Genomic DNA, 115,343 nt, shown 5'->3' with positions numbered 1-115,343 from the left:
AAAGCGAATTGAGGTCGACATTGATCGTCTGGTGATCGCCGGGTGGACCGGACGCGATCGTGACGCTGTGATGCACCATATCCGGGAACTGGCCGCGCTGGGCGTGCCTCAACCCAGTGCAATTCCGCTGTTCTATCGCGTAGCGGCGAACCAGCTGACGCAGTCCTCTCTCGTTGAAGTCGTCGGCAACGCCAGTTCCGGCGAAGCCGAGCCGCTGATCTTTTCCTACTGTGGGAAACTCTATGTTTCGCTGGCGTCGGATCATACCGATCGTCAGTTGGAAGCGCAGAGCGTAGCACTGTCAAAACAACTGTGCGCTAAGCCGGTGGCGCGGGATGCCTGGCCGCTGCGAGAAGTGATCGCCCATTGGGACTCGCTAATTTTGCGCTCATGGATCGTCGAAAATGGGGAGTATCGGCTCTATCAGGAAGGCGCGTTATCCAGCCTGCAACCGCCGATGGCGCTGTTGGAACGCTATCTGGCGTCTGACGTTCCGACGCGGGTGGATGGACTCGCCATGAGCTGCGGCACGATGACGGCGATTGGCGGCATTCGCCCAGCGGCGGCATTTCGTATGGCGTTGGTCGATGAGCATCTGGGACGCATCATTAGCCACAGCTACTCCAGCGTTGTGCTGCCGGTGGTGGCGTGATGGGCGCGCTGACATTACAGCGGCCGCCGAGGACGACCCGCGCGTATTGTCGCGCATTCGCCGCGGAAGAACATGATGGAGTCTTGCTGGCGCGGCGGCGTGTCCAGTGGCAGCAGCGAGTGACCGCCGAAATCCAAGGTCACGACGCGTTACTGATAGCCACCGTTCTTTTTATCGCGCCGCCTATCGATCAGATGGAGGCCGATGGCGAGACCGATTTTCGCGTTGACGGCATTGCGTTGCGGAATCCTTCCGTCATCAACTTTCTGGACGGCTGCGCGGGTTCCCTGCCGTGCCACCAACCAGGAGATGCGTCGGTCGGCCTGATGCCGGTGCTCTTGCCGATGAAGGACAGCGCGCTATTAGGATGGACGTTGTCGATTGAACGATGCCTTAACGGCGGCCTGACCGCCTCACTTGAATGAGCAGGAGAGAAATCATGAAGGTTTCCCCGAACGGGATGTTGCTTGTCGCCACCGACGTCGCCGAGCAGGATGAGGCGGATTTTAACCAGTGGTACGACTGCGAACACGTGGAGGAGCGGGTGCGGATTCCCGGCTTCCTCACGGGTACGCGCTATCAGGCTTTGCAGGGCGGACGCAAATATTTGGGACTGTACAAAACGGCGTCGTTGGACTGCTTCACCTCGCCGTCTTATCAGGCGGCTTATTCCCACCAGACGGCGTGGTCGCAAACCAATTTGCGGCGCATGCGCGATCCGCTGCGGCGGGTGTCCTCTATCACGGCGGTCACCGGCTGCGGTACGGGCAGTCACTTGAGTTTGCTGTCCCTCGTCCCCGGTGAGAAGCGTACGCTGATCGATCGCATCACTCATCTTGGCAAGTCGCTGACCAAGGCGGCGGGATTCGTCAGCAGCAGCCTGTTGTTGCCGGATGCGGCATTAAGTACGACGCTGCCGAATGCGTCTCCCGCATCCGCGCCGCTTGTCCCGTTACTGGTGCTGGAAAGCAGCTCCGCGTCCGCCGGAGAACAGATGGCGGCGCTGGCGGCACAGGCATTGACGGTGTCTCCTCACGATTTCTTGCATTACGCCTTCAGTTGGCAACTCACCGCACAGGAGCTGAAATGATGAATACCGTGACGACCGAAACGGCGGATCAGGCAACGCCGATTGCCGCCGATACGCCGAATACCGGCAAGCTGGCGGCGGCCAGCTCTATAGGCACCGCGCTGGAGTGGTATGACTTTACCGTCTACAACATCATGGCGGCGCTCGTTTTCAACCATATTTTCTTCCCGTCGTTCGACCCGTTGGTAGGGACGATTCTGGCTTTTTCCACCTATGCCGTCGGGTATATTTCGCGGCCAATCGGCGGGGTCATCTTCGGTCATCTGGGCGATGTGCTGGGGCGGCGTTTCGTGCTCGTTGCCACGCTGGTGATCATGGGAGTGACGACGGCGTTAATGGGCCTGCTGCCCGACTATGCGCACTGGGGGATCTGGAGCCCGCTGCTGTTGGTCACGTTGCGTTTCATTCAAGGGATCGCGCTCGGCGGTGAATGGGCCGGCGCGGTGCTGCTGTCGATGGAGCACGGCAGGCCGCATCAGCGCGGGCGCAACGCCTCGTTTGCTCAGGTGGGGCCTTCTTGCGGCACGCTCATCGGCACGGGGCTTATCACGCTGGTGACGCTCGCCATGTCGCCGGACAGCTTTCAGGCGTGGGGATGGCGTATTCCTTTCCTGCTGAGTCTGGTGCTGGTCGTATTCGGCCTGTGGCTGCGCAGCAGCGTCGGTGAAACGCCCGCTTTTCTCAAGCTGGAGAAAAGTCGACACATCACGCAGGCGCCGGTCCGCGTGGTCTTCAGTCAGCATCTGCGTTCGCTGTTGATCGCCGGTGGCTCGCGCATCGGTTCCGACGTGTTGTATGCGCTGGTGGTGGTGTTTACCCTGACCTATGTGACGACGGTGCTGAATCTGCCGCGGCCGCTGGCGTTAACCGCCACCATGCTGGGCGCGGTCGGCAATGCCATCGCCGTCCCGCTGTTCGGTATGCTGTCCGATCGCTTTGGACGACGACCTGTCAGTATGGGCGGCGCGTTGGCGGCGATCCTTTGGGCATTTGTCTTTTTCGCTTTGCTGGATAGCACGCAGCCGTTGCTGATATGTCTGGCGGTGGTGGTCGGCCTGCTGATCCATGCGTCGATGTATGGGCCGCAGGCGGCGTTTATCACCGAGCAATTTCCTACGCAGGTGCGCTATGCGGGATCGTCGATGGCTTATACGCTGGCGGGGATTGTCGGTGGCGGTTTCGCGCCATTGATTATCACGTACCTGTTTGCGTCTTACGGTACGTCGGTGTCGGTTTCGCTGTATGTGACGCTGGCGCTGTTTTTTACGCTATGGGCCGTGTGGTCGGCGAGAGAAACGGCCCATAAGCCGCTGAAAGACTAAGAAGCGCAACGGTCTGTTGCGCGTTTGATGTCACAAACAACAGACCGGAGAGCAAATGGGCTACTTCAGCCAGCCTTTGCTCTTTGCGACTTCCAGGTGATGACTGAGATAGCCCCACAGTTCTGGATACACTTCGCTGATGAAAGCATTGCGCGACAGCACCTGTTCCAGACGAATGCCGTGCTCCACCCAACTCTGACCGCCGTTGTGGAGGTTCATCAGCACCGGCATCAGGCGGTCAATCAACAGCGCGAAGCGGGCGTCCGGCGTTTTGCTTGCCTCATATTCCAGCCATAGCTGGTGGAAGAGGCTGCGCTGCGGCTCCGGCAGCAGGCCGAACAGCCGTATGGCCGCCGCGACTTCGCGATCGTGTGCATCGGCGCGTCCCTGAAGATCGTAAACCAGCACGTCGCCTGCATCGACCTCGACGATATCGTGGATCAGCGCCATCTGAATGACACGCTGAATATCGACGTCTTCTCCCGCGTATGGCGCAAGGCTCATCGCCGCCAGCGCGAAGTGCCAGCTGTGCTCGGCAGAATCTTCCTGACAGTCAGTGCCAATCACTTTGGAACGGCGTTTCACGCTTTTAAGCTTATCGACTTCCATCAAGAATGCGACGACGTCAGTCAACGGACCAAAGTCCAGTACGGCGAGGGACATCTGAATAATCTCCAGAAGGGAAAGTGCCCAATTGTAGGGCAACACAGGCGACATTGAAATGCGGAATTGGAGGCAGGTGGTTCATACCGTAAGGGCTATAATTATTTCAGCGTACGCGTGTACACTGAAAAAGTTCTCCGTTACTCTGGTTGCGAGGACATCATCCGCTTAGGCTTTTGCATGATAAAAGTCCCCGCTGAGCGGCGAACAGGATATTCAAGAGGTAAATCATGAAGCAGCAGGTATTGGATTCGGGTTATTCGTTGGCGGAGGAAATCGCCAATAGCATCAGCCACGGCGTCGGTTTGGTGTTGGGGATCATCGGGCTGGTTTTACTGCTGACGCAGGCGGAAAAGAACGGCGCAGATGCCACGGCCATCGCCAGTTACAGCCTGTATGGCGGCACGGTGATTCTGCTGTTTCTGGCTTCTACGCTATACCACGCCATTCCCAATCAGGACGCCAAGCGCTGGCTGAAAAAATTCGACCACTGTGCGATTTACCTGCTGATAGCCGGCACTTATACGCCGTTCCTGATGGTGGGGCTGAAGACGCCATTGGCGTATGGACTGATGATTGCCATCTGGAGTCTGGCGCTATTGGGCGTCATCTTCAAAATGGTGTTTGCGCATCGTTTTGAGATCCTCTCCCTGGTGACGTATTTGGTCATGGGCTGGCTATCGCTGATTGTGATTTATGAGCTGGCGGTGACGCTCTCCCTCGGCGGCGTGGTGCTGCTGGCGGTTGGCGGGGCGGTGTATACGCTGGGCGTGATTTTCTATTCCAGCAAGCGGATCCCTTTTAACCATGCCATCTGGCATGGCTTCGTGCTGGGGGGCAGCTTGTGTCATTTTCTGGCGATTTATCTTTATGTCTAACCCCGCAGGGGCGATGCCGCCCGCTTCGGGCGGCAGCTGAGAATGTCTGGTCATCCTTGCTGATATCGGACATCAACGCTTGAAAATAAAGGTTTGAGCGTGCCTTTCGGCGTGAGTCGAGGTCGCGCTCGACGGACATCGCCTTGAATCCGTCACACCCACAACGCAGAAAATATCGATGTCGTGCCGGCTCTGCCTTAGTGCATGGCGGCCAGTCGCAGGCGCGCGGCGATATTCCCTAACTAAGGCTATGCCTTCACCCGATCTCAGCGGCGCGCCGTTTCCCGGCGGCCGCACGTGTGATCGGTTACTCTTCCAGTGAGTAGGGCAGCGGCTGAATTGACAGTGCGCTGGCGCTATCGTCGCGTACGCGCAGCTCGCTGTTGGCTTCCAAATCCTTGTTCAACACCGCCTGCACCCACAGCTGGCCGTCGTGCAAACGCGCGGACGCCAGCACGGTCCCGGTACGACGCCAGTTGTCTCCCAGCTTAAGCTCGAGATCGTCTCCTGGCGCCGGTTCAGTGTTCGACGTGCCGGCCAGCCAATACAGCGCACGCTTATTGGCGCCGCGATACTTGGCGCGCGCCACCATTTCCTGCCCTGCATAGCACCCCTTCAGGAAACTAATACCTTGTAAAGCCTGAAGATTAGTTGCCTGTGGAATGAACTGCGCGCTATTCGCCGTGTCAATCACGGGGTAGCCCGCTTCGATATCGAGCGCCAGCCACTGTTCACCGTCATGACGCGGCGTTTTCGCATCCAGCGCGTTCATTAAGATGGCCGCGCGTTCGGCTGACAGCACCAACAGGAAACGCTCGTCCGGATGCGTGAAATGCAGGAGCGTTGCGCCCGACTCCTGTACCACGGCGTTGTCGGCATCCGGTAATGCCTGAAACAGCGGGGCGAGTTGTTCCCGGATGCCTTGCCCGGCGGCGCCCAGCAGTACGCTATCGTCGTCCGCCGCAATCGTGGTTTTGGAGAAGACCGCGTACTTTTTCAGCTCGGTCAACTGTGCGTCGCGCACGCTGCGGCGTTCGATGTAGGCCAGTCCCTCGCCGTGGTGAAACAGGCGCAGCGCGCTCCACATTTTACCTTTGGCGTCGCAATGGGCGCACAGCACATGCTGGTTAGCCTGCAGCGCCGTCACGTCGGTGGTCACCTGCCCCTGAACATAGCTCACGGTGTCGGGTCCAATCAGGGTGACCAGCCCCCAGTCGTCCAGCGTCATTAGCGTGGCGGGAAGGGCGGATGACGGGAATAACGGGTGTGATGGAATTGTATTAGCCATGGTTACAGTCCTGCTATGAGGGGGATTCAGCAATCGCCTAATGGTAAAAGAGCGGCAAGGGTTTGCAAGCGCTTATTGGGCGGAGATGTCGAATGCGCGAAGCGCTACGCAGAGTGAGCGATGCCGATGCGATTCCTGCGCTAAAATATGTCAAAGTATTACTATTGGTTTAATATCATCGAACAAAATAGGGTTACACTGAAGTCCATGACTGAACAAAGTGAGCGATCATATGGATATCAATGATAAATCACGCATCCACTGGGCTTGTCGGCGCGGCATGCGTGAACTGGATATTTCCATCATGCCGTTTTTCGAGCATGACTACGATGCGTTGAACGATAGCGACAAAAGCGCTTTTGTCCGCCTGCTGCAATGCGACGATCCCGATCTGTTCAACTGGCTGATGAACCACGGCGAGCCATCAGATCAGGCGCTTAAACGCATGGTTTCCCTTATTCAGACGCGAAATAAACACCGTGGCCCAGTGGCAATGTGATCTCAAAGTTTCCTGGCGCATGCAGCTGCTCTCTCTGCTGGCGCACGGCATTATGGTGTTCTTGATTCTGCTGGCCCCGTGGCCGAGCGGATATGCGCCGCTATGGCTGGGGCTGGTGTCGCTGGTGATGTTCGGATTCATTCGCAGTCAGCGCAATATCAAATCCCGACACGGCGCAATATCGCTGTATGGCGAACAGCATCTGCGCTGGCAGCAGCGTGAGTGGCGTATCGTCAAACGTCCGTGGATGCTTAAAAACGGTATTCTGCTGTCGCTGCGCGCGGCGGACGGCGCGGCGCTGGAACAGCGTCTGTGGATCTCATCGGACAGTATGGGGCGGGATGAGTGGCGGCACCTGCGCCAGCTTTTGCTGCAAAAGGACAACTGCGCAGGATAATTACGCATACTGTGACTTTTGTTCCGTAGCGTAATGACCGCCGCCGTACGGAAATTTGCCGCATTGATTCACAGACCACCCAAAAACTCGGCCTTTGAGCGACTCTCCTCCGGCGATCTTGCCGCCCTTCAATCGTTGAGCACTTCTGGCACTTGGTTCGAACAGTCTCGCTCGTCGCTGATGGGCGAAGAAATCGGAGCCATTAGGTCTGGGGGCGAGAAAAATGCCCGCAGCGATTTACGCCATTTGCCGCAGCGGGTATCTTACGCGTCGTTCAACAAGAGAGAAGCTGATGACCACGCCTGCACAAAAACGCGCCGCGCAGAAAAACATGCTGCATCCACGCAACCGCCATCGCGGCCGCTACGATTTCACCGCCCTGAAACTTACGCATCCTGCGTTGACCCCGTTCGTTCATGTGAACGACTATGGCGACGAGTCGATCGATTTTGCCAATCCGGACGCGGTCAAAATGCTGAATCAGGCGCTGTTGCATGAGTTCTATCAGATTGAACACTGGTATTTACCCGAGGGGTTCCTTTGCCCGCCGATCCCCGGACGGGCGGACTATGTTCATCACCTCGCGGATTTGCTGGCCGAGGATAATCAGTCTCAGGTGCCGCGCGACGCCTCCATACTGGATATCGGATGCGGCGCCAACTGCATTTACCCGCTGATCGGCCACCGGGAATACGACTGGCGCTTCACCGGCAGTGAAATCAATGCGCAGGCCATGCAGGCGGCCAACGCGACCATTGCCGCCAACCCCGGCCTAAGCCGGGCTATCCGTCTGCGCCGTCAGAAAGACCATCAGGCCATCCTCAACGGCATCATCCACAAAAATGAGATTTTTGACGCGTCGCTGTGCAATCCGCCTTTCCATGCTTCGGCCAACGAGGCGAAGCAAGGGTCACGCCGGAAGCTGCATAACCTCGGTCTGGACAAACGATCGCCGCTCAATTTCGGCGGGCAGGAAGAGGAACTGTGGTGTGAAGGCGGTGAGAAAGCGTTTATCACGCAAATGATCCGCGAAAGCGCGGTCTTTTCACGTCAATGCCTATGGTTTACGTCGCTGGTTTCGCGCAAAGAGAATCTGCCCGATTTGTATCGGGTGTTGGATGAGGTCGGTGCCGAGAGCGTTAAAACCGTGGATATGGCGCAGGGACAGAAGCAGAGCCGCTTCGTCGCCTGGAGTTTCTTCACGCCAGCCGCTCGCGCCAAGTGGTGGGCGCAGAAGCGTCGTTAACTATCTCAAAAGCGCGGGGCGACGGTTTATCGAGACAACCATCGCCCGACGGCGCACGTTACGCCTGCTCGGATTGGCGTAATGCTTTGAGTTCCTGCAGGATCTGCTCACACCATTGCTGGATGCGGTCTTCACTCATGTCGTACTGATTCACCTCGTCCAGCGCCAGCCCGACGAAGTGCTTGCCGTCGGGCGTCAGAGGCTTGGTGCTGATGAAATCATACTCGTCGGTCGGCCAGTAGCCGATGAAGCGCACGCCCAGCGGTTGTAGCTGCTCATGCAGCATACCCAGCGCATCCAGAAACCACTCGCTGTATCCCAACTGATCGCCCATGCCATAAAGTGCGACGATCTTTCCCTGTAGTTTCAGCGTCGGCAGGTGCTGCCAAATGGCTTCCCAATCCTCCTGAATTTCGCCGAAGTCCCAGGTCGGAATGCCGAGTATCAGCGCTTCATAGTCTTCCATACGTTGGGGATCGACGTCTTTGACGTTGTTCAGTTCGATCATATCCGCACCCAGGATGTCGCGGATTTTCTCTGCCGCCATTTCGGTGTAGCAGGTGCTGGAGCCGTAAAAAAGTCCTATCTTCATAAGCCGTCAGTGTGTTGGGAAAGTGAATGTAAGGCGATGCCGCAGCGCCGCACCGCACAGTCAGGGCGTTAGTCTGGCGAAGTATACTACGCCCGTAAAGCACAAATGACCGTGGGGAAAGCATCGGGGCGAAGACAGGCGCCTTCGCCCGTGATGTTTAATCGAGGGACTGGTGACGTGTTTCTTTGACGAGCAGCAGCGCAATCAGCGTCAACGTGGCCATGGCGGCCAGATAGAGGCCGACGTAGAACAGCCCGTAGTTGCTGGTCAGCCAGGCGGCGATATAAGGCGCGACCGAGGCGCCCAGAATCGAGGACACGTTATAGGAGAAGGAAGCGCCGGTGTAGCGGACTTCCGTCGGGAAGAGTTCCGGCAGCAGCGCACCCATTGGCCCGAACGTAAAGCCCATCATGCTCAGACCCAGTACCAAAAACGCCATCACTAACCCCTGTTCGCCGGAACCCAGCAGGAAGGGGAATACGAAAGCGAACACCAGCATGCTGCAGGTCACGACGATCATGGTGCGACGTCGGCCGTAGATGTCGGCCAGATAGCCGGCGACCGGGATCATCAGACCGAAGCCAATCACCGCTATCATCAGCATCCACAGGAAATTGTTGCGCGGAATACCTAATCCGGCCGGAATCGGCGAGGTACCGTAGGTCATGGAGTAAACGGTCATGATATAAAACAGCGTGTAGGTCGCCAACATGATGAACGTGCCGAGGATCGTCGCTTTCAGATGTTTGCTCAGCAGCGTCCCCATCGGGATCCGCACTTTCTTACCCGCCTGTTCGGCTTTGGCGAAGACCGGCGATTCGTGCAGGGAAACGCGGACATACAGCCCGATCAGCACCAGAATCGCAGAGAAAATAAACGGTACGCGCCAGCCCCACTGCATGAACTGTTCTTCGGTCAGCAGCCAGGACAGCAGCAGGAAAGTGCCGTTGGCGAAGAAGAAGCCAATCGGCGCGCCCAGCTGGGGGAAAGAGCCGTACAGGGCGCGCTTGTGCGCCGGCGCATTTTCCGTCGCAAGCAGCGCCGCGCCGCCCCATTCTCCGCCGAGACCAAGACCCTGACCAAAGCGAGCCAGCGCCAGCAGCATTGGCGCCAGGATACCAATCGTTTGGTAGCTCGGCAGCAGGCCGATGGCGACGGTGGAAATCCCCATCGTCAGCAGCGAAGCCACCAGCGTAGCTTTTCGTCCGACCCGGTCCCCAAAGTGCCCGAATAGGGCGGAACCGATGGGGCGAGCGATAAAAGCAATCGCGAACGTCGCCAGTGACTGGAGTGTTGCGGCAGCGTTATCACCCTGTGGGAAAAAGATGTGCGGGAAAATCAGCACCGCGGCGGTAGCATAGATATAGAAATCAAAGAATTCGATGGCAGTGCCGACCAGAGAAGCAACCACAACCTTATTACGGGAGTTGACGGGGGCGTCTGGTCTCTGATTGTCATCAACGGCGGATGCGACGGAGGATTGCATAGTTTTTTCAGTTTTTTAACAACAAGAATGGGTATTCTATGCATAGAAAATGCTTATTTTCAAACCACCAAGCCGCGTCTGGCGCGGGCTGCGCTGGGAACTGTCCCGCTTTTCCCCCGATTCATAAGATATAATCCCTTGCGCCGCATTTTTTGCCGCAGGATATGACAAAAATAAAAGCAATTACCGAATTGTACCCCGTTCACGCGCTGTCAGGCATAATAGTCCCCGCATGAAACAGAGGAGGCCGCCATGCAGACACCGGATCACCCCCTGATCGAACAGTTTCTGGATGCATTGTGGCTGGAACGAAATCTGGCGGAAAACACGCTGGCTTCCTACCGACAGGATCTGCGCTCTTTGGCGGACTGGCTGGCGCACCATGATAAAAGCCTGTTGCAGGCGGAAGCCGTGGACCTGCAGGCTTTTCTGGCTGAACGACTGGAGGGCGGTTACAAGGCGACCAGCTCTGCGCGTCTGTTAAGCGCCACCCGGCGACTTTTTCAGTATCTTTACCGCGAAAAGCAACGCTCGGACGATCCCAGCGCGGCGCTCTCGTCTCCCAAACTGCCGCAGCGATTGCCGAAGGATTTAACGGAGGCGCAGGTCGACGCGTTGCTCAATGCCCCCTGTGTCGACAAACCTCTTGAACTGCGCGACAAAGCGATGCTGGAAGTTCTGTACGCCACCGGCCTGCGGGTCTCGGAGCTGGTGGGACTGACCATCAGCGATGTCAGCCTGCGTCAGGGCGTGGTGCGCGTGATCGGCAAAGGCAACAAAGAGCGTCTGGTGCCGCTGGGAGAAGAGGCGGTGCACTGGATGGAACAGTATCTGGAATACGGTCGCCCCTGGCTTATCAACGATAAGCCGATCGACGTGATGTTTCCCAGCAGCCGAGGGCAGCAGATGACCCGCCAGACCTTCTGGCATCGCATCAAACATTATGCGGTCATCGCCGCTATTGACAGCGCCAAACTTTCTCCGCATGTTTTGCGTCATGCTTTTGCCACGCATTTACTGAACCATGGCGCGGATTTACGCGTAGTACAAATGCTGTTGGGGCACAGCGACCTGTCCACCACGCAGATCTACACGCACGTCGCCACGGCACGCCTGAAGCAGCTGCACCAGCAGCATCATCCCCGGGCGTGATTGACAGATGAATCATGGGGTGGGGCGGCGTCAGCCATGTCGGCTGCATACGAGGCCTCATCCAATAACAGGATCAATTTATGAAAAAGAGTGCATTACTGCTTTCTCTGCTTGTCGTCGCCATGAGCGCCAGCGCGGACGACGCCGCCATCCAACAGTCACTGACCCGTCTGGGTATGCAAAATGCGGAAATTCAGGCGGCGCCTATCCCAGGAATGAAGACCCTCCTGACCGATAATGGCGTGCTATACATCACCGATGACGGCAAACACCTGTTGCAAGGCCCGTTGTATGACGTGAGCGGTAAAAATCCGGTCAACGTCACCAATTCTATTCTGATGGGTAAGCTGGAAGCGCTGAAGGATCAGATGATTGTGTACAAGGCGGCGCAGGAAAAGCATGTGATCACGGTGTTTACCGATATCACCTGCGGTTACTGCCGCAAACTGCACGAGCAGATGAACGACTACAATGCGCTGGGCATCACCGTCCGCTATCTGGCTTTCCCGCGTCAGGGCGCAGGCTCTCAGACGGAAAAGGATATGCAATCCATCTGGTGCGTAGCCGACCGCAAAAAAGCGTTTGATGCGGCGATGAAAGGCGACGATATCTCGCCCGCGACCTGCAAAACCGATATCTCCGCGCACTATCAGCTCGGCATCTTGTTCGGCGTTCAGGGAACGCCAGCCATCGTGCTGGACGACGGCTCTGTAATCCCGGGTTATCAGGATCCGAAAGAGATGGCCGCCATGCTGCAGGCGCATAAAGCCTCCCAGAAGTCGGGTGGTTAAGCGCCCCGTGACTTTCGTAACTCAGCTCTGCCGCCGTCCGGCGGTAGAGAGTCATCATCTTCCCGACACATTGCCGCCGCTGCTGCGTCGGCTTTACGCCCAGCGCGGCGTTCAGGCTGCGCAGGAGCTGGAACGCAGCCTGCGCGGCCTGCTGGACTATCGACAGCTTTCGGGGATCGACAAGGCGGTAGATTGTCTGCAAGCGGCGCTGGCGGAGCAGCGCCGTATCGTGATCGTCGGCGACTTCGACGCGGACGGCGCGACCAGTACAGCCCTGGCCGTGCTGGCGCTGCGTCGGATGGGCGGTCAGCATATCGACTTCCTAGTGCCTAACCGTTTTGAAGACGGCTACGGCCTCAGCCCCGAGGTGGTCGCCCAGGCGGCGGCCAAAGGCGCGCAGCTGATCGTCACCGTCGACAATGGGATCTCTTCCCATGCAGGCGTAGACGATGCGCATCAGCGCGGGATTGATGTGCTGGTGACGGATCATCATCTGCCGGGCGAAACCCTGCCCGCGGCGGAGGCTATCATCAACCCTAATCTGGCGGATTGCGCCTTCACGTCCAAGGCCCTCGCGGGCGTGGGGGTGGCGTTCTATCTGATGATGGCGCTGCGGGCGCGGCTGCGCGACGGCGGCTGGTTTGAACAGCACGGCTTGTCTGAGCCTAATCTGGCAGAGCTGCTGGATCTGGTCGCGCTGGGTACGGTGGCGGACGTGGTGCCGCTGGATGCCAACAATCGGATCCTGGTGGCCCAGGGCCTGAACCGCATCCGCGCGGGTAAATGCAGACCGGGCATTCGCGCGTTGCTGGAAGTTTCTAACCGAGAGGCGACTCAGCTCGTCGCCAGCGATTTGGGCTTTGCCCTCGGGCCGCGCCTGAACGCCGCCGGACGGCTGGATGATATGTCCGTCGGCGTGGCGCTGTTGCTGTGTGAGGACATCGTAGAGGCGCGGATGCTGGCGAGCGATCTCGATGCGCTTAATCAGACTCGGCGCGAGATCGAGCAGGGGATGCAGGTCGAGGCGCTGCAACTGTGCGAACAATTGGAACGCAGCAGCGAGACGCTGCCCTGCGGGCTGGCGATGTACCATCCGGAGTGGCATCAGGGCGTCGTCGGCATTCTGGCGTCTCGCATCAAAGAGCGTTTCCATCGCCCGGTCATTGCGTTCGCCCCTGCGGGCGACGGCATACTGAAAGGCTCAGGCCGCTCGGTTGCGGGCCTGCACCTGCGCGACGCGCTGGAGCGGTTGGACACCACCTGTCCCGGCCTGATGATGAAGTTCGGCGGGCATGCGATGGCCGCCGGGCTGTCGCTGGAAGAAGCGCGTTTTGAGGAGTTTCGCCAGCGCTTCGGCGAACTGGTCGGCGAGTGGCTGGATGCCTCTCAGCTACAGGGCGTCATCTGGTCCGACGGCGAACTGGCCGCCCCCGAGTTGACGCTGAGTACCGCGCAGCTGCTGCGGGAAGCCGGTCCCTGGGGGCAGACATTCCCCGAGCCGACATTTGACGGCCGCTTCCGCCTGTTGCAACAGCGTCTGGTGGGAGAACGTCATCTCAAAGTGATGGTGGAACCGCTGGCGGGCGGACCTTTGCTGGACGGCATCGCGTTCAACGTGGATACCACGCAGTGGCCGGACAGCAGTGTCCGGCAGGTGGAACTGGCCTATAAGCTGGATGTGAATGAGTATCGCGGCAAGCGTTCGGTGCAGCTGCTAATCGAACATTTGTGGCCGCTGTAATGCAAGCTTTCTGCCGAGCCGGGCGGGCGTCGCGGTATCTTTTCGACACGCCCGCCCGCTGCTAAAAACTGAACGGATTGCTATAAACCCCGACGTGGATCCGTTACAATTCGCCGTTTGAATACACGTCGTCCCTTTGACCAACAAAAGATCTTAAACATCATGTTTGAAATTAATCCGGTAAAAAACCGAATTCAGGACCTGTCTGAGCGGACAGCAGTTCTGAGGGGGTATCTTTGACTACGATGCCAAGAAAGAACGCCTTGAAGAAGTAAACGCCGAACTGGAACAGCCGGACGTTTGGAACGAGCCAGAACGCGCTCAGGCGCTGGGTAAAGAACGCTCCTCTCTGGAAGCGATCGTCGACACCATCGACCAAATGACGCAGGGGCTGGAAGATGTCTCCGGTCTGCTGGAATTGGCGGTGGAAGAAGACGACGAAGACACCTTCAACGAAACCTGCGCCGAACTCGACGGTCTGGAAAATAAACTCAGCCAGTTGGAATTTCGCCGCATGTTCTCCGGCGAGTACGACAGCGCCGACTGCTATCTCGACATCCAGGCGGGTTCAGGCGGTACGGAAGCGCAGGACTGGGCCAGCATGCTGGTGCGTATGTACTTGCGCTGGGCGGAAGCTAAAGGCTTCAAAACCGAAATCATTGAAGAATCAGATGGTGAAGTGGCCGGGATCAAATCCGCGACCCTCAAAATCATCGGCGATTATGCCTTCGGCTGGCTGCGGACGGAAACCGGCGTGCATCGCCTGGTGCGTAAAAGCCCGTTCGACTCCGGCGGCCGCCGTCACACGTCCTTCAGCTCGGCATTCGTCTATCCCGAAGTGGACGACGATATTGATATCGAAATCAACCCGGCCGACTTGCGTATCGACGTCTATCGCGCCTCCGGCGCCGGTGGTCAGCACGTTAACCGGACCGAGTCCGCGGTGCGTATCACCCATATACCGACCAACATCGTTACCCAGTGTCAGAACGACCGTTCGCAGCATAAAAACAAAGATCAGGCGATGAAACAGCTGAAAGCCAAGCTGTACGAGTTTGAGATGCAAAAGAAAAATGCTGAAAAACAGGCGCTGGAAGACAACAAGTCCGACATTGGCTGGGGAAGCCAGATTCGCTCTTATGTGCTGGATGATTCGCGCATTAAAGACCTGCGTACCGGGGTGGAAACACGCAACACCCAGGCGGTGCTCGACGGCGATCTGGACAAATTTATTGAAGCAAGTTTAAAAGCGGGGCTATAAGGAATCCACATGTCTGAACCACAATCTCAGGGTGCCGAACAGGCGCAGGATCTTAATAACGAACTCAAGGCGCGTCGCGAAAAGCTGTCCGCTCTGCGTGAAAACGGCGTGGCCTTCCCGAACGATTTTCGTCGTGATACGACCTCCGATTTGCTGCACGCCAGCTACGATGAAAAAGACAACGAAGAGCTGGAGCCGCTGGGTCTGGAAGTGACCGTCGCCGGGCGTATGATGACCCGCCGCATCATGGGGAAAGCCTCTTTTGTGACGCTGCAGGACGTGGGCGGACGCATTCAGCTGTACGTCTCCCGTGATGACCTGCCGGAAGGCGTTTACAACACACAGTTCAAAAAGTGGGACCTGGGCGATATCCTGGGCGCGCGCGGAAAACTGTTCAAAACCAAGACCGGCGAGCTGTCCATTCACTGTACCGAACTGCGTTTGTTGACCAAAGCGCTGCGCCCGCTGCCGGACAAATTCCACGGTCTGGCCGATCAGGAAACGCGTTACCGCCAGCGTTATCTGGACCTGATCGCCAACGATGAATCCCGCAACACATTCCGCATTCGCTCTCAGGTGATGGCGTCTATCCGTCGTTTCATGGTCGAAAAAGGCTTCATGGAAGTGGAAACGCCGATGATGCAGGTGATCCCGGGCGGTGCCTCAGCGCGTCCGTTTATCACGCATCACAACGCGCTGGACATCGATATGTACCTGCGTATCGCGCCTGAGCTGTACCTGAAACGCCTGGTGGTCGGCGGGTTCGAACGCGTATTCGAAATCAACCGTAACTTCCGTAACGAAGGGATTTCACCGCGTCATAATCCTGAATTCACCATGATGGAACTTTATATGGCCTACGCCGACTATAAAGACCTGATTGTGTTGACGGAAACGCTGTTCCGCACCCTGACTCAGGACGTGCTGGGCACCACCACGGTGGAATACGGCGACCAGACCTTCGATTTCGGCAAGCCGTTTGAAAAGCTGACGATGCGTGAAGCGATCTGCAAATACCGCCCTGAAACTGACGTGGCGGACCTGGACGATCTGGAAAAAGCTACGGCGATCGCACAGTCCCTGGGCATCAAGATCGAGAAAAGCTGGGGGCTGGGCCGCATCGTGACCGAGATCTTCGAAGAAACGGCGGAAAGCAACCTGATCCAGCCGACCTTCATCACCGAATATCCAGCGGAAGTGTCGCCGCTGGCGCGACGTAACGACGAAAATCCGGAGATCACCGATCGCTTTGAATTCTTCATCGGCGGCCGTGAGATCGGCAACGGCTTCTCCGAGCTGAACGATGCGGAAGATCAGGCGGAGCGTTTCGCTCAGCAGGTGAGTGCGAAGGATGCCGGCGACGACGAAGCGATGTTCTATGACGAAGACTATGTCACCGCGCTGGAGCACGGCATGCCGCCGACGGCGGGTCTGGGCATCGGTATCGACCGTATGGTAATGCTGTTCACCAACAGCCACACCATCCGCGACGTGATTCTGTTCCCGGCCATGCGCCCGCAGAAATAATGACGATGACGGCCTCATGGTGTGAGGCCGTCAGTTCAGCACGGTATGAGGAATGCTGTGCTGTTATAAACGACTTCACCTCACGCTCTGCGTGGGGTTTTTTCTTTTTGTGGGTTCTGAATAATTTTTGTCGCGCACGGGCTAACGATTGGGCTTGCCTCTAATCTAGGAAGAGAAACGCTGCTGGCTTGATGATCGTTGCTGGACCTCTGGCGCAAGCCTTCGCACCTTAATTTCTTTTTTTAGCGCATTTAATTGCTTAAAACACAGTCAGTTTGACGGGTTTTTATCTTGCCCGGCAAACAGATAGCGCTATAATGCGGGCACTTCTCCGTGCGGGCGTAGTTCAATGGCAGAACGAGAGCTTCCCAAGCTCTATACGAGGGTTCGATTCCCTTCGCCCGCTCCATGACCTTCTTAATGTACTGAATCCTAAGGGATATGGCTTCAAGCCTCCTTACAGAGTTACTTACTGTAACCCTATTCGGTCGCGATGCGAGGGCTGGTGGGTTGACCACAAGAAAACACACCGCATCCATTATTTCCTGTAAGGTCTCAATCTGCGCAGAAAGCGCCCTCGCAGGCATGCCTGTGCAGCACGTCGCCAGCAGCGGCCGGCCCTGACACACATCGATCAGTGCTGGAGTCTGGATTTCGTGTCGGATAATCTGTTTAACGGGCGGCGTTTCCAAGTGCTGACTGCCGTGGATAATTTGGGTCGGGAGTGTCTTGCGATGATGTACGGGCTGATAACTAAAATTAAACCTTTTTCTTATCACGTTATCATATATTTTTTCGTGTAAGTGTTTTTCATATTTTCATGTAATAAAAAGGTAAAATGATCATAAAAATAAGTTTGAAAATTAAATTGTTTTTAAAAATTAACGTGGTTGCGTTTTTCTTTGCGAAATAAATCATCACGTTATTCATTAGTGTTAGTGAAAATAATCGCCACCAATTTATTTTAATTTTTATTTGATGGTCACTCCTACCATAATAAACGACAGTTTTTTATATTCCAGATTGATAACTTTAATAGCTTCAATCATGAGTTACCAGAAGATAAAAACAAGTACTGTTTCCTTTATCAGAACACTAGACTTGCGGCCATCATAAACCGCTAGGAAAAATGGACTAGTGTATATTAAATTTTCTCTGGTGAATGTGTCATATTATTCATACTCCAAGGTGAAATTGACCGTAGTATCCACGCTTCCTGCCGTCACCGTGTTAGTGGTCTGGTATAACCGGGCTTTAAAATCATAGTCGGTCGCAGAGGTGGACGTTACCGTCCCCAAAGAAACTGCGGTATCCGGTGTAATGGCGATATTATCATAGAGCAGTTGAATACCTACGCCCGTCGCTGTGCCGCTGTCATTGGCAAAAATATTATTGTTGTTACTGTCGACCGTGCCTGAAAACGTTATATTAGGGACTAATGATGACGAGCAGGTCAAGTTTATAGTAAAATCTGTTGTGTTTGATGTACTGCCAGCCGCCTTCAAGTTTTGCGTATACATAGTTCCTAAATCTACTGAAGTGTCGTAAGTATTCACCTCACAGGAAGCGCTTGTCACTTCTGTTGTGCCACTAAGGTAAATAAGCCAGGTACTCTCGCTACTTGAATTGGTGGAGTCATAATTAAAGCGTAACCGCGCTGTGACGCCACTTAAGTCAAGTGAACCCGACTCTACGGAATTCCCAATGACAACCAATTCAAGATACGTATATTGTTCATAGCTGGTTGTCTGTGAGCCGAGCCAATAATAAGATGGCTGTGCAGTTGATACGCTATAATATTGCTCAATTCCCGACTGAGCTGGTGTTTGAAACACTCCACGCAAACGAAACCCCAAGCCTGTTATACCGGTTTCGTATACGTTGTTACCATACGATGATAATGTTGGAGATGTGGCATATTCAGATGCAAAGGCTGATGTGCTGGACTTACCATCTTTCATCGATGTTGATATTGCATCTGATGTGTATACTATCGTTCCAATCTCAGTGTTGGCCGGTATGACTAACGACGACGGCAATGTAATAGTTGATGACGTAGGATCATAAACACCCTCTGCAGAGACTAAGCCGATTATTCCTTGTGCTACAAAAGCAATAAAGAAAAGAGCCGTTTTGGACATTATCTTTCCGATAATGAAATTATCCCAAGTTACTTTATTAATCACTTTAACCACTCCTATATTACAGGGTTTTTATTTCTGGTTCGGGTATTATTGATATTAAAGATGAGTTAGAACTATAAATAACCGTGCCGTTTTTTTATGTGAGGAGGTATAGAGATTATCCCGATGAAGTAAATACAGCCATTTGAGGGGCTTGATAACCATCGTCTGCACACCAAAAATAAAAAATTAAGTTTCCGCGGTTATTTTTAATACCTAATTCATCAATCTTTCTCATACTGCTAACTCCTGCATTCGAGTGTGACCATTTTGATCCCATTCCTCGTCTCCGCTTGGTCCACCCTGAACGGAGCCTGACACTCCCGGCCACCGGCCAGCGTGGCTTTTATCACGCCGTTCGCCTTCATTCCCGTCAACCATATCTGCCCCTGTTCGTTGGACATACCCGCCGCTTCGCCAGCCGATACCGATGCGCCTAACGGCAAAGGTTTTCCGTCATGCGTCAGTGTCAGAAATACCCGGTAGCCTACGCGGGTACGGTAATCCGCCAAAACCATCGCCTCTTTCTGCGGTACCTTGTGCACTATAGGATCTGTCACGTCAACGTTATCCGGCAGCGTGAATGTATCTAGACTGACATTGTTATCACGATAAGCTGTCAGCGACGGCACCACCGCATAGCCTCGCCAGTCCGTTACTAGACCTGTCCTGTTCCTGATTTTTACGCCTTCAGCCGCTGGTGCCCTCACTAAGGCATACCCGGCCCCTTCGGATAGCTGCTGCGACAGTGTGATGCCGTACGGATGCGCTACCACTGAACCTCGCAGATTCCAGCTCACCGTCTCCCGCAGGCCATAGTAGTTCGAGTAACCCAACCCCGCAGTGGCCCGACCGCCTCGATAGCTGCCGCTAATTGCAGTACTGTCTGTGGCGCTGCCGGCGCTGCTTCGAGATTGCGCCTGGGATACCGACCAAGACAAGTTGTTACCCGGCAGTGCCGTCCCCGATAATGTGGACGTCAGGCTGCTTGTCCCTTGGTCTGATCGCGACCAACTGTTGGTCATTCGTACGCTGCTGCCGGAAGACGATAGCCATTTGCCGAGTGGAAGGCTTAGGCTGACGGAGGTAATGTTGTCCGTTTTTTCGGTCCGCCAAATTCTGCTTTGGCTCTGGTTCAAACTGACCGATATCCCATCAAAGGTTTTGCTCCAGCTCCCAGTTATGGAACGCGTTTTTGAATTTCCACGGTTCCAATACTCTGACTGATAGGCTGAAAATGAGACCGACCCTAACCAGCCGATGTTCTGACTTAGGGTGAGCTGCGCCTTGCTTTTCAGGCTATAGCGCGAGGCCAGGCTACTGCTGTGGTAGTAGTTGCTCGCTTCATCAAAGCTGAAGAAGCCGTCGGTGGCATAGCGATAACCCGCCAGTGTCATTGAGGTTCCGGTAATATCGAAGTGTTTACTGTACTTCGCTTGCAGGGACTGGCCGCTGCGAATGGTGCCATCGCTAAAGGTTGACTCGGCATGCGTGACATCTAGCGACACGGCCCCCAATCTTCCCAGACTTTGCCCCATACCCAGCATACCCGAGTGGTAATGCTCCGCGACAATGATCCCCCCATAGACTGATGTGCTATTCAGCAGGCCGTACAGAATTTCAGCCTGGGCGAAACGTTGACTGACGGCATTGCTGCTATCGTTGTAATAACGAGTACCATATTCTCCGGCAGTAACGGAATATTTCACAACGCCCTTACGGACTGAAATCGGTGGTGAAGCGAAAGACTGAGTGAATGTTCGTATTTCCCCATCCTCTTCCTTTATGGTCACAACCAATTCGCCGGACGTTGATGTGGCATACAGATCATTAATAACGAACGCCCCGGGCGACACAAAGGTCTGGTAGAGCAGGTTGCCGTTCTGACGTATCTCAACCGTGGCGTTGGTGATCGCTACGCCGCGGATTTCTGGTGCATAACCCCGAAGGCTATCCGGCTGCATTTCACTCTGAGTGGACAAGCTGGCACCCCGGAAGCTAAAGCTGTCAAAAACCAGGCCTGGGCTGGATGTTTCGCCGGTCACCAGACGCGCACGCAGCGAACGGATATCCCGTTCGACCCAGGTCTGCATGCTATTCCAGCTCGCCCGCCCCTGGCGGGTTCGAGTGTAGTAGCTGTAGTTACGCACCCGCCACTCGCCCAGATTAGCGCCGCTGCGTAGGCTGAGGTACTGCGTGCTGGTTTGCTGACCATTACGGTGATTTTTCACTTCGGATCCGGTAGCGCTGTAGGAGGCAAACAGCATTGGAACGCCGCTGTCCCATTGTTCGGGGGGAACATCGCCACGAGCGCGGTTATCCAGAGCAGCCTGGGGAATACTTAAGTTCAGTATCCTCCGGTCAAAATCAAAGTCGCTGTTTGCGCCGCGAATATAGTCCCCAAGTTTCACTATCGGAGCATCGGCAACCATGGCGACAATAGCGGGAAATACTTGAATTTTTACGCCCAGCTCACGTAACAGAGACGGCGTCAGTTGCGGACATAGGCGGCGACCATCACACACCACAAAACGCAGGTGATGTTCACCGACGCGAGTTTTGTTCACCCGGACCTGGACGTCGTACTCACCGGGTATCTGAATATCCGTGCGAGAGAGCAGAGAGAGGTCGGTCTGCGCTTTCTGGTTTTCTTCCAGATGCAGTGCATTGACGTTGAAATACATCTCAGCTTGAGCCGACAGGGAAGCAGTCGCATACCCGCAGAGCACCAGTATCTTCACCCGAGAACAAAAACGATATTTAGGTATCACTCCCTGAATCCCCACTAAAAATTCACCTCTTTTGCCGTCGTCATTCCGCCAAAATCATTGATGGTGCTATACGTCACGTGCCTGACAGCATGTTCATTCACTGGTACGATTTTTGACGCGCGAGGCATAATGGTACCCGGCCTATCGATTTTTTTACCGTTTACCGACATGCCTGTCAGGGTGACAACATAAGGCGTCGGGTTATTGAACGAGATACCGCCAGACACGGGCGTGACTTTCAGCTTCTGCCAAGCCAGCCCGGCTTCTTTTGCCGACAGTCCTTTTGGTCGGTAGATCAGCTTGATGATGTTCTGCGTGGCGATGGTTAGGCGTTTCGGGTCGGTTTTTTTCTCAACAGCTGGTATCGCCCTGACATTTAGCAGATACACGCTTTCCCGATCCTCCGGTAGGGCCGGTAAGGAGGTGTAGACGACACGGATAGCGCTTTCCCCATTCAGTGCTTGTTTGAATAAGGGGGGCGTGGCGATAAAGGGGATGTTTTTGGTCTTTCTCTGCATATCAGAGACCCATACCTGAACGAGATACGGCGTGCTTTGCCCTGCGTTACTCAGGGAAAGACTCGCCTCCTTTTTGGCAGCATCGTAGATTAGACGGGTTCCTCCCAAGGTAAGCCCGTCTGCGTGGCAGACTAGCGATGCAGATAACAGACATGCACCACCGATGCATCCGATAGAACATTTCATAAGATAACCTTTGCGAAAAAAGCCGAACCAAGGGAGGGCTGGCCTTTGGCCAGCCCGGTAATATCAGGAATCGCTGTAGTTGATGGTGAAGGTGACGTCCGTGTCGACACTACCGCTATAAGCTGTGGAGCCGGTGTAGTCGACAAGATAGGCGTTGAAATTACCCGTGGCGGACGTGACTTCGGTAGATGTCAGGACATTAAAGCCAGTGTTGGATGCTGGTGTGCCGGAGGTGTAATAGGTGCCAGTGTTGTCAGCATCCTCAATACGAATACCTAGTCCGCTAATGTCGCTGGCAAACAGTTCGGTATAACCGCTGGTGGACACAGATGTGCCTTCAAAGGTAATAGTCGGTGCCGTCGCGACGGCACAATCGGCCAGTTCAATGGAAAACGGTGTACCGACAGTGCTCGCACCAGCAGTACCAAAGGTGCTGCTGCTGACTGTTCCGAAATTGACTGTCCCGGTGGTGGAGGAAGCATCCGCCACGCTGTTCACTGAACAGGCTGAAGATGAAATGGTTGCTGTGAAGTTGATGACTCCGTCAGTTGCCCGCGCCAGTCCGGTAACCCCAAGAGATGCGACGAGGACGGACAGGGTCAGTAGATTTTTTTTCAAGATAATTACTCCATACATAAGTTTTAGTTAGACAAAAAAGAAAAACGGTTAATTAGAAACCTACGGAAGCATTATATGATCGTTTTTAACGATCAATCATGGTAATTATATATGTTTATACCTATCAATAAGAGGTTTATTGATCGGCGGTTTATAAATAAAACCAAAATGCAAGCGTAAAACGCTCTCAATCCTGACCTTTGTTTGAAATGAGTAGCGAACTTGTTTATTTGTGTCGATAGCTGCGGGGAAAATCACGGGAATGAATCCGTTTGCATTCGTATGGCTTCAGCCTGAAGAGTTCTATGGTTAGAGCGGAGAATACGTTAGACATCGTAATGCTACGGCTCTGCAGGAGGTAATCGAACATTGTCAGCTTTTACTGCTATGGGGCAGGGCTAGCTCGCCAACCATAGGCGAGATAATCCACATTCTTCTTTGGCATCCCCTTGAATAGGTCCACGGTGTAGGGTTCAGCCACATCGGCGGCTGTTTCACGCAAGATCGGTCAGGCAAGGAACGCCGCCTCCGGGCATATTGATCCGCTCGGAGGCGGCCATGTTTGACGATAAGTCCGATTATTACACCCATCGTTTCAAGCGGGCCTTGAATTAAATGATATCGATCACGAGCGGACTTTCCCCCGTCGGCAGTCGCCAGACCTATGGCGTCGCTCCTGTTGCTCCAATAATGACGCCTACAGCCGATTTTCGCTCTGATATCTGTGGTTCAGTGGTTGCGCCTGTCGATGAGGATAACCCCTTTGGCGTCGTGAATGCGGTCATCCCCACAGGAGGCTGTGGCGCGGCGCGGCACTGTGGTTCGCATTATGCTCTGTCTACTGGCGCCCGCAATCGTTACAACAACTGGCTGCCGCATTGTGGCGAAGAATGACGCGATTACCCGCAGTTTTTTCACTACCTTAACTTTGTCCATGAAGGGGCAGAACACGAATTGATAACGGATATCTGTCTGCCGTTAAAAAGACCGTGATAACCCGAGATTGCGCGTTACGGGGTTGTTTTGCTTTTCAGGGATACTCAGATCATTGCCTTCCTGCTCATAAGATGTGCTTTCGATGAAGATTAAGATCATGCCTGAATGGCGACACCAGGTTAACGATGCTCAACGCGCCTTTCTCGTAGAAGTGGTTAATACGCCTTAGCGCAACACGGAGGAAAGTGTTGAGCGTATGCTGCATAAATGCGTCAAAAATCCGCGTTAGCGGATCTCTTAATGAGAGAGATAGACAGTCCTCATCTTTTTTTACTCGTGGTTTTGTTTCTTAATTTGGATACCTTTTGCGGACAATTTCATAACCTTTTGATGCTTACTCTGTCATTAACGTTACCAATAACGGTGGCAAAGGACATCAATGGGGGAAAGTTGATTGTCAAACCGGTGTTACATTTGTGGGTTTATTTCTTAAAATGTTTCCCTAATAAAATAAAAATAAAATAATGAAAGATGGTTATCTATAGTTATGTATTTCATAAATACGTGTTTCGGATAAAGACTATTTTTAATTGAGTGAGCCTTGTTCCAGCTAATTTAACTTTCCTGTTAAAATAGAAAGTTTTGAAATGGGGTTGTTTTTATTAATTTCATGCTATCTAATGGCGCAGACCGAATTTCATATTCTTAAAAACAGAATAAAAAACCCCGCATATGCCCCATTGCTTTGCGGGTTGTTTTTTACTTATTGTTTTTTATCGGTTTTGTTGGTTTTTGTTTTGTTCTGTGGATTTTTAATTGTTGTGGTAAGGATGTCGTTATGATGAGAATTGCGCGGGGTGGAGGCATCCTTTTATTCAGTCATCTCAGCTTGTCTTTTTAACATTTTTTATTGGCGGTGAGTTTATATATAAACAGAAGGCAGCTTTATGATAGGCGCTATATGACATGTATCACAGCCTCGTCCTCGGATCCTGTTTTTGCTTTATCCAATAGTTCTGTGTTGTCCTCAGTGACCGTTTTCCTAAGTCTCATTATTGAGGCGATTTTTGTTATTTATAGTATTTTCACCTATCACCATTAATTAATATAAGAATAATCTTTGACATGAGAATAGTTAACGTCGAAATGATGAGGGATGAGTGAATTAATGACAGTTTTTAGTTTGTGATCTAATTAATGATGTAAGAAAGGAGTCCTATGTCAAATGTTGATATGCAGCCCGGTCTGACACGGGAAACACAGTCCATTCATCCCCTCAACCACGCTCAGCAAGGTATCTGGTTTGCTCAGCATCTCAATCCTGAAGCGGAAGCTAAAGTCTTTAACGTGGCCGAATATCTTGAGATACCGGTGGCGCTAAACCCACAGCGATTTGAAATGGCGGTAAGAACCACCGTTCAAGAAATAGAGTCCCTGCGAGTGCGTTTACACGTTTCGTCCTTTGACATTACGCAGTCGACGGATGTGGCGTCGTCCTGGCCTTTCCCTGTGCTCGACTTTCGTCAGGAAAGCGATCCGCTGGAGAAGGCGAAGCAGTGGATGGAGGATGCTTGCAACAGGTCGTTTGACCTGGAACAGGGGCCGCTTTTTTCGTTCGCGCTGATTCAGCTAGCGGAGGAACATTTTCTTTTTTACCAGTGTCACCACCATATCGTCATGGATGGTTACAGCGTCTCGATATTTATTCAGCGGGTCGCGGAGCGCTACGCCGTGTTCTTAACAGGGGAGGTGGCTACGGACCACGACCTTCTCGGGCTTGCACAAGCCAAGAGGGGTGAGCAGGACTACGACGCCTCATCCCGCTTATGCCGTGATCGCGAATACTGGCTGGAACAGCTCGCGAATCGACCGGATCCGGTGAGTATCTCCGGCAGACAGGCCAGCTGCGCCGATATACTGCATCGGCAGCGTTATCTTCCCGAGCAAACACATCAGCTGCTGCGGCAGGTAGCGGAGCAGCATAACGCTTCGTTGCCGGCATTGTTAATCACGCTGGTCGCGTTCTACTTACACCGGATCACGGGACAGGAAGATCTGCTGCTGGGGATGCCGATGACGGCCCGTGTCGGCAAGGCATTGCGGCGTTACCCCGGCATGATGAGCAATGTGCTGCCGTTGCGGTTGCGCGTGAATCCGACAACCACGCTGTCCGCAGGACTCGAACAGACAAAACGTACTGTGCTGGAAGTATCGCGGCATCAACGCTATCGGTATGAGACGTTGAAAGCCGATCTGGGAATGGCTGCCGGGCGTGAAACGCTGTTTTCCACACTGATTAATATTCTTCCTTGCCATAACGATTCGCTGACTTTCGAGGGCGCGAAAGCCAAAGTTCACAATCTCTTGCTGGGACCGGTCGACGATCTCTCCATTACGCTGTTCGACCGGGGGGTAAACGAAGGCATTGAGCTATGTTTGAATGCCAATGCCGCGCTCTACCACGAACGAGAGTTAGCATGGCATCTGCGACGCATTAGCCACTTTCTCAGTTCGGCGGCGACTGAGCTGAGTCGGCCTGTCGCAGAACTGCCGCTGCTGTTGCCTGAAGAACGAGCTTTAATGCGCCAGTGGCATTCCGCATCCGCGCCAGCGTCGTCCTCCCCATTCTGTCTTCACGAGCTGTTCGAGCAGCAGGCCAAGGAGCGCCCCGATGCGGTAGCGGTGAGTTTTGATGGCGATTCGCTGAGCTACGACGAGCTGAACCGTCGCGCTAACCCGCTGGCCCGGCAGTTGATAGCGCAGGGCGTGCAGCCCGACAGTCGGGTGGCGATTGCATTGCCGCGCGGCAGCGAACTTATCGTCGCCATTCTGGCGGTACTCAAGGCCGGTGCGGGCTATGTGCCGCTGGACCCGAGTTACCCGCAGGCCCGTTTGCAGTACATGCTGAAAGACAGCGCGCCCGACGTATTGATTACCCACAGCAGCAGCCTGCCGTCGCTGGGCGAGCTGCCGCAGAGGCTGTCGCTGATGGTACTGGACGGCGATGCCCCGACCTGGACGCATCATTCAGATGAAAATATTCCCGCCGCCTCGCTTGGCCTGACACCACATCATCTGGCCTACATCATTTACACTTCCGGCTCGACCGGCCAGCCCAAGGGCGTGATGGTGGAGCACCGCAACGTCACCCGCCTTCTGACCTCGACGCAGGCACTCTTCGACTTCGACCATCGGGACATCTGGACGCTATTCCACTCTTACGCCTTCGACTTCTCGGTATGGGAAATCTGGGGCGCCCTGCTGCACGGCGGACGTCTGGTGGTGGTGCCGCAGGCGGTGACGCGCTCGCCGCAGGCGCTGTATCAGCTGGTGTGCCGCGAAGGCGTGACGGTGCTGAACCAGACGCCGGGGGTCTTCCGCCAACTGACGGCGGCGCAGGCGGACAGCCCTGAGCGTCACGCGCTGCGCTACGTGATTTTCGGGGGAGAGGCGCTGGACGTGGCGGCGTTGACGCCGTGGTACCAGCAGAACCCGGACGTAGATACGCAACTGGTGAATATGTACGGCATCACCGAAACGACGGTGCATGTGACGCACTGTCCGTTAACGGCGGGGATGCCAACGGGAGATAGCCCGATAGGCCGGCCGCTGCCGGACCTGCGGCTGTACATCCTGGACGGTCATGGCGAGCCGGTGCCGTTAGGCGTGCCGGGCGAGCTGTACGTCGGCGGCGCCGGGGTAACGCGCGGCTACCTGAATCAGCCTGCGCTGACGGAAGCGCGATTCCCGCTCGACCCATTTTATGGCGAGGCGGGTGCGCGGATGTACCGCACCGGCGATTTGGGCCGTTGGCGTGAAGACGGCACGGTGGAGTATCTCGGCCGTAACGATTCTCAGGTCAAGATCCGCGGGTTCCGCATCGAACTCGGGGAGATCGGATCTGCCCTGCAGGCCTGTGACGGCGTCAAAGAAGCCGTAGTGACGGCTATAGGCACGGAGCAGGATAAACGGCTGGTCGCCTACTTCGTGGTGGACGATCGCGGACAGGCTCCGACGACGGAAGCGCTGAAGGCACAGCTCGGTAAACGTTTACCGGCCTTTATGGTGCCGGCGGCGTACGTAGCATTGGACTCCATACCGCTGACGTCGAACGGTAAAGTGGATAGCAGAGCGCTGCCAGCCCCGGATCTTGAGGCTTTCGAGCATCAGGTGTATGAGGCGCCGGAAGGCGACACGGAAACGACGCTGGCTGCGATCTGGCGCTCGGTCTTGGGCGTGGAGCAAGTCGGGCGCCACGACAGCTTCTTTGCGCTGGGGGGGCATTCGCTGCTGGCGGTGCAGCTGATTTCCCGCGTGCGCAGCGAACTTCAACGGGAGCTGTCGGTCGCGACCTTGTTCGACTGTCCGGTGCTGCATGAACTGGCGGCCACGTTGGACATCGCGCCGACCAACGGGCATCTGCCCGACATCATGCCGTTGGCGGAGGGCGTTCATCCTCCGCTGTCTTTGGCTCAGCAACGACTGTGGTTCCTGTCGCGCATGGATGACAGCGCGCGGGCGGCATACCTCATCGCATTTACGATCCAGATAGAGGGCGAGCTTAACGTCACGGCGCTTACGCAGGCGCTCGATCGTATCGTGGCTCGTCACGCCGCGCTGCGCACCCGTATTGCCGAGTGTGATGGCACGCCGGTGCAGGTTATCGCCTCTGACGATGGTGGGTTTCCGCTTCGACAGATAACGGCGGACGATCCGACGGCCTCGTCCGATACCGCATTTGAACCAGTCACGGACGCGTTGGCGTACGGCGAGCTAACCGTCGTCGGCGCGCAGGAGCACCGACTGCGTTTGTCGTTGCATCACCTGGTCGCCGACGGTTGGTCGGTCGGCATTTTTCTTCAGGAACTGCAAAGCCTGTACACCGCGTTCAGTCAGGGCAGCGGCGATCCGTTACCTCCGCTGGCTATCCAATTCGGTGACTACGCGGCCTGGCAGCAGCAACACATGCAGGGAGAGGAGCTGCGCGCCCAGCAGGCGTATTGGGAAAAACAGCTGAGCGGGATCCCGGATTGCCTGACGCTGCCCAGCGACCGGCCGCGTCAGCCGATGCAGGACTATCGCGGCGCCAGCCTGAATATTGAGCTGGAGCCGTCGTTGACGCAGGATCTGAAGTCGCTGAGTCAGCGTCATGGCGCGACGCTGTTCATGATACTGCTGGCGGGCTGGTCGGCGCTGATGAGCCGTTTGTCCGGTCAGGAGGATGTCGTGATCGGCAGCCCGGTCGCTGGCCGCGGTCGTCAGGAGCTGGAGCCGCTGATCGGCATGTTCGTCAATACGCTGGCGCTGCGCGTCAATTTGTCGGAACAGCCGGATACCGTCGCGCTGCTCGCGCAGGTGAAGGCGATGACGCTGGCGGCGCAGGAACATCCGGATCTTCCCTTCGAGCAGGTGGTGGAGATGCTGGCGCCTGCCCGCAGTCTGTCTCACAGCCCGGTATTTCAGGTGATGCTGGCGTTGCAGAATACGCCGGAGGTGACATTTACGTTGCCGGGTCTGAACACCTCCCTGATGGCTGATCCCGTGGAGACGGCCCAATTCGATCTTAGCCTGGATCTCCGTGAGGCCGATGGTCGGATCACCGGACGGCTCTACTACGCCACCGCACTGTTTGACGCCGCGACGGCCCGGCGCTATCTGGACTATTGGCATGCGCTGTTGCGCGGGATGACGGCGGATCCGCATCAACCGGTGCAGACGCTGCCGCTGTTACCCGACGACGAACGCCGTCAGCTGTTGTTTGGCTTCAACGCCACGCGTGCTGACTATCCGGCCGAAAATGCCCTGCATACGCTGTTCGAAGTGCAGGCGGAGCGACAGCCGAACGCGGCGGCGGTGGAGTGCGACGGAGAACGCCTGAGCTACGGCGAACTGAACCGGCGCGCTAACCAACTGGCCCACTGGCTGATGACGCAGGGCGTCCGGCCGGACGGCCGAGTGGCGATAGTGCTGGAACGCGGCTGCGATCTGATCGTCGCGATGCTGGCGACGCTGAAGGCCGGCGGGGCCTATGTGCCGATCGATCCGTCGACGCCTACTGAACGTCTGGCCTATCTGCTGGAAGATAGCGGGCCGCAGGCCATCATCACCGAACGCGCGCTGCGTAGCCGAATGGGTGAACTGTCGCCCCATCCTCATACGTTCGTCATTGATGGCGCCGCCCGTCCGTGGACGCGCTGCCCGCAGGACAATATTCCGCTTGCGGCGGTAGGGCTGACGTCGTTTCATCTGGCGTACCTCATTTACACCTCGGGGTCGACAGGTCGTCCGAAAGGCGTCATGGTCGAGCATCGCAATATCATCAATTTGGTGCATTGGCACTGCGAGTCCTTCGCCCTGCGCTCACGGGACTGCGTTTCCAGCGTGGCGGGTCTGGGCTTCGACGCGGCCGCCTGGGAGATCTGGTCTGCGCTGTCGATCGGCGCGCGGTTGCTGCTGCCGTCGCCGGCAATCTCACGCGATCCGGATCAACTGCTGGCGTGGTGGAGCGCGCAGCCGCTTGACGTGAGTTTCCTGCCGACGCCCGTCGCTGAACTGGCGTTTGTCCGCGAGGTGGCTCCTGCCACGCTGCGCACGCTGCTGGTCGGCGGTGATCGTCTGACTCGTCAGCCGTTTGCCGGGGCGCGTTTCACCCTGATAAACAACTACGGACCGACCGAAAATACGGTGGTGGCGTCCTCCGGAGACATCTGCGCCGATGAAGCGCTGCTGCACATCGGTCGTCCCATCGCCAATACCCAAACCTATATTCTGGATGCGCGGATGCAGCCGGTTCCGGTGGGGGTGTGCGGAGAACTGTATATCGGCGGCGCGCAGGTGGCGCGAGGGTATCTCAACCGCCCGGATCTCACTACCGAGCGTTTTATTCCCGACCCGTTCTCCTCCGAGCCGCATGCGCGACTGTACCGCACCGGCGATTTGGGGCGCTGGCGCGCCAACGGCACGATCGAGTTTCTGGGACGCAGCGACTTCCAGGTGAAGATCCGCGGCTTTCGCATTGAGCTGGGCGAAATCGAAGATGCCCTGTTGCACTGCGAGGGGATCCAGCAGGCCGTGGTGGTCGCGCAGGGGGGCGCCGCTCAAGAAAAACGTCTGATCGCCTACTATCTGGCGGAGCAGGGCACGAATGCACCCTCTATCGACGTACTGCGTGAACAGCTGCTGGCGCGCTTGCCTGAATACATGGTGCCGATGGCCTGGGTGCCGCTGGAAAGCCTGCCTCTGACGGCCAATGGCAAGGTTGACCGGCGTGCGCTGCCTGAGCCGGATGACTCCGCATTTGCACGGCAACACTATGAAGCGCCGCAGGGCAAGGTGGAGCTGGCGTTAGCCGCCATCTGGCAAGCGTTGCTGCGCGTGGAGACGGTGGGGCGCCGGGATAACTTCTTCCTGTTGGGCGGGCACTCGCTGCTGGCGGTGCAGTTGATCTCGCGTATTCGCAGCGAAATGCAGCGGGAGCTGGACCTGAAAACGCTGTTCATGCATCCCACGCTATGCGAGATGGCGCAGGCGCTGGGCGAGAAGGCGGTACCGCCGTTACCGGCGATTTCTCGCCTGGCGGCGGCTGAGCCTCCGCTGTCGCTGGCGCAGCAACGCCTCTGGTTATTGGTGCAAATGGATCCGGCGGCAAGCGCGGCCTATATGATTACCGGCGGGATTAGACTACAGGGCGATCTGAACCTCGCCGCGTTGCAACAGGCGTTGGATCGTATCGTGCTGCGTCATGCGGCACTGCGCACGCACATCGTTCACCGAGACGGCGTCGACGTGCAGGCGATTGCTCCTGCGGAGAGCGGTTTCCCCCTGCACCGGCTGGATATGAGCGGCAGCCAGGATCGCCCGGAACCGTTCACGCCGTCAGTGTCCATCACGACCGGCCCGCTGGCGCAGGGGCAACTGCTCCGTATTTCCCCGCAGGAACACTGGCTGAGGTTGGCGCTGCACCACATTATCGCCGACGGCTGGTCGGTCGGCATTCTGATGCGCGAGCTAGGTACCCTCTATAGCGCATTAAGTCAGGGACAACCCGACCCGCTGCCGCCGCTGCCTATCCAATACGGCGACTATGCCGCTTGGCAGCGACAACATTTGCAGGGCGAGCGAATGCAGGAGCAGCAACGTTACTGGGTCGAACAGCTGCGCGGCGCGCCTGACAATCTGATGTTGCCGACGGACCGACCCCGTCCGCCGTTGCAGAGCTTTGCCGGGGCGTATAAAACCCTGACGCTGGACGCCGACCTGACGCAGGCGTTGAAGACGTTAGGTCAGCAACACGGCTGTACGCTGTATATGACGCTGTTAGCCGGTTGGTCTGCGTTGATGAGCCGCCTTTCCGGGCAGGATGACATCGTGATCGGGTCGCCTATCGCCGGGCGCGATCGACAGGAAATCGAACCGCTGATCGGGATGTTCGTCAACACGCTCGCGCTGCGGGTTGCCGTGACGCCAGAGATGGACACGGCGGCGCTGCTGGCGCAGGTCAGGCGTACCACGCTGGCGGCGCAGAGCCACGCTGACATTCCGTTCGAACAGGTGGTTGAAGCCGTCGCGCCGGTGCGCACGCTGTCCCACAGTCCAATCTTCCAGGTGATGATGGCGCTGCACAATCTGCCTGACATGGCGATTGAGTTACCTGAGCTTCAAGTGTCGCCGTTGCCTAACGAGACGGCGACCTGTCAGTTCGATTTGAATCTGGAATTACGTGAGGCGAACGGGCTGCTGGAAGGCACGCTGTATTATGCGACCGCGCTGTTTGATGAGGATACCGCCCAGCGTTATCTGGACTACTGGCAGCGTCTGTTGCGGGGGATGGTCGCCTCCGCCGCGCAGCCGGTAGCCACGCTGCCGCTGGTCTCCGCCGATGAGCGGCAGCGGGTGCTCACGGCGTTCAACGCCACGGAGTCCGCCTATCCGGCAGACCGTTGTCTGCATGAATTGTTCGAGATGCAGGCGCATCGGCAGGCGACGGCAACGGCGTTGGTCAGCGGCGAACGGCGGCTGAGCTACGGCGAGCTGAACGAGCGGGCCAACCAACTGGCGCACTGGCTGATGGCTGAGGGCGTGCGTCCGGACGATCGCGTGGCGATCTGCGTGGCGCGGGGGCCTGATATGGTCGTGGCGCTGCTGGGAATTCTGAAAGCCGGCGGCGCTTATGTGCCGCTTGATCCTCTCTATCCTACCGAGCGGCTGGCTCACATGATCGCCGACTGCACGCCGCTGGCGGTACTGTGTGACGACGTCGGCCGCTCTTCGCTGGCGTCTTGTTCCGCGTTGCCGCCCATCCTCGACCTGAGCGCGGATGAGCCGCTGTGGGCCAAGTCAGAGCGCAGCGATCCGGATCCGCAACGTATCGGGCTGACCCCGCGTCATCTGGCTTACATCATCTATACCTCCGGCTCGACCGGACGCCCCAAAGGCGTGGCGATGCCGCACGCGCCGCTGGTCAATTTAATCCATTGGCAGAACCAGCGCCCAGCGGGTGCCACGCTACAGTTTGCTTCTTTTGGCTTCGATGTGGCGAGCCAGGAGATCCTCAGCGCGTTGATCGGCGGAGGGCGGTTGATCATCGTCCCGGACGACGTGCGGCTCGATATGCCCAGGCTGGCGGATCTGCTGGAGCAGCACATCGAGCGGGCCTTTATTCCGCCGTCAGTCCTGCCTGCGCTGGCGCAGATGTATCGCGCTTCGGGGCGCGTGCCGCCGTCGATGGAGATTATCGCCAGCGGCGAGGCGTTGCGCCTCGGGCCTGATGTGCGGGCGTTGTTCCAGCACTCGGAGCATGTCCGGCTTCACAACCAGTACGGCCCGGCGGAAACGCACGTGGCGAGTGAATTCGTCTGTCCGGCGACATTTTCGAACGGGGTGCCCCAGCCGCCTATCGGGCGTCCTATCGCCAACAGCCGACTCTACATCCTGGATGAAAAAGGCGAACCCGTGCCAGTCGGCGTGGCGGGGGAGATCTATATCGGCGGCGTCGGCGTGGCGAGAGGTTACCTGAATCAGCCGGCGCTCACCGCCGAGCGGTTTATCCGAGATCCTTTCTCCTCTGAGGCGGACGCGCGGATGTACAAAACCGGCGACCGGGGACGTTGGCGCAAAAACGGCATCCTCGATTATCTGGGACGCAACGACGATCAGGTCAAGATCCGAGGATTCCGCATCGAGCCAGGCGAGGTGGAAGCCTGTCTGAGCGGATGTCCGTACGTTGAGGCGGCGGTGGTCGTTCCGCGTGAGTGCGGAGGAGAAAAACGGCTGGTCGCTTACTACCGGGGGAGCGCGAAAATCGAGGCGATGCGCGCTCATCTCGTGGCGCAGCTGCCTGCCTATATGGTGCCCGCGGCCTGGGTGGCATTGACCGAGTTCCCACTGTCGCCCAACGGCAAGGTGAACCGCCACGCGTTGCCGGAACCCGGTGACGATGCGTTCGCGCATGCGGCGTTTGAAGCGCCGCAGGATGAAACCGAACAGGCGGTAGCGGCAATCTGGCTGTCATTGTTGGGCGTCGAGCGCATCGGCCGGCACGACAACTTTTTCGAACTGGGCGGGCACTCGCTGCTGGCGGTGCAGCTGGTGTCCCGACTCCGGCTTGAGCTGGACGTCGACGTGCCGTTGGCGGAAATTTTTGCCCATCCGAGTCTGAGCGCGCTCAGCGAGCGGATCCTGGACCTGAGCATCGAAGAGTTTGATATCGCAGAGCTGCTGGATATGGCGGCATCTATGGAAGGAGAAGAATAATGCAGAACACGGAAGAAACCTCATCCTCTGTCCAGCCCCTCACGCGGGAGCAAAAGGCCAAACTGCTGGCGCTGGCAAAAGCTAAAGGGCTTAAGCCGAAAGCCGCGGGCAGTCGACAACCGATCCCTCGCGCGCCGCGCGTCGAAGGCGGGATGCCGCTGGCGCCCGTCCAGCGCGGGCTGTGGTTTCTGTCGCAAATGGAGTCGCAAGCGCCGGAGCGTTATCTCCTGAGCATGGCCTATCGGCTCAGGGGCCAGGTGAATACGGTGGCGCTGCAGGCGGCGTTGGACCGCATCGTCGCCCGTCATGAAATTCTACGGACGCGGGTGGTTAACGTGGCGGGGACGCCGCGTCAGCTCATCGCTTCCGCCGACAGCGGCTTCGCGCTGGAAATCCGGACGTTATCGGATGCCTCGGAACCGCTGCCGGATTTCACGCTGCGGCCCGATCCGGAAGCTGGCCTGCTGCTGGGCGGACAGCTGGTATGTCTGGGCGAAGGGGAGTGCCTGCTGCGCATTGCGCTGCATCACTTGATTGCCGACGGATGGTCGCTCGGGATTTTTCTGCATGAGTTGAACGCCCTTTATACGGCGTTTAGCCAGGGACAGGCCGATCCTTTGCCGCCGCTGCCAATTCAATATGCCGACTATGCGGCGTGGCAGCATGCGCAACTGAGCGGCGAGGCGCTGGAAACGCAGCGCGACTACTGGCGGACGCAACTCCGGGGCGCGCCGACGTGTCTGGCGCTGCCGACCGATCGCCCGCGTCCGCGGGTACAGGATTACGACGGCGCCTGCGCGTCAGTGACGCTGGACGCGACGTTGCTGAGCGAGATGAAAGCGCTGGCGCGGCGCCACGGTTGTACGCTGTTCATGACGCTGTTGGCGGGGTGGGCGGCGTTGATGAGCCGTCTGTCGGCTCAGGACGACATCGTCGTCGGCGTACCGACGGCCGGCCGTCACCGCCGCGAGGTCGAGTCGCTGATCGGCATGTTCGTCAATACGCAGGCGCTGAGAATCGATCTCTCGGAACCATTGGACACGCCCGCGCTGCTGAAGCAGGTGCGAGACACGGCGCTGGCGGCCCAGCGTTACGCCGACATCCCTTTGGAGCAGGTGGTGGAAGCGGTCGCGCCGACCCGCAGCCTGTCTCACAGCCCGCTGTTTCAGGTGATGCTGTCGCTGCAAAATACGCCGCAGCAGCCGTTTACCCTGCCTGGCGTCGTGGCCTCGCCGTTGGAGGGCGAAGCCACGATGGCGCAGGTCGATTTGAATCTGACGTTGACGGAAACCGACGGGGGATGCGAAGGGACGCTGTGCTATGCGAAGGCCCTGTTCGATGCGGATACGGTGCGGCGTTATCTGAGCTACTGGCTACGGATACTACGCGGCATGGCGCAGCAGCCTGACTGCGCGGTGCAGTCGCTGCCGCTACTGTCTGCCGATGAGCGGCGACAGGTTCTGGACGAGGTTAATGCGACGCAGGTGGACTACCCCCGCGACGCCTGCGTCCACGAATGGGTCGAATATCAGGCCGCCGCGCAGCCTGAGGCGCTGGCGGTGGTCTCCGACGAACGGACGCTGAGCTACGGCGAACTTAACCGCATGGCTAACCAACTGGCGCACTGGCTCGTGGCGCACGGGGCCGGCCCGGAGACCCGGGTGGCCGTGGCGCTGCCGCGCGGTCCTGAGCTGATTGCCTCGTTGCTGGCGGTGCTTAAGGCGGGCGCGGCCTATGTGCCCTTGGACCCGGCCCAGCCGTCGGCGCGACTTAACGCGTTACTGCATGACTGCGCGCCTATCGCGGTGATCGCCTCGCAAACAACACGTGCCGCGCTGGGCGAACTGCCTGACTCGGCCACGTTGCTGGAGTGCGATGATGCAACCGGTCCGTGGACGCGGTGCGCCGAGGCCAATCTGGCCCCTGTGTCGCGCGGGCTGACGGCGAAGCATCCGGCTTATCTCATTTATACCTCCGGCTCGACCGGCCGTCCCAAAGGCGTGACGGTGCCGCACCGGGCCGTCGTGAATTTCCTGCACAGTCAGCGGCATCAGCATCAGGCGGCGTCGCATACCCGAGTGCTGGCGGTCACCACCGTCTCCTTTGATATTCACGTTCTGGAAATTTACCTGCCGTTGATCGCGGGCGGTCAGCTGCATCTGGCGAGCGACGACCTGCGCCGGGACGGTAAAAGGTTGGGGCATTATCTGAACGCGCAGGCGATCTCGCTGTTTCAGGCCACGCCGGCGACGTGGAAACTGTTGCTGGCCGCCGGTTGGGAAGGCGCGCCCGGCTTGACGGGATTAATAGGCGGTGAGGCTTTTTCGCCGACGTTAGCGGCGGCATTGATCCCGCGCGTTGACGCGCTGTGGAATATGTATGGTCCCACGGAGACCACGGTTTGGTCGACGACGTGGCGCATCGGATCTGAAGAGGTGTCGATCCCCATCGGTCATCCCGTCGCCAATACGCGGGTCTACCTGCTGGACGCGGAAGGACAGCCGGTGCCGACCGGCGTGCCGGGCGAGATTTACATCGGTGGCGATGGCGTCAGTCTGGGGTATTTCAACCGTCCTGACCTGACGGCGGAGCGCTTCCTGCCCGACCCCTTCTGCCGCGATACCGATGCCCGTATGTATCAAACCGGCGATCTGGGGCGCAGACGGCCCGACGGCGTGCTGGAATATCTGGGGCGTAACGACTTCCAGGTCAAGATCCGCGGTTTCCGTATCGAACTGGGCGAGATCGAGACGGCGCTGTTGGCCTGCGCGGGCGTGCGCGAGGCGGTGGTGACGGCGCTGAGCGGTGAACATGAGGAAGCCCGGCTGGTCGCTTATTACGTAGCGGAGGCTGACGCGACGATCACCCGCGAGGGGTTGCGGACGGCGCTGAGCGAGCGTCTTCCTGACTACATGGTGCCTGCTGCCTGGGTCGCGCTGGAGAACGTGCCGTTAACGCCGAACGGCAAGGTAGACCGCAAGGCATTGCCTGCGCCGGATGAATCGGCCTATGCACAGCAGCCCTACGAAGCGCCGCAAGGGGAAACGGAAATGGCGCTGGCGGCGATCTGGCAGTCGCTGCTCGGCGTGCAGAAGGTGAGTCGTCACGACAACTTCTTCGCGCTGGGCGGGCACTCTCTGCTGGCGATGCAGCTCGTTTCCCAGGTGCAGGAAACGCTGCATCGGGCGCTACCGCTGGCGACGTTATTCGCCTATCCGTCGATCAGCGGGTTGGCCGCGTCGCTGGACGCCGCGTCGCAGGAGACGCTGACCGAAATCCTTCCGCTGAAAGCAGGAGAAGACGCTCCGTTGTCTTTGGCGCAACGGCGAATCTGGGTGTTAAGCCAGATGGACGCGGCGGCGGGAGACGCCTACGTGCTGGCGGGCGGTCTGAAGCTTGAAGGGCCGCTGAATACGGCGGCGCTGCGCCAGGCGCTGGATCGCGTTTATGCGCGGCATGACGTGTTGCGTACGCATATCGAGGTTCGCGACGGCACGCCGGTTCAGGTGATTGAGGCGGAGAACCGCGGCTTTCCGCTCAGCGTGGTCGGGCGAGACGACCCGCGCGATCCACTGAGCTTCCCGCCGACGTTCGATCTCACGGCCGGGCCGCTGGCGCTGGCGCAGCTGGTCACGGTATCTGAACAAACGCACTGGCTGCGGCTGGCGCTGCACCATATTATCGCCGACGGTTGGTCTATCGGCGTGCTGATGAAGGAGATCGGAACGCTGTATGCCGCGTTCAATCAGCACAGAGACGATCCTCTGCCCGCGCTGCCGATCCAGTACGGCGATTACGCCGCCTGGCAGCAGCACTATCTGTGCGGCGAGCGGATGCAGGCGCAGCAGCACTACTGGGCGGAACAGCTGCGCGGCGCGCCCGAATGTCTGACGCTGCCGACCGATCGTCCCAGACCGCAGACGCAGGATTATCGTGGCGGCCGCGTGGCGGTGTCGCTGGACGCCGCGCTCACACAGTCGCTGAAGGCGCTGAGCCAGCGCGGGAATGCCACGCTGTATATGACGCTGATGGCGGGCTGGGCGGCATTGATGAGTCGGTTGTCCGGGCAGGAGGATGTGGTGATCGGTTCTCCTAACGCTGGCCGTCATCGCCGCGAGGTCGAGCCATTGATTGGCATGTTCGTCAACACGCAGGCGCTGCGCGTTGACCTGTCGGCCCAACCGGATGCCGTGACGCTGCTGGAACAGGTGAAAGCGACCGCACAGGCGGCGCAGACGCACGCCGATATTCCGTTCGAGCAGGTCGTGGAGACGCTGGCGCCGTCCCGAAGCCTGTCTCACAGCCCGATCTTTCAGGTCATGATGACGCTGCAGAATACGCCGGAAGGGGCGCTGACGCTGCCCGGCATGACGGTGACGGAGCTGCAAGACGAGGCGACGGTGTCGCCGTTCGATCTCAGTCTGGTCCTGAGCGAACAGGGCGATGAGCTCAGCGGAGGGCTGTATTACGCCCGCGCGCTGTTCAATGAAAGCACGGTGCGCCGTTATTTGGGCTATTGGCAGCGGCTGCTCGCCGGCATGGTCTCTTCGCCGGCAACGCCGGTGACGGCGTTGCCGCTATTGTCGGAAGAGGAGCGCCGTCAGGTACTGTGCGACTTCAATGCCACGCACGCCGACTATCCAACCGGGTACAGTCTACATTCGCTGTTCGAGACGCAGGCGGCCCGTCAACCGGATGCGCAGGCGGTGCTGTGCGGCGGCCGGAGCCTGCGCTATGGCGAATTGAATGCGCAGGCTAATCAGCTGGCGCACTGGCTGAAGGCGCAGGGCGTGAGACCGGGCGATCGGGTGGCTATCGCGCTGGATCGCGGTGGCGATCTGATTGTCGCGCTGCTGGCGGCGTTGAAGTCAGGGGCCGCCTACGTGCCGCTGGACCCGGCGCTGCCGACGAAACGACTGGCCTATATTCTGGAAGACAGCGCGCCGCAGGCGGTGGTAACCAGCCGCGACGTGCGCGAGCGTTTGGGGGCGCCGCCGTCAGCGGTGACGCTGGTCTTGATGGAGGGGGAGATCCGGCCTTGGGCGCAGTTGTCGCGGGACAATCTTCCGACAGAAGCGCTTGGGCTGACGCCTCATCACCCGGCCTATCTCATCTATACCTCCGGTTCGACCGGCCAGCCGAAGGGCGTCATGGTCGAACATCGACATGTCGTGAATCTGGTTCATTGGCACCAGGAGGCGTTCGATCTGCGGGCGGAAGACATCTCGTCCTGCGTGGCGGGATTGGGATTCGACGCCGCGGCCTGGGAGATCTGGCCGCCGCTGTCGGTCGGGGCCATGTTGGTGATGCCGACGCCGGAGATATCACGGGATCCGCAGCAGCTGCTGGCATGGTGGGCGGCGCAGCCGCTGGACGTCAGCTTTTTGCCGACGCCCGTCGCTGAGCTGGCATTCGCCCGTGACATGTCGCCGTCAACGCTGCGGGCGCTGCTGGTCGGCGGCGACAGGCTTAAACGCCGTCCGCCCGCCGGGGCGCGCTATACCCTGTTCAACAACTACGGCCCGACGGAAAACACCGTCGTAGCGACCTCTGGCGTCATTAGCGCCGATGAGACGGCGCTCCACATCGGTCGTCCTATCGCCAATACCCGCGTTTATATTTTGGACGCTCAGGGTGAACCGGTGCCGCCGGGCGTGTGCGGCGAATTGTTCATTGGCGGTGTGCAGGTGGCTCGCGGGTACGTGAATCGTCCGGATTTGACCGCCGAACGCTTCCTGCCGGATCCGTTTGTGCATGATGCCGAAGCGCGGATGTATCAAACCGGCGATTTGGGGCGTTGGCGGGACGACGGGACGATCGACTATCTTGGACGCAATGACTTCCAGCTGAAGATCCGCGGTTTCCGCATCGAACTGGGCGAGATCGAGTCCGCGCTGCTGGACTGCGAGGGGATCCGCGAGGCGGTGGTTGAAGCCTGGAGCCTGACGGATCTGACGCAGGAAAAACGGCTGGTCGCCTACTACACCAGCGACGATCCTCAAGAGATCAGCGCTGACGGTCTGCGTGAACGACTGAGCGCCCGGCTACCAGCCTATATGCTGCCCGTCGCCTGGATGGCGCTGGCGGAAATGCCGCTCACCGCGAACGGCAAGGTCGATCGCAAAGCCTTGCCGCTCCCGGATCAGGTTGCTTTCTCGCATCAACCCTATGCCGCGCCGCAGGGCGACATGGAAACGACGCTGGCGGCACTTTGGCAGTCGCTTCTGGGCGTGGAAAACGTCAGCCGTTACGACGACTTCTTCGCGCTCGGTGGTCACTCGCTGCTGGCTGTGCAGCTGATTTCGCGACTACGTGACGAGCTGGGGCGCGAGCTGTCTCTGGCGACGCTGTTTGCGCGTTCTGCGCTGCACGATGTCGCCGCCGTGCTGGAAGCGGCGACGCAGAGCGATCTGGCGCCGATAATGCCGCGTGAGACTCAAGAAGCGCCGCTGTCTTTGGCTCAACGACGCATCTGGTTCCTGACGCAGCGGGATGCCAACGCCAGCGCGGCCTACGTCATCGCCGGCGGGATCAAACTGGAGGGGATACTCGATGTGTCGGCGCTACAGCACGCGCTCGATCGCATCGTGGCTCGCCATGCCGCCTTGCGCACTCACATTGAGTGCCGGGACGGCGAGCCGGTGCAGGTGGTGGAGTCGGAGGACCGGGGGTTCCCGCTGCAGGTAGCGACAGCGAGCGAGCGGCAGGACGAGCGCGCGTCTTTTACCCCTGAATTCGATCTGACGGCCGGTCCTTTGGCGCAGGGACAGCTGGTTCAGGTTTCGGCGCAGGAGCATTGGCTGCGTCTGGCGTTGCACCACATCATCGCCGACGGCTGGTCGCTGGGCGTGATGATGAATGAACTGCGCACGCTGTATTCGGCATTCATACAAGACCAACCCGACTCGTTGCCGGAGATGACGATCCAGTTCGGCGACTACGCCGAGTGGCAACGGGAGCATACGCAGGGCGAAGTCCTGCAGGCTCAGCAAGCGTATTGGGTGGCGCAGTTGCAGGGGATCCCGGCGTGTCTGACGTTGCCGAGCGACCGCCCCCGACCTGCGGTGCAGGATTACCGCGGCGCGAGCCTGGCGGTGGAACTGGATCGCGAGTTGACTCAGTCGCTGAAAGCCTTGAGTCAGCGCTGCGGCGGTACGCTGTTTATGACGCTGTTGGCGGGCTGGTCGGCGCTGCTGAGCCGACTGTCGGGACAAGACGACGTGGTTATTGGCACCCCCGTCGCCGGTCGTCACCGGCGCGAGCTGGAACCGCTGATCGGCATGTTTGTGAATACTCAGGCGCTGCGCGTTGATATGTCCGCCGATCCCGACGCCGTCGCGCTGATCGCGCAGATTCGGGAAACCCAACTGGCCGCTCAGGCGCATGCGGATATTCCCTTCGAACAGGTCGTGGAAGCATTGGCTCCGGCCCGCAGTTTGTCGCACGGACCGGTCTTTCAGGCTATGTTGGCGTGGCAAAATCTTCCCGCAGAATCCGCCGAGTTGCCTGGACTGACCCTCTCGCCGCTGCATCACGAAACCCAGACCGCGCAGTGCGATCTCATTCTGGAGCTGCGCGAGGAAGACAATCGGCTGGTGGGGCATCTGAATTATGCGGTCGCTCTGTTCGACGAGGTCACCGTACGGCGCTATTTGCGCTATTGGGTACGGCTGCTGCAAGGCATGGCGTCTGAACCGAATCGACCGGTGCAGGCGGTGCCGTTGCTCTCTGCTTCCGAGCGGCAGCGGGTGTTGTGTGATTTCAACGAGACCCGGACGGAATACCCGACGCAGAAGAGCCTGCCTGCGCTGTTTGAGGAGAGGGCGCGGCGGCATCCCGATGCGCAGGCATTCATGTGCGGTGAACAGCGGCTGAGCTATGGCGAGCTGGATGCGAGAGCCAATCAACTGGCCGGACGGCTGGTGGCAATGGGCGTACGGCCCGGCAGCCGGGTGGCGATCGCGCTGGCGCGCGGCGGCGAGCTGATCGTGGCGATATTGGCGACGCTCAAGGCAGGCGGCGCCTATGTTCCGGTGGATGGCGGGTATCCGCAGGCGCATCTGCAGTTTATTCTGGCGGATAGTGCCTCCGAGGTGCTGATCACGGATTCAACCACGGGCAAGACCTTCGACGGGGTGCCGCTTGAGTGTGCGATTCTGAATCTGGATTGTCCGTTATCGAACGAGACTGACAGGAATGAATACGTCCTCGCCGCGCCGGTGCGGTGCGACGCTTCCCAGCTCGCTTATATCATGTACACCTCCGGTTCGACCGGTAAGCCGAAAGGCGTGATGGTTGAACACGGCAATATTGTGAAGCTGGTCATCAACAACGGCTACGCCGAGTTTCGGCAGAGCGACCGCGTGGCCTGCCTTGCCAATCCGGCGTTCGACGCCAGTACGATGGAGATTTGGGGACCCTTGCTCAACGGCGGCTGTATCGTGCTGTTCAGTCAGGAGACGGTGCTTGATCCTGTGCGCTTCGCGGACGAACTTCAGCGGCAGCGGGTCGATACCGTCTTTATGACCATCGCACTGTTCAATCAATATGCCGACACGCTACAACCGGTGCTTCCCAACCTGCGTTACCTGATGGTCGGCGGCGAATCGCTCGATCTGACGTTTATACGGCGGGTGCTGCGCGTCGGGCCGCCGCAGAACTTCCTGCATATGTATGGGCCGACGGAAACGACGACCTATGCCACCGCGTTCCGCATGAACGACGCGGACCCCGGAACGGGAAGTATGCCGATTGGCCGGCCGATCGCCAACACCACGCTCTACATCCTTGATCGCTATCGCCAACCCGTGCCTGTCGGCGTGAGCGGCGAGCTGTATATCGGCGGGGCCGGTGTCGCGCGCGGCTACCTGAATCTGGACGAGCAGACGACCGAGCGTTTCCTGCCCGATCCTTTCTCGAACGAACCGGGTGCGCGGATGTACAAGACCGGCGATCTGGGGCGCTGGCTGCCGGATGGCAATATCGAGTTTATGGGACGCAATGACTTTCAGGTGAAGATTCGCGGTTTTCGCATCGAACCTGAGGAGATTGCGGCGGCGTTGCAGACGCTGGACGCGGTGTCGCAGGCCGTGGTGATAGTCCGGACGACGGTCACTCAGGAAAAACAGCTGGTGGCCTATTTCACCGCATCCGAGCCGGATGTCGACATCGCATCGCTACAGGCGGGGATCGGCGCGCGTCTACCCGCCTACATGGTGCCCTCCGCCTATGTGCAGCTGGAGAAGATGCCTCTGACGCCTAATGGCAAAGTGAACCGCGCGGCGCTGCCTGAGCCGGACGACAACGCGCGAGTGCGATGCGATTATGAGGCCCCCCAAGGGCGCATCGAACGCACGCTGGCGGAGATCTGGCAGCGTTTGCTGGGCGTGGAGCAGGTCAGCCGTCATGACGACTTTTTTGCGTTGGGCGGCCATTCGCTGCTGGCTCTGAGGCTGGTGAATGAGGCGCGGCAGCAAGGCGTGCAACTGACGCTGTCTTCGCTGTTTTCTAAGCCGCAATTGCAGGCGCTGGCGGCGGAGATCCAGACCCAAAGCCCGCAGGTTGGACGTGGATCGGATCAGGCTATTGTATTTCGCGCTACGGGAGCACAGCGTCCGCTGTTTATCGTACCGGAAGCCAGCGGCGAACTGTTTTATGGGCCATTGCTGACCCGTTGCATCAACGACGATATTCCGGTCTACGGGCTGCCAGGACCGGATTGCCACCAGCCGCCTTTCGCGACGCTGGAGGCCGCCGCAGCGCGTTATGTCCGGATCATCCGTGCGGCTCAGCCAGAAGGACCGTATCGGCTGATTGGTTGGTCGTTTGGCGGGACGATGGTTTATGAAATCGCGGCGCAGCTGCTGGGACAAGATCAACAGGTCGAATTCATGGGCATGCTGGACACGCGGCTGCCGGACTCGCCGGAGGGGTTCACCGTCCCGCTGGATGAGATGTTGGCGATGACCGACGAGGAGGAGATGCTGGCGTTTTTGGTCCGCGGCGATTTAGAGGCTATGGCCAACGGGGCGGTGGCGCTACAACCGGACGCGATTGCGCGGGCGCGGCGAGGACGGCTGGAAGATCACTATGACATCGGGCGCGAAACGGGCATTTTCCCAGAGGCGTGGTCGCCATCATATTACCGTGGCTGGCTGCGCCACCGGTTGGCCTTGCTGCGAGTGCAGTATCGGGCGCCGACGTTGCCGCTGAGGCTGGATCTGTTTATTGCTCAGGATGAGCCGAACGCGGGTGGGCGCTATCTTGGCTGGGAACGCGTGCTGCCGACGTCGTCCATTCGTCGTATTCCGGTGCCCGGCGACCATCGGCGCTTAGTCTCGGAACCTTATGTGCAGGAGGTCGGTAAGGCGATTAGTGAGGCGTTGCAGACGGGGCGCTCAGGAAGGGAAAGCAGCGATGACCCTGTGGTGGCGCTGCAGGCCGGGAGCGGGGCAGGCCCGACTCTGCTCTGCATTCCCGGCGCGGGCGATAACGTGTTCGCGTTCAAAGCGTTAGTGCAGAGCTTACCCGACGACTGGACGGTTTTGGGGCTGCAACCGCGTGGGTTGTGGGGCAGTGAAGTGCCTCATTCCAGCGTGGAGGCGGCCGCGGCGTGTTATCAGCAGGCGCTGAGCCGCTACTCTCTGACGAAAACCGTGCACCTGCTGGGGCACTCGTTTGGCGGTTGGGTCGCACTGGAGCTGGCGTCCAGGCTGGAAAAAGCAGGGATCGTGCCAGCATCGCTGCTGCTGGTCGATTCCGATGCGCCCGAGCCAGAACCCCGGGAGTATACGGATATTCAGGCGTTGATGTCGTTGGCGGAGCTTTTCGAAATGAGAGGTTGTTCTCTGGCACTCACGGAAGAGATCCTTGCCAGTCTGACCTTGCCTCGTCGGTTGGAGGTCATGCTGGAGCGTCTGATCGATCAGGGTGTATTGCCGAAACAGACCAAGGTGTCGGCGCTGGCGGGGATATATCGAGTTTTCTCTACGAATATCCGTACCGCTTACCGGCCGACGGCTTTGCCTTCGACGGCGCCGGTTCTGGTGATGGCGAAAGAAGCGTCCCCTGAGCTGCTATCCGATTGGCAGGCGGTGGTGCCGACGTTGCGCGGTGTCTATGGCGAAGGCAACCATATCGAACTGCTGACGTCACCCTGCGTTCAGGCCTTAAGCGAGGTATTACGCCGATAGTCCTTATACGGTGACCTGCCCGCCTGAAGGGATTCTCCCTTGGGCGGGCCTTCCCTGTTCACGCCCCTCTTTTGTGCCTTTTTCAGGGCGTCAGCCCGCATTTCGTTGCCCCGATATCCGACTTTGTCAACCAGACGAACCCACGGTTTCCCCTCGTAATTGTCTTTTCAGCGAACCTTTATCCCTAGCCACTATGCTGTATTGTGTCCCATCCACGCCGGAAGCATGCAGAGGGCGGAGACGCGTTAAGTTTCCTTTCGTGTGCAATTACAGAGAATGCTTATTTATTGCCTTTGCAATTCATTGTTAGAGTCGATTCTTGCCAACAGAAGAGTGAATGTGAAGGAGATAAAAATTGACTGTTTTTGGCGGTCTTCCTGCAGGAGTCACTACACCTTGGGTATTAGGGCATGTAGAATGCGACCACTCTTTGACTTGCCTGACGGCGCGAAAAAGAGTCCCAGGAAGAAAACAGTCTAGCGGCAAGTGATGTCTTTTAGGAGAAAGCCTAAGGGCGGTAGCGTGCCTAAAATTCAGGGATCGTCGGCTTCATAGCCTTGCAATCGCTAAGGCTAGTCATTTCTTTTTGGGATTTCTTACTATGAAAATATTGGTTACAGGCGGTGCAGGCTTTATCGGTTCTGCCGTCGTTCGCCACATCATCAGCAACACCTCGGATGCCGTGGTTAATGTGGATAAGCTGACCTACGCTGGGAATCTGGAATCGTTAACAGAGGTTGAAGACCACGAGCGTTATGCCTTTGTTCAAGCGGATATCTGCGATCGCGCCGCGCTGGACGATATTTTCCAGAGCCACCGCCCTGATGCGGTCATGCACCTGGCGGCGGAATCGCATGTAGACCGCTCCATCGACGGTCCGGCGGCGTTTATCGAGACGAATATTGTCGGGACGTACACGCTGCTTGAGGCTACTCGCGCTTACTGGCTGTCGCTCAACGAGGCGGAAAAATCACGTTTCCGTTTCCACCATATCTCTACCGATGAAGTCTATGGCGATCTGGAAGGCGTGGATGATCTGTTTACCGAAACGACATCCTATGCGCCCAGCAGCCCCTATTCCGCCTCGAAAGCGTCCAGCGATCATCTGGTGCGCGCCTGGCAGCGGACCTACGGTCTACCCACGATCGTCACCAACTGTTCCAACAATTATGGCCCCTACCATTTCCCAGAGAAACTGATCCCTCTGATCATTCTTAACGCGTTGGAGGGTAAACCGCTGCCGGTCTATGGCAACGGCATGCAGATCCGCGACTGGCTGTTCGTCGAAGATCACGCCCGAGCGCTCTATACCGTGGTGACCACCGGCGAAGTGGGTGAGACTTACAACATCGGCGGCCATAACGAGAAAGCCAATATCGACGTCGTGAAGACCATCTGCGCCTTGTTGGAAGAGCGGGTGCCGAAAAAGCCCGATGGGGTCAACCAGTACCAGGACCTGATCACCTATGTGAAAGATCGTCCTGGCCATGACGTTCGCTACGCCATCGACGCCAGTAAAATCGCCCGCGAGCTGGGCTGGAAACCGCAGGAAACGTTCGATTCCGGGATTCGTAAAACCGTGGAGTGGTATTTGACTCACCGGGAATGGTGGAGCCGCGTTCAGGATGGCTCCTATGCGCGTGAGCGCCTGGGTATGGGAGAGACATCATGAAAGGCATTATTCTGGCCGGCGGGTCCGGCACGCGTCTGTACCCCCTGACGCGCGGCGTGTCGAAGCAACTGCTACCGGTCTATAACAAGCCGATGATCTACTATCCGCTCTCCACGCTGATGCTGGCTGGCATTCGGGACATCCTGATTATCACGACGCCGGAAGATAATGAGGCCTTCCGTCGTTTGTTGGGCGATGGCTCTAATTTCGGCATCAATATCGACTATGCGGAACAGCCTAGTCCGGATGGCCTGGCGCAGGCGTTTATCATCGGCGAATCCTTTATCGGAAACGATCGCTGCGCTTTGGTGCTGGGCGACAATATCTTTTACGGTCAGTCTTTCAGCCGCATGTTGGCGAATGCCGCCGCCAAAGAGCACGGCGCGACCGTGTTCGGCTATCAGGTGAAAGACCCCGAACGCTTCGGCGTGGTGGAGTTTGACAAGAATATGAAAGCCGTCTCCATCGAAGAAAAACCGACCAAGCCCAAATCCAACTATGCCATTACCGGACTCTACTTCTACGACAACCGCGTGGTGGAGTTCGCCAAGCAGGTGAAGCCGTCTCATCGCGGCGAGCTGGAAATTACCTCTATCAACCAGATGTATCTTGAGGATGATTCGCTAAATGTCGAGCTGTTCGGGCGCGGCTTCGCCTGGCTGGATACGGGGACGCATGAGAGTTTGCACGACGCTTCTTCCTTTGTGCAGACCATCGAAAATGTGCAGGGCCTACAGGTCGCCTGTCTGGAAGAGATCGCCTGGCGCAACGGTTGGCTTTCCAATCAACAGCTGGCGACGTTGGCGGATCCGATGATGAAAAATCAGTACGGTCGCTACCTCATGAACCTACTTAACTGACCGGACATTCAGGAGCGAGAATGAAAATTTTGATTACCGGCAGTCGGGGACAGGTAGGTCATAGCCTGGTCGCTCAGCTGGAGGGGAAGGCTGAGCTGCTAGCCGTCGACCGTGATGAATTGGATATCACTGACCATTACGCCGTGATGCGGAAAGTGGAACAGTTTCAACCGGACTATATTATCAACGCCGCAGCACATACGGCGGTGGATAAGGCCGAAGATGAAATCGCGCCGTCCTATACCATCAACCGCGACGGTCCGGCCTATCTGGCCGAGGCCGCGAAAGGGGTCGGTGCCGTCATGCTGCATATCTCCACCGATTATGTTTTCGACGGTGAAAGCGACCTGATCTACAGTGAGGAGATGCCCGTAGGACCGCAAGGGATCTATGGTAAAAGCAAGCTCGCCGGTGAGTATGCGGTTGCAGAATCGGCCGACCGCTATTTGATCCTGCGTACCGCCTGGGTGTTCGGCGAATACGGCAATAATTTCGTCAAGACAATGCTGCGTTTGGGCGAAACACGCGATGCGCTCAGCATCGTCGGCGATCAAGTGGGTGGTCCCACCTACGCCGGCGATATTGCCGCGGCGTTGATCCGGATGGTGGAATTTATCGAAGCCGGCAACACGCCGGAGTGGGGCGTATATCATTTCTCCGGTATGCCGTATGTCAGCTGGTATGAGTTTGCGCAGGCTATTTTCGAGCTGGCGGGCAAGACGGCATTACTGGCGTCTCTGCCGACATTGACCTCTATTTCGACCTCCGACTATCCCACCCGCGCCAAAAGACCGGCCAACTCTCGACTTAATTGCCAGAAGATCCAACGACAGTTTGGTATCGCTCCCAGCGACTGGCAATCCGCCCTCAACAATATTCAAGCGTATAAGTGATCTTATGAAAATAATCGATACGGCTATACCTGATGTGAAAATTATTGAGCCCGCGGTATTTGGTGACGAGCGCGGATTCTTCATGGAGACGTGGCAGCAGAAAAAATTCGAAGAGCTGGTCGCCAAGCGGCCTTGCTCGTTTGTGCAGGACAACCATTCTAAATCGCGTCAGGGCATCCTGCGCGGATTGCATTACCAGACGGAAAACACTCAGGGTAAGCTGGTTCGCGTGGTATTAGGGGAAGTCTTTGATGTTGCGGTTGATATTCGTAAAGGTTCGCCAACGTTCGGCCAATGGGTCGGCACTTTCCTTTCCGCTGAAAACAAACGCCAGCTCTGGGTCCCTGAAGGGTTCGCACACGGGTTTTATGTGACCAGCGATGAAGCGGAGTTCGTCTATAAATGCACCGATTACTACAATCCTGCCGCTGAACATTCCATCTTGTGGAACGACAGCGCTATCGGCATCCAATGGCCAATCCAGAATGGCAACGTCGTGCTGTCGGCAAAAGATAAACAGGCAAAGACGCTCCAGGAAAACGTTCTGTTGTAATTTTTATATGTAGGTTGTTTCTATATCGCTGGTTCAATGTGAAATATTTGCCTGGATATAGCACCAACAAGCCTTAATCTCTCTTCAGATCGCACTGTTTGTGTCCTGTGTTGAGAGATTAAGCTATAAACGTGTATTCATTGATAAAACAGGGTTCAATAATGTCTTTCGACGTTGTCGGTCTTGGGGAGTAGTGACTATGCTTGTTCGTGCAATCTTTCTACCTTGAGCAGGAAGTTAACTCAAAGCTCAGAGCAAAGGGGTAGGATTTTCGCAGAGACAGGTTGGTCAAATGGAAAGCTTGTTTAATTATTTTCTGTATAAAATTATATAAATTATTCAAAGATATATAAAAGGTTACAACGCAAAATGCTACTTCCAGTGATTATGGCCGGTGGAACCGGAAGCCGTTTATGGCCACTTTCTCGTGAACTTTATCCCAAACAATTCATTTGCCTGCATGGGAAAAACTCCATGCTGCAGGAGACGGTAAATCGTCTCGATGGTATTCCTACGCGCGATCCAATGGTTATCTGCAACGAAGAACACCGATTCTTGGTTGCAGAACAGCTGCGACAAGTCAACAAGCTCTCCAGCAACATTATCCTGGAACCCGTAGGACGTAATACGGCGCCAGCGATTGCATTGGCGGCGTTGAATGCCGTCTCTTCGGGCGACGATCCTATCCTGCTGGTTCTGGCCGCAGACCACATTATGGAAAACGAGGCTGCGTTTCACACGGCCGTCGAAAATGCGATTCCGCATGCTAAAGACGGAAGCCTGGTCACCTTCGGCATCATTCCTACCGGTCCAGAGACGGGCTATGGCTATATTCACCGTGGCGAACAGCTGTCGGGCGCGGAAAACGCGCCCTTCCGTGTGCAGCGTTTCGTGGAGAAACCCGACCTTGAAACTGCGGAAGCTTATTTGCGTTGCGGTGAATATTACTGGAACAGCGGTATGTTCATGTTCCGAGCCAAGCGCTATTTACAGGAATTGGAGAAATTCCGCCCTGATATTCTGGAAGTCTGCCAGTCAGCGATTTCGTGCATCGATAAACAGAGCGATTTCATCAAAATCAACAAAGAGTGCTTCATGAACTGTGCGGATGAGTCCGTGGATTATGCAGTCATGGAGAAGACCGATGACGCCGTGGTTATTCCCTTAGACGCGGGTTGGAGCGATGTCGGTTCTTGGTCTGCCCTGTGGGAAGTTAATGAAAAAGACGAGCAGGGCAATTCTCTTCAAGGAGATACCTTCCTGCATAACACTCAAGATTGCTACATCAATACCGACGACCAGCTGGTGGCGGCCATTGGCGTAGACAACCTGGTCATCGTCAACACCAAAGATGCCGTATTGGTTGCCAATAAAAATGAAGTGCAGGACGTCAAACGCGTCGTTGAATTCCTGAAGGCGAACAGCCGCAGCGAATATCGCCGCCACCGCGAAACTTATTGGCCTTGGGGACGTTGCGATCTGGTTGTGCAAAGTGACAGGTTCAATGTTAACCGTATCACCGTGAAGCCCGGCGAATCCTTCCCGCTACAGATGCATTATCATCGTACGGAACACTGGGTCATCCTTTCAGGGACGGCGAAGGTCACTATTCAGGATAAGACACTGCTATTAACGGAAAATCAGTCGACCTTTATTCCTATTGGGTCACAACATACGCTTGAAAACCCAGGTAAAATTCCGCTGGAACTCCTTGAGATCCAATCCGGTTCGTACCTGGGTGACGACGACTTTATTGATGTAGCCAATAACCAGTAACTGAAACATTTAGAAGGGATTTATGTCAGCATTAACATGTTTCAAAGCCTACGATATTCGCGGTGAATTAGGCCCTGAGCTGAATGAAGATATCGCGTATCGTATCGGCAGAGCCTATGGTGAGTTTTTAAAACCGAAAACCATTGCCGTGGGCGGCGATGTCCGTCTAACCAGTGAAACGCTGAAGCAGGCGCTGGCGCGAGGCTTGCGGGATGCGGGTACGGACGTACTGGATATTGGTATGAGCGGTACTGAAGAGATCTACTTTGCTACTTTTTATTTAGGTATTGATGGCGGTATTGAAGTCACTGCTAGCCACAATCCAATGAACTATAACGGTATGAAGCTGGTGCGTGAAAATGCGAAGCCGATTAGCGGCGATACCGGCCTGCGTGACGTTCAACGATTGGCGGAAGAGAATAACTTTGGTCCGGTCGATGAATCTAAACGAGGTAGCTACAAGCAGATCTCGATGTTGAAAGAGTATGTCGATCACCTGATGGGGTATGTGAACCTGTCCAACTTCAAGCGCCCGATGAAACTGGTGATCAACTCAGGCAATGGGGCTGCGGGACATGTGGTTGATGAGATTGAAAAGCGCTTCCAGCAGGCAGGCGCGCCGGTAGAATTTATCAAGGTTCATCATGAGGCTGACGGCACATTTCCCAATGGTATCCCTAACCCGTTGCTGCCTGAGTGCCGTAAAGATACGGCTGATGCCGTACGTGAGTATGGCGCAGACATGGGCATCGCCTTTGATGGCGACTTCGACCGTTGCTTCCTGTTTGATGAGCATGCCGAGTTTATCGAAGGGTATTACATCGTTGGCCTCTTGGCTGAGGCTTTCTTGCAGAAGCAGCCGGGTGCCAAGATCATTCATGACCCGCGTTTGACCTGGAACACCATTGATGTGGTGACCAAAGCCGGGGGGGTTCCGGTGATGTCTAAGACCGGGCATGCCTTCATTAAAGAACGTATGCGTAAAGAAGATGCTATTTACGGCGGAGAAATGAGCGCCCATCACTATTTCCGTGATTTCGCTTACTGCGATAGCGGCATGATCCCGTGGCTGCTGGTGGCTGAGCTGGTGGCGGTTAAAGGTAAAACGCTGAGCCAACTGGTTGGAGATCGCTTACTTGCCTATCCGGCTTCAGGGGAAATTAATCGTAAGCTGGAAAATGCAACACGCAAGATTGAGAAAATTCGTGCCATCTATGAACCCGATGCTAAAAATATCGATCTCACTGATGGTATTAGCATTGAATACCCTGAGTGGCGTTTTAACCTGCGAACTTCAAATACAGAACCTGTTGTGCGTTTAAACGTTGAATCTAAGCAGGACTCTTCTGTGATGCACCGAAAGACACATGAAATTCTCGATATTCTGGGTGGTGAATAATTCATGTTACTCGGTCTTCTAAAGGCGATATCTCGTTATCGCGGCTTTATTCTTGATAGTATCAAACGTGACTTTCAGTCCCGTTATCAAAGTAGTTTTCTTGGGGCGCTATGGCTGATTTTTCAACCAATAGCGATGATCGCTGTTTATACATTAATATTTTCTGAGCTGATGCGTGCGCGGATGTCTGATATGTCAGGACCCTACGCTTATAGCATTTATCTCTGCTCAGGTGTGTTAACGTGGGGACTGTTTTCAGAGACATTGAATGGATTAGTGAATGTTTTTATTGCTAATGCCAATATATTGAAAAAGCTGAGCTTCCCGAGAATATGTCTTCCTATCATTGTCGCTAGCTCCGCATTTATCAACTTCTTGATCATATTTTCGCTCTTTTTATTATTTTTGGTTTTCTCTGGAAACTTTCCTGGGTGGATTTTCTTTAGCATTATCCCTCTACTAATTATACAAATGTTGTTCTCCGTAGGTTTGGGTGTTTTTCTGGGCGTTATGAATGTTTTCGTTCGGGATATTGGTCAGTTCGTCAGTATATTGCTGCAGTTTTGGTTTTGGTTTACGCCAATAGTCTATGTTAGCTCAACCATCCCTGAATGGGCTCGCGATGCATTGAAATATAATCCGATGGCCAATCTGATTGAAGGCTACCAGAGTGTGATGCTCTACCACCGTGCGCCTGATTGGAATTCGCTTTGGCCGGTAACTTTGATTGCTATTGTTTTATTCGTACTTGGGTGGAAGATGTTCAAAAAACACTCGGCTGATATTGTGGATGAATTGTAATGACATGTATCTCAGTTAACCAACTTGGTAAGTGTTATAAATATTATTCTTCCAAGTGGCTTCGTTTACTGGAAAAGCTTCTTCCTGACTCATCAGTAAAACACACGAAAAAATGGGTATTAAAAGACATCAACTTTACTATCAATAAAGGCGAGTCAGTCGGTATTGTTGGGGTTAATGGCGCAGGGAAAAGTACTCTATTAAAGTTATTAACGGGTACCACTAAGCCCACGGAAGGTGAAATAAAAGTCCACGGGCGCATCGCCGCGCTTCTTGAGTTAGGTATGGGGTTTCACCCTGATTTCACGGGGCGCCAAAATGTTTACATGGCGGGCTTAATGATGGGATTAAGCCGTGAAGAAATAACGAAATTGATGCCTGATATCGAAAGGTTTGCGGATATCGGTGACTATATCGAACAGCCTGTGCGTATTTACTCCAGCGGTATGCAAATGCGGTTAGCATTTGCTGTTGCGACAGCGTCGCGTCCGGACATCTTGATTGTCGATGAGGCGCTTTCCGTAGGAGATACGCGCTTTCAGGCTAAATGTTATGCGAGAATTGCCGAATTTAAAAAACAAGGTACCACTTTACTTTTGGTTTCCCATAGTGCGGGCGACATAGTAAAACATTGTGACAGAGCAATATTTCTCAAAAACGGTTCTGTGGAGATGGACGGGACGGCTCGCGATGTGACGAATCGGTATCTCGATGAACTTTTTGGTAAATCTGAAAAATCGTTGTTAGCAGAAACACAAGATAAACAAACCTCAGCAGGTAGCGATTTGCTATTAAGCAATAGTGAGGATGTGTTTTGTACGCATCCGGGGTATCGTCCGGAAGAATATCGTTGGGGGCAAGGGGGAGCAAAAATAATTGACTATGATATTTTGGTCGATGGAACCCATTACCCCAGTAGTATTGAAAGTAATAAGTTCACTGAGTTTTACTTTAAAGTAATATTTGAAAACGACTTCGAAAATGTCGTTCCTGGAATACTAATTAAAACACTAGATGGCATATTCTTGTACGGTACAAACTCATTTCTGGCATCTGAAGGCCGAAGTAATATGAGTGTACGTCAAGGAGATATGCATATTTTCAAATTTAGCTTCCCCCTCAATTTAAACCAAGGAGACTATTTGCTCTCTTTCGGTATTTCTTCGGGAAGCGCCCAATCAGAAATGATTCCTCTGGATCGCCGATACGACTCGATCATTCTTCATGTACATAAAGGCATGGAATTTTGGGGTGTTGTCGATTTGAAATCTAAATTTGAAAGTTGTAATTAAAGGTATTATGAGTATGACTTTGCAAGATCTTGTATCGGCATTGCCAGAGGTTTATCAACCGATTTATGGTCATGCTGAATGGAACCAGGAAGCGTCGCGCGATTGCAATGAACGTTTGATGATTATTAATAAGCAGTATGATGCATTAGCGAAGACACTTGATCGCCCTTTGCGTGTACTAGATCTTGGCTGCGCTCAGGGATTTTTTAGTCTTAATTTAGCAAGTCGTGGTGCGACTGTAACTGGCATTGACTTTTTACAGGAAAATATTGATGTATGCCAAGCATTAGCGCAAGAAAATTCAAATTTAAATGTGAATTTTACTATCGGAAGAATTGAAGACACGATCCAGAGTCTAAATCCAGATGAGTACGATTTTGTTATCGGACTGAGTGTATTCCACCATATCGTTTATCAACATGGTATTCCACAAGTTAAAGAATGGCTGTTTAAGCTGGCCGATAATGTTAAATTAATGGTTCTTGAGCTCGCAGTAAAGGAAGAGCCTTTATACTGGGGAGAAGCTCAACCGGATGATCCCAGGGAACTCATAGAACAGTGCCACTTCTATCATCAGGTCGCTAGTTTTCCTACTCATTTGTCTGATATATCGCGTCCAATGTATTTTGTTAGCAATAGTTATGTTGCATTGGGCGATTTTTGCCAACCTTTTTTGCAATGGTACGACAACCCCTATTCGGCCGACCGCAACATTCATAAAGGCAGTCGTCGTTATTATTTTTCAGATGAATATGTATGTAAAATATTTCAGCATAGATCTGTTAATGGCCAACTCACAGAGATCGAGGGTAAACGTAACGCCGCAGAGTTGAAAGCTGAAGCTGAATTCCTAAGCTGTTCCTCACTGCCCAACATGAGAACACCGAAATTATTTCTCAGTGATGAAAATGAGACTGAAAGTTGGTTAGTTATGGAGCGTTTACCAGGCAATTTATTGATGGAACGCTTAAAAAACAAAGAAAGTATCGATTTTGAATCTTTCTTTATCCAAATATTAAAACAGCTGGTTGCATTAGAAAATATTGGTTTGTATCATGATGATGTAAGAAGTTGGAATATCATGATCTCAGATGACCAACAGGTAAATCTAATTGATTATGGTTCCATATCGAATGCAAAAAAAGATTGTGCATGGCCAGGTGACATATTTCAGTCGTTTTTTATCTTAGTGAATGAAATATTTCTTCCCGAACAAGCTCGCACTGCTTTTATTCGCCCTGTAATGATTAGTCCGTTTAAGCTTCCAAGACTGTATGCCAACTGGCTTTATGCATTTTGGAAAGTGCCTCAAGCTGAGTGGAGTTTCGATCTGCTAAATAAATTGTTTCATGATAAAGAGAATCTATCAGACTTTGATGAATTGGCTTCTGGCTCTGAGCGCTGGATTACTGCTCAAGAACAAATGATGGTATTCGAGCAAGAAAAACTGAAGGAGGTTGAGTCTAAGCTTAATAACCTAATCAATGCAGTAACGCACCTGGATCATAGGTTCAGTAGTGCACTTGAACACAGTAATCAGCAGTTGGACGTTTATCGTGATGAGTTAAAGAATAAACTTGTTTTGTTAAAACAAAGTGTGCCAGAACAAATTACGAGTTTAAATGAGCAATTAATATCCTCGTTGGAGCAGGCAAAAGAAGAGTTAGAGCAACGATTACATCTGACTGAGAAAACGGTTGATAATCTCACCTCGGAAAATGCCGAATTACAGCAAATAGAGACCCGTATTAATAATTTAACCTCAAAAAATTTAGAGTTACAGCAGTGTGAATTACGTCGAATCGAGGAAGAGGTCCAAAGGTTGACATCAGAAAACATTGAGCTTCAGCGGTGCGAATTGCAAAGGATCGAACAGCAATTAGAAAAGATGGCAGCTGAAAATGCTTTACTGCGAGAAGCCGAGATAAAAATTAATAAGTTGACAGAAGAGAATACGATCTTACAACAGCAAACTCAGGCTATACTTTCTAGCCGATCTTGGCGCATGACAGCAGGTTATCGTTATATTGGATTACAGATCCATCTGCTAAGCAAATTTGGAGTGATTCAACGCAGCAAGCATTTGGTTAACAGAGTGTTAAATAAAGCATTTTCATTTCTTCGAACGCATCCCAGAATGAAAATATTTGTTATTAATCTTATGCATAAGACTGGTCAATATCCCAATGCGTTGAAAGTTTACCAACGACTAAACCCAGCACATAGAGCAAGCCAACAAGATATTATACAGCAGCATTCACATTTGGAACATCAACTGGAAGTTCGAGACGATCTCCCTCCTGAAGTGAATGAGATCTACCAAAAAATAAAAAAATAAATTTTGATGGAGAAATAAACGTGCATATTCTTATTGACCTACAAAGTTGCCAGACAGAGAGTAGGTTACGAGGGATTGGTCGCTATTCCCTAATGCTAGCAAAATCTATTATAAATAATGCCTCCGGACATAAAGTTAGCCTGTTATTAAGTGGTCTTTATTCTAATGATCTAACTAATGCAGTGAAAAAGGAATTTTTAGGTTTAGTACCCGATAAAGATATTTATACTTTTTCAGCTTATGGGCCAACGGCTCAAATCAATTATGGCAATAAGGGAAGGGTTAAAGCGGCGGAGATATGCCGAGAGTTAGCTATCGCTAATATTAACCCAGATGTTGTGTGTAATATGGGGTTTACTGAGGGATATCATGGTGATTATATAGTATCATATCCCGATAGCCCAAGTGCAGTCCGTCATTTTACTGTTATTTACGATCTCATCCCATTTTTGTACCCGGAGAGATATTTAACCTCACCCGATTATAAAAATTTTTATATGGGGTTATTGGCCGAATTGCCAAAAGCAGACGGTTTGTTAGCTATTTCTGAGTCAGCCGCAAGTGAGGTTAAAGCCCATACTCAGGTTGAACATGGAAAAGTAACGAATATTTCGTCTGCTTCAAGCTCGAATTTTAAGGTCATAGATGTTTCTGATAAGAGTAAAAGGGCACTCTGGCATAAATACCATATTCCTTCAGAATATATTATGACGATTGGTATCGTCGAGTCTCGAAAAAATATAGAGGCCCTGATCCAAGCTTATGCGGCTTTACCTGCAGAGCTAAAAGAAAAATATGTGCTTCTGCTCGCGTGTCAGATCAAACCTCATGACAAAGAACATTTGCTGGGAATAGCTGCGAAATACGGTCTTCCTGAGCATCATATTGTCTTTACTGGGTTTATTCCTGATGACGATCTTGTTGGGCTTTATAATACTTGTAAGTTGTTTGTTTTCCCTTCCATTCACGAAGGGTTTGGTTTACCGCCCCTTGAAGCCATGAGCTGCGGTGCCGCCACCATTGCATCTAACACAAGCAGTCTCCCCGAAGTGATGGGATGGTCGGAGTCTATGTTCGATCCTCGAGATGTTGACGATATGACCCATCTGATGACTCGTGCTTTGACGGATAGCGAGTTCTATCAGGCGCTTCGCGAAAATGCATTGCGTCAGGCGAAAGAGTTCTCATGGGATAAAACGGCGCAGACAGCGCTGAAGGCTTTTGAAAAGAGCCTTTCTCAGAATCAAATAGACCGTCAGCCAATCACTCCCGAAAGCGCATACCAGCGGGCATTAGCCCGTATTCATGATCTTACAGATGAAGAATTGAATGAGGTAGATCGATTGGGTGTTGCCTGGGCTATTGCCAGAAACTGTTATCAACGTCATCAAAAAGAGCTTTTGGTCGATATATCCGTTCTGGTTGAGGTGGATGCAGCTACGGGCATTCAACGAGTGGTACGTAGTGTATTGTCGAACCTACTGCAGCTTGATATTCCCGGGTATCGTATCAGGCCGGTTTACTGCACTTACGGTGGTGTATTTCGCTATGCGAATACCTTTGTTGCAGAGAAATTTGGTATTAACCATGAGGAAGGAGACGTCCCAGTTTTATTTGCCAAGGATGATATTCTCTTAGGTTTGGATCTTACGGCTCATTTGTTTCCATTTCTTGCCAGGCAGTTGGAAGATGCACGGAAAGCCGGAGCTCGTGTTTATTATGTCGTCTACGATATTATCCCGTTGTTGAATCCTCAATGGTGTTCGGAAGGAATACAAGCCGCTTTTCCCGTGTGGCTAGAATCGTTAGCGGGTCATACAGATGGGTTAGTCTGCATTTCAAAAAGCGTGGCTCATGAAGTCAAACAATGGCTATCTGAGCATGCTAATGAATACACTATCAATCCCTATCTCGAAATCAAACATTTCCATTTAGGCGCGGATCTTTCCTCCAGCCTTCCTTCGATGGGACTGCCAGCCGATTCTGACGAAATTTTGTCAAAGATTAGGAAGAGAACGACCTTTCTGATGGTGAGTACTATCGAGCCCCGAAAAGGTCATGCCCAGGTCATTGCCGCTTTTGACAAGCTTTGGGAACTTGGCGTTGACTGTAATCTTGTCATTGTCGGTAAAAAAGGGTGGGACATTGACGCTCTAATTAATAAAATAACGAGTCATCAGCAGTTCAACGAAAAACTCTTTTGGTTGAATGGGATTAGTGATGAATTCTTGAGCGAAATTTATGCTAATGCGCAGGCACTGATTGTGGCGTCACTGGCTGAGGGCTTCGGATTACCTGTTATCGAAGCTGCTCAGAACGGTTTGCCGATCATTTGTCGAGACATTCCGGTGTTAAGAGAAGTGGCTGCCGAAAACGCCCTTTATTTCCGAGGTGATGAACCGGAAGATGTTGTTGTGGCGATACAAAAATGGATGAAGATGGATGAGAACGGCACGACGATTCAGTCGAAGGCTATTCCTTGGCTTACGTGGAAAGAAAGTACTCTACAATTGCTGGAACAACTTCCCATTGCTAAATTAAAATAATTTTTAATATATAGGATTGAGTATGAAAACTGCAGTAATTACCGGCATCACTGGCCAAGACGGCGCTTATCTTGCTGAGCTGTTGTTGGATAAAGGCTATGTAGTATACGGAACTTACCGTCGCACCAGTTCAGTCAACTTCTGGCGTATTGAAGAGCTGGGAATCGATAAAAATCCTAACTTGCATCTGGTCGAATATGACCTGACCGACCTTTCTGCCAGCATTCGTCTACTGCAGCAAACCCAGGCGACAGAGGTTTATAACTTGGCAGCCCAAAGTTTTGTCGGTGTTTCGTTTGAACAGCCACTGACGACAGCCGAAATCACAGGGATTGGCCCGGTTAACCTGCTTGAAGCAATCCGTATTGTTAATCCGAAGATTCGATTCTATCAGGCCTCAACTTCCGAAATGTTTGGCAAGGTTCAGGCTATTCCTCAAAAAGAGGACACGCCTTTCTACCCTCGTAGCCCTTATGGTGTTGCCAAGTTGTATGCACACTGGATGACGATTAACTACCGCGAAAGTTACGATATTTTTGCGTCTAGCGGGATTCTGTTCAATCACGAATCCCCGTTGAGAGGACGTGAGTTCGTGACGCGTAAAATCACTGACTCTGTGGCCAAAATCAAACTAGGCAAACTGGATGTCTTAGAACTTGGCAATATGGATGCTAAACGCGATTGGGGCTTTGCCAAAGAGTATGTCGAAGGTATGTGGCGTATGCTGCAAGCCGACAAGCCGGATACATTTGTTCTTGCAACTAATCGTACCGAAACAGTGCGTGATTTCGTTGAAATGGCGTTCAAAGCGGCGGGTTATACCTTGCGCTTTGAAGGTAAGGACGAAAACGAGATCGGTGTGGATGTTGCCACCGGCAAGACACTGGTTCGGGTTAATCCTAAATATTTCCGTCCTGCAGAAGTTGAGCTATTGATTGGTAACCCAGAGCGCGCAAAAGAAGTGTTAGGCTGGGAGCCAAAAACGTCTCTGGAAGAGTTATGCCAGATGATGGTTGAGGAAGATCTGCGCCGTAATCAGCAAGGGTTTTCTTTCTGATGTTGGCTACTGGCAAACGTGCCCTGATTACCGGGATCAATGGGTTCACTGGCCAGTATATGGCAGCGGAGTTATCCGCTGCCGGATTCCGGGTATTCGGGATGGGTTCCATGCCATCGGAAGAAGCCGATTACCATCAGGTGGATTTGCTTGATCTTGATGCTTTAACCAAAGCCGTCGACGAGATCGCGCCTGATGTGGTAGTGCATCTTGCTGCTATTGCATTTGTGGGTCATGGGGACGTTAATGCCTTTTATAACGTTAACCTGTTGGGAACGCGAAATTTGCTCCAGGCTTTGCATTCGTCGGGCCGTCAATTAGATGCAGTACTGCTTGCCAGTAGTGCTAACGTCTATGGCAATAGCACTGAAGGGACGCTCAGTGAGAATACGCGAGTTAATCCAGCCAATGACTACGCTGTCAGTAAATTAGCCATGGAATATATGGCAAGTTTATGGGGGGATAAATTACCTATTATTATCGCTCGCCCATTTAACTATACCGGCGTGGGTCAGGCGGATAATTTTCTCTTGCCGAAAATCGTTAAGCATTTTAAACAAAGAGCTTCCACTTTAGAGCTAGGAAATATTGACGTTTGGCGAGATTTTACAGATGTGCGGGCGCTGTGCCGTGCCTATTTAGGGTTATTGAAGATCAAGCCCGTAGGAGAAACGGTTAATGTTTGTTCAGGAAAGGTATACTCGATCCGTGATGTCATACATCTGTGCGAAAAAATAACTGGTCACACTTTAACAATTTCAGTCAATCCTGCCTTTGTTAGGGCAAATGAAGTTAAGACACTTTGTGGAGATGCAACAAAGTTACGTTCAATCATTGGTACATGGGATACGCCTGCCCTTGAAGAAACTCTTCGTTGGATGCTGGAAAGCGAATAAATGAAAGTCATATTCGGTACAGATTCTATTAGGTACCCTTTAACTGGAATTGGTCGTTATGCTTACGAGTTAGCGGCTTGTTTAGAAAAAAGCTCAGAGATCTCTGAGCTTTTGTTTCTTCGAGGAAGGACATTATCTAACAACATTCCTGTTGCTAAAGAAACAATATCATCAGGGTTCAGTCTACGTAGAATATTGCTTAAAAGTAGATTGATTTCAGAGATTTATCGTCATACTGTACCCTCACTGAAGTCGCAAACATTAAAAAAACATCGTGATGCTATTTACCATAGCCCTAACTTTTACTTGCCTCCCAAAGTAGGTCCAAGTGTGGCGACATTTCACGATCTTTCCATCTTTACTTGGCCTCAATGCCATCCGAAAGCTCGTATTAGATTTATGCAAAAAGAATTACTCTTAACGATCAAACGAGCAGATATTCTGATCACTGATTCGGATTTTACGCGTAGAGAGCTCGCGGATTATTTCAATTTCCCTTTGGACAGAGTTTATTCTGCGCATTTAGCAAGCAGTGGGGACTTTTACCCACGCGAGTTTCAAGCTATCACAACAGTGATTGCAGAGTATGGACTCAGTGCGGGCAATTATTGCTTATTTACTGGCTCTATCGAGCCCCGTAAAAATATTGAAACACTTCTTGATGCTTATGAACGACTGCCATTAGCGCTGCGACAGAGATATCCATTAGTTATCTGTGGTTTTAAGGGCTGGAGCAGTGATGCTTTACATCACCGTTTCGAGAAGGGACAACGTGCAGGATGGTTGCACTATTTAGGCTATATGAAGTCTGCTGATCTTCCCTACTTATTTGCAGGTGCGCATAGTTTTATCTTTCCTTCTCTTTATGAGGGATTCGGTTTACCTGTCCTGGAGGCTATGGCATCTGGCGTGCCTGTCATATGCTCAAATAGTTCATCTCTCCCTGAAGTTGTCGGTGATTGTGCGTTGATGTGTGATCCTCTGGATACGGAATCGCTAACTGAGTTGATTCAAAAAAGTATCGAAGATGATATGTGGCGCAATCAGGCTAAAGCAGATGGTTTAGCACGCGCTGCGCTGTTTTCATGGCAACGTTGCGCTCAAGAGACGATTCGCGCTTACCAGAAAATTTGAGATTTTATATGTTGAAAGTTTTGCACTTTTATAAAACCTATTATCCGGATACATTCGGAGGAGTAGAACAGGTCATATTTCAATTGAGTGAAACAGTTAGTCGTCGTGATATTTCTGTGACAACGCTAACGTTAAGTCCACGGGGTAATATTGATGGTGGAGTAGTTGGATCTCATTCATCCTATTATTCAAAAACAAGTTTTGAGCTGGCATCTACGCCATTTTCTTTCAACGCTATAAAAAAATTCAAAAAATTAGCAGAGCAGGCTGATATTATTCATTATCATTTCCCTTATCCATTTATGGATATTTTGCATTTTATTTCAGGTGTCAGAAAACCCAGTATTGTGAGTTATCATTCTGATATCGTGAAACAAAAGTTCGCCCTAAAAATCTACTCGCCATTAATGAATAAGTTTTTAAGTTCTGTCGATTATATCGTTGCATCCTCTCCTAACTATTTGGCTTCAAGCTCTACCTTGCAAAAATTTTCATCTAAGGTGAAAGTCATACCTTATGGACTGGATAGAAACCTTTATCAATCCGTCGGTGCTGAAAGATTAGATTATTGGCGCGGACGACTCGGTGAACGTTTCTTCCTTTTTGTCGGTGCTTTCCGATATTACAAAGGACTGGATGTCCTTTTGAATGCAATGGAAGGCGTAGACTATCCATTAGCCATCGTTGGAGTTGGCTCATTGGAATCGGAACTTAGAAAGCAAGCCGAAGATTTAAGATTGAAAAATACACATTTTCTCGGGTTACTTTCAGAAGAAGATAAAATTGCACTACTACAACTCTGTTGTGGCGTGGTATTCCCTTCTCACCTTCGTTCTGAAGCATTTGGTATCACGTTGCTTGAAGGCGCTATGTATGCCAAGCCTCTTATTTCGTGCGAGATTGGTACAGGCACAACGTATATTAACGTCGATGGGGAAACCGGAATCGTCGTTCCTCCAGAAGATTCCGGCGCGCTCAAATTGGCAATGACTACTCTTTGGGAAAATCCTTTATTAGCAAAAGATTATGGCGAAAAAGCGCTTGCACGCTTCAATCATTTGTTCACTTCCGAGAAAATGACGCAAAGTTACATAGAGCTTTACCAAGAGATGATGGAGAATAGAACGGTTTCCGACCGCCAATAGATGAATAGAAATAATCTTATTTTCTCTGAAATTAGCCCCAAACGCTGCGGGGTTAAATATTACCATCCAAATATTTTATAGTGCATTCACCACATATCCTGTTGGCGCTTCCAATAAAATTTTCTTAATGCCTTCGACATTGAAACGGTGACAGGCTTCATCTAACTCTTTTAGCAAGTCCTCCATCTCTTTCCAGCTTAACTTTTCCTCTAGCGCCGTCATGATTTTAGGGTGAGAAGTCCCTTCCACATTTTCGCTGATCAAAAGCTCCTCATAGAGTTTCTCTCCTGGGCGCAGACCGGTGAACTTAATGGCGATATCGCCTTCCTCACCAGAGCCTTCAACATATTCTTTCATCCCCATCAAATGAATCATCCGACGGGCGAGATCGAGAATTTTCACTGGTTCACCCATATCCAGAACGAAGACCTGGCCGTTGTTGCCCATGGCGCCGGCCTGAATCACCAGCTGGGCGGCTTCGGGGATCAGCATGAAGTAGCGAATGATATCCGGGTGGGTAACGGTGACCGGTCCGCCCTGGCGAATTTGTTTTTTAAATAATGGGACAACGGAACCGGAAGATCCCAATACGTTGCCAAAACGCACCATGGTGAACACGGTTTGTCCCTGCCTGTCGGCCTGCGCTTGCAAGACCAACTCTGCCAGCCGTTTACTGGCCCCCATGATATTAGTGGGACGTACGGCTTTATCAGTAGAAATGAGGGTGAAGCTGTTTACGTTCGCCTCGATGGCGGCTTCAGCACAGGCGAGTGTTCCGAAAACGTTATTGCGAATGCCTTCGATAACATTGTCTTCAACCAACGGTACGTGTTTGTATGCCGCCGCATGGTATACCGTGTCGACGTGGTTATCGCGCATCACTTTGAGCAGACGGTTCTGTTTTTGAACGGAACCCAGAGTGGTGACAACCCGAGTTTCGAGTCCCAGCCGCTGTTTGATGCTTTGTAACTCCTGATCGATGGTATAGAGGTTGTATTCGTTCAGTTCAAACAGCACCAGCGTGCTGGGTTTCAGGGCAATAATTTGGCGGCAAAGTTCAGCGCCGATGGAGCCGCCAGCTCCGGTGACCATCACAGATTTCTGAAAGATGTTTTTCGTCAGCAGCGCTTGGTCGGGGTCGACCGGCGCGCGCCCTAAAAGGTCTGCTACCTCCAGGTCTCTGACTTCTGTCGCGTGAGCGCGTCCCGCGACAATATCTTCCATGGAGGGCACTGACTGGACTTCAATAGGCCAGTGAGACAATTTTTCCAACAGCCTGAGTCGAAGGCCTTTCTTGATGTTGTTGATGGCCAAGAGCAATTTGACGGGTTGATACAGCTTTTGCAGCGTATCGAATTCGCCGCTGTGGTGGACGCGAATACCGCAGATAATCTGGCCTGCTTTACGTACATCATCATCCAGGATCACGACGGGATGGAACTCGTCGCCTTGCGTTAAAGCATAGGCAAGATCGCGACCAGTAGCCCCGGCCCCGTAGATAAAGACGTTAGGCTTTTGGCGTTTGTAATAGTGATAGTAGAAGCTGCGAATAAAAACACGTGGACTACCCAGGCTCAGGATCGCTAACCCCGCATAGATAAAGGGGACGCTGCGCGGCACGAAAGACTGAAAGAAAAAGCTGCTCAGGGCAAGCGTCAAAGTCGACAAGATGACAGCGAAGAACACGTTGCCCAAGGCTGGCAGCATCATGTAGCGCAGTACGGCGCGGTACATCCCGCATCGAATAAACACGGCGATGGTGATCACCAACGTCACCAACAGGCTGGCTATTTCCGAAAGGCCAACATGGAAGGTGTAAGTGCCCAGACGAAAGGCAACCGCCAGATAGAGCGAAAAGATAATCGCGGCAACATCATACAGAACGGTAACGATACGTTTGTTTTTTCTTGGCGCGTTAAGCAATGCATGAATGGGGTTAAACATCTAAAGCCTGGATGTCAGATGATGAAATTGGGTTTTGTTGTTACTATCCACAACCATTGTAGACACCCCTTTTTTTATTAGCTAGCGGGAAGTATATCCCCTCATAGTGTGAGGTTAATATGTATACGATGGCGTCCGCTATCTTACGAGTGTCGGCTTTGGAAAGGTAATTCATTTTGAAACTATTAGTGACAGGAAGTACTGGGTTTATTGGGCGCCGCGTCGTTGAACTGGCTCAAGCTCAGGGAATATCGTGCCTGTCCCATCGCAGTGAGAAGCAGGGCGCTGCAAATCAGGAAGGCGTCGTCTACAAAAATCTGTCGGCCAATGCGAACTGGCGTGAGGCGCTTGATGGTATCGATACCGTCATTCACTGTGCGGCTCGCGTACACCAGATGCAGGACGCGCAGCGCGATTCGCTGTCGCTATACCGCGAGACCAACGTGGCCGGGACGTTAACGCTGGCTCGCCAGGCGGCGGAGGCCGGGGTGAAGCGTTTCGTGTTTCTCAGCTCCATCAAGGTCAACGGAGAAGTAAGCCCACCCGATCATCCTTTCACACCTGACGTCACGCAGCCTCCGCAAGATCCTTACGGCCTGAGTAAATATGAAGCTGAGCAGGGCCTGTGGCGGATTGCGCGTGAGACCGGGCTTCAAGTCACGGTGATTCGCCCGCCGTTGGTTTATGGGCCTGGCGTAAAAGCTAACTTCCGTACGATGATGAATTGGATCCGCAAAGGGTTACCCTTGCCGCTGGCGGCCGTAAAGAACAAACGCAGCCTGGTTTTTGTCGATAATCTGGCGGACCTTATCTTGCTATGCGCCCATCATCCGCAGGCCCCGGGCGAAACCTTTCTGGTCTCAGACGATCACGATGTGTCTACCGCTGAGCTGCTCACTGATATGGCGACGGCGTTGGGCGTCGCCAGTCGAATTTGGCCGATGCCGCCGCGCTGTCTGTTATGGGCGGCGAAGGCGCTGGGCAAAGCGCCCGTCGCGGAAAGATTATTGGGGTCGCTGCAGATCGATATTTCTCACACCTGCGATCGTCTGGCGTGGCGGCCCGTTGTGGCTTATCCTCAGGCGCTTGCGCTGACCGCCAGCGCCTATCAGGCTGAGCGCGACCTGACGGGCAACGCCTGATTTAACCGATAAAGATCAAGGTGTAATACACATGATGTATCGTTTTTTAGATATCACGCTCGCGTTGATTGGACTCTTTTGTTTATGGCCCGTGATGGGGGTTATTTATCTCATCGGGCTGTTCGATACCGGCTCGCCGGTGTTCATTCAGCAGCGGGTAGGGCGTCACCAACGGCCTTTCAAACTGATTAAATTCCGCACCATGGCGGTCGCGACCGAGTCGGTGGCGACGCATTTGGCCAACCGCCATGCGGTGACCCCGCTGGGCGCTTTTTTGCGTAAAACCAAGCTGGACGAGCTACCGCAATTAATCAATGTGGTTCGGGGCGAAATGAGTCTGGTGGGGCCGCGCCCCTGTCTGTTCAACCAGCGGGAACTGATTGAGGAACGTCAGTCTCGTGGCGTATTTGACGTTCTGCCGGGCATTACCGGGTTGGCGCAGATCAATGCCATCGACATGTCTACGCCGCAGAAGTTGGCGGAATGGGATCAGCGCATGATTCAGACCCTGACGGTGAAACGCTATTTTCGCTATCTGCTGCTTACGGTGGTGGGTAAAGGCGCGGGCGACCGCGTGCGCTGAGATTGCCCGCCCGCGGCCTGCCGACGGTCACGGGGGGGCCAGGCAGCCACTCCCTGGCCGCCAAAGGCTTACCTCACGTCCTCTAATGCCGTTTGGTCCACATAGGGCTTCATCAAGCTGTCCGCTTCGCGCTGGGCGGCATTGGCGGCCTCCTGCGGCGTCACCTTTTCACTGTTCACTACGGCCGCCAGCTGGTTTTCCATCGCTTTACGTACCGCCACCGTTTCGTAAGTGGCGTACCACGGGTGGGCATAGCTCAACTGCTGCAATGCCGTTTCGGCGCGCGGATCGGCTGCCAGATAGGCCTTCATCTCCGGCGTCTCATAGGCGGCTTTTCGCGGCGAGAAGTAGCCGGTAAAACGGCTCCAACTGCCGTTGACCTGCGGACTGACCAGATAGGTCAGGAACTGGTAAGCTGCCTTTTTCTGCGCTTCCGAGATGCCTTTGAAACTGACCAGGCTACCGCCGCCGATCGGCACCGCGCGCTGTAGGCGCGCCGGCAACATCGCCACGCCCAGTTCGAAATTCTGACTGTTTTCCCGCATGAAGCCGAGCGCGCCGGTGCTCAGCATCGCCATCCCCAATTTGCCGGAAAAAAATGCCGCACCGATCTGTTTGGAATTGAGCACGCCGGACGGCATCACCTTGTCGCGATAAATCAGGTTCTGCCAGAAACGCAGCGCACCTATCGTCGAGGGCGCATTGTAGTAAACCTCGCCGGGGTAGTCTGGATTGAAGTACTGACCGCCGTTGGCGCGCGTCAGCGCCGAGAGTAGCCAGGCACCATAATCGTCGTTGGTGGAGGGCAGCATGATCCCCCACTGTCCTTTGCTCTGGTCTGTCAGTTTCTGCGCGATCTCCCGCATCTCCCGCCAGGTCTGCGGCGGCTGTTTGATACCGGCCTGGTCGAACAGGGTTTTGTTGTAATACAGGATCGGCGTCGAGTTATGGAACGGAATGGCGTAGGTGACACCCATCACCTGCGCGTTTTGATGCATAGCGGGCCAGAACTCGCTGTGCAGGAATGCCGAGGCTTTTTGATCGCCAAATTTGAACAGCTCGTCCATGGGCAAGATTTCCTGTTTCAGCGCCAGATCGGTCGTGAAGTTGGCTGACATGATGACCAGCGCGGGCGGCTGTCCGGCCTTGGCCGCCGCCTCCGCTTTGATTTTGGTGGTGTCATAGTTGCCGGTGAAAATGCCGCGCACCTCAACCTCCTGCTGTGACTGGTTAAAGTCTCGGATGACGCGAGTCATCTCCATCGTCAGTTTGCCGTCGACCGGCGCCGGAAACATGAAGTCGATATTTTGTTTGGCTAGCGCGCCGCCGGCGAATGACATCGCCAGTCCGAACGCCAGCAGTTTGATACTACGCATGAGGGATCTCCTGAAATAGGTTATGACCGGTAGCCGCATCAAATAGATGAATATCCGTGGACTCGATGCCAAGACGTACAGGATCGCCGCGATCGGGAACGTCGCCCCGATTTCTACGGCAGTAGCGGAGCATGCCGATGGCGGTCTCTACGTGTAGCAAGTACTCACCACCGAGCAGCTCTCGCTGCGTGACGCGTCCAGCCAACTGAAATGTATGTACGCCCGGCTCGGGCTGATCGATGAGGTGTTCTGGCCGCACGCCGAAAACGATCTCGGGAATGTGAGTGGCCTGCGTGGGGAGCATTAGCGTGTCTTCATCGAGCATGACGCTGCCGTTGCGACAGGAAAGCCGGACCAGATTCATGGCGGGGGAGCCGATAAACCCCGCGACAAACACGTTAGCCGGATACGCGTAGAGCTGCTCCGGAGTGCCGATCTGTTGCAACTCTCCGCGATCCATCACCGCAATACGATCGGCCATCGTCATCGCTTCGATCTGATCATGGGTGACATAGACCGTGGTGGTCTTTAACTGGCGGTGCAACGCCATGATGCCGTCTCGAACATCGGTGCGCAGGCGCGCATCCAGATTCGACAGCGGCTCATCCATCAGAAACAGACGTGGGTTGCGTACGATAGCGCGCGCCATGGCCAGCCGCTGACGTTGCCCGCCCGACAGTCGGCCCGGCTTCCGGTCCAGCAGGGCTTCCAGCTGTAGCAAGCGGACCGCGTCTTCCAGTCGCGCCTGACGTGTCGCTTTGGGTTCCCGCCGTATCCGCATGCCGAAAGTGATGTTGTCCCTGACCGTTAAGTGCGGAAATAGCGCGTAGTTCTGGAAAATCATGGCGAAATTGCGCTCGCGCGGCGACGTGGCCGTGACATCTTCTCCTTCAAGCCAAATCTGGCCCTCGCTGGGGCTTTCCAGACCGGCCAACAGCCGCAGGAGCGTGCTCTTCCCGCAGCCGGAGGGGCCAACCAGCACCAGAAACTCGCCGGAAGCGATCTCTAACGAGACCGACGTCAGCGCCGATTTGCCCTCGAAGCGTTTGCCGAGATTCTGTAGTCGTATCTGGCTCATCACGCGTCGTCCAGCGGGCAGCTAATGGCCGCGTTATACAGCCACGGTCCGGGATAATGCGACAGCGGATGCAGGTAGCTCACCAGCTGATTATCCACCAGGCGGTGCATCAGACAGGCGGCGGGGGACATATCGTAATAAGGGCGCGCGTCTTTATGGTGATAAGGCACCTGATGCACGGTCCCGGGAATGGTTGCGATAATCGCCTGACGATATTGGGTGAAGATCATGCAGTGATTATGGCCGCAGAAAACACGGATGAGGGCCGGGAAACGCTCGATGAGCGCCAACAGACGGTGCCCGTTTTCACAGGCAATGTGATCCATTTGGGCGGAGCCTAGCGCCAGCGGCGGGTGGTGCATGAAAATAGCGACGGGCTTGTCGTCGAGGCGGAGCTGACCTTCCAGCCAGTTCAACGTCTCTTCCGTCAGCCATCCTTTAGACGATCCTGCCTGGCTTGAGTCGATAAACAGCAGGCGCAGCGGGTAATCGTCGATGGCGTAACGGATATTTTGTGGATCGAAGCCGATCTGCGGACAGATGGCGTGTAGATACTCCTGAAAATAGGTTTTGTCATCATGATTGCCGGGGATGAGATAGAGCGGGTAGTCCAGCGCCCCCAGCGTCTGGCGCGCCAGGCGATATTCCGCCGCTTGGCCGCAGTTGACGATGTCGCCGCTGACGACCACCGCGTCAGGGCGTTCCTTCAGTGCATTGAGCTGGGACACCACGTCCGCGTTGGCCGCGTTGACATCAATGAATCCATACAGGTTTTGTCCCTGGTGACGAAAATGCGTATCTGAAATATGCGCTAACAGCATGAGTCACTCCGTTATTTTATTCCTGAGAAGCCGAAGCTTTTGAGGAACTGTTTTTGGAACAGGATGAAAGCCAGCATCAGCGGCAGGCAGACCATTAGCGTACCGGTGCCGATGGCGCCCCACTGACCGCCGGACTCCGCGCCCATCGCAAAGGACACCAGCCCGACCGTAAGGACCTGTTTGTCCGGATCGTTAAGCATCATCAGCGGCCACAAATACTCGTTCCAGTGGTAGGTCAGGCTAACGGTGGCGAAGGCCATCATGGAGGGCCAGGACATCGGCAGCAGGACGCGATAGACGACCTGCCACCAGCGGCAACCTTCCATCAGGGCCGCTTCTTCGATCTCTTTGGGAATAGTCATAAAGGCCTGGCGCATCAGGAAGACGCCGAAGGCTGAAGTGAAGTAGGGCATCATGACGCCGGTGAGCGTGTTAAGCAGACCAAACTGCTGCAACGTCATCATATTCGGCACCATCATCATCACCGGAATGATCATTAACTGGACCAAAAACAGGATGAACAGCGTCTGTTTGCCGCGGAACTCGTGGCAGGCAAAGACATAGCCTGCCGTGGAAATAGTCAGCAGTTGCACCAACAGGGTGCCGAAGGCGAAGAAGGCGGTATTGGCGTAGAGGCGGATCCAGTCGGCGCTGTACCAGGCGTCACGAAAGTTATCCAGCGTCAGCGGCCAACGGGGTAGCAGAGAAGCCATACCGGGGCCGAACGTGCTGGGGCTGAATGCCGCCGACAGCATCCAGATGAACGGCGCCACCCACAGCAGCGCGGCGCAGATCAGCAGCGCGCCGAGGGTGATGCGCCTGCTTTGGCGCCAGCGTATCCAGGTGGGTCGTGGGACGGTTTCAGTCCGACAGACGGGCGTTAATTCAACGCTCATAGTGCGCTCCTTTTTCCAAGACTTTCAAATTGATGAGCGAGAAGAGGAACAGGGCGAGCAGGGTGATAAATGTGGCGGCGGAGGCTTTGCCGAAGTCATGAGTGTCCCATGCCAGATTCTGGATGTAATAGAGCAGTACGGTGGTGGCGTTATCCGGCCCCCCGTGCGTCATGACGGCGACGTGGTCTATCTGGGTGATGGCGTAAATCAGCGCGGTAGTGAGCACAAAGCTCAGCGTTGGGCGCAGCAGCGGCAGCGTGACGTAGAAGAACACCTGTACCGGCGATGCGCCTTCCATGATGGCGGCTTCGCGCACGGATGCGGGAATGCCTTGCAGACCGGCCAAGAAAAACAGCATGTAGTAGCCTGCGAATTTCCAAATGCCGATCAGGCTCAGGGCCAGCAGCGCGCTATGGCTGCGTCCGAGATAGTTGTTGTTCATGGGGCCGAAGATCTTGGCCAAATGATAGTCCAGCAGCCCCATTCCCGGCATGAATATAAACAGCCACAGCGCGGCGGCGCTCACCATCGGGATAATCATCGGAAAGAAAAAGGCGGTGCGTAACCAGCGGTTTACCGCCGTGTTTTGCCACAAGGCCAGCGCGAGCATCAATGCCAATATCACGCCAGGGATGACCGTCAGCAGGATGTACAACAGGTTGTTCCAGAGCGCGCGCCAGAATACGGGGTCGTCCAGCAGTCGCGCAAAATTGCTCAGACCGACGAACGGCGCGTTATCGCCGGTCATACGGGTATCGAACAGGCTGTCGTAGACCGACCGTAGCAAGGGAAAGTAGGTGAACAGAGCGAGAAACAGCAGTGAAGGCAACAGAATGAGCCAGGGCAACCAGTGACTGCGCATGTGAGGTTTTCCGTCGTCAACGATGAAATTGAGCGGTTATCCTGAGGGGAAAATGCTGCATCCGCATGGCGGAACCATGACGGTTTGGTGACGAGGTCGTGACGTGACCGTCCGTATCGCCAGGCACAACGCCGGGTGAGTCTCTTTGGTGAACTTACTCGGCGACTGCATCCTGCGTGACTGCCCCCTTGACGCAGCGCCGCAATATGAAAATAAAGAAAGTAGAACCCCGGACGGTCTAGGTTGTCGAATTGGACAACAGCGAATGACGTTGGAAAGCAGCGGCACAGGTTGTCTAGACTCAGCGTATGACCTGAGCGGAAATGAGAGGGAGAGAACGCGGTTTTGGCCTCAGGTGTTACGTAGGTTGCGGATTATTCTGATAGGAATGGGCGGCGCCATGTCTGTTCAGCATGTTACACTGCCCGCCGCAGTCGCAGGGCGTGTGCCATCTACGCGCGCACTCTCTTTCTAACAGTCGATATCCCTATCGTTTCAGGCTTTGTTATCGCGTTAAGTTGTGCGCCAGCGTGGACTATTTTAGGTAATATAGTTTTACCATTAATTGTTGGCCTGCCTGGGGTCGATTGTTTCCTCTGCCATTACCATTCCGCTTTAGTCGGTTTTCCCGGCCTGCGTGGTAAGGAATTAACGGTTTTTTTGTCATTTCTGGCATGGTCCGGCTGATAGCTGCTGTCATTCCAGCATGGCGTTACGAGATGATAGCAATGAGCACCACCAAAAAATTCACCAAAGATTTACTCCATCCCCGTTATTGGCTCGTCTGGTCAGGACTGGCCCTCTTATATCTCCTGGTGCAGTTGCCGTATCCGCTGCTGATGTACACCGGGCGCGGGCTGGGTAACGCCGCCCGTTTTTTCCTGAAACGCCGAGTCAGCATCGCCCGCCGCAACCTTGAACTGTGCTTTCCCACCATGTCGCCGCAAAAGCGTGAGGCGATCGTCAAAGAAAACTTCGCTTCACTGGGCATGGCGCTCATGGAAACCGGCATGGCCTGGTTTTGGTCCGATCGCCGCGTACGCGCCTGGTGCGAAGTCGTCGGGCTGGAGAATTTGGAGCAGGCAGGCAGCGAACAGCGGGGCGTTATGGTGATCGGCGTACATTTCATGTCGCTGGAGCTGGGCGGCAGAGCGATGGGATTATGCCGACCGATGATGGCGATGTACCGGCCTCACAACAATAAAGTGATGGAACTGGTGCAGACCTGGGGGCGTTCCCGCTCCAATAAAGCCATGATCGATCGCAAAGATTTACGCGGCATGGTGCAGGCGCTGAAACGCGGCGAGGCGGTCTGGTTCGCGCCGGATCAGGACTATGGCCCGCGCGGCAGCGTATTCGCGCCGTTCTTCGCCGTCCCTCGGGCGGCGACGACCAGTGGAACGTTCACGATCAGCAAGCTGGCCAATCAGCCAGCGATGGTGACCACCATCTTGATCCGCAAACCGAAGTGCAAGGGCTATCAACTGGTGATTCAACCCGAGTTAAAGGACTATCCACAAAACGACGAAACGCAGGCGGCGAGCTATATGAACCGCGTGATCGAGCAGGAGATCATGCGCGCGCCGGAACAGTATCTCTGGTTGCACCGGCGGTTCAAAACTCGACCGGTAGGAGAAGCGTCGCTTTACCTCTAAAGGCTTCCTCAATTTAAAGACGGGCAACCGCTCATGGCGGATTGCCCGTCTTTGATCATGAAGGAATGTCGGTGCAATAAATAAATAGTTTTTGAAATTGCCGCCCTAAAAACGGGATAATCGCAGGCTTACTTTACGGCAGCAAACGTTGTCCCGACGTTGTCGGGGCTTTAGGGGGCGTTTCTGTCGCGGGTGATGAACCAGGTTGTTTGTCTTAGGCAAGGGATAAACGGCGTGGCGTTAGCTGAATTTTGGCTCCGTTTCTGCTTCACCCCATCTCTGGTCGGTCACCTCGTGCGTGTCGTCCGGATTAGATGAACAGAGACTTAATAATAATGACTTAGCAAGGGATACCACCATGTCCAATTCTACTCGTCAGGCTGATGAGGCTGCCCGTCCTCGCGGCGCACTCGACGCTTTCTTCAAAATCGCTCAGCGAGGCAGCAGCGTACGTCAGGAAATACTGGCGGGTCTCACCACGTTTCTGGCGATGGTTTACTCGGTTATCGTCGTTCCCAGCATGTTGGGAAAAGCCGGCTTTCCGCCTGCGGCTGTCTTTGTTTCAACCTGTCTGGTGGCGGGCTTCGGCTCTCTGCTGATGGGGCTGTGGGCCAATCTGCCGATGGCTATCGGCTGCGCAATCTCTCTGACCGCGTTCACGGCGTTCAGTCTGGTGCTGGGGCAGAATATCAGCGTGCCGGTCGCGCTGGGCGCCATTTTCATGATGGGCGTGCTGTTTACCATTATCTCCGCCACGGGGATCCGTTCCTGGATCTTGCGTAACCTGCCGCAAGGGGTAGCGCATGGCGCGGGTATCGGTATTGGTCTGTTTTTGTTGATCATTGCCGCTAACGGTATCGGTCTGGTGGTGAAAAACCCGGGCGCCGGTCTGCCGGTCGCGATGGGCGAGTTTACGGCGTTCCCGGTCATGATGTCGCTGCTGGGGCTGGCGGCGACAATCGGTCTGGAAAAACGTCGTGTTCCCGGCGGCATTCTGATTGTCATTATCGCCATTTCCGCACTCGGCCTGATTTTTGATCCGAACGTGACCTACCACGGTTTGTTCGCATTGCCGAGCCTGAGCGATGCCTCTGGTCAGTCGTTGTTCTTCAATCTGGATATCAAAGGCGCGCTGCAGCCTATCGTCCTGCCGAGCGTGTTGGCGCTGGTCATGACGGCGGTATTCGATGCGACCGGGACCATTCGCGCGGTAGCGGGGCAGGCGAATTTGCTGGATAAAGACGGTCAGATCATCAGCGGCGGTCGTGCGCTGACGGCCGACTCCGTGAGCAGCATTTTCTCCAGTCTGATGGGGACCTCGCCTGCGGCGGTTTACATCGAGTCCGCAGCCGGTACGGCGGCCGGAGGGCGCACGGGGCTGACGGCGACGGTGGTCGGCGTACTGTTCCTGCTGATGCTATTCCTGTCTCCGCTCTCCTATCTGGTGCCGAACTACGCCACCGCGCCCGCGCTGATGTACGTCGGCCTGTTGATGCTGAGCAACGTATCCAAGCTGGACTTCAACGATTTCGTCGACGCGATGGCCGGTTTGGTCTGCGCTGTCTTTATCGTGCTGACGTGCAACATCGTGACCGGCATCATGCTCGGTTTTGGTTCGCTGGTACTGGGTCGGGTTTTCTCCGGCGAATGGCGCAAGCTGAATGTGGGCACGGTCATCATCGCGGTTGCGCTGGTGGTGTTCTACGCCGGCGGCTGGGCGCTGTGATACTGTCGCAAAGACTGTAATAGCGAGAGGGGAACGTTATCGTTCCCCTTTTTGTCAACTCATTTCCTTTTTTCTTTTTTCGTTGCCTTTTCATCGCGTTCCTTCTGTTATTATTTTCTTAGGTCGATGACGACATTGCTCGAACGACGCTTAAGGTCAATGCCCTACGCGGCCCAGCCAGAAACATGTCACGTCACCTCACCGGTGTAAGCGCGTTGATCGGTTACAGCAAGAACTAAGGAAAGCATGGAAATATTTTTTACCATCTTGATTATGACGCTGGTGGTTTCTTTGTCCGGCGTTATCACACGTATTCTGCCCTTTCAGATACCGTTGCCACTGATGCAGATTGGCCTGGGGGCGGTGTTGGCCTGGCCTAAGTTCGGTTTACACGTCGATTTCAATCCTGAACTGTTCATGGTGTTGTTCATCCCGCCGCTGTTGTTCGCCGACGGCTGGAAGACGCCGACGAGAGAGTTCCTTCGCCATATGCGAGAGATCCTCGGGTTGGCTCTGCTGCTCGTTCTTATCACCGTTGTCGGCATGGGATATCTCATTCATTGGATGGTGCCGGATATGCCGCTGGTGGCCGCCTTCGCGCTGGCGGCGGTGTTGTCGCCGACGGATGCGGTGGCGCTGTCGGGGATTGTCGGCGAGGATCGCATTCCGAAAAAACTGATGGGGATCCTGCAGGGCGAAGCGCTGATGAACGACGCGTCCGGTCTGGTATCGCTCAAGTTCGCCATCGCTATCGCCATGGGCACGATGGTGTTTACCGTGCATGGCGCCACGCTGGAATTTCTGCAGGTGGCTCTGGGCGGCTTGCTGGCGGGGATTGCCATCACCTGGGTCTACAGTAAATCGCTCGGGTTGATCAGTCGCTGGAGCGATGACGACGCCGCAACGCAAATCGTCCTGCTGCTCCTGCTGCCGTTCGCCGCTTATCTGATTGCGGAACACTTGGGCGTGTCGGGCATTTTGGCGGCAGTCGCGTCGGGGATGACGATTAGCCGCTCGGGCATGATGCGCAGCGCGCCGTTGAACATGCGCCTGCGTGCCAACAGCGTCTGGTCCATGCTGGAGTTTGTGTTTAACGGCATGGTGTTTCTGATGCTGGGGCTACAGCTGCCGAGCGTGCTGGAGGAGTCGATCGTTCAGGCGCAGAGAGACCCGACGATTGAGACCTGGATGCTGTTTACCGATATCGGCATCATCTACTTTGCGCTGCTGCTCCTGCGTTTTTGCTGGGTATGGCTGATGAAGCATTACAGTTTACACATTCAGAACAAACGCCCGATGGTGTTCGCGGAGTACTCCGCGCGCGAGCTGTGGATCGTCTCGTTTGCCGGAGTGCGTGGTGCCATCACGCTGGCGGGCGTGTTGTCCATCCCGCTGTTGCTGAGTGATGGCAGTGATTTCCCCTCCCGCTACCAATTGGTCTTTATCGCGACCGGCGTCATCCTGTTTTCATTGATGTGTGGGGTGATTGCGCTACCGCTGTTGCTCAAAGGCATTGTAATGACGGACAAAAGTTCGCATAAAAAAGAGGAACGACTGGCCCGTACCGCCATGGCCAAAGTCGCCATCGATAGCCTGTTGAAAATGCAGGAGCGTTTGGCGGCCGACCGTGAGGATAATATCGATGAACAGGTGTTGAATGAGGTCTGCGCGCAGGTCATCGGGATGTTGCGTCGGCGTGTGACCGGCAATGATGAGCTGGAAGCCAGTATTGCGATTGAGAACCTGGAACGCCGTTTCAGACTGGCCGCCGTCAACGCGGAACGCGCCGAACTTTATCACCTGCGTGCGACGCAGCAGATCAGCAATGAAACGCTGCAAAAGATGCTGCGCGAGCTGGATCTGCTGGAAGCAGTGCTGATCGAAAAGGTCTAGGTCAGGCTATGCCCCGTTGCTCGATACTGACGTTGCGGGGCATTTTCATCAGAGCGGAGCATTCGGGATCGGCTTTTCCTCCAGCAGCTGAGCGATGACGCCTGGGTTGGCCAGCGTCGAGATATCTCCCACATTATCGCCCTCGCCGGCGGCAATTTTTCGCAGGATCCGACGCATGATCTTGCCGGAACGCGTCTTAGGCAGAGCCTCCGCCCAGTGTAAAATGTCGGGAGTGGCAATCGCGCCAATCTCTTTACGCACCCACGCGCGCACCTCCTCATGCAGTTCCTCCGTTGGTTTTTCGCCGCGGTTCAGCATGATGAAGGCATAAATGGCCTGTCCTTTCACGCCGTGTCCCACTCCCACGACGGCGGCCTCGGCAATTTTGGGGTGGGAAACCAATGCGGATTCGATTTCCGCCGTCCCCAGCCGATGACCGGACACGTTCAACACATCATCCACGCGGCCCGTGATCCAGTAATAGCCGTCTGCGTCACGACGTGCGCCGTCGCCGCTGAAATAGCGCCCTTTGAAGGTTGAAAAGTAGGTTTCCTCGAAACGGGCGTGATCGCCGAAGAGTGTGCGTGCCTGCCCCGGCCAGGCGTCGGTGATGACCAGATTGCCCTCGCATTCCCCTTCCAATAGACGGCCCTCGCCATCGACCAATGCGGGGTTGACGCCGAAAAAAGGCAGCGTGGCCGCGCCGGGTTTGAGAGCAATGGCCCCCGGTAACGGGGTGATCATGATGCCGCCGGTCTCCGTCTGCCACCAAGTATCCACGACCGGACAGTCGCCGTTGCCGATCTTATGGTAATACCACTCCCAGGCTTCCGGATTGATGGGTTCGCCGACGGATCCGATGAGCTTTAACGTTTGGCGAGTCGATCCCTGAATCGCCTTATCGCCGTCCGCCATGAGCGCGCGAATGGCCGTGGGGGCGGTATACAGAATATTGACCCGATGCCTGTCTACGATTTGTCCCAAGCGGCTGGCGTCCGGCCAGTTGGGAATACCTTCAAACATCAGTGAGGTCGCGCCACAGGCCAGTGGTCCATATACCAGATAGCTGTGACCGGTGATCCATCCGATGTCGGCGGTACACCAATAAATATCGCCGGGGTGGTAGTCAAACACGTATTTGAAGGTGAGGGCCGCGTAAACCAGATAGCCGCCGCTGGTGTGCAGCACGCCTTTGGGCGTGCCGGTTGAACCGGAAGTGTAAAGAATAAACAGCGGATCTTCGGCTTGTAGTTCTACAGGCGGACAGCGATCGTCCGCCTGTTCCATCAATGCGTGCCACCAGCAATCGCGATCTGCTTCCCAGACCACGTCATTGCCGGTATGCCGAAACACGATCACCCGTTCTACCTGACTGAGTCGCGGGTTTTTCAACGCGTCGGTTACGTTTTGTTTGAGGGGGATCGTTTTTCCGGCTCGCTGGCCTTCATCCGCCGTGATCACCATCCGGCTGCCGGAGTCGAGCAGCCGGCCTGCGATGGACTCCGGCGAGAAGCCGCCGAAAATGACGGAGTGAATTGCTCCGATACGGGCGCACGCCAGCATGGCGATGGCTGCCTCCGGCACCATCGGCATATAGAGAGTAATAACATCGCCTTTGCCCATCCCCTGTGCTTTTAACACGTTGGCGAATCGGCAGACCGCTAGATGGAGCTCACTATAGGTCAGGCATCGGGTGCGTTGCCCGTCATCGCTCTCCCAAAGAATGGCGTTTTGCTTGGCGTTATGTGGCAAATGGCGATCCAGACAGTTGGCCGACACGTTCAGTGTGCCGTCTTCAAACCAGCGGATATCGATATTACCCGGAGAAAATGAGGTTTTTTTAACCGACTGGTAGGGTGTGATCCAATCGACTATCCTTCCTTGCTGACGCCAAAACGTATCGGGATCGTCAATGGACTGCTGATAAAGTAGCCGGTAGCGCTCGGCGGTGATCAGCGCCTTATCCGCGATGGCGGCGGAGACCGGATAGGGGGTGTGCTGGCTCATTGTGCATCTCCTTTATATTTTGGTTAACACTATGTCAATAAAATGTTAATTGCATTTTGAGGCGCGAGTTTGTTTGTTTTTTGCGCGAACGATCACGGATTACTCCAGTACGGGTAATGTTTTCAGCTGGCAGAATTGAGCAGCGGGAATAGAAACGAGGAGCCTAATCGGGGTTAAAAATAGTGACCAATATCACATTTCATTGAATAGACAGATGATTTTTGTCCTCATGAAATTGAATAGCTACATTGCCTAACAATCATCGATTTAATCTATTCTTAAAAAGAATTTGATCGGTGTATGCGATCAAATGGCGTAAAGATCGCGCTTATTTGGCCGATTAGATCTAAGCGAAATGAGGTATAGTGCCACAGTCTTGATTCATGAATGGTTCGAGTTAACGGAATGTGACGTGCATTAGGTGCGTTGGATAAGGGCATATAGATTAGGTTGTATCGTTGTTCAACAGAACTATATTCCATTCGCTTTAGTAAGAAATCTATGAGCATCCTTTTAAGGAATAGCTCACAAACACTTTGTTAATTAATTATAAATAAGCATAAAGAATCAATGCGCGAATTAAAGCGGCATTTCGACATAACTTAGAGAGTTGATGCTATTTATGGCACGGTTTGTTTTTCTTCTGTCGGAACGTTTCCGACGGGGTGAGGATTGCCATCATCAGAAGATCCATCTTTGTCTGGTCGAACTGATGTCTGGCTTTATCATTTTCTATACAGCTTGATATAGAACAGAGGAAACAATGAGTCTGATATTTGGGCGAAATGACATCATCGGCATATTGAGTACCCCGATCCATAATGACCGCCGGGCGGTCGCCATCATTGACGAAAAATGCCAGGTACTCTGCGCCAATTCTGCATTCAACGCCCATTTTGGGCTATGCCCGAATTCCAGAAAACCGGCATCTATCGACGAGATACTGCCTATTAATGTGAGGTTTGCTTTCCAGGACTTTATCGCCGACAAGAATGTGCTGAGCACACATGTCAGCTGCGAACTGCTTGCGGATGGCTTTATGAAAAAACCGATAAGCACACTGACTTTTTCCAAGTTGAATGTCGAAAGCCGTGTGTTGTCGCTGATCATCCTTAATGACGGCGGTGTGTTCTTGAAACCGGGTCTGGCTTCCTGAATCCAATCCTCTTGGTCTCTTTGTGGGAACGACAGACATACTGTTGGTATCGCTGTCGTCCGCTCTTTTGGATGTTTATACCTAAGTTTTATGAATCTTTTATCTCAAATTAGAGAATCTAATCAGTAAGCGGTGGGAATAGACGGCCCTTCTTCTACACACGCTCATGCCATATTTCATAAATAATATTAAATTATTTCTCTCATCCTTCTTTTTCCCTCATCGACGTATGGGGTAATATTCGCTGAGCTAACCTCATCTTGGCCTCGCTTTTGTGCATTATGGAAGCGGAGCCATGCCCGGACCAATGAGTCAAATTAAATGTCACCACGAAATTCCGTTTCGGTATTAGTACTAATACAACGATGACACCGCGTTAACCTTATTGACATTTATATGACTGCGCTTTTTCCCGAATAACCAATGAACCTATTATTTACAGCGGTATTCGTTATCCTTCAGGCTTAAATTGGCGCATGAACGGTTTGGTAAAATGATCATTCGATCTATTCGGCTTAGGCGCCTGTGGCGCTGGCGACGTTGCTCGCCTCGATCGAAGGCTGATGAAAGATCTACGGTAAATTGCTGCTGGCGTTTCCGAGGTAAAACGCTAAGAATAATTGCAGAAAAAGCATTTCATGGTCAGAACATCACTCTTTCTGCGGGCTTCGCTATGTCAGGGAACAGGGGAAGGCGATGCTTTGACGCAGCATTACGGACACAGGATGCCATCATGCAGTTGTTGAATTTGAAACAGGCCCGATTGTTAAGTTTTGTCTTTGTTATGGGAGGGTTGCTGCTGTTGATTCAGCTGCGTTTACTAGCTTGTTTTATCGCCGGTTTTTTGGTGTACGAAATTATCAATCTACTGACGCCCCATTTTCAGAAGGTCATTAGCGGTAAACGCGCTCGCCTGGCTGTCGTCGCCGTGATCAGCGCTTTGGTTGTCAGTCTGCTGAGCCTCATGTTCGCCGCGTTGGCAGGGCTATTGATGCAGGAAATGAGGGACACCCGCGTTTTCAACGCGCGTATCGCCTACATACTGGGTGATGTGCAATCCCAGATCATGACTTTTTTGCCGGGCTACCTGCCGGTTAGCGTTGAAGAGTTACAGCAAGAGATTATCCAGTGGCTACAGCAGCATGTTGCGATTTTGCAAAATCTGGGGAAAAGCTTCCTGCACGGCTTCGTTACGATGCTGATAGGCATGATCCTGGGGGCGATCATTTCGCTGTATAACGTCGATCATCGCGTGGACAAGCCGTTGCTTAAAATGGAGCTGCTGAACCGCGTCGCGTTGCTATCGGCTTCATTCCGCAACATCGTCTTCGCGCAGGTGAAAATCTCGCTGGTGAACACGATCCTGTCCGCCATTTTTATACTGGGCATTCTGCCGGCGTTCGGCATTCACCTGCCGTTTTCGAAAACGCTGGTCGTGCTGACGTTTGTTTTTGGCCTGCTGCCGGTGGTCGGGAATTTGATCTCCAACGCGATGGTTTTCATCTCCGCACTCTCCATCTCGCTGCCGACGGCGCTGATCGCTCTTCTTTATCTGATGTTGATCCACAAGCTGGAATATTTCCTTAATGCGCAGATCGTCGGGACAAGAATCAAAGCCCACGCCTGGGAGATTTTGCTGGCGATGCTGGTGTTTGAGGCGGCTTTTGGTTTATCCGGCGTGATCGCCGCGCCCATTTATTACGCCTATCTGAAAAGCGAGCTAAAGCAGGCTGCGCTGATCTAACTTTCCTAAGCGTTTACCGTTCTAGGTGGGGACGGCCTGACGCACGGTCTATTACGCAAGTCCGGGCAGATCAGCGTAGGTGAATGCGTGAGAGGGGCGGATGGAAATTGCAACAAGGCGGCTGAGCGCCGCCCTGTCGAAGAACTTAAGACTGGCTAGGTGTCTCTGAAGGGGCCGTCGCAGTGTCGGTTTCTTCCGGCGCTGCTGTGGCATCGGGCGTCGTCGTTTCCGGCTGTGCGGTATCAGACTGCGGCGGAGTTTCCGGTTGAGTGGTCTCCGGCGCAGCAGGCGCGTTCGCTTCCGGTGCGGGCTGCTGTACGGTCTGCGGCTCGACCGGCGCGGTATTCTGCGGCGCTGTCGGTGACGCAGGGTCATTGGCCGGGCCGTTAACCTTGAGCGGAATGCCGAGACGATCGTGAATCACCTGATTAACCGTGCTTTCGTTTACGCTGGCATCAGTCAGAATCTTGGTCACGGCAGGCGTCAGCGTCAGCGGCACCGGCGTGTCGGCGTTAAATTCTTCCACGGTGCGCGACAGTGGGTGGTGAACCTCGAGATAGCGGGATCCGTCAGGCTCCGTCGTTGCTTTTACCGGTTCATTGATGAACTGAACGCGCGTGCCGACCGGCACATGATCGAACAGGTATTTGATATCGTCGGCGCGCAGACGCACGCAGCCGTGGCTGACACGCAGGCCGATGCCAAAGTTGGCATTGGTGCCGTGAATGGCATACAGGCGTCCAACATACAGCGCATACAGGCCCATCGGGTTATCCGGACCGGCCGGGTAGACCGCAGGCAGCGTCTCGCCGCGTGCGGCGTATTCGGCATGCATAGCGGCGGTCGGCGTCCATGTCGGGCCATCTTTCTTCCGCTGTACCGAGGTGACCCAGTTAATCGGGGTGTCTTTGCCTAATTCGCCGATGCCGATCGGCAGCACCACGACGGTATTTGTGCCTTTCGGGTAGTAATACAGACGCATTTCAGCGCTGTTGATCACAATGCCCTGACGCGGCGTATCCGGTAGGATCAGCTGCTGGGGGATGACGATATCGCTGCCGGGTTTGGGCAGGTAAACATCAATCCCCGGATTCGCTTCCATCATATTGCTCAGCCCCATTTGGAACTGGGCGGCAAAATGCTCTAGAGGCTGGGTGCTATCGCTGGGGATAGTAAAGTGAATGTTTTCACCCACCAACCGACTTTTACCGGCAGGCAGAGGATAGACTACGGCCAGGGCTGCCTGGCTAAAGCTGGCAGCAGCCAAAACGAACGTTAGAATCGCACGAATACTCATGTGGGTATCTTAATTGAGTGTGAAGCCATACCGGCGGAAAATGGTTATTGTGGTCATTATTGACCTGTGCGCATTATATGGTCAGATCGACTTAATTGGGAAACAACATGTGTAACCAATCACACTTTTTGAAGCCCATTTGCGTGGTTTGTCATTTTTGGCATGGAAAAGTGCCGGGGACGTTGTCCTGACAGGGATACCGTCACATTGGCCGCTGCTTATACAAGTCAACCTCACCACAAAAAACGCCCTGCGCCGGAGTGACGGCGCAGGGCGTGGAGATTGCCGCGGCGGCTGTTATTCCTGAGTGTTCTTCTCGGCCTTGCCGGCCATCAAATTCAGGAAGTCATAGCGACGGCGCAGATCCAGCTCGGCTTCTTCATACAGTACGGCCGTTTCCTCCGGCATCTGCGTATTCAGGCGTCGGAACCGTTGCTCTTTAAGCAGCGTGTCGCTCAGGCTGGCGGACGGTGGACGAGAGTCCGTCATCAGCGCCGGTTTGCCTTCCGCGCTGCGGCGTGGGTCGAAGCGGTACAGCGGCCAGAAGCCGGTCGCCGTCAACTGACGCATCTGATCGTGACTGAACGCCAGATCGTAGCCGTGCTCTTCACATGGGCTGTAGGCGATAATCAGTGACGGACCCGGCCAGGCTTCCGCTTCCTGAATCGCTTTCATCGTCTGGTTGAGCTGAGCGCCCAGCGAGATCTGCGCGACGTAGACGTGACCGTACATCATGACGTTGATGCCGAGATCTTTCCGCGCCTTGCGTTTGCCGTTCTCGCCGAACTTGGTCACCGCACCCAGCGGCGTCGCTTTGGACTGCTGGCCGCCGGTGTTGGAGTAGCACTGCGTATCCAGCACCAGAACGTTAACGTTTTCCGACAGGCTCATCACGTGGTCCAGACCGCCGTAGCCAATATCATAAGCCCAGCCATCGCCCCCGATCAGCCAGATGGATTTATCGACCAGATGATCAGCCTCTTCCGATAATTGACGCGCTTCGTGGCTCGTCAGTGAAGCAAGCTGCTCGCGTAGCTGCTCGATCTGCTGGCGACGATCGTCGGTTTTGATATTTTCTTCCAGCAGAGAGGCTACCAGTTCCGTCGGCAACTGAGGCGCCAGCTGGTTCAGCAGGCGCTGCGCGCGCTGACGATGATGATCTACGCTCAGGCGGAAGCCCAGACCGAACTCGGCGTTATCTTCAAACAACGAGTTGGCCCATGCCGGACCGCGGCCGTTGGCGTCGGTAGTCCAAGGCGTCGTTGGCAGGTTGCCGCCGTAAATCGACGAACACCCCGTGGCGTTGGCGATCAGCAAACGGTCGCCGTACAGCTGGGTCAGTATCTTGATATAGGGCGTTTCGCCGCAGCCGGAGCAGGCGCCGGAGTATTCAAACAGCGGGGTAATCAGCTGAGACGTACGAATATCGATACGTTCCAGTTTGTTGCGGTCGATTTCCGGCAGATTCAGGAAGAAGTCGTAATGTGTCTTCTCTTCCTCAACGTGTTCCAGACGCGGCTTCATGTTGATTGCCTTGATCTCTGGATTCTGACGATCTTTCGCCGGGCATACCTCCACACATAGGTTACAGCCGGTGCAGTCCTCAGGCGCAACCTGCAATACGTATTTCTGGCCGCGCATGTCGCGGGCCTTCACGTCCAGCGATTGCAGCGACGCAGGCGCGGCATCCATCTCCTCCGCCGGTACGACTTTGGCTCGGATGGCGGCGTGCGGGCAGGCGGCGACGCAATGGTTGCACTGGGTGCACAGGTCGGGTTTCCACAGCGGGATTTCTTCCGCGATGTTGCGTTTTTCCCAACGGGTGGTGCCCGTCGGCCAGGTGCCGTCCGGCGGCAGCGCGGAGACGGGAAGGGTATCGCCTAATCCGGCCAGCATGGCGGCGGTCACGGTCTTGACGAAGTCGGGCGCGGCGTCGGAGACGACCGGCGGGCGCTGCGGGCTGCCTGGGTTGACCGGTTCCAGCGGAACGGCGGCCAGCGCTTCCAGCGTAGCGTCCAGCGCGCGCCAGTTACGTTCCACCAGCTCCACACCCTTGCTGCCATAGCTGCTGTTGATGGCGGCGCGCAGCTTCTCCCGCGCATCTTCACCCGGCAAAATTTGCGACAGGTGGAAGAAGGCCATCTGCATGACGGTATTGATACGCGCACCCAGCTGGCAATCACGTGCGATCTTGGCGGCATTGATACAGTAGACCCGCGCCTGACGCTGATTCAGTCCCGCCTGCACTTCCTGCGGCAGTCGGTGCCACAGGTCTTCGCTGCTATACGGCGTGTTAATCAGGAAGACTCCGCCCGGTTTCAGGCGTTCGACCATGTTGTATTTATCAATGAACTGCCACTGGTGACAGGCCACGAAGTCGGCCTGCTCGATCAGATAGGCCGCGTTGATGGGCGTCGGGCCGACGCGCATGTGGGATACGGTCAGGCTGCCGGCTTTCTTCGAGTCATACACGAAGTAGCCTTGCACGAACATCGGCGTGGAATTACCGACGATTTTGATGGAGTTTTTAGTGGCGGAGACGGTGCCGTCGCTGCCCAAACCGTAGAACAGCGCTTCGTGCGACGCCTGCGTCGGCATCGGCAGGTTGGACAGCGGCAGAGACAAATGGGTCACGTCATCGTAGATACCCACCGTGAAGCGCGGGCGTGGGTTGGCGAGCGCTAACTCTTTAAAGATGGCCTCGACGCACTGAGGCGTAAATTCTTTGGACGACAGGCCGTAACGGCCGCCGATCACACGGGGCATGAGTGGGCGCTCACCTCGTGAGAAAGCCTCGGCCACCGCGGTCATGACATCCAGATACAGCGGCTCCGCCAGCGCGCCCGGCTCTTTGGTGCGGTCCAGTACGGCAATGTTCTGTGCGGTCTGCGGGATGACATCCAGCAGATGCTTGGCGGAGAACGGGCGGTACAGACGCACTTTCACCACACCGACTTTTTCGCCACGGGTCAGCAGCGTATCAATGACTTCTTCGCTGGTGCCGACGCCGGACCCCATCAGGATGATGATGCGGGTCGCTTCCGGATGTCCATAGTACTCAAACGGGTGGTACTGACGACCGGTCGCGGCGGCGAAGTCGTTCATCGCCTGTTCAACATGCTGATAGGCATCGTTGTACCAGGTATTGGTGGCTTCGCGCGCCTGGAAGAAGGTATCCGGGTTGGACGCGGTCCCGCGAATGACGGGACGTTCTGGTGTGAGCGCTCGCTCACGATGCTCATCAATCGACTTCTGCGGCAACAGCTGCAGAATGTGTTCATCGCTGAGCGGCTCGATCTTATTGATTTCGTGCGAGGTGCGGAAACCATCAAAGAAATGAATAAAAGGCAGGCGGCTGTTCAGACTGGCCATCTGAGAGATCAGCGCGAAGTCCTGCGCTTCCTGAACGTTGCTGGCGCACAGCATGGCGCAGCCGGTTTGACGTACGGCCATCACATCCGAATGGTCGCAGAAAATGGACAACGCGTGGGTGGCTACGGTACGGGCGGCCACGTGCAGGACGAAGGGCGTCAGCTGCCCGGCCAGTTTGTACAGCGTCGGGATCATCAACAACAGTCCCTGCGACGATGTAAACGAGGTCGCCAAGGCCCCGGTTTGCAGCGCACCGTGCACGGTCGCGATGGCGCCGGCTTCGGACTGCATTTCCATCACACGCGGCGTGTCTCCCCACAGGTTGCGGCGGCCTTCGCTGGACCAGGCTGCGGCCTGCTCCGCCATGGTGGAACTGGGCGTAATGGGGTAAATGGCGATAACTTCATTAGCTCGCCAGGCCACGGATGCGACTGCGTTATTACCGTCGGTGGTGATCATGACTTAACCTTCAATTGCTGAGCGAATTACCTTATGGGGCGGGTTTTATCACCGCTGGGACTGATCGTTATACAGCCGTTTGGGCGCGGAGTTGTCTTAAATATCTGTTCACTTCTCGCTGCAGCCAATATGTAGCAATTTTGTTACAGCGAGACGAATCGTTTTTCGATCATAACAGGTCCGACGAAAACGTTCATCCTTGCGACGAATACGGGAACTGTTTTTTCCTGCGCCGCCACTGAATCCTCATCACCCCGTTCATTTATGTGGGGACCGCGCGTAAGGTGGATGTTATGACAAAAGAAAAGCGACAACAGCCGAGCATTGACACACCGCGTCTGGCGCTGCGACCGCTGCGGGATTCCGACGCTGAAACGTTGTTCGCACTGCTGGAAAGCGACCCGCGCATTGCCGCTATGGCCGTGCATATTCCTTATCCCTGTCCGCAATCCCGGATTTCATCGTGGATTGCTTCTCTACAGGGTGACTGGCTAAGCGGAAAAAGCGTGACGTTCGCCCTGTGTCTGCGACAGGTAGGCGAAGTCGTGGGCGCGATTTCGCTGTCGGCGCTGGATAGCCATTACCCGGAAGTCGGATACTGGTTGGGGCCGGAGTATTGGGGGCGCGGCTATGGCACGGAAGCCTGTCTGGCGATATGCCAGTTCGCGTTTCAGCAACTCGGTTTGGACCGGCTGTATGCATGCCACAAAGACGGCAATATTGCGTCAGGCAAGGTGCTGCTGAAAAGCGGATTTCAGCGACTGGGCAGTCAGAATCTGTATATCGCCGAGCTGCAGCGATATGAATGGGTCGCTTTTTATTTGAGAGTCGCCGCTGGGGAGACGGTGCTGGCGCAAGATGATGCGCTGGCGGAATAACTGCCGCTTGAGGCGTCGTGAATATCGGGGACAGGTGAAGGAAGGCGCGTTCGAGGTAAATCCGGATATCGAGAGAGAAATAGAAGGCGAACCGGGCAAGAGGTTCAGTCGCCTTGCCCGATGACCATGAGCGTCAGTCGCGTACTGAGCTTTGCAGGGCGTTGTCCTGTTTGTAGCGCTCCAGCGCCAGCTCAATCAACTGAGTAATTAATGCGGTATAGCCAATACCGCTCGCCTGCCAAAGCTTCGGATACATACTGATATTGGTGAAACCGGGCAGCGTATTGACTTCGTTGATGACGATCTCGTCGTCCTGAGTCAGGAAGACATCGACCCGCGCCATCCCTTGACACTCCAGCGTCTGGAAAGCGCGCAGCGCAACGGCGCGAATACGCTCGTCGGTCACTTCCGGCAGAGGTGCCGGGATTGCGACGCCTGCGCCGTCTTCATCAATGTATTTGGTATCGTAAGAGTAGAACTCGTCGTGCAGCACGATCTCGCCGCATACGCTGGCCTGTGGAAAATCGTTGCCCAGTACGGCGCATTCGATTTCACGGCCGACAATCGCGGACTCTACCAGCACCTTATGGTCATAGCTGAACGCCAGATCGACCGCGCGTCGGAATGACGCTTCGTCTTTGACTTTGCTGACGCCGACGGAAGATCCTTGATTGGCCGGTTTGATAAACAAGGGCAGGCCGAGTTTGGCGGTGATCGTGGTGAAATCGAATCGACGGCGGTTGGCGCGGGTGAGCGTCACAAACGGTGCGACCAGCAGTCCGGCGTCTCGTAATAGTCGCTTGGCGACATCTTTATCCATGCTGACTGCTGAGCCGAGTACGCTGCTGCCGACGAACGGTATATTAGCCATCCGCAGCAGTCCCTGCAGAGAACCATCTTCGCCCAACGTGCCGTGAACGATCGGGAAGATCACGTCGATCTGGGACAGGGCATTTGCACTTTTCGTATCGATTAACTGGCGGTCAGCCCGGCCGGGGATCAGCGCGACATGCTGGCTTGAACGGTTAAGGGCTATCTTCGCCGGGTTTTCTGCATTCAGCAGATAATTGGAGGCATCATTAATGTGCCATTCACCCTGCTTGTCGATGCCCAGCAGCACGACGTCGAATCTATCCTTATCAATGGCTTCCACGATGTTTTTGGCGGACTGCAGCGAAACTTCGTGTTCTGCCGATTTACCACCGAACACGACGCCAACTCGAATCTTAGTCATATCACTCTTTCCGTTATGCGAGGTCTTTGCCCCAGCCTTAATCGATAGTTCTCACTAAAACAGCCAACGACACCGGGCGCAAGGGAATCATTCCGGGAAATTCGATTTTACGTTGCAAGCGAAGAAACTATCGCCTAAGCGCCTAACTCCCCGCCGGTCCATCAGCCTCTCACACGGGTAGACATGACGTCACTGCTGACTTTTCCGGGCGATTTTCACCTCTTCGCCCAACTGCCAGACCACCATGGCGTAATGGGTGCTGTGGTTATAGCGAGTGATGGTGTAGAAGTTGGGTTGGCCGTACCAATATTGATAGCGGTTCCCCATATCTAAACGCAATAGGCTGACGTTCTGGTTACCGACTAGTGGTTCGAGCGGCGACAGGCCGGCGGCGGACAGGGTTCTCATCGAGTAACGGGTATTGAAGCCGGTGTCCAGACTCAACGCTTGGCCATTAGCGGCGACGGCGACCTGCCCGTCGCGTACCCAGCCGTGAGCTTTGAAGTAGTTGGCGACGCTGCCGATGGCGTCGACGGGGTCCCAAAGATTGGGGATGCCATCGCCATTAAAATCTACCGCATAGCGCTTAAAGGCGGAGGGCATGAATTGCCCATATCCCATCGCGCCGGCGTAAGAACCCCGCAGCGTCAGCGGATCAAAACCATCTTCTCGGGCCATTAACATAAATTGCTCCAGCTCGCCTTTGAAATAGGCGGCGCGGCGCGGATAGGCGAATGAGAGTGTCGCCAGCGCATCCAAAATACGGGTTTTACCCATGATGCGGCCCCAACGGGTTTCGACGCCGATAATCCCCACGATGATTTCCGGCGGCACGCCATAGGTCTGCCATGCTCGATTCAAGGCATCTTCGTATTGGTTCCAGAACATCACGCCATTTTGCACGTTGTCCGGCGTAATGAATTTCTTGCGATAACGCAGCCAGGCGCCGTTGGGGATATTGGAAGGCAGCGCGGTTGACGGGGAGGGCGCCTGTCGATCCATCAGCCGGATCACACCGTCCAGCCGTTGCGCCTGTCCAAGCACACGGTGCAGGTTTTCGCGCTCGAATCCGTACTCTTTCACCATATGATCCACGAAGCGATCGACGTCTGGATTATTTGCGAAGTCCCCGTTCAGGAAGCTCGCTGACGAAGAGTGAAAAAAACCGCCAGAGGGCTTTAGCGTAGTGTCTGAAGGGAGGGAAGAGGCTGGCTTGCTGCTACACGCTTGCAGCAACACGATAAGGGGCAATAAAGCAACCAGTCGACGCATCGGAAATCCATAAAATTTAGGAAAATTGGATGTTGGAATGTTAGCTCATCACGTTGAAAAACGGTTAGTGAAATGCGAATAGTTCGGTTAATTATTCACTCGGTGGTTCGCTTCATTATTGCTTCAGTACATACCTGACGTGATCGGCTCCCCATTGATTAACATGCGGTAGTGTTTGTTCTGGCACTCAGTTGCCCGCAAGAGTTGCGTCAGGCGGCAATGAGCGATAAGCAGACGATTTGCTAATATTCTGGCTTGCCGTTGCTCTGTTCTGGCTACTCATCCACAGCCGATAAACGCGAAAGTATCGATGACACTCAACCTGCGTTTTTTTAATTCACAACTACTCGTGTATGAGTAACATGACGCATTAATAAACACATGAATAGCAATGATTAAGCTTTTAACCGCTGCTATTTTGTTTGCTTTTTCTGTGTTTATTTTCTTAAAGGAAATACCCGGTGGAGTGCCGGGGAAAAATACGTTTTGTTCAGTGACGGAAGCGAAGTAGCCGCAGACTGTTCAGAATGACCAGAAGTGCCGCACCGGTATCGCTGAGTACCGCCATCCACAATGTTAGCCAGCCGGGGAAAATCAGCGCCAGCGCCAGCACTTTAACGGTAAGGGAAAAGATAATGTTTTGACGAATGATCGATGCGGTCAGTCTACTGAGTGCAAACGCATGGGGTAACTGCTCAAGCCGATCAGACATCAGTACCACGTCCGCGGTTTCAATGGCGGAATCCGTTCCGGCTCCGCCCATAGCGATGCCAATATCCGCAGCCGCCAGCGCGGGAGCATCATTGATACCGTCACCTACCATGGCAATACGGGTACCTTTATGTCGCCACTCTTCAATCACGCTGACCTTGTCTTCCGGAAGCAGTTCAGCGCGCCAAGCGTCCACGCCAGCCTGCGCGGCGATGGTGCGGGCCGTGCCTTCATTATCACCGGTCAGCATTAGCGTATGCGTCATCCCGTCCGCGCGCAGAGCGTTTAGCGCGTCCAGCGTGGTGGGACGAATGGCATCAGCGATGGTAAACACGCCGTAAACAGCCTGCTGCGTACCCAGAAGGACCAATGATGTCCCCTGATTTTTCAATTCATCAAGCGCCGAACGGATTTCAGCTGAGAAGGAAATGCTCGTAAACAGCTTTTCATTGCCCGCCAGCCAGACTGTGTCATCAAAAGTGGCGACAGCCCCTTTACCGGGAATAGCCTGATGCGCAGACGCTTCCAGACTCTTCGCACCCTGTTCGCGCGTCCAGGTGCTCACCGCTGCCGCCAGCGGATGCGAGGAGTGCGCTTCAATGCTCAGAGCGATATTCAGCAGTTGATCCGGGTCACCGCTGAACACCTGCCAGCCGGTGACGCGCGGTTTACCTTCGGTCAAAGTGCCGGTCTTATCAAACGCCAGCGCACGGATGCTGCCGAGTTTTTCCAGAGTGATGCCCCCTTTAACCAGGATACCGTGGCGCGCCGCGTTGCCTATCGCCGAAACAATGGCGACTGGAGTTGAGATGACCAAGGCACATGGACAGGCGACGACCAGCAGTTCAAGCCCGCGATAGAACCAAGTGGTCCAGCTTCCCACTCCCAGCAGCGGCGGCAGCACCATAACCAGCAGTGCAACCACAAACACTACCGGCGTGTAAACGGCAGAGAAACGCTCAACAAAACTCTCGGTCGGGGATTTACGGCTCTGCGCGTCTTCAACCATATGAATGATGCGCGCCAGCGCGGAATCGGAGGCAGGACGGGTGACCCGCACCTCCAGCACGCCGTTGTGGTTTATGCTGCCCGCGTAAACATTATCTCCCGGCGCCTTATCCACCGGAATCGACTCACCGGTAATGGGGGCCTGATTGACCCCTGATTCTCCGGTGACCACTTCGCCGTCTAGCGCAAGACGATCGGCTGGTTTCACCAGCATGATTTCGCCCGGGCGGACCTGCGCAACCGGAACTCTGACCCACTCGCCATTGCGGCGAATCGTGGCCTGTTCAGGTGCCAATGCCATAAGATTGCGAATGGAGTTGCGCGTTTTTTCAATGCTACGGCTCTGGAGGGCGGTGCCAAGCGAGAACAGGAATACTACGCTTGCGCCTTCGATCCACTGTCCAATGACGGCTGCACCCAATGCGGCAGCCGTCATCAATACGTTCATGTCCAGCGATCGACTGAGGAGCGCATACCAAGCGCTGCGAAATGGCTTCAGCCCACCGGCAACAATGGATAACGCATACAACATCACCGGGATGATATGCGGCACGCTCATATGCGAGAGTACAAAGCCGGTAACCAGTGCTGCGCCGGAAATCAACACGCTTCTCAGTCCACTGAAGCGTCCTGGCTCTGCGACAGACGTGGTATCAGAAAGTCGCTGTGCCTGATAACCAGCTTTTTTGAGCTCACTGATGATCTGCTCCGGCGTCAATTGGTGTCGCACTGACATGCGGCCGGTAGCAAAACTGACTTCTGCCGCTTTCACGCCCGGTGTTTTCATCAGGTGCTTTTCAATCGTGACAGCGCAGGCACCGCAGTCCATGCCCTCAATCAAATAGGTATCCGCCTCCTCTTTGTTTACTGCATCGAGGGTGAAGCCGAGTTTCTGCACGGCTCTTTCCATGACTGTACGCACCTCTGGCTGGCTCAGTGCAACCTGCATGGTACCAGCGCTGAAATTAACATCACAGGCTGTTACACCACTCATCTGCGTCACTTTGCGTACAATAGTGGCCGCACAGGAGGGGCAGTCCATGCCGCCGATACGGTAATCCAGTTGTTCAGTTGCTTTTGCTGAAGTCACAGTGGGGCTATCACATACGCCGAAGATACAGCAACCGGAATCGATAGGCGTCGCTTCTGCTGGCGGGATGCAACAGGCATCTGTACAGGTGTTATCTGGTTTGGCTGTTGCTGGAGCACTGCACTCATTCTGACAGGTGTCCTCCCATATCCCTCTTAGCGCTGGTTTTGCGGATTTTTGTTTGCTCATGGTTAGGTTAGCCCGGCCGCAAAGTCGCCCCGGCTTTATAGCGGAGATCTGGCCGATTTTACGGCCACCTAAATCAGGCTTCTTGTTCATCTTTTTCTCCCGGAACCAGCGAGGCATTCATGCCGCAGCAGGCAACGTCGCAACCAATTTCATCCATCAGTACGTCAAGCATATTGAGAAAATCCAGCATGTGTGGCCCTGACAGAGCGTAATAACAGTATTTCCCCTCCTGACGGCGGCTGATAATGCCGCAGCCCTTTAGGCAGGCGAGATGTTGGGAGATATTGGACTGGGTTCCGCCGGTCAGTGTGGTGATATCGTTGACGGTCTTCTCGCCTTCGCGAAGTGTAAGCAAGATATTGAGGCGCGTTCTCTCGGCAACACCGCGCAGGAATTTCATCTTAGCGTTTAGGTGGGAGATCATAGTTATCATATCAGTCATGGCTAATACGAAACATATTAGTCATAACTGATGCGAAAAGATAGCTCGGCATAAGTAACTAAGATAAAAGGAGAGTTTAGCTAAAATATTTAATGCGATCCCACGTAGACCTCTCAGGCATACATGGTGAATCATTGTTGTCTTGAACAATATACGAGCAAGTTTGGCTGGTGATTTAAAAATAGTTAATGATCGGTTAAGTGTTCCGGAGGTCGCCCATGGGTATTATTACTTCAGCTAAAAGGGTGGTAAAACACGGCATCTGACAGCGCAGATAATTGGCGTGAGAAAATAGTCTTGTTCGCTCCCTGTGACCTGAAGTATTTGGATTGAAGTCAATGATGTCCGCTCTGGCATGAAGCGATCTGAGTTGCCCAGTTTATTAGGGGGGGGCAATATGATGATATCACGCGCATCAATGTGTATTAGTTAAAGGATAACAGGGTAACCGTGCCTAGGTATCTAAATGTTGAAGGCACCTAAATGTTGTGGAAGCCACAAGATTGCCACAGCAAGCAGCAGACACAAAAAAGCCCGCAGGGCTTGCGCCGTGCGGGCTCTTAGGACTTCATCGGATGACTCTGGTAATCACCGATGGAGAATTTTGGTGGAGCTGGGGGGATTTGAACCCCCGTCCGGAATTACTCTACCGTCGGTACTACATGCTTAGTCTAGTCTTTACATTCGCCTGGTAGCTGCGGACAGACACGCTACTAACAAACTAGCCTGATTAGATTTAACGCTTCAACCCCAGGCAAGGCATCCACGCGATCTCTTTTAGGTTTGACCTCTCTTGATCCCCGTCCTAAGAGCGGAGGCTAGGGAGAGAGGGCTATACGCAGGGTATTAAGCTGCTACAGCGTAGTTTTCGTCGTTTGCGACTATTTTTTTGCGGCTTTTTACGAGGCCAACCGCCCCTCGGCATGCACCTTGGGCTTTGCAAATCCCGTCGAATCCAGAATCAGCCCCAAGAAACTTTCGCTATTATACCAGAACTTACCGCGCTTAAGCCACCGGCTTAGCGGTTTGCGTTCTTCATGATACGGGCTTTGTCTAATTTCCACTCACGTTCTTTGATATTGTCGCGCTTATCGTGATCTCGTTTACCTTTCGCTACACCGATTTTGACTTTGCTCCAGGCATTTTTCCAGTACATCGACAGTGCGACAACGGTATAACCCTCGCGGCTGACTCGGCCGATGAGCGATTCTATCTCACGTTTGTTGAGCAACAGTTTGCGCGTGCGAGTGGGGTCGCATACAACGTGTGAAGATGCAACGTTGAGCGGTGTAATGGTGGCGCCAAAGAGAAAGGCTTCGCCGTCTCTTAAGGTCACATAGCTGTCGCTGATATTGGCTTTGCCCGCTCGCAGAGATTTGACTTCCCAACCTTGCAGTTCAAGGCCAGCTTCAAATTCTTCTTCGATGAAATACTCATGGCGAGCACGCTTATTTTGCGCAATGGTAGCGGAACCGGGTTTGTACGCTTTTTTCTTTTTCATAGTGCCGTCATTATACTAGATGTCTAAGGGAATGAAATCCCCGCCAAAGTGTAGAGTGACATTGTGTTCTGCCGTGGGGCAACTTTCCCGGCGTTTTAATCCGAAGACCGAAAGTGCTATTATTTTGCGCATTTGTGACTCTTGGAAAATGGTATGCCCAAAATCAATCGCTCTGCGTTAGTCCCCTACAGTGCCGAGCAAATGTATAAACTCGTCAATGATGTTCCTTCTTACCCTGCTTTTTTACCGGGATGTTCAGGAAGCCGAGTTTTATCCACCTCTTCGGAGGAAATGACTGCGGCGGTTGATGTTTCCAAAGCTGGCATTAGTAAAACCTTTACAACCCGAAATACGCTGACAGATAACCAGTCTATCTCAATGCAGCTGGTTGACGGCCCGTTTCGGCAATTAAAAGGCGATTGGCGGTTTACCCCCCTGAGCGAAGAGGCTTGTAAAGTGGAGCTTGACCTGGATTTTGAGTTCAAAAATGCGCTGATTGAACTGGCCTTCGGCAAAGTCTTTAAAGAGTTAGCGAACAATATGGTTCAGGCTTTTACCGAACGAGCCAAAGAGGTTTACAGTGCCTGAGATACGGGTTGAGGTGGTTTACGCGCTGCCGGAGCGTCAGTTTCTTCGTCCGCTGCAGCTCAATGAGGGTAGTACAGTAGAGCAGGCGATCAAAGCGTCGGGTTTGCTGACATTGCGTCCCGAGATAGATCTCAATATTAATAAGATTGGTATTTTTAGCCGCCCGGCCAAACTGGATGAAAAGTTGCAGGAAGGCGATCGCGTTGAAATCTATCGACCCTTGATTGCCGATCCCAAAGAGTTGCGCCGACAAAGGGCTGAACACTCAAAAAGTAAACGCTAGACGACGTGGGCCAACGAGCTAACCAACCTAACTAATTTCGTTGCCAGAAAAGTCCCCGTCAAAGGGAAAAAGTAAGGGTGGCAGTTTCACGAGCGTAGAATCGAAGAAGCGACAGCCACCTACTGACTTAATCGTTATTCCCGACATCTGCTGCGTGACGCACCCGTATGGACATACTGTGCGTATCTCGTTTAATCACGCGCTCGTATCGCACGCTTCCAGAATTCGGTATGACCTGAAAAGCTTTCCCGTAGAGGAAGGCTTTTCAGGCGTCTTCGGCTTCAACCCAACAGTCTAAAGCCTATCCGACAACACTGGCCGATCAGTTCAGCGCTGGCTTATTATCGATGCTGGTCAGAATGCCTTGGCTGTTGAAATTCAGCGTCAAAGTCTGCTGTTTCACGGCTTCATGTCCTGGCTGCTGGCGGAATACGTAGAACCAGGTATCGCTACCAAACGGGTCCTGCAACATCGGTGTTCCCAGAGAATAAGCAACCTGTTGTTTTGTCATACCATTATGGATCTTGGCGACATCAGCCGGAGCTAAGTAGTTCCCCTGGTTGATATCCGGGCGATAAACCACCTTCTCCAGAGTGGAGCATCCGGCGGTCAACATAACAGCGACCACCGCGGCGATGACAGTCAGCGTTTTACAGCGCATAGTGAGTTCATTCCTTAAGGGCATAGGTTGCCGATGATAATAGACCTTGCCTGTCTTGAAAACCGGCAAGGCCCATGTAAGACCTCAGGAACCTGAAAAAGTTGAACGTTTTTATGCGGCCAGTAACTCTTTGGCATTCGCCAGCGTATTCTTGGTCACGGCGCTCCCTCCCAACAGGCGGGCCAGCTCCTGAAGGCGAGCGCGTTTGCCGAGAGGCTCCATCAGTGTTTCAGTTTCTGCGCCGTCAGTCTGTTTGCTGACGAAGTAATGATGGTGCCCGCAACCGGCGACCTGTGGTAGATGGGTCACGCACATCACCTGCGTGGACTCACCCAGTTGGCGCAGCATTTTGCCTACGATCGCCGCGGTCGGACCGCTAATTCCCACATCCACCTCATCGAAAATTAGTGCCGGCGTATCCATTTTCTGTGCGGTGATGACTTGCAGAATCAATGCAATACGTGACAGCTCCCCGCCTGATGCGACCTTGGCCAATTGTTGGTGGGGCTGTCCTGGGTTGGTTGTGACGCGAAACTCGATTTGGTCGGCCCCCGTCATGCTGAGATGCTCGGTCGCGAAGGTGACGTGAATGGAGAATTGGCCGTGTGGCATTGCCAGTTCGCGCATGTTCTCTGTAATCAACAGGGAGAGCGCCTCAGCATGCTGGCAGCGACGAGTATGCAGTTGTTCAGCGGCATGCAGCGCCTGTTGGTGATATTCGTGTACAGCCTGACTCAAGGCCTCGTGATCGCTTTCCTGCTGATCCAACAACTGCTGCTCGTTCAGCAGTTGCTGATAAAACGTAGGTAGCTCTTCCGGCGTGACATGGTGTTTACGAGACAACGACAGCTGGCGGGAAAGCCGCTGCTCCAGTTCATACAGGCGGACAGGATCAAGCTCCATGCGGTCGCTGTAGTGACGCAACTCGTCGCTGGCTTCGCTGATCTGAATATGGGCTTCGTCGAGTAAAGACAGAATGCCAGACAGTGATTCGTCCAGCCCAACCAGTTCGGTCAGCGTCTGACGAGCGCTGTGTAACATACCGAGCAGGTTTTGCTCTTCCCCTTCGCTGAGGATATGCAACGTCTGTTGGCTCAAAGACTGTAACTGCCCACTATTGGCCAGACGTTTGTACTCGGCGTCGATCTGTTCGTATTCGCCAGCTTGAGGCGTAAACTCGTTCAATTCTTTTAACTGGTACTGCAGCAGCTCGCGTCGGGCCTCTCGCTCAATCGCGGCCTGCTGGTGCTGAGCAAGCTCCCGGCAGCTATGGTGCCACTGACGGCAAGTTTCTCGCATCGCAGACAGTAGCTGCGGTTCGTCCGCATAAGCGTCCAGCAGATATCGCTGATGTTCGGGTTTCAGCAGCAGTTGATGGGCGTGCTGACCGTGCAGTTGAATTAAATGCTGACCCAATTCACGAAGTTGGGAAAGCGGCACGGCAGTCCCGTTGATGAACCCGCGGGATCGCCCATCAGCTCCGACTACCCGGCGGAGAAGACATTCGTTGCTGTCATCTAACTGGTTGTGCTCCAGCCACTCAAGTGCGGCTGGCGTATCTGCTAAAGAAAACCGCGCGCAGATGTCCGCGCGCGCCGCGCCGGGGCGAACCATGCTGGCATCGGCGCGATTCCCGAGGCAAAGGCCCAAGGCATCAATCGCGATGGATTTGCCCGCCCCGGTCTCTCCGGTAATGACGCTCATACCTGCCTGAAAATCAATCTCCAGTTCGCGCACGATAGCGAAGTTACTGATAGTGAGTTGAGCCAGCATGATGTTTTTCCTGTATGTAAAAACAAGTGTTAATGCATACAGTATAAACTGGTTTTTTATACAGTAAAGTAGTTAGGTTGACTTATTAAAATAATTTTTTCGACCAGCCTAATTTACTGCTTAATGTATTGAAGTAATTATAATTTTCTGGATGGATCAGATTGAGGTGGTGAGGACTGCGGCGAATCAACACCTCTTCGCCTTCCTGTATAGGTAGCGCGATTTGACTGTCGCAGCTTATCTCTAAGTCATTGGTAATTTGAGAAAACTTTAGTCTGATAGTGCTGTCGTTGCTGATGACGAGCGGCCGAGCGGACAGCGTATGAGGGAACATGGGCACCAGCGCGATGGCATCCAGTGATGGACTCAGGATTGGGCCGCCGCCGGAAAGGGAATAGGCGGTGGAGCCGGTGGGCGTTGAGATAATCAAGCCGTCTGAACGCTGTGAAAAGGCAAAACTGTCGTCTATGTAGACTTCAAACTCGATCATGTGGGCAACTTTGCCGGGATGAAGGACGACTTCGTTGATGGCGCTGCTACTGCTGTTCATATGGTTGGCCCGGCACACCTGAGCCTCCAGCATAAAGCGACTTTCGCGAATATAGCGTCCGGCGAGGACGTCGCTCAGCTGTTGCTGGGCGTGATCCGGGTCCAGGTCGGTTAAAAAGCCGAGATTTCCTCGGTTGACGCCGATGACGCTGATATCGTAGCGGGACAGCACCCGCGCGGCGCCGAGCATGTTGCCGTCCCCACCGACCACTACGGCGAGGTCGGCCTGTTGCCCGACTTCCGCCAGACTGCCGGTGAAGGCGTCAGTAAGGTTCAGTTCCTGGGCAATATGTTGCTCAAGAATAACGGAATATCCTTGACCAGTTAGCCACTTATAGAGCATTTCGTGTGTGGCCAGGGCGGAAGGATGCCGCGGATGACCGACGATACCGATGCAGTTAAATGTTGTATTCATTGGGCGGTTAATCCTTACGGGAAGAGGCGTTCCGTGTTTTCAGCCGAGCAATATGTCAGGGTTCCCTTGAAACCCCCGTTATGATCCCCATAATAAGCGAACAAGCGAGATGAATGCCAAAACCGCGGAGTATTTCATGAGTAGTAAAGAACAGAAGTCGCCGGACGAACAGGTCCAGGATCAAAAGAAAGCAGCAGACGCCTCTGTTGAGACGCCAGAAGCAGCTGATCCCCGAGATGAACGTATTGCCGAACTGGAAGCGCAACTGAGCGAGTTACAGCAACGTGAGCGTGAAAGCGTGCTGCGTTCTCGCGCCGAGAGCGAGAATATTCGCCGCCGTGCGGAGCTGGACGTTGAAAAAGCGCATAAGTTTGCGCTGGAAAAATTTGCCGGTGAGATGTTGCCAGTGATCGATAATCTGGAGCGTGCGCTGGAAACGGCAGACAAGTCCAACGATGCGCTGACAGCCATGATCGAAGGGGTCGAACTGACGTTGAAATCCCTGCTGTCTGTCGTGCGCAAGTTCGGCATTGAGGTGGTGGCGGATGTGAATGTCCCGTTCAACCCGGAAATTCATCAGGCTATGACAATGATGGAATCTGCCGATCACGAGCCTAATCAGGTGATGCTGGTCATGCAGAAAGGCTACACTCTGAACGGTCGTCTGCTACGTCCGGCGATGGTTGCGGTATCAAAAGCGAAAGAGTAATACTTTTGGCTTTGCTTCGGAGCAGTGGGATGTCTACCTGCTCCGAAGAGAACCTGCTTTTTCTCTTCCCCTTTATCTCCCCTCCAAAGTATCGACTCGATAACAATTCTCGTCTGATTCATGCCGATCCGATTTTTTTTCAGGCTGGAAGCATCACATTGTTTATATTTTGTTAATATTAGTTTTCTGAAACGCATAGGGTTTTGTGTCGACATACATCATTATTTCTGCCTATCAGAATAATCATTTCTACCGATCTAAATGCACTTGATAATCATTCTCATATTTGTGAGAGTATAATTTCAGTATGTTTAGAAGGGTCAATTTTATGCAGGAGAGTCGCGTTATCACATCTGTCAGCCGTACATCTAGGAAGATCAAACTTTCCCTGATGGGGCCTGCGTTTATCGCGGCGATCGGCTATATCGATCCTGGTAACTTCGCGACCAATATTCAGGCCGGGGCTTCATACGGCTATCAGCTATTGTGGGTGGTCGTATGGGCTAATCTCATGGCGATGCTGATTCAGCTGCTTTCCGCCAAGTTGGGGATCGCGACCGGTAAAAACCTTGCCGAGCATATTCGCGACCGCTTTCCGCGTCCTGCCGTTTGGGCCTATTGGGTACAGGCTGAAATTATCGCTATGGCGACCGACCTGGCTGAGTTCATTGGCGCCGCTATTGGCTTCAAACTGCTGCTGGGCGTCTCTTTGCTGGAAGGTGCGGTGCTGACTGGTATCGCTACATTCCTGATACTGATGCTGCAACAGCGCGGGCAAAAGCCGCTTGAGATGGTGATAGGCGGCCTGCTGCTGTTTGTCGCTGCGGCCTATATCGTCGAGCTGATGTTTTCTCGTCCTGAGCTGGCATCGATTGCGCGCGGCATGGCTATCCCGAGTCTGCCGACCTCCGACGCCGTGTTGCTGGCGGCAGGCGTACTGGGTGCGACTATTATGCCGCACGTCATTTATCTGCATTCGTCGCTGACGCAGCATGAGGAAGACAACACTCGAAGCGATCGCTATGCTTCGACGAAGTTTGATGTGGCCGTGGCTATGACCATCGCTGGATTCGTCAACCTCGCCATGATGGCGACAGCCGCAGCGGCGTTTCACTTTAGCGGCAACACCCACGTTGCGGATCTGGATCAGGCGTATTTAACGCTTAAACCCTTGTTGGGACAGGCAGCCGCGACGATATTCGGTCTCAGTCTGGTCATTGCGGGGTTGTCTTCGACGGTGGTGGGAACTCTGGCGGGGCAGGTCGTTATGCAGGGATTCGTCCGCTTTAGAATACCGCTGTGGCTGCGTAGAGCGGTGACCATGCTGCCATCGTTTATCGTCATCCTGTGCGGTATGGACCCTACGCGGGTGCTCGTCATGAGTCAGGTACTGCTGAGCTTCGGCATTGCGCTGGCGCTGGTTCCTCTGCTGTTATTCACCAACGATCGTGAACTTATGGGCGAGTTGGTCAACGGCCGGTGGGTGAAATTGATTGGCTGGATCATCGTCGCCGTGGTGGTGACATTGAACCTCTATCTGCTGATAGGCAGCCTGTTCGGTCTTTAGTACAAAGCGCGGCGCTTATTGCGCCGCATCTTTACGCGAGTTTATTTCCCTTTTCTCAATTCGGTGACGGGGACGCCGCCGATGCCCCAGTTATCCGTTTCAACCTCCTCAATCACCACGACGGTGGTGCTGGGATTCTTGTTTAAAACGTCTACCAACAATTTTGTTGCGCCTTCGATCAATTGCTTTTTCTGGTCAGCGGTCACGCCTTCCCGTGTCACTTTGATATTGACGTATGGCATCGTTTCCTCCGGTGTAGACCTGAAAATTATTCAGGTAATGGGACTACGAGAACACATTCGAATCATTCATGGAATAAAGCTGTTCCAACTGCTGATACATTTCGGTGACGCATCTTCCGGCATCCTGCAGCGCGCGAGAGTTAACCTGCGGACGCGGCAGCACATAGGTATAGAAGTTCGGTCCTTCTGCGAGGACTCCCAGCGCCCATAGTGATTTCTGCGTTTCTCCTTCGCTGGAGATTGGATGCTGATTGCGATCGATATCTATCCCGCCGGGATGATAGCCCTGGTTGATGAAGGGGCGGATAATTCCCTGTGTGATGAGGTTGTGGATAAACGGAGAATCATCATGCAGCGCAGAGAAACCGTCGATCTTGGCTTTGACCAGCACATCGAATTCCGTTCGGCTGTTCGTATCGGCAAACGTGCTGTTAATCTCGAAACACCCCGAGTGGGCGTTGAGCAGCAGCGTTGACGCAGGTCCCCCTGCAACTTTGACCACTCCCGCTTCCATCAGCGCCAGCAGTTCGCGATTGCGCACTAACGGCGGCCCCACCGCGATGCGGTTAAACACCGGCGCGTAGTGCTCTAACAGACGCTCATGGGATTCGCCCGTCAGCCCGCCGAAATCGATCGCATAGCGTAGAATGTCGCGCACATCTCGGATCACATCGGTAGCCGCTTTGACCGCGCCCTCGATATTGCCTAGATCCGCGGCGTGGAGATCGTCAATCAGGTGCGCCATAAAGAACTCGGTGTAGGCCTGCAGAGAAGCGAATGACATGCCCTGATGTGGATAAAACAGTGCGAGGATACGTTGACGATCCGCGGGATCTTCTTGATACGTCGCCGCATCCGGCCAGTGCTTATCCAGAGTGCTGCGATAGACGTAACACATCTCCTTCACCAGCAGAGGCAGGATCTGTTTTTCAAAATCCAACTTCGACGATCCCGTGTCGGAGTGCGTCTGCTGACGAAGTTTGTCGATGACGGCGAGAGTGATGAACGCGGGATGGTACTGCCCACCGATGCCTTTTTGATTACGGCCACGGCTGCTAAACGGCAGCGCCTGACGGGAGAACAGGGCGATATCCGGTTCACGTCCGCTGGGCGTGTATAACAATCGGTCTCCCTCTTCTGTGAAAATGCCTCCTCGGCCATAGGTTAGTTGCGACAGCACATCGTAAGCGGTAAGCCCCATACCTTGAATCAGCACACGCGACTGGGGCGATATCTCGTCCAGCATCGTGGTTGGATAAGGCGTGCTGAAATACTGGAGTCGGGGATTTTGCGTGCGGTTGGCGGCCACGAACTGCAGCAGCACGTGATCGTCAATGGACAGCCTATTGTGCCCATGACCGGTGGTGAGGAAAACAAAATCGGCCGTAACGCACGTCCCGCCTTGCAGAGCAATGGTGGTTTTCCCGTTGTCCTGAAGGGTCATGTTGATGGCACGGTACGGACGATGGCGGATCACGAGATCGTGCGGCAGGCCGCGGGTGATTTCGTGGTATCCCCAGCCGAGATATTCGCCCAGCAGCCGACGGGGAAGGTAGTCGTTTTCCTGAACTTCAGTGCCATTTTTGTTTCGGTAGCCCTGTGCTCTGGCCCACTCACAAAAATTAAGCCCACGGCGGATGGGGCCGCTATTTTTGACCGACTCGTCACCGAATAGCGTAATTTGGCTGGCGACGGTGTTGACCAGCAGGTGGTCGGGTTGTTGAGGACTGTGAGCGCCCGTGCCAATTTCATTGGGGTCCACGAGCAGGATTTCCATTCCATCTGAATGTGGTGATTGCTGATAAAGCGTGATCAGACGTTCAAGAATACTTAACCCTCTTGGGCCTACGCCCAATATTGCGATAGTTGTTCGAGCCATAACTCATCTCCTTTGATTGATCGAACATTGACGATTTCCTGTTGTGAAATAACTCATTCCAGAGGCAATAAATAACGCGATGGCACCGCAGACAATGGCGGAGACGACCGCATGGGGACCGTATTTCAACGCGCTGGTCAGCAAGGGGCCGGCAATTTGCCCGATGCCGTAAGTCAAGGTGACGAGACCGAGCAGATTGATATGTCGCGGAACGCGAATGCGTTTGGCTAATGGCATCACCAGCGAGGTGGTGCCCATGAACGTGGCGCCGAAGCCGATGCTGCTGAGGGTTAACAGTACGGGGGAGTCGCTGACCAAGGTCAACAGGACGCACGCTCCCTGCAGGAAAAGATTTGCCGTCAGACATTGCTGCGTTCCCCAACGACCCGCGGCCCATAGCCAAATGAAGCAGCCGGGAACGATGCCGAGACCGACCAGCGACCACAGGTGGCTGGCAAGCAGCGGGAATGCCAGTGTCTTGGCCATCAGAGGCAGATAGGTGGCGATAATGATGTAGCCGAAGCCGGCGAGTCCATATAGCAGCGCCAACTGCCACCAGAGTATGGTTTCCTGTTTGACCGGCGTGGGAGCGACGCTGGCTGGCGCAGTGGCACGCCGTGGCGTCAGCAGCCACATTCCCATCAATAGCAAAGCGGACAGCAGGCCCGCGCCCCACCATAGGGTCTCTGCGTCCAGCGCATAGCGTTGGCCGACGACGACAAACTCATTCCCCATGATGATCCCCACGCCAACGCCCGCATATAACGCAGCGATAGCCCCAAAGTCATGCGTGAGGCGCATGATGCTTAATGAGCCGAAAATCATCATGCCAGCGCTGGCAATACCGGCGGTGAAACGAATCAACAGCGTCAGGGTAAAATCATGAGTCAGGGCCATGGCGAATGTCAGCACGGCGGTGGCGATAGCGGCGGCAAACAGCGTCGCGCTGGTATAAGCGGGGGGGATCAGGCGGCTGAAAGCAAACAGTAGGCTACCAAACAGATACCCCGCATAGTTGGCGCTGGCAAGGTACGAGAGCTGGTCGAAGGTAAACAGTTTCTCGCTGAGCATGATGGGCAACATGGGGGTGAAGAGAAAACGGCCGAGTCCCATTCCCAACGCCAAAATCGCCATGCCAAACAGCGCAGCGCTAATAGATGACGACAATTGCTGGGAATATCGCACATGATTCATTTTTCTCTTCCGAAGGTAGCAGGAATGGTGTTAGAGCTATCCTGACGGTTATTAGGATAAATAAAAGTGAATATTTATTAGCTAAATATTCATTTAAAGGGAGCGTACGATATGAACAGCAATTCATTGCGTTTCTTCAAGGCCGTAGCTGAGACCGGCTCTGTCACAGAAGCTTCAAAGCGTTTGCACTGTGTTTCGTCAAATGTGACTACCCGGCTCAAGCGATTAGAAGCCAGCCTCAATGTCTGTCTGTTCAGGCGTGAGAAAAATCGTCTCTACATCACGCCGGAGGGAGAATATTTGCTGGGGTATGCCAAACAAATTCTGGCGTTGATGGACGAGGCGCAGCGAAATTTGCAGGCCAGAACGCCTTCCGGGCCGCTACGCCTCGGGTCATTGGAAACCACGGCGGCGATCCGCTTACCTTCCCTGTTGTCCTCATTTAGCCTCGAGATGCCGCTGGTCGAGCTGAGTCTGGAAACCTATCCAACGTCTCAACTGGTTGAAAAAGTGCTAAATGGCCAATTAGATATCGCCTTTGTCGCTGACCATGGACTCTTACCGTACGATCTGCTCGGATGCATGCCCGTCTGGCGGGAGAGGTTGGTTTTGGTCACGGCTAAGGATCACGCCGACGTCGTGACCGCCGACGATTTGCAGGTCACCAAACCGTTGGCGTTTGCACGAGGCAGCCACTACCGCTTCCGCTTCGAACAGTGGATTAGCCAGCAAAATCTGGCTGGCGCCGGGCTACAGGAGTTTGGATCTTTTCAGACCATTCTCGGCTGTGTAGCGTCAGGCATGGGAATTTCTCTTCTCCCTGAAAGCGTGGTCAGGCGCTATGCGCAGAGCTTTGCTGTCCGTAGCCATACTATCGACCCTGCGATTGGTGAAATCGATACGCTGATGATTTGGCTCAAGAGCCGAGAGTCGGGCTGGGGCTCTTCCGCATTCAGGCAATTTGTGGTCAATAACGGTTCGGTGCATGATGAGTGACTCGGCGTCGCCTGGTCGACATGGCCCGGCGATCCTGCTCATCAGAATATCCTGATGTTGATTGACCCGATTTGAGACCGAGGACCTTTCATGACGTCATCGATTACCATCGTTAAAAAGAAACTGCTGTCCGACCAATGGTTTGTGCTGAATAAGTATGTTTATGACCTGAAGAGGAAAAACGGCGGAACCGTTCGGCAGGTTCGCGAGGTTTATGACCGGGGGAATGGGGCAACGATTCTGTTGTACAACCGGGAACGCGGCAACGTGGTTCTGACGCGTCAGTTTCGGTTGCCGACATACCTGAACGGCAATGAGAGCGGCATGCTGCTGGAAGCCTGTGCGGGGATGCTGGACGATCACTCGCCTGAAACCTGTGTACGCAATGAAGCCATAGAAGAGACCGGCTACGTCGTCAGAGACGTCGAAAAATTGTTTGAAGCCTATATGTCGCCGGGGGGAATGACTGAGATCATCCACTTCTTCGCCGCGCAGTACGACGACTCCTTGCGCGAAAACAGCGGAGGCGGGATTGACGATGAGGATATCGAAGTGGTCGAACTGCCTTTTTCCGAGGCGGTCGCCATGATGAAAGACGGACGAATCAAAGACGCGAAGACCATCATGCTCTTACAGTACGCCCAGATACAGGGGTGGTTTAGTCAGTCGTAGTGGATTGACTGTCAGGGCGGGGCGGTGAAGTTCGCCCCGCGACCTCTCTTTTCCTGTTACAGCTGTGCGGCCAGCAGGTCTTCAAGCTTCTGTTGATCGGCGGCGAAGAGACGTATCCCTTCCGCCAGTTTCTCTACCGCCATAGCGTCCTGATTGTGCAGCCAGCGGAATTCGGCTTCGGAAAGCGGCGAGGCCTGGTAGAGCCCTTCCGTTGCCGGACTGAGTTTGCGCTCTACCGGCGCGTCGCTGTTTTTCAGCTGCTCCAGCAGATGCGGAGAGATGGTCAGGCGGTCGCAGCCAGCCAGCGCAAGCACCTGTTCGACCTTGCGGAAGCTGGCACCCATGATGACGGTCTCGTAGCGATGCTGCTTGTAGTAGTCATAGATGCGTTTGACGGACTGTACGCCGGGATCCTGCTCCGCTGAATAGTCCGCATTAGGTTCCCGAGCCTGATACCAGTCGTAGATGCGGCCGACGAACGGTGAGATCAGATACACGCCCGCTTCCGCACAGGCCCGTGCCTGCGCAAATGAGAACAGCAGCGTCAGGTTGCAGTTGATCCCTTCCTTTTCCAGCGCTTCGGCGGCCTGAATGCCTTCCCAGGTTGCCGCCAGCTTGATCAGAATACGTGAGCGGGGAATGTCCTTGCGTTCATACAGCCCGATCAGCTTGCGGGCCTTGGTGACGCACATACCCCGGTCGAATGACAGGCGCGCGTCCACTTCGGTGGAGATCCGCCCCGGTATGCTTTTTAGCACTTCGGCGCCAATGTTGACGGCCAACTGGTCGCTGGCGTTAATCAGCTGTGTTTCGCGCGATCCGCCCTGCTGGCGGGCATAGTCCAGCGCGTCGGTAAACAGCGACTGATAGGAGGGCAGGCTGGCGGCTTTCAAGATCAGCGAAGGATTGGTCGTGGCATCCTGCGGCGCGAAATGCCGGATTGAGTCGATATCGCCGCTGTCAGCCACCACGACGGTGAACTGTTTAAGGGCATCGAGTTGGTTCATGCATGACTCCTGGGATAAGAACGGATCGACGAAAACTCAGGGTAGTAATGACATACCCTGCATCAGTACCGGACAGAATGACATGCGGTTTTTCTGATTACTGTGATGGAGTAAGACAATATGGCAATGGATTTCCCCGATCGAAGGGATGCGATCGGGGAAAGAGCGATTAGCGGGACTGTCGTTGCAGCCACTGATCCAACTGATTGGCGAACTGCTGGCGGTCGCGCTGGCTCAATGCGTTGGGGCCGCCGGTCTGAATGCCGCTGGAACGCAAGGTATCCATAAAGTCGCGCAGCGTGAGTCGCTCACGGATAGTGTCTGGGGTGTAGCGCTCTCCGCGAGGGTTTAGCGCCTCGCCCTGTTTTTCCAGCACTTCGGACGCCAGCGGGATATCGCTGGTGATCACCAAATCGCCGGGCGTAACGCGGCGGACGATTTCGTTATCCGCGACGTCAAAGCCTGCCGCGACGCGCAGCGTGCGCAGATAGGGGGAGGTCGGCACTTTCAGCGGCTGATTCGCGACGAAGGTGACGGTGGTCGCCGTGCGTTCTGCCGCACGATACAGGACTTCCTTGATCACGACCGGACACGCGTCGGCATCGACCCAGATGACGGCCATCAGCGATCCCCCTCGTTCTCTTTGAGCGCCAGCCAGTCGCGCGGCGGCAAAAAGTCCCGATACAGTGCAGCTTCCGGGCTATCCGACGTCGGGGCGTACTGATATTCCCAGCGTACCAACGGCGGCATCGACATCAGAATGGATTCTGTCCGCCCGCCGCTCTGTAGGCCGAATAGCGTGCCTCGGTCCCACACCAGGTTGAACTCCACATAGCGCCCGCGACGATAAAGCTGGAATTCGCGCTCCCGTTCGCCCCAGGGCAGATCTTTACGGCGTTGGACAATCGGCAAGTAAGCCTCTGCAAACCCTCTGCCGACGGCCTGCATAAATGCGAAGCTGGTGGCGAAATTCGGCGTATTCAGGTCGTCGAAGAACAGGCCGCCAATGCCTCGTGCTTCGTTGCGATGTTTCAGGAAGAAGTACTCGTCGCACCAGGCTTTGTAGCGCGGGTAGATGTCTTCGCCGAAGGGCTGACAGAGGTCATGCGCCGTCTGATGCCAATGAACCGCATCTTCTTCAAAGCCGTAGAACGGCGTCAGGTCGAAGCCGCCGCCGAACCACCACACCGGCGTCTCGCCCTCTTTTTCGGCAATAAAGAAGCGCACGTTGGCATGGCTGGTGGGCACGTACGGATTGAGCGGATGGATGACCAGTGAGACGCCCATGGCCTGAAAACTTCGTCCGGCCAGCTCCGGCCGATGAATGCTGGCGGAAGGCGGCAAAGACGCGCCTGAAACGTGGGAAAAGTTGACCCCAGCTTGCTCGAAGACCTGTCCCTGGCGCAGGACCCGGCTTCGTCCGCCGCCGCCGGTTGCGTATTCCCAGGCGTCCTCCCTGAAGGTTTCGGCACCGTCCATCTGTTCCAGCTGTTGGCAGAGGGTGTCCTGCAACGAGAGCAGAAAACGTTTAATCGCGTCGATATCGGGAGAACTCATCGTGATCCTTTTGGCATCTGTGGCAAAGCCGTCAGTATAACGAGATTTCCGCGTCGATAAATGCCGTCGTGGCGATGAGGCGACAACCGCAATTTACGGTTGCGTCTGACGGGAATCACGCGATAATCAGAACTTACCTCATTTACTTGTCGATAATGGGTCGTGACCGATGGACATCCGCATATTCAGTCAAGATGACTTTGAAGAAGTGATCACTCTTTGGGATCGTTGTGATCTCCTGCGTCCGTGGAACGATCCGGAGATGGATATCGAACGTAAGATGAATCACGATCCCGATCTGTTTCTTGTGGCGGAAGTCAGCGGAGAGATCGTCGGCTCCGTGATGGGCGGTTATGACGGTCATCGTGGTTCGGCCTACTATCTGGGCGTTCATCCTGACTTCCGCGGGCGCGGCATCGCCAATGCGCTGGTCAGCCGGCTGGAAAAGAAATTGATTGCGCGCGGCTGTCCAAAAATCAATCTGATGGTCCGCGAAGATAACGATGCGGTGATCGGCATGTACGAGAAGCTGGATTATCAAACCGCAGACTGCATTACGCTGGGCAAACGCCTGATAGAAGATCAGGAGTATTAACCCCGGGATGATGTGTTGGCGCGGCATGCTATCTCCCACGGATTCGGTCTGACGGCCGCATTCCCCCGCAACGATTTTTACGGCACTTTCTGCTCACAGAAGACTCCAATAGCCATCTGCATGCAGGCAGGTGCCGTTTTTTGTTAAGGAGTTGGTTGTGATAACTGTTCGACCGCTATATTTGGCTCTTCCGCTGCTGCTGACCGGCTGCGGCACGCTTTCCCATTTTTCCTTGTCCAGCCTGTCGCCAATGAACTGGTTCGGCTCTTCGTTGACAGTCTCAGAGACGGGCGTCGGCGGTATCACCGCGGGAACGTCGATGTCTGAAGCCGAGCTTGATCGCGCCTTGGACGGAAATTACCGGCTGCGCGGCGGAATGGCGATGCATAACGGTAAGCTAATGGCGTTCTATGAAGGGTTGAAGGACGACCAGGTGAAAGTGACGATCAACGGTGAGCCGAAGCGTCACGTCAGTCAGGTGGATGTCATGGACGCGTCGGCCGCCAGCGTCTGGGGCGTTAAAATCGGTGACGAATTCAGCTCGCTCTATAGCAAGGCGTTTGAGGCTTGCCAACTGGGACAGGGCGACAGCGCTCGCGACGTGGAATGTGTCGCGCCGCAGAGCAAGCATGTGAGCTATCTGTTTACCGGTCGCTGGAGCGGTCCGGACGGGCTCATGCCGCCTGACGATATCTTGCAGCGCTGGAAAGTCAGCAAAATCATCTGGCACGCCCAGCCGCGCAGCTGATTCCCGCATCCGGCATGGGCGCTGCCGCCCATGCTTTTTCTGATTTTTTCAATCTATTCGCCGGTTATTTCCCGCATGACCTTTCTCTCTTTCTCTCAGCCGCGTTGCGGCCTGGGAAACATTTTGCGTTGAAGCAAAGCAAAATGAGTATTGCATCCGGTATCATAAGCGCGCTGGGTATTTTCGGAGCAAGATCGACAATACAACATACTGAATAATTAGAGGAATGAGAGAGATGACACCCATTCAAAGCGGTATTTTGCTGGAGCATCGCCGTTTTGCCATTTATATGGAAGCCAGAGTTCAGGGAGAATTTGATGCCATCCGGCAGGGATGCAAGAAATTTTGTCAGTCTCTGAATGAGTTACAGCAGCAGTTTCCAGAGGCCGGTCTGGGCGCGACGCTCGCCTTTGGTCACGATGTATGGCGCGAGCTGGATTGTGACGGCAGCGCCGCCGAACTGAAGCCGTTTACGCCGCTCGGGAAAGGACTGGCGCCGGCGACGCAGCGAGATATGTTGATCCATATCCAGTCGCTACGTCATGACGTGAACTTCAGCTTGGCTCAGGCGGCGATAGCCGCCTTCGGCAGCGCCATTCACGTCGAAGAAGAAACTCATGGCTTCCGCGGGGTGGAAGACCGAGACCTAAGCGGTTTTGTCGACGGCACCGAAAATCCACAAGGCGAAGATCGCCAACGTGTCGCCATTATACCCGACGGACAGCCGGGCGCGGGCGGCAGCTACGTTTTTGTACAGCGCTGGGAGCATAACCTGCGTCAGCTACAGCGTATGAGTACGGAAAAACAGGAACAGATGATCGGTCGCACCAAGCAAGAGAACGAAGAGCTGCCGTCCGATCGGCGTCCGGAGACCTCCCACCTTAGCCGTGTCGATCTCAAAGAAGACGGCAAAGGTCTGAAAATTTTGCGCCAAAGCCTGCCTTATGGCACCGCCAGCGGTAAAAAAGGACTCTATTTCATGGCCTACTGCTCTCGCCTGCATAATATCGAACAGCAGTTGCTAAGTATGTTCGGCGACCGGGACGGAAAGCGGGACGAGATGTTGCGCTTTACCCGCGCCGTGAGCGGGAGCTACTATTTCGCTCCGTCGCTGACGTGGTTACAGGCGTTGTAACTGCCGAAACGAGACGATCCTGACAGAGAGGAGGCAGGCAGAGGACGTGAAGACAGACGCGCTTGAACACTGCATCGGCAATACGCCGCTGGTCAAATTACAGCGATTGGCTCGCCACACGGATAGCGAGATCTGGGTCAAGCTGGAAGGGCAAAACCCGGCGGGGTCAATCAAGGATCGCGCCGCTTACGGCATGATCTGTCGGGCGGAGCTGCGGGGGATGATCTCCCCCGGCGACACGCTGATCGAAGCAACCAGCGGCAACACCGGCATCGCGTTGGCGATGGTTGCGGCGTTGAAGGGGTACCGCCTGCGGTTGCTGATGCCGGAGAACATGAGTCTGGAACGTCAGGCCGCTATGCGCGCATACGGTGCCGAACTGCAGCTGGTGAGCGCGGAAAAGGGAATGGAAGGCGCGCGGGACATGGCGCGCCGCATGGCGCAAGCGGGCGTGGGTTACGTGCTTGACCAGTTCAACAACCCGGACAATGCTCACGCCCATTTCGTCGGCACCGGCCCGGAAATCTGGCGTCAAACGGCGGGTCGCCTGACCCACTTCGTTTCCTGTATGGGCACGACGGGGACAATCACGGGCGTTAGCCGTTATCTGAAAAGTCAGCGTGACGCGATTTGCACCGTCGGACTGCAACCGCAGGCCGGCAGTCAGATCCCGGGGATTCGACGTTGGTCGCCCGGCTATCTGCCGGGGATTTACGAGCCGACGCTGGTCGACCGCGTTCTGGATGTTTCTCAGGAGGAGGCCGAGTCCACCACGCGCTCGCTGGCGCAGCAGGAAGGTCTGTTGTGCGGCGTGAGTTCAGGCGGTGCCGTGGCGGGCGCCCTGAAGATCGCCGCCGCTGAGCCGGGAAGCCATATCGTCGCGATTGTGTGCGATCGCGGCGATCGTTATCTCTCGACCGGCGTCTTTAACTGACCGCCGTGTCACCTTGGACTATTCCCTTTCCAATGCGTAGATAGGCTGCATGTTGGCGGCGCGTCGGGCGGGGAAGAAGCCGAAAATGACGCCGATCAGGCTGGAACAAACGAAAGCCGCGACGATAGAGGCGGGGGAATACACGAGAGAGAAGCTGCTGACCAGCAGGCCGAATACCCAGCCGCCCAGCATCGAGACCGCGACGCCCAGCAGCCCGCCGCACAGGCAGACCAGCACCGCTTCAATCAGGAATTGCTGCATAATATCGCTGGTACGCCCCCCCACCGCCATCCGTACGCCGATTTCACGCGTTCGCTCCGTGACTGAAACCAGCATGATATTCATCACGCCAATCCCGCCGACAATCAGTGAAATCACCGCAATCAGCGATACCAGCAGCGTCAGGGTAGCGCTGGTTTGCTGGATGGTTTGCCGGATGCTGTCGGTGTTCATCACGAAGAAGTCTTTATTGCCGTGCTGGCGCGTCAGGACTTCCGTGATGCCTTGCTCCGCCACGCTCAGATCGATATTGTCTTTGACGCGAACCGTGATGCTGCGCAGATAGGACTGTCCGACCAATCGCCACATCGCGGTCGTGTAAGGGACCCAGACATTCAGGTTTTCATCACTTCCGAAGCCACTCTGCTGGCGGGTCGCTACGCCAATAATCCGGCAGGGCAACGTGCCGAGCAGAATGACCTGTCCCAGTGGATTTTCCCCATGAGCGAACAGCTTATCGCGCGTGTTCTGGTCGATAACCACTTCTTGCGCCAGTGTGTCGATACTGCGGGAGGGGAAGGATACCCCTTCCGAGAGGGTATAGCCGCGCACGGTGAAAAACTGTTCGCCGACGCCGTTCACGGTGGAGGAGACCGACACGTTGCGATAGCGCAGCGTTACGCTGGAGGAAAGCAGGGGAGTGATGCTGTGGACGTAAGGCTGTTCCGACAGCGGTTTGATGTCGCTGGCCCTCAGCGTTTGGATCGCGCCTGACCGCATATCGCCAAAGTCTTTGCCGGGAAAAATTTCCAGCGTGCTGGTCCCCATCGCGTTGATGCTATCCAGCACCTGCTGCTGAGTGCCTTTACCCAGCGCCACGACCGACACCACCGACGCGATGCCGATGATGATGCCCAGCATGGTCAGAAAGGTACGCATTCTCTGTGCGTTCATTGCACGCAGCGCCATTTTGAACGCGTTGATAAAGCGATCACACCACTGGGACATCGTGGGTCTGGCGGACAGAACGGCGCCTTGGGCGCCGGTCACCGCCGGGCGTGAGGACGGGGAGGGATCGCTTCGTGGTGCCTCGTGTTGATGGTCGCCGATGATTTCACCGTCACGGATTTCGATAATGCGCTCCGCCTGCCGAGCCACCTGCATATCGTGTGTGACGATGA

General features: G+C 54.7%; 79 protein-coding genes, 1 tRNA gene, 1 other RNA gene and 2 pseudogenes (2 of these 83 cut by a window edge). 50 read left to right on the top strand and 33 right to left on the bottom strand.

What is annotated here, in order from left to right:
- The 4 genes and pseudogenes from BLU64_RS11335 to BLU64_RS11320 all read left to right on the top strand — a co-directional run.
- Positions 1–652, top strand: partial view of a DUF2848 domain-containing protein gene (locus BLU64_RS11335; RefSeq protein WP_074728751.1) — the 3' portion only. It extends 38 nt beyond the left edge of the window; the window shows 652 of its 690 coding nt (coding positions 39–690); the start codon falls outside the window, past its left edge; it ends in the stop codon at positions 650–652.
- Positions 645–1,077 (top strand): annotated as a pseudogene (locus tag BLU64_RS11330) (amidase); the annotation flags it as partial. The gene BLU64_RS11335 and the pseudogene BLU64_RS11330, both read left to right, overlap by 8 nt.
- Before the next feature lie 14 nt (positions 1,078–1,091).
- Complete coding sequence (locus BLU64_RS11325; RefSeq protein ID WP_026742128.1) at positions 1,092–1,742, top strand: DUF4286 family protein; 651 nt, start codon at positions 1,092–1,094, stop codon at positions 1,740–1,742.
- A complete protein-coding gene (locus BLU64_RS11320; RefSeq protein WP_394296474.1) occupies positions 1,739–3,064 on the top strand; it encodes an MFS transporter in 1,326 nt (441 codons plus the stop codon). Before BLU64_RS11325 ends, BLU64_RS11320 begins: the two co-directional genes overlap by 4 nt.
- A gap of 60 nt (positions 3,065–3,124) precedes the next feature.
- Here the strand turns inward: BLU64_RS11320 and BLU64_RS11315 are convergent, their stop codons facing one another.
- Positions 3,125–3,727, bottom strand: a complete 603-nt coding sequence (locus BLU64_RS11315) for an HD domain-containing protein (protein ID WP_026742130.1) — start codon at positions 3,725–3,727, stop codon at positions 3,125–3,127.
- Between the two features lie 230 nt (positions 3,728–3,957).
- On the opposite strand from BLU64_RS11315, the gene trhA reads away from it, so the two are divergent.
- The gene (trhA, locus tag BLU64_RS11310; RefSeq protein WP_394296475.1) at positions 3,958–4,605 is read left to right on the top strand and encodes a PAQR family membrane homeostasis protein TrhA; all 648 of its coding nucleotides are present in this window, start codon (positions 3,958–3,960) and stop codon (positions 4,603–4,605) included.
- 307 nt (positions 4,606–4,912) lie between these two features.
- Here trhA and ygfZ read toward each other — a convergent pair whose 3' ends face one another.
- Positions 4,913–5,893 carry a tRNA-modifying protein YgfZ gene (gene ygfZ / locus BLU64_RS11305; protein WP_026742132.1) on the bottom strand — a complete coding sequence of 327 codons (981 nt, stop codon included), beginning with the start codon at positions 5,891–5,893 and terminating at the stop codon, positions 4,913–4,915.
- A 232-nt stretch (positions 5,894–6,125) separates the two neighbouring features.
- On the opposite strand from ygfZ, the gene sdhE reads away from it, so the two are divergent.
- From sdhE to rlmF, 3 genes are all read left to right on the top strand, one after another.
- Positions 6,126–6,392 (top strand): FAD assembly factor SdhE, encoded by a 267-nt coding sequence (sdhE, locus tag BLU64_RS11300; protein WP_026742133.1) that lies wholly within the window; start codon positions 6,126–6,128, stop codon positions 6,390–6,392.
- Positions 6,373–6,789 carry a protein YgfX gene (locus tag BLU64_RS11295; protein WP_026742134.1) on the top strand — a complete coding sequence of 139 codons (417 nt, stop codon included), beginning with the start codon at positions 6,373–6,375 and terminating at the stop codon, positions 6,787–6,789. The genes sdhE and BLU64_RS11295 overlap by 20 nt, the downstream gene beginning before the upstream one ends.
- A gap of 292 nt (positions 6,790–7,081) precedes the next feature.
- Positions 7,082–8,035: a 23S rRNA (adenine(1618)-N(6))-methyltransferase RlmF gene (rlmF, locus tag BLU64_RS11290; RefSeq protein WP_074728748.1), complete on the top strand. Its 954-nt coding sequence runs from the start codon at positions 7,082–7,084 to the stop codon at positions 8,033–8,035.
- Positions 8,036–8,093: 58 nt separating this feature from the next.
- Here the strand turns inward: rlmF and fldB are convergent, their stop codons facing one another.
- Complete coding sequence (gene fldB, locus BLU64_RS11285) at positions 8,094–8,627, bottom strand: flavodoxin FldB (protein ID WP_026739682.1); 534 nt, start codon at positions 8,625–8,627, stop codon at positions 8,094–8,096.
- Between the two features lie 157 nt (positions 8,628–8,784).
- Positions 8,785–10,113 carry an MFS transporter gene (locus BLU64_RS11280; protein ID WP_074728746.1) on the bottom strand — a complete coding sequence of 443 codons (1,329 nt, stop codon included), beginning with the start codon at positions 10,111–10,113 and terminating at the stop codon, positions 8,785–8,787.
- A gap of 252 nt (positions 10,114–10,365) precedes the next feature.
- On the opposite strand from BLU64_RS11280, the gene xerD reads away from it, so the two are divergent.
- From xerD to BLU64_RS17640, 7 genes and pseudogenes are all read left to right on the top strand, one after another.
- Positions 10,366–11,265: a site-specific tyrosine recombinase XerD gene (gene xerD, locus BLU64_RS11275; protein WP_026742137.1), complete on the top strand. Its 900-nt coding sequence runs from the start codon at positions 10,366–10,368 to the stop codon at positions 11,263–11,265.
- Between the two features lie 80 nt (positions 11,266–11,345).
- On the top strand, positions 11,346–12,056 hold the full coding sequence (gene dsbC, locus BLU64_RS11270) for a bifunctional protein-disulfide isomerase/oxidoreductase DsbC (RefSeq protein ID WP_026742138.1): 711 nt from the start codon (positions 11,346–11,348) through the stop codon (positions 12,054–12,056).
- A gap of 7 nt (positions 12,057–12,063) precedes the next feature.
- Positions 12,064–13,797, top strand: a complete 1,734-nt coding sequence (gene recJ, locus BLU64_RS11265; RefSeq protein WP_074728808.1) for a single-stranded-DNA-specific exonuclease RecJ — start codon at positions 12,064–12,066, stop codon at positions 13,795–13,797.
- A gap of 162 nt (positions 13,798–13,959) precedes the next feature.
- A protein-coding gene (gene prfB / locus BLU64_RS11260; RefSeq protein WP_139171505.1) for a peptide chain release factor 2 occupies positions 13,960–15,058 on the top strand; the annotation gives its coding sequence in 2 pieces (ribosomal slippage) (positions 13,960–14,034 and positions 14,036–15,058; 1,098 coding nt in all).
- Positions 15,059–15,067: 9 nt separating this feature from the next.
- Positions 15,068–16,585, top strand: coding sequence for a lysine--tRNA ligase (lysS, locus tag BLU64_RS11255; RefSeq protein ID WP_026742142.1), 1,518 nt, complete (start codon positions 15,068–15,070; stop codon positions 16,583–16,585).
- A gap of 335 nt (positions 16,586–16,920) precedes the next feature.
- Positions 16,921–16,994: transfer RNA gene (locus BLU64_RS11250), tRNA-Gly, on the top strand.
- Positions 16,995–17,046: 52 nt separating this feature from the next.
- Positions 17,047–17,331 (top strand): annotated as a pseudogene (locus BLU64_RS17640) (IS3 family transposase); the annotation flags it as partial.
- A gap of 426 nt (positions 17,332–17,757) precedes the next feature.
- Here BLU64_RS17640 and BLU64_RS17015 read toward each other — a convergent pair.
- The 4 genes from BLU64_RS17015 to BLU64_RS11225 all read right to left on the bottom strand — a co-directional run bounded on the left by BLU64_RS17015 (position 17,758) and on the right by BLU64_RS11225 (position 22,861).
- Positions 17,758–18,771, bottom strand: a complete 1,014-nt coding sequence (locus BLU64_RS17015) for a fimbrial protein (protein ID WP_071999751.1) — start codon at positions 18,769–18,771, stop codon at positions 17,758–17,760.
- A 239-nt stretch (positions 18,772–19,010) separates the two neighbouring features.
- On the bottom strand, positions 19,011–21,539 hold the full coding sequence (locus BLU64_RS11235) for a fimbria/pilus outer membrane usher protein (protein ID WP_139171504.1): 2,529 nt from the start codon (positions 21,537–21,539) through the stop codon (positions 19,011–19,013).
- Between the two features lie 14 nt (positions 21,540–21,553).
- Positions 21,554–22,243 carry a fimbrial biogenesis chaperone gene (locus BLU64_RS11230; RefSeq protein ID WP_083351077.1) on the bottom strand — a complete coding sequence of 230 codons (690 nt, stop codon included), beginning with the start codon at positions 22,241–22,243 and terminating at the stop codon, positions 21,554–21,556.
- Between the two features lie 63 nt (positions 22,244–22,306).
- Complete coding sequence (locus BLU64_RS11225; RefSeq protein ID WP_051625462.1) at positions 22,307–22,861, bottom strand: fimbrial protein; 555 nt, start codon at positions 22,859–22,861, stop codon at positions 22,307–22,309.
- Positions 22,862–23,476: 615 nt separating this feature from the next.
- Here BLU64_RS11225 and BLU64_RS17250 point away from each other — a divergent pair.
- From BLU64_RS17250 to BLU64_RS11140, 17 genes are all read left to right on the top strand, one after another.
- Positions 23,477–23,755 carry a hypothetical protein gene (locus BLU64_RS17250; protein WP_139171503.1) on the top strand — a complete coding sequence of 93 codons (279 nt, stop codon included), beginning with the start codon at positions 23,477–23,479 and terminating at the stop codon, positions 23,753–23,755.
- Positions 23,756–25,015: 1,260 nt separating this feature from the next.
- Positions 25,016–34,549: a non-ribosomal peptide synthetase gene (locus BLU64_RS11215; protein ID WP_074728741.1), complete on the top strand. Its 9,534-nt coding sequence runs from the start codon at positions 25,016–25,018 to the stop codon at positions 34,547–34,549.
- Positions 34,549–45,741 (top strand): non-ribosomal peptide synthetase, encoded by an 11,193-nt coding sequence (locus BLU64_RS11210; RefSeq protein WP_074728739.1) that lies wholly within the window; start codon positions 34,549–34,551, stop codon positions 45,739–45,741. The genes BLU64_RS11215 and BLU64_RS11210 overlap by 1 nt, the downstream gene beginning before the upstream one ends.
- Positions 45,742–46,342: 601 nt before the next feature.
- Positions 46,343–47,413 carry a dTDP-glucose 4,6-dehydratase gene (gene rfbB / locus BLU64_RS11205; protein ID WP_026742146.1) on the top strand — a complete coding sequence of 357 codons (1,071 nt, stop codon included), beginning with the start codon at positions 46,343–46,345 and terminating at the stop codon, positions 47,411–47,413.
- Entirely contained in the window at positions 47,410–48,273 is an 864-nt protein-coding gene (rfbA, locus tag BLU64_RS11200; protein WP_026742147.1) for a glucose-1-phosphate thymidylyltransferase RfbA, read from the top strand. The genes rfbB and rfbA overlap by 4 nt, the downstream gene beginning before the upstream one ends.
- Before the next feature lie 20 nt (positions 48,274–48,293).
- Positions 48,294–49,166, top strand: coding sequence for a dTDP-4-dehydrorhamnose reductase (gene rfbD, locus BLU64_RS11195; protein WP_026742148.1), 873 nt, complete (start codon positions 48,294–48,296; stop codon positions 49,164–49,166).
- A 4-nt stretch (positions 49,167–49,170) separates the two neighbouring features.
- A complete protein-coding gene (gene rfbC / locus BLU64_RS11190) occupies positions 49,171–49,719 on the top strand; it encodes a dTDP-4-dehydrorhamnose 3,5-epimerase (protein WP_026742149.1) in 549 nt (182 codons plus the stop codon).
- 369 nt (positions 49,720–50,088) lie between these two features.
- Positions 50,089–51,495: a mannose-1-phosphate guanylyltransferase/mannose-6-phosphate isomerase gene (locus BLU64_RS11185; RefSeq protein ID WP_026742150.1), complete on the top strand. Its 1,407-nt coding sequence runs from the start codon at positions 50,089–50,091 to the stop codon at positions 51,493–51,495.
- A gap of 22 nt (positions 51,496–51,517) precedes the next feature.
- Positions 51,518–52,894, top strand: coding sequence for a phosphomannomutase CpsG (gene cpsG, locus BLU64_RS11180; protein ID WP_026742151.1), 1,377 nt, complete (start codon positions 51,518–51,520; stop codon positions 52,892–52,894).
- Between the two features lie 3 nt (positions 52,895–52,897).
- A complete protein-coding gene (locus tag BLU64_RS11175; protein ID WP_026742152.1) occupies positions 52,898–53,695 on the top strand; it encodes an ABC transporter permease in 798 nt (265 codons plus the stop codon).
- A complete protein-coding gene (locus tag BLU64_RS11170; protein ID WP_026742153.1) occupies positions 53,695–54,987 on the top strand; it encodes an ABC transporter ATP-binding protein in 1,293 nt (430 codons plus the stop codon). Before BLU64_RS11175 ends, BLU64_RS11170 begins: the two co-directional genes overlap by 1 nt.
- 13 nt (positions 54,988–55,000) lie before the next feature.
- Positions 55,001–57,325: a methyltransferase domain-containing protein gene (locus BLU64_RS11165; RefSeq protein WP_162174219.1), complete on the top strand. Its 2,325-nt coding sequence runs from the start codon at positions 55,001–55,003 to the stop codon at positions 57,323–57,325.
- Positions 57,326–57,345: 20 nt separating this feature from the next.
- The gene (locus tag BLU64_RS11160; RefSeq protein ID WP_074728737.1) at positions 57,346–59,871 is read left to right on the top strand and encodes a glycosyltransferase family 4 protein; all 2,526 of its coding nucleotides are present in this window, start codon (positions 57,346–57,348) and stop codon (positions 59,869–59,871) included.
- A gap of 22 nt (positions 59,872–59,893) precedes the next feature.
- Complete coding sequence (gmd, locus tag BLU64_RS11155; protein ID WP_026742156.1) at positions 59,894–60,928, top strand: GDP-mannose 4,6-dehydratase; 1,035 nt, start codon at positions 59,894–59,896, stop codon at positions 60,926–60,928.
- The gene (locus BLU64_RS11150; RefSeq protein ID WP_026742157.1) at positions 60,928–61,824 is read left to right on the top strand and encodes a GDP-mannose 4,6-dehydratase; all 897 of its coding nucleotides are present in this window, start codon (positions 60,928–60,930) and stop codon (positions 61,822–61,824) included. The genes gmd and BLU64_RS11150 overlap by 1 nt, the downstream gene beginning before the upstream one ends.
- On the top strand, positions 61,825–62,958 hold the full coding sequence (locus BLU64_RS11145; RefSeq protein WP_036152598.1) for a glycosyltransferase family 4 protein: 1,134 nt from the start codon (positions 61,825–61,827) through the stop codon (positions 62,956–62,958).
- 8 nt (positions 62,959–62,966) lie between these two features.
- Positions 62,967–64,103: a glycosyltransferase family 4 protein gene (locus BLU64_RS11140; RefSeq protein WP_175527818.1), complete on the top strand. Its 1,137-nt coding sequence runs from the start codon at positions 62,967–62,969 to the stop codon at positions 64,101–64,103.
- A 75-nt stretch (positions 64,104–64,178) separates the two neighbouring features.
- On the opposite strand, the gene BLU64_RS11135 is transcribed toward BLU64_RS11140, so the two are convergent.
- Entirely contained in the window at positions 64,179–66,047 is a 1,869-nt protein-coding gene (locus BLU64_RS11135) for a polysaccharide biosynthesis protein (protein WP_026742159.1), read from the bottom strand.
- A gap of 176 nt (positions 66,048–66,223) precedes the next feature.
- Here BLU64_RS11135 and BLU64_RS11130 point away from each other — a divergent pair, with 176 nt between their 5' ends.
- Entirely contained in the window at positions 66,224–67,189 is a 966-nt protein-coding gene (locus BLU64_RS11130; protein ID WP_074728735.1) for a UDP-glucose 4-epimerase family protein, read from the top strand.
- 31 nt (positions 67,190–67,220) lie between these two features.
- Positions 67,221–67,772: a sugar transferase gene (locus BLU64_RS11125; protein WP_175527816.1), complete on the top strand. Its 552-nt coding sequence runs from the start codon at positions 67,221–67,223 to the stop codon at positions 67,770–67,772.
- 68 nt (positions 67,773–67,840) lie between these two features.
- On the opposite strand, the gene BLU64_RS11120 is transcribed toward BLU64_RS11125, so the two are convergent.
- Genes BLU64_RS11120 through BLU64_RS11100 form a run of 5 tightly spaced genes read right to left on the bottom strand, consistent with a single transcriptional unit; the run spans position 67,841 to position 72,805 of the window.
- Positions 67,841–69,148, bottom strand: coding sequence for an ABC transporter substrate-binding protein (locus BLU64_RS11120; protein WP_074728733.1), 1,308 nt, complete (start codon positions 69,146–69,148; stop codon positions 67,841–67,843).
- Positions 69,141–70,226 carry an ABC transporter ATP-binding protein gene (locus BLU64_RS11115; RefSeq protein ID WP_026742163.1) on the bottom strand — a complete coding sequence of 362 codons (1,086 nt, stop codon included), beginning with the start codon at positions 70,224–70,226 and terminating at the stop codon, positions 69,141–69,143. The genes BLU64_RS11120 and BLU64_RS11115 overlap by 8 nt, the downstream gene beginning before the upstream one ends.
- The gene (locus BLU64_RS11110) at positions 70,226–71,047 is read right to left on the bottom strand and encodes a phosphodiesterase (protein WP_074728731.1); all 822 of its coding nucleotides are present in this window, start codon (positions 71,045–71,047) and stop codon (positions 70,226–70,228) included. Before BLU64_RS11110 ends, BLU64_RS11115 begins: the two co-directional genes overlap by 1 nt.
- Positions 71,048–71,058: 11 nt before the next feature.
- The gene (locus tag BLU64_RS11105; protein WP_026742165.1) at positions 71,059–71,943 is read right to left on the bottom strand and encodes a carbohydrate ABC transporter permease; all 885 of its coding nucleotides are present in this window, start codon (positions 71,941–71,943) and stop codon (positions 71,059–71,061) included.
- Positions 71,933–72,805, bottom strand: a complete 873-nt coding sequence (locus tag BLU64_RS11100) for a carbohydrate ABC transporter permease (RefSeq protein WP_074728729.1) — start codon at positions 72,803–72,805, stop codon at positions 71,933–71,935. The genes BLU64_RS11105 and BLU64_RS11100 overlap by 11 nt, the downstream gene beginning before the upstream one ends.
- 728 nt (positions 72,806–73,533) lie before the next feature.
- On the opposite strand from BLU64_RS11100, the gene lpxP reads away from it, so the two are divergent.
- From lpxP to BLU64_RS11085, 3 genes are all read left to right on the top strand, one after another.
- The gene (lpxP, locus tag BLU64_RS11095; RefSeq protein WP_026742167.1) at positions 73,534–74,460 is read left to right on the top strand and encodes a kdo(2)-lipid IV(A) palmitoleoyltransferase; all 927 of its coding nucleotides are present in this window, start codon (positions 73,534–73,536) and stop codon (positions 74,458–74,460) included.
- Positions 74,461–74,818: 358 nt separating this feature from the next.
- Positions 74,819–76,186: an NCS2 family permease gene (locus BLU64_RS11090; RefSeq protein ID WP_026742168.1), complete on the top strand. Its 1,368-nt coding sequence runs from the start codon at positions 74,819–74,821 to the stop codon at positions 76,184–76,186.
- Between the two features lie 246 nt (positions 76,187–76,432).
- Positions 76,433–78,079, top strand: a complete 1,647-nt coding sequence (locus BLU64_RS11085) for a Na+/H+ antiporter (RefSeq protein ID WP_074728727.1) — start codon at positions 76,433–76,435, stop codon at positions 78,077–78,079.
- Positions 78,080–78,127: 48 nt separating this feature from the next.
- Here the strand turns inward: BLU64_RS11085 and acs are convergent, their stop codons facing one another.
- The gene (acs, locus tag BLU64_RS11080; RefSeq protein ID WP_074728725.1) at positions 78,128–80,086 is read right to left on the bottom strand and encodes an acetate--CoA ligase; all 1,959 of its coding nucleotides are present in this window, start codon (positions 80,084–80,086) and stop codon (positions 78,128–78,130) included.
- A gap of 763 nt (positions 80,087–80,849) precedes the next feature.
- Here acs and BLU64_RS11075 point away from each other — a divergent pair.
- Both BLU64_RS11075 and BLU64_RS11070 read left to right on the top strand, forming a co-directional pair.
- Positions 80,850–81,242, top strand: coding sequence for a hypothetical protein (locus tag BLU64_RS11075; protein ID WP_026742171.1), 393 nt, complete (start codon positions 80,850–80,852; stop codon positions 81,240–81,242).
- 733 nt (positions 81,243–81,975) lie between these two features.
- Positions 81,976–82,986, top strand: a complete 1,011-nt coding sequence (locus BLU64_RS11070; protein WP_026742172.1) for an AI-2E family transporter — start codon at positions 81,976–81,978, stop codon at positions 82,984–82,986.
- A 145-nt stretch (positions 82,987–83,131) separates the two neighbouring features.
- Here BLU64_RS11070 and BLU64_RS11065 read toward each other — a convergent pair whose 3' ends face one another.
- Together BLU64_RS11065 and nifJ are read right to left on the bottom strand one after the other, a co-directional pair.
- Positions 83,132–84,283 carry a L,D-transpeptidase family protein gene (locus BLU64_RS11065; RefSeq protein ID WP_074728724.1) on the bottom strand — a complete coding sequence of 384 codons (1,152 nt, stop codon included), beginning with the start codon at positions 84,281–84,283 and terminating at the stop codon, positions 83,132–83,134.
- Between the two features lie 297 nt (positions 84,284–84,580).
- On the bottom strand, positions 84,581–88,114 hold the full coding sequence (nifJ, locus tag BLU64_RS11060; RefSeq protein ID WP_074728722.1) for a pyruvate:ferredoxin (flavodoxin) oxidoreductase: 3,534 nt from the start codon (positions 88,112–88,114) through the stop codon (positions 84,581–84,583).
- Positions 88,115–88,407: 293 nt separating this feature from the next.
- Between nifJ and BLU64_RS11055 the strand changes: the two genes are divergently transcribed.
- Positions 88,408–88,992, top strand: coding sequence for a GNAT family N-acetyltransferase (locus BLU64_RS11055; protein WP_026742175.1), 585 nt, complete (start codon positions 88,408–88,410; stop codon positions 88,990–88,992).
- 133 nt (positions 88,993–89,125) lie between these two features.
- On the opposite strand, the gene ddlA is transcribed toward BLU64_RS11055, so the two are convergent.
- From ddlA to smpB, 6 genes are all read right to left on the bottom strand, one after another.
- Positions 89,126–90,226: a D-alanine--D-alanine ligase gene (gene ddlA, locus BLU64_RS11050; RefSeq protein WP_074728720.1), complete on the bottom strand. Its 1,101-nt coding sequence runs from the start codon at positions 90,224–90,226 to the stop codon at positions 89,126–89,128.
- Between the two features lie 189 nt (positions 90,227–90,415).
- Positions 90,416–91,498: a lytic murein transglycosylase B gene (gene mltB / locus BLU64_RS11045; protein WP_074728718.1), complete on the bottom strand. Its 1,083-nt coding sequence runs from the start codon at positions 91,496–91,498 to the stop codon at positions 90,416–90,418.
- A gap of 490 nt (positions 91,499–91,988) precedes the next feature.
- Entirely contained in the window at positions 91,989–94,307 is a 2,319-nt protein-coding gene (locus BLU64_RS11040) for a heavy metal translocating P-type ATPase (protein WP_175527815.1), read from the bottom strand.
- Positions 94,308–94,569: 262 nt separating this feature from the next.
- The gene (locus BLU64_RS11035; RefSeq protein WP_200873742.1) at positions 94,570–94,896 is read right to left on the bottom strand and encodes an ArsR/SmtB family transcription factor; all 327 of its coding nucleotides are present in this window, start codon (positions 94,894–94,896) and stop codon (positions 94,570–94,572) included.
- Positions 94,897–95,543: 647 nt separating this feature from the next.
- Positions 95,544–95,907: a transfer-messenger RNA gene (gene ssrA / locus BLU64_RS11030) on the bottom strand.
- A gap of 49 nt (positions 95,908–95,956) precedes the next feature.
- A complete protein-coding gene (gene smpB / locus BLU64_RS11025; protein WP_026742179.1) occupies positions 95,957–96,439 on the bottom strand; it encodes an SsrA-binding protein SmpB in 483 nt (160 codons plus the stop codon).
- Between the two features lie 153 nt (positions 96,440–96,592).
- Here smpB and BLU64_RS11020 point away from each other — a divergent pair, with 153 nt between their 5' ends.
- Complete coding sequence (locus BLU64_RS11020; protein ID WP_026742180.1) at positions 96,593–97,027, top strand: type II toxin-antitoxin system RatA family toxin; 435 nt, start codon at positions 96,593–96,595, stop codon at positions 97,025–97,027.
- A complete protein-coding gene (locus BLU64_RS11015) occupies positions 97,020–97,310 on the top strand; it encodes an RnfH family protein (RefSeq protein WP_026742181.1) in 291 nt (96 codons plus the stop codon). Before BLU64_RS11020 ends, BLU64_RS11015 begins: the two co-directional genes overlap by 8 nt.
- 322 nt (positions 97,311–97,632) lie before the next feature.
- On the opposite strand, the gene bamE is transcribed toward BLU64_RS11015, so the two are convergent.
- The 3 genes from bamE to nadK form a co-directional block, all read right to left on the bottom strand.
- On the bottom strand, positions 97,633–97,971 hold the full coding sequence (bamE, locus tag BLU64_RS11010; protein ID WP_026738635.1) for an outer membrane protein assembly factor BamE: 339 nt from the start codon (positions 97,969–97,971) through the stop codon (positions 97,633–97,635).
- 111 nt (positions 97,972–98,082) lie between these two features.
- Complete coding sequence (recN, locus tag BLU64_RS11005; RefSeq protein ID WP_026742182.1) at positions 98,083–99,744, bottom strand: DNA repair protein RecN; 1,662 nt, start codon at positions 99,742–99,744, stop codon at positions 98,083–98,085.
- Positions 99,745–99,829: 85 nt separating this feature from the next.
- Positions 99,830–100,708 carry an NAD(+) kinase gene (gene nadK, locus BLU64_RS11000; RefSeq protein ID WP_026742183.1) on the bottom strand — a complete coding sequence of 293 codons (879 nt, stop codon included), beginning with the start codon at positions 100,706–100,708 and terminating at the stop codon, positions 99,830–99,832.
- A 136-nt stretch (positions 100,709–100,844) separates the two neighbouring features.
- On the opposite strand from nadK, the gene grpE reads away from it, so the two are divergent.
- Together grpE and BLU64_RS10990 are read left to right on the top strand one after the other, a co-directional pair.
- Positions 100,845–101,417 (top strand): nucleotide exchange factor GrpE, encoded by a 573-nt coding sequence (gene grpE, locus BLU64_RS10995; RefSeq protein ID WP_026738638.1) that lies wholly within the window; start codon positions 100,845–100,847, stop codon positions 101,415–101,417.
- 328 nt (positions 101,418–101,745) lie between these two features.
- Positions 101,746–102,984 (top strand): Nramp family divalent metal transporter, encoded by a 1,239-nt coding sequence (locus tag BLU64_RS10990; RefSeq protein ID WP_026742185.1) that lies wholly within the window; start codon positions 101,746–101,748, stop codon positions 102,982–102,984.
- A 41-nt stretch (positions 102,985–103,025) separates the two neighbouring features.
- On the opposite strand, the gene BLU64_RS10985 is transcribed toward BLU64_RS10990, so the two are convergent.
- From BLU64_RS10985 to BLU64_RS10975, 3 genes are read right to left on the bottom strand one after another with little or no spacing between them, the layout of a single operon-like run.
- Positions 103,026–103,226: a tautomerase family protein gene (locus BLU64_RS10985; RefSeq protein WP_026738640.1), complete on the bottom strand. Its 201-nt coding sequence runs from the start codon at positions 103,224–103,226 to the stop codon at positions 103,026–103,028.
- 43 nt (positions 103,227–103,269) lie between these two features.
- Positions 103,270–105,105, bottom strand: a complete 1,836-nt coding sequence (locus BLU64_RS10980) for an FAD/NAD(P)-binding protein (RefSeq protein ID WP_026742186.1) — start codon at positions 105,103–105,105, stop codon at positions 103,270–103,272.
- 3 nt (positions 105,106–105,108) lie between these two features.
- A complete protein-coding gene (locus BLU64_RS10975) occupies positions 105,109–106,299 on the bottom strand; it encodes an MFS transporter (RefSeq protein WP_074728714.1) in 1,191 nt (396 codons plus the stop codon).
- 111 nt (positions 106,300–106,410) lie between these two features.
- On the opposite strand from BLU64_RS10975, the gene BLU64_RS10970 reads away from it, so the two are divergent.
- Both BLU64_RS10970 and nudK read left to right on the top strand, forming a co-directional pair.
- Positions 106,411–107,295 (top strand): LysR family transcriptional regulator, encoded by an 885-nt coding sequence (locus BLU64_RS10970; protein ID WP_074728713.1) that lies wholly within the window; start codon positions 106,411–106,413, stop codon positions 107,293–107,295.
- A 90-nt stretch (positions 107,296–107,385) separates the two neighbouring features.
- Entirely contained in the window at positions 107,386–107,967 is a 582-nt protein-coding gene (gene nudK, locus BLU64_RS10965) for a GDP-mannose pyrophosphatase NudK (protein WP_026742189.1), read from the top strand.
- 56 nt (positions 107,968–108,023) lie between these two features.
- Here the strand turns inward: nudK and tal are convergent, their stop codons facing one another.
- The 3 genes from tal to hemF form a co-directional block, all read right to left on the bottom strand.
- On the bottom strand, positions 108,024–108,974 hold the full coding sequence (tal, locus tag BLU64_RS10960; RefSeq protein WP_026742190.1) for a transaldolase: 951 nt from the start codon (positions 108,972–108,974) through the stop codon (positions 108,024–108,026).
- Positions 108,975–109,143: 169 nt separating this feature from the next.
- A complete protein-coding gene (locus BLU64_RS10955; protein ID WP_074728711.1) occupies positions 109,144–109,596 on the bottom strand; it encodes a YaiI/YqxD family protein in 453 nt (150 codons plus the stop codon).
- Positions 109,596–110,531 (bottom strand): oxygen-dependent coproporphyrinogen oxidase, encoded by a 936-nt coding sequence (hemF, locus tag BLU64_RS10950; RefSeq protein ID WP_074728709.1) that lies wholly within the window; start codon positions 110,529–110,531, stop codon positions 109,596–109,598. Before hemF ends, BLU64_RS10955 begins: the two co-directional genes overlap by 1 nt.
- Before the next feature lie 169 nt (positions 110,532–110,700).
- On the opposite strand from hemF, the gene BLU64_RS10945 reads away from it, so the two are divergent.
- The 4 genes from BLU64_RS10945 (at position 110,701) to cysM (ending at position 113,943) form a co-directional block, all read left to right on the top strand.
- Positions 110,701–111,126 (top strand): GNAT family acetyltransferase, encoded by a 426-nt coding sequence (locus tag BLU64_RS10945; RefSeq protein ID WP_074728708.1) that lies wholly within the window; start codon positions 110,701–110,703, stop codon positions 111,124–111,126.
- A 157-nt stretch (positions 111,127–111,283) separates the two neighbouring features.
- Positions 111,284–111,874, top strand: a complete 591-nt coding sequence (locus tag BLU64_RS10940) for an RpoE-regulated lipoprotein (protein ID WP_139171501.1) — start codon at positions 111,284–111,286, stop codon at positions 111,872–111,874.
- A gap of 235 nt (positions 111,875–112,109) precedes the next feature.
- Positions 112,110–113,009: a Dyp-type peroxidase gene (locus BLU64_RS10935; protein ID WP_026742195.1), complete on the top strand. Its 900-nt coding sequence runs from the start codon at positions 112,110–112,112 to the stop codon at positions 113,007–113,009.
- 46 nt (positions 113,010–113,055) lie between these two features.
- A complete protein-coding gene (cysM, locus tag BLU64_RS10930; RefSeq protein WP_026742196.1) occupies positions 113,056–113,943 on the top strand; it encodes a cysteine synthase CysM in 888 nt (295 codons plus the stop codon).
- An 18-nt stretch (positions 113,944–113,961) separates the two neighbouring features.
- Here the strand turns inward: cysM and BLU64_RS10925 are convergent, their stop codons facing one another.
- Positions 113,962–115,343, bottom strand: the 3' portion of a protein-coding gene (locus tag BLU64_RS10925; protein WP_074728706.1) for a MacB family efflux pump subunit. Its footprint extends 595 nt past the window's final position; only the last 1,382 of its 1,977 coding nucleotides appear in the window; the start codon falls outside the window, past its right edge; its stop codon occupies positions 113,962–113,964.

This window comes from Lonsdalea quercina, assembly GCF_900107885.1.
GTDB classification, from domain to species: domain Bacteria; phylum Pseudomonadota; class Gammaproteobacteria; order Enterobacterales; family Enterobacteriaceae; genus Lonsdalea; species Lonsdalea quercina.
Note: the sequence above shows the minus strand (reverse complement) of the source record. Positions and strands in the feature narration are given on the sequence as shown.

Excerpts from the sequence above, each read along its gene's own strand:
- cpsG (WP_026742151.1), top strand. The coding sequence starts at position 51,518 with ATGTCAGCATTAACATGTTTCAAAGCCTACGATATTCGCGGTGAATTA.
- BLU64_RS11315 (WP_026742130.1), bottom strand. The coding sequence starts at position 3,727 with ATGTCCCTCGCCGTACTGGACTTTGGTCCGTTGACTGACGTCGTCGCA.
- rfbA (WP_026742147.1), top strand. The coding sequence starts at position 47,410 with ATGAAAGGCATTATTCTGGCCGGCGGGTCCGGCACGCGTCTGTACCCC.
- BLU64_RS11125 (WP_175527816.1), top strand. The coding sequence starts at position 67,221 with ATGATGTATCGTTTTTTAGATATCACGCTCGCGTTGATTGGACTCTTT.
- BLU64_RS11070 (WP_026742172.1), top strand. The coding sequence starts at position 81,976 with ATGCAGTTGTTGAATTTGAAACAGGCCCGATTGTTAAGTTTTGTCTTT.
- BLU64_RS10970 (WP_074728713.1), top strand. The coding sequence starts at position 106,411 with ATGAACAGCAATTCATTGCGTTTCTTCAAGGCCGTAGCTGAGACCGGC.
- BLU64_RS10980 (WP_026742186.1), bottom strand. The coding sequence starts at position 105,105 with ATGGCTCGAACAACTATCGCAATATTGGGCGTAGGCCCAAGAGGGTTA.
- BLU64_RS17250 (WP_139171503.1), top strand. The coding sequence starts at position 23,477 with ATGATATCGATCACGAGCGGACTTTCCCCCGTCGGCAGTCGCCAGACC.
- rfbC (WP_026742149.1), top strand. The coding sequence starts at position 49,171 with ATGAAAATAATCGATACGGCTATACCTGATGTGAAAATTATTGAGCCC.
- BLU64_RS11145 (WP_036152598.1), top strand. The coding sequence starts at position 61,825 with ATGAAAGTCATATTCGGTACAGATTCTATTAGGTACCCTTTAACTGGA.
- fldB (WP_026739682.1), bottom strand. The coding sequence starts at position 8,627 with ATGAAGATAGGACTTTTTTACGGCTCCAGCACCTGCTACACCGAAATG.
- BLU64_RS11165 (WP_162174219.1), top strand. The coding sequence starts at position 55,001 with ATGACTTTGCAAGATCTTGTATCGGCATTGCCAGAGGTTTATCAACCG.
- BLU64_RS11185 (WP_026742150.1), top strand. The coding sequence starts at position 50,089 with ATGCTACTTCCAGTGATTATGGCCGGTGGAACCGGAAGCCGTTTATGG.
- BLU64_RS11075 (WP_026742171.1), top strand. The coding sequence starts at position 80,850 with ATGAGTCTGATATTTGGGCGAAATGACATCATCGGCATATTGAGTACC.
- lysS (WP_026742142.1), top strand. The coding sequence starts at position 15,068 with ATGTCTGAACCACAATCTCAGGGTGCCGAACAGGCGCAGGATCTTAAT.
- acs (WP_074728725.1), bottom strand. The coding sequence starts at position 80,086 with ATGAGCCAGCACACCCCCTATCCGGTCTCCGCCGCCATCGCGGATAAG.
- BLU64_RS10990 (WP_026742185.1), top strand. The coding sequence starts at position 101,746 with ATGCAGGAGAGTCGCGTTATCACATCTGTCAGCCGTACATCTAGGAAG.
- bamE (WP_026738635.1), bottom strand. The coding sequence starts at position 97,971 with ATGCGCTGTAAAACGCTGACTGTCATCGCCGCGGTGGTCGCTGTTATG.
- BLU64_RS11320 (WP_394296474.1), top strand. The coding sequence starts at position 1,739 with ATGATGAATACCGTGACGACCGAAACGGCGGATCAGGCAACGCCGATT.
- BLU64_RS11035 (WP_200873742.1), bottom strand. The coding sequence starts at position 94,896 with ATGAAATTCCTGCGCGGTGTTGCCGAGAGAACGCGCCTCAATATCTTG.
- BLU64_RS10955 (WP_074728711.1), bottom strand. The coding sequence starts at position 109,596 with ATGGCCGTCATCTGGGTCGATGCCGACGCGTGTCCGGTCGTGATCAAG.
- rfbD (WP_026742148.1), top strand. The coding sequence starts at position 48,294 with ATGAAAATTTTGATTACCGGCAGTCGGGGACAGGTAGGTCATAGCCTG.
- smpB (WP_026742179.1), bottom strand. The coding sequence starts at position 96,439 with ATGAAAAAGAAAAAAGCGTACAAACCCGGTTCCGCTACCATTGCGCAA.
- BLU64_RS11100 (WP_074728729.1), bottom strand. The coding sequence starts at position 72,805 with ATGCGCAGTCACTGGTTGCCCTGGCTCATTCTGTTGCCTTCACTGCTG.
- trhA (WP_394296475.1), top strand. The coding sequence starts at position 3,958 with ATGAAGCAGCAGGTATTGGATTCGGGTTATTCGTTGGCGGAGGAAATC.
- BLU64_RS11140 (WP_175527818.1), top strand. The coding sequence starts at position 62,967 with ATGTTGAAAGTTTTGCACTTTTATAAAACCTATTATCCGGATACATTC.
- BLU64_RS11175 (WP_026742152.1), top strand. The coding sequence starts at position 52,898 with ATGTTACTCGGTCTTCTAAAGGCGATATCTCGTTATCGCGGCTTTATT.
- sdhE (WP_026742133.1), top strand. The coding sequence starts at position 6,126 with ATGGATATCAATGATAAATCACGCATCCACTGGGCTTGTCGGCGCGGC.
- BLU64_RS11020 (WP_026742180.1), top strand. The coding sequence starts at position 96,593 with ATGCCCAAAATCAATCGCTCTGCGTTAGTCCCCTACAGTGCCGAGCAA.
- rlmF (WP_074728748.1), top strand. The coding sequence starts at position 7,082 with ATGACCACGCCTGCACAAAAACGCGCCGCGCAGAAAAACATGCTGCAT.
- BLU64_RS11135 (WP_026742159.1), bottom strand. The coding sequence starts at position 66,047 with ATGTTTAACCCCATTCATGCATTGCTTAACGCGCCAAGAAAAAACAAA.
- BLU64_RS11280 (WP_074728746.1), bottom strand. The coding sequence starts at position 10,113 with ATGCAATCCTCCGTCGCATCCGCCGTTGATGACAATCAGAGACCAGAC.
- BLU64_RS11325 (WP_026742128.1), top strand. The coding sequence starts at position 1,092 with ATGAAGGTTTCCCCGAACGGGATGTTGCTTGTCGCCACCGACGTCGCC.
- nudK (WP_026742189.1), top strand. The coding sequence starts at position 107,386 with ATGACGTCATCGATTACCATCGTTAAAAAGAAACTGCTGTCCGACCAA.
- ygfZ (WP_026742132.1), bottom strand. The coding sequence starts at position 5,893 with ATGGCTAATACAATTCCATCACACCCGTTATTCCCGTCATCCGCCCTT.
- BLU64_RS10945 (WP_074728708.1), top strand. The coding sequence starts at position 110,701 with ATGGACATCCGCATATTCAGTCAAGATGACTTTGAAGAAGTGATCACT.
- BLU64_RS11110 (WP_074728731.1), bottom strand. The coding sequence starts at position 71,047 with ATGCTGTTAGCGCATATTTCAGATACGCATTTTCGTCACCAGGGACAA.
- BLU64_RS11085 (WP_074728727.1), top strand. The coding sequence starts at position 76,433 with ATGGAAATATTTTTTACCATCTTGATTATGACGCTGGTGGTTTCTTTG.
- dsbC (WP_026742138.1), top strand. The coding sequence starts at position 11,346 with ATGAAAAAGAGTGCATTACTGCTTTCTCTGCTTGTCGTCGCCATGAGC.
- BLU64_RS11170 (WP_026742153.1), top strand. The coding sequence starts at position 53,695 with ATGACATGTATCTCAGTTAACCAACTTGGTAAGTGTTATAAATATTAT.
- BLU64_RS11215 (WP_074728741.1), top strand. The coding sequence starts at position 25,016 with ATGTCAAATGTTGATATGCAGCCCGGTCTGACACGGGAAACACAGTCC.
- BLU64_RS11120 (WP_074728733.1), bottom strand. The coding sequence starts at position 69,148 with ATGCGTAGTATCAAACTGCTGGCGTTCGGACTGGCGATGTCATTCGCC.
- mltB (WP_074728718.1), bottom strand. The coding sequence starts at position 91,498 with ATGCGTCGACTGGTTGCTTTATTGCCCCTTATCGTGTTGCTGCAAGCG.
- BLU64_RS10975 (WP_074728714.1), bottom strand. The coding sequence starts at position 106,299 with ATGAATCATGTGCGATATTCCCAGCAATTGTCGTCATCTATTAGCGCT.
- gmd (WP_026742156.1), top strand. The coding sequence starts at position 59,894 with ATGAAAACTGCAGTAATTACCGGCATCACTGGCCAAGACGGCGCTTAT.
- BLU64_RS10935 (WP_026742195.1), top strand. The coding sequence starts at position 112,110 with ATGACACCCATTCAAAGCGGTATTTTGCTGGAGCATCGCCGTTTTGCC.
- BLU64_RS11150 (WP_026742157.1), top strand. The coding sequence starts at position 60,928 with ATGTTGGCTACTGGCAAACGTGCCCTGATTACCGGGATCAATGGGTTC.
- recN (WP_026742182.1), bottom strand. The coding sequence starts at position 99,744 with ATGCTGGCTCAACTCACTATCAGTAACTTCGCTATCGTGCGCGAACTG.
- BLU64_RS11065 (WP_074728724.1), bottom strand. The coding sequence starts at position 84,283 with ATGAGTATTCGTGCGATTCTAACGTTCGTTTTGGCTGCTGCCAGCTTT.
- tal (WP_026742190.1), bottom strand. The coding sequence starts at position 108,974 with ATGAACCAACTCGATGCCCTTAAACAGTTCACCGTCGTGGTGGCTGAC.
- nadK (WP_026742183.1), bottom strand. The coding sequence starts at position 100,708 with ATGAATACAACATTTAACTGCATCGGTATCGTCGGTCATCCGCGGCAT.
- BLU64_RS11230 (WP_083351077.1), bottom strand. The coding sequence starts at position 22,243 with ATGAAATGTTCTATCGGATGCATCGGTGGTGCATGTCTGTTATCTGCA.
- BLU64_RS11055 (WP_026742175.1), top strand. The coding sequence starts at position 88,408 with ATGACAAAAGAAAAGCGACAACAGCCGAGCATTGACACACCGCGTCTG.
- xerD (WP_026742137.1), top strand. The coding sequence starts at position 10,366 with ATGCAGACACCGGATCACCCCCTGATCGAACAGTTTCTGGATGCATTG.
- lpxP (WP_026742167.1), top strand. The coding sequence starts at position 73,534 with ATGAGCACCACCAAAAAATTCACCAAAGATTTACTCCATCCCCGTTAT.
- BLU64_RS11115 (WP_026742163.1), bottom strand. The coding sequence starts at position 70,226 with ATGAGCCAGATACGACTACAGAATCTCGGCAAACGCTTCGAGGGCAAA.
- rfbB (WP_026742146.1), top strand. The coding sequence starts at position 46,343 with ATGAAAATATTGGTTACAGGCGGTGCAGGCTTTATCGGTTCTGCCGTC.
- grpE (WP_026738638.1), top strand. The coding sequence starts at position 100,845 with ATGAGTAGTAAAGAACAGAAGTCGCCGGACGAACAGGTCCAGGATCAA.
- ddlA (WP_074728720.1), bottom strand. The coding sequence starts at position 90,226 with ATGACTAAGATTCGAGTTGGCGTCGTGTTCGGTGGTAAATCGGCAGAA.
- BLU64_RS10985 (WP_026738640.1), bottom strand. The coding sequence starts at position 103,226 with ATGCCATACGTCAATATCAAAGTGACACGGGAAGGCGTGACCGCTGAC.
- BLU64_RS11090 (WP_026742168.1), top strand. The coding sequence starts at position 74,819 with ATGTCCAATTCTACTCGTCAGGCTGATGAGGCTGCCCGTCCTCGCGGC.
- BLU64_RS11210 (WP_074728739.1), top strand. The coding sequence starts at position 34,549 with ATGCAGAACACGGAAGAAACCTCATCCTCTGTCCAGCCCCTCACGCGG.
- nifJ (WP_074728722.1), bottom strand. The coding sequence starts at position 88,114 with ATGATCACCACCGACGGTAATAACGCAGTCGCATCCGTGGCCTGGCGA.
- BLU64_RS11105 (WP_026742165.1), bottom strand. The coding sequence starts at position 71,943 with ATGAGCGTTGAATTAACGCCCGTCTGTCGGACTGAAACCGTCCCACGA.
- hemF (WP_074728709.1), bottom strand. The coding sequence starts at position 110,531 with ATGAGTTCTCCCGATATCGACGCGATTAAACGTTTTCTGCTCTCGTTG.